The following is a 113,256-nucleotide window of genomic DNA, read 5'->3' on the forward strand; positions in this document are numbered from 1 at the left end:
GCCGGAACATGCAGAGCTGCCCGATCTTCATCCCCGGCCACAGCTTGATGGGGAGCGTGGCGAGGTTGGACAGCTCCAGGGTGACGTGCCCGCTGAACCCGGGGTCGATGAACCCCGCGGTGGAGTGCGTGACCAGGCCCAGCCGCCCGAGGGAGCTCTTCCCCTCCAGCCGGGAGGCGAGATCGTCGGGAAGCGTGATCACCTCGTACGTGGAGGCGAGCACGAACTCCCCGGGGTGCAGGATGAACGGCTCATCGCCCTCCGGCTCCACCAGCCGGGTCAGATCGGCCTGCTCGACGGAGGGGTCGATGTGGGGGTACCGGTGATTCTCGAACACCCGGAAGTACCGGTCCAGCCGGACGTCGATGCTCGACGGCTGCACCATGGTTTCGTCGTAGGGATCGATCCGCACCCGCCCGGCGTCGATCTCGGCCCGGATGTCCTTGTCTGAGAGAAGCACGTAGCGAGGATACGCAAGGCGCGCGGACCCGTCGCAATCGCGACGGGTCCGCGCGCCCGCTGTCACACGCCGACTACAGCCGGTCCCCGCCCGCGGCCCTCACCTCTTCTGGAGGACGACGGGGACCGCGCTGCGGAGCCGGGCACACCGCGGACACCGCACGAGCCGGCCGGGGCCGAGCCGCTCGGCCTTCTGCATAGGGAACGAAGCGGTGCTGAAGACGTGCCCGTCCGCGCATCGGACGACGGTGCGTTCCATCAAGTCCCTCAAGTCCCTTCCCCAGGAGCCTCGTCCGGCGTTGCTGCCCGGACGACAAAAGCCACATTACGGGATCAAAGAGAGGACTCTCCAGACGGCACTCCGACCCCGCCCGGGGGCTCCACGGTACGCCCCAACTCCGGCCGCCCGCAGCCGGATACCCCACTGGAACCGACCCAACCCCCGGGGTCCGGACACCGGGGGCCGACGATGATGTAGAGTGAGCAAGCATCCGGACACCGGACCCTCCGGGGCCGATCCGTCCGTATTACGCGGGTGTAGTTTAATGGTAGAACATCAGCTTCCCAAGCTGAGAGCGCGAGTTCGATTCTCGTCACCCGCTCTGTGAGAAACCCCCAGGTCAGAGACCCGGGGGTTCTTTGTTGTCTAGTCCAATTTGAGGGTGGCGTGGCACGCAGCGCGTCTCAGACAGGGGCCGGCCAAACAGGACTACAGCAGGGCGCCGGTCCGCCGCATCACCAGGGCAGGGGCTCAGGGCGGCGGTTCCACCACCACCCGTGTGCCGAGGCGGCGCCCTCTGCAGGAAGCAGTTCCTTGCGGAGCAAGCCGCCGGTGTCGTCGACTGTCAGCTCGACGAAGAGGGCGTCCAAGGACCCAAGGGCGTTCTGCATCAGTGCGGAGACCGTCCCGGGGAGTTGTTCGCTCACCCGCTCAAGTTCGTCCCTCGCCTCAAGTCGTTCAAGGTACAGATCCGGTGGACACCAGCCGGACGGGGCCCATGCGGATTCCATGTGCCGGACGAGTTTCTCCCAGGCCCCCAGGGAACTCCTCGCTTCCCAGAACGCTGTTCCCGGCGTGTTGGTCTCCTCCGGAAACATGCGGTGCAGATGCCCGACGAAAACGTCCTTGACCGGGGTGGCAATCTTCAGTTCGCGGACCACTTCGGGGATGCGGGCGACGGTGACACGCGGAAGTCGGCTGACGGGGGCCTCAACCCTGTCAATCACATAGTGGGCTTCTTCGTCGTCCGAGTCATACAGGCGTGCTCTTGTGATCAGCCCGTCTTCCGTGGCCAGCCAGTACGCGCTCGGCGGCACTTCCTCGGCGGGAAAGAGGACGATGGTACCTGCCACCCGGGCGAAGGCTGATGCCAGCTGGCGCTCGCTAGGCCGTGGCTGCACGGACTCCTGGACGTAGATGTCCAGGGACGTAGACACGTCCCCCAGCACTGTTGCCTTTTCGCAGAACACCAGGGCGTCCCAGTTGCGCAGCTCTTGGTCGGTGTCCTCGTCGGCGACGTCCACCTCCTGCTCGCGCACATTCAGACACCGCGCGAGTGCCGCTGTGACGGTGTCGAGGCTCAGAGACTCCACGGTGAGGAGGTTGTACGTCATGGCTGATAGGTCCCGTTGTAGATGTCCAAGGCCTTCTGCACGATCCCTGGATTGTTGGTGAAGCGCGGTGCGCGGGTCAGCTGCGGGGCTGCGCTGATGTCACCCTTGGCTTTGACGATCTCTTTGAGCGCCGCGTACTCGTTCCGGTCGAGCTTGACGATGCCCTTGCCGCTGTCGGGATACACCTTGCCCGAGGGTTCCACCTCATACAGGCGCCCGTTGACCTCGTAGCGGCTGAGGTCTTTGTCCCACCTACCCTGGCCCGCAGCGATGTCAGCGAGGTCCTGATTCACATGCTGCTCGTAGCCACGAAGGATCACACTGTTCACTGTCTTGATCTCGCCGCTTCCTGCCCCCGCGACAGTATGCCGAGCGTGCGGGTACATGAGGTTTTTGCCGGCCGCTGGCCCCTTGACGCCATCGACCACCGGCCATGGCCCCCGTCCCGGCCCAGCCCCGCCGGTTCCGGAGCCACTGACCCTCATCGCGTAGCCGTTGCCGACGGCGAGGTCTCCAGAGGCTCCTGCGAGATCACCCGGAACTCCGGCCATGGCCATACGAGGTCCGGCGAGATCGATGTCGATGCTGTCAAAAAAGCTGGTCAAGCCTCCGGCGCGAACGGCTCGGTAAGTGGCGCCGGCCCCTCCGAGGAGACCACCGGCGAGGGCTCCGTACGCGCCGGCCTGCCGTGCCTCATCGAGGCTGAGTCCGCCCTTCTGCTCGCCCAAAGCGAGAGAGACAGGCTGCGTGACGGCGAGATCCACCGTGATGGATTCGACGCCGGCGAAGGCCGCCGTGGCCAGGGTGGTGCCCGCGATGGTGGCGATCTCCTCGGTCACTGCGATGCCCAGGCCGGCGGCCATGTCCGCGACAGTGACCGCTGCCGCCGCTGCCGCGCCCTCCGAGATGCCCGCGGTGAAGATGGCCAGGGCGGTACCGGCGACGAGGGTGGCTCCGACGATCTCCAGCTCGTGTTCCAGCTTCTTCTTCGCGCTGTGCACGGCATCCGCGTACGCGTCCAGGGCCTTGGCCATGTCGCGGGCGGCGTCAGCCAGATCCTTCAGCCAGCCTTGCCCATCGTGGTAGTAGCGGCGCCAGTACGGGTCATCAAAGACGGAGATGGCTTCGCCCTTGTTGTGCTCGATGATGGAGCGAGCTGCTTTGTTGGCGCCGGAGGTGACATCGTCGACGTCGTCGGCGAAGTTCCTCCACACCTTCGCGGCGTCCCGCAACCCGTCTTCATCGGCGTCCGGCCACCACATGCCCGTCAGGTCCTGGACGACCTTGCGGGCCTTGTCCGCGACACTCACTTGCCATCGCCCTTGGCGTCGCGATCGACGCGGATCCGGCTGAACATGCCTCGGATCAGCTCTTCGTTGTCGATGTGCCCGTCGGCCATGTCGACCATGGCTTCCCGAATGCTGGCCAGGCCATCAGCCAGGATCTGGGTGGACTGCTCGATCCGCTTGACATGCGGGCCATACGCCTTATGGAACTTCTCGCCCTGCTCGCCGTCGCCCCAAGGAGAGCCGGCCGCAGCCAGCCCGCGCTTCAACTTCGTGAGCGCTTGCGCGAGGGCAACGCTCTGATCGTGAAAGTGAGGCGCTGTCGCCTTGAGGTCGGCGATCTTGATGTCGAGTACCTCGCCGCTGTCGCCCATGAGTTGAGGTCTCCCCCCTCCGCCGATTACCCGGGCATTCGACCCTAGTTAGCCGTCGCCCCTTCACGTCCGCGAGCTACGCAAAGGCCGAGCAAAGGTCTGCTGGGGAGTCGTGAGCTTTGCCACTGGTCAGCGGCCCGAGAGGCGTGAGCAGGCTCGCCCGTACGGCCCGACGTGCTTGCCTCGTTCGGGGCTCAGCCTTCTTCCTGGGTTTCCAGGAGTCGCTGAAGGGCGGACGGCGGCCCTCGCCTGCAAGGACCGGGACGGCACCGGTGCGGCAGCCGGCAGAGCGTGCACCATGACGGACTCGAAGCCGTTCGCCCGCCCGCCTGCGCACGCGCAAAGAATCTTCCGAAACCGGTCCTCGCACCGACGTAGTGCCGGGGTCGGTAGAGCACGTGCGCGCAGGGCCCCACACGCTCTTACATGGTCGTGCCCTTGTCGTGCCCTTCAGGACGGATAACTACGGTCAACAGCGGTGCCATCTCGCACCGCATCCGCACCATAAGGGCGCGGCTAGCTGCCGGTGGACCTCTCGTTGTGGCTCTTGTCCATGTGGTGCTTCGCACGCTCGGCGCGGACCATGTCGTCCAGGCCGGCGGCTCGGAGGACTGGCCGGCGCGGACCATCGTGTCCTTGAGGGTGGCGCCGGAACGGGTGGACAGTGTGTGTCCGGTGTGGCGAAGGTCGTAGAAGCGGAAATCGTCGGCGAGACCGGCGGCGGCTCGGGCGCGGCGCCACTTCCGACCGAAGGAGCTACGGCGGAAGGGCGCACGCTTGCCGTTGATTCGCTCGGGCTCGGCGCGGCGGACGCAGATGACGAGGTTGTCGGCGTCGACGTCCCGGCGCCGGAGGCGATGCGTCTTTCGGTGGCCGACTCCGCTCGTATGCCTGCCGGAGCGGAGGGCCGACTGTCAGAGCCCGTCATTACCGTGAGGCCCAACTGGCCGGGAACTGCAGAGAGGCACGCCATGGGCGCCAGCACGTGGGACTACGTCACTCCCTACCGGGGCGATCTCGAAGCGACACTAGGGGCCCTGCACGACGAGGTCTTTCAGAAGCTATACGGCCACGATGAAGAGTACGGAAGCCGGGAAGAGCTGTACGCCGACGAAGAGTTCATGGGCGAGGAGGGCACCCACTCGATCCTCGACGTGCATCGCATAGTCGCGACGACCGAGCCGCCGCAGGGACACAGGGAAGCGGACTACTTCACGCTTCGCCCACTCTCCTCCGACCGGCTGGTGCACCACTTCGGAACGGATCGCCCGACCGTACAGCAATACCAAGACGCAATGGCTCGGTCGTATGAGGCCGCGCGCACCAGACGTTTCGGAGACGAGGACACGACTCTTCGCGGTGAACACCGGATGCGCTGGACCGGCGTCTACGTACTCCTCTACACCGAGAACCGGATCACTCATGTCGGCTTCTTCGGTTCCTCCGGGGACTGACCCCCTTGCGCGGCACCTGGCCGCCTGGTTTCGACCAACGCTGACAACCGTCGGCAACTAAGCCACAGGTCGCAGCGTTGATCGGCTAAGCGTCCGCAGGTCAGAGACCCGCCTCAAGGTGCCGGCGTCATGGGTGGCCAGTGCGCCTGAGCTGATGTGCCGTCTTCGTACCAGGGGTCCGTGGTGGCGTACACGGGGGCCACGGGTACCGCGGCCGGCGCGGGAGCCTGAGCTGACGGGGTGCCACCCGCGAGGGAGACTTCGGCACCGTTCTGGCGGGTACCCCAACCCGTCCTGGCACAGGTGAAGATGCCGTACCAGCGAAGCCAGCGGAACCAGGTCCAGGCCATGATGATCGCCAGCGGCATCATCAGCCACGTGAGGAACCGGGAACGGATCCGCTCGTCGGTGCGGATGATGCCGAGGTAGCGCAGGCCCTGCGCCCAGCCGAGCAGGAAGGGGATCCAGAGCATGCTGAGCGGCGGCCTGTTGTCGTAGGCGACCGGTTCCACCACCAGCAGCCATACGGTGACCATCTGGGTGAGGACCATCTGGATCCAGCGCATCGCGTGCAGCCAGAAGGCGGGCCGGGCCATCGACAGGTACCGCATGCGCCAGATGGAGCGGATCGTGGAGCCGCGCATCCAGCGCAGGTACATCCGCCCGAAGTGGTTCCAGCGTTCCGGCATGGCCGTGAAGACGATGGCCGTCGCCTGCTGGACCGTCAGGCCGCGTTCCTGGGCGTACAGGGTGAGCATGCTGTCGTCGCTGAACGCGACGCCGCGGCCCATGAAAGTCTCGTTGAGGTAGGAGCCCAGGTTGTCCCGGACGACGGCGGCGCGGTAGGCCGCCAGCGGACCTGAGTTGACCATGACGGCGCCTACGGCGGACTGTCCCGAACGGTCCACCATTTGCGAGGTCACGAACCACAGGTCGGTCGTGCGGGCCAACAACTGGCTGCTGCGCCAGTGCAGAAGCGCCCTGCGGTATTCCCTCTTCGCCTGCCGGATCGCCCTGCGCGAGGCACGGCCCTGCGGCGGGCTGTACACCGGGCGGCCGGGGCCCTGGTTGTTCGTGGCGATGACGATGCCTGCCACCGACTGCACACGACGCTTCGAGAACGGCTTGAGGATCTCCTCCACCGCGTGCGGGTCGAGGTAGGAGTCGGAGTCCACCGTGATGTAGATGTCCGCCTCCGGACTGGCCTCGACGCCGTGGGCCTGCGCATGGCGCTTACCGCCGTTCGGCACCCGCTGCCACGTCGTGTGCACACCTGCCTGCTGTGCGGCTGCCAGCCACCAGTCACGCACGTCCGCATAGTCCGTGGTGGTCGAACCGTCGTCGACGACATGGACGCTGTCGGGGCGGCGGGTCTGCTGGAGGAAGGACTCCAGCCCCAGCTTCAGGTAGCCGGGGTCCTCGTTGTACACCGGCATCAGGATCGACACGTGGAGTCGGTCCAGACGCTCACGCGCCCTGGCCGGGACACGGGTCGGCCGGTCCAGGTGGTAAAGCGCGACCTGGATGGCGAACAGGACGAACGTGCCGAGCCATACGAACGACAGACGTCCGGTGGTCCGGGAGTCCCAGCTGGAGACGACGAGTACGTGGTGGGCCGTCCAGACAGTGAGCAGAGCCAGCCCGCAGATCGCGATGAGGACCGTGCCGGACCGGTGCTGCCACGCGGACAGCACCGGCTCCTGCTCACGTCGTCCGCGGCTCACTCCTCGCCCACGGACTGACGCCTGCGGAAGCCCACACGGGTCACGAGGATCCCCGCCAGGACCACGCTGGCGGCTACGGCGACCATCCACCAGCCGGTGTAGATGGTCACTCCGGCAACCGTGAGACCACCGGCGCCGGTGGCAGCGAGCTGCTGACCGTCGGACATAGAGAACTCCCCCCAGGAGTGCGGATATTTTGTGGAAATTGTGAAGATTGTATATGAAAGTTGAAGGATCTCATGACAGGTGGCCTGTGACGTGCGACGCAGCGGGCAACTCGACTCAACGACTTCGCGTCTTGGTCAGGTTGAGCGGGCGTCATGGACTCAGGGGCGGCCGAGAGCGCGGTACTCCCAACCGGCCGCGCGCCACTGCCCCGGGTCCAGTGCGTGCCGGCCGTCGACGATGCGCTTACGGGCAACGACGGCTCCCATGGCCTCGGGGTCGACGAGGCGGAACTCGTTCCACTCGGTGAGCAGTACGACGACGTCGGCAGCCTCCGCCGCGGACATTGCGTCAGTGGCGTAGGCGAGTTCGGGATGGCTCCGTCGGGCGTTGTCCGTGGCCGCCGGGTCGGTGACCGTCACCTGCGCTCCGAGCCGGTGCAGCGCGGCGGCGACATCGAGGGCCGGGGCGTCGCGGATGTCGTCGGAATCGGGTTTGAAGGCCGCGCCCAGCGCCGCCACTCGTACCCCCGTCAGGTCTCCGCCGGCGAGTTCCGCGACGAGTTCCACGGTGCGTTCCCGCCGTCGCTTGTTGATCGCGTCCACTTCACGCAGGAAGCTGACCGCCTGGCCGACGCCCAGCTCCTCGGCGCGGTGGGCGAAGGCCCTGATGTCCTTGGGCAGGCATCCGCCGCCGAAGCCCAGGCCCGGCTTGAGGAACCGGCCACCGATCCGGTCGTCGTAGGACAGGGCCTCGGCGAGCCGGGTGACATCACCACCGGTGGCCTCGCAGATCTCTGCCATGGCGTTGATGTAGGAGATCTTCGTGGCAAGGAAGGAGTTGGCGGCCATCTTCACCAGCTCGGCCGTCGTCAGGTCGGTGACCACCACCGGTGTGCCCTGGTCGACGACAGGTCCGAAGGCGGCGCGCAGCTGCTTCTCGGCCCAGTCGGAGGACACTCCGAAGACGAGCCGATCGGGGCGTAGCGTGTCGTCCACGGCGTACCCCTCGCGCAGGAACTCGGGGTTCCAGGCGACTTCGACATCACGCCCGGCAGGAGCGACACGCCGGACCAGCTCGGTGAGCCGGGCAGCCGTCCCCACTGGCACGGTCGACTTGCCGACCACGAGGGCACGCCTGCGAAGGTGGGCCGCCAGCTCGGTGACCGCGCTGTCCACGTAGCGCAGGTCGGCAGCGTCCGAACCCGGCTGCTGAGGTGTGCCGACACAGATGAAATGGACGTCGCCGAACTCCGCGGCGTCGGCGAAGCTCGTGGTGAACCGCAGGCGGCCGGAGTCGAGTGCCTTCGCCAGCAGCTCGGGAAGTCCCGGCTCGAAGAACGGCACCTCGCCCGAGTTGAGCCTGGCGACCTTCCCCGCGTTCGCGTCCACGCCGAGGACGTGGAAGCCCAGGGCGGCCATGCAGATGGCATGAGTGGCCCCCAGGTAGCCGGTGCCTATGACGGTGAGGCGGGGGGCCGGCTCGTCACTGTCAGCCGCTCCCGCGGTCACGGCGGGATCCGGTGCAGCGATGACTGCCATGCTCAAACTCCAGTTGCTTCGCCTGTTACCACGGGGAACGAGCGGCATGCGTCTCCCGCCGCGCAGGGCGGGTCCGGTCGCCGGTCGCTTCGACGAAAATTCGCTGTCGGACGCCCGGGAGGGGCGCTGTGCTCCCCCCACGCACGCACCGCGGAACCGACCGAAGTCAGCGGCTTCGTACCGGAATCAGGTAGATCACCCCACCTGGCGGTACTTCGTCCCCCAATGTTGAATGTAGTAAGAAGATAATCCAGCCAGAGCGGATGTGAAGAACCTGCGAAGTTGCGTGACTTTTTCGTGATCTTGTGAAGATGGCGTCACGCGCTCGGCGCAGGGCCACTCCCCATGGAGAACGGCCTCTTGAGTGCAAGTACCTGGGGAGACGGTGAACACCGCGCTGCGTGGGGCGTTGGAGAACCGTGAGTCCGGCTGGACGGGGGACGTCCAGACCGTGTGCGCAGGGCAGAACAAGGCCGGCGGCACCGAGTTGCCGGTGGTCGTCCACGAGCCCGGCCGCCCACGTCGATCGTGTTCGTGGGCGGCTCGGAGTCGGTGGCGAGGGACGGCGTCGGCCGGTCCGTCGCCTCAGCGTCCGGTCAACCGAGGACCGAGGACGAATCGCAGCCGAGACTGGCGCGGCTGGCGACGGTGAAGGAGATGCTTCCGGTGTTCTCCCAGATGTTGTTGATGTTGGCGAACAGCCACCTCGTGGTCAGGCTGTGGTCGGCCGACGAGAGGGTGGCGGTCCGGCCCTCCGTCCCGGGCCTGATCCGGAACGTCACCACGGTGTCCCACAGCTTCTGGGGCGGTGTCTCCTGGGCGCTCAGCGTCGTCCCGGAGAAGCTGCCCGGCCCCGTCACCGACACCACGTCGGCCACCGCCATGACCGAGGCCAGATTGACCCGGTGGATGTGGTACTGCGCTCCCACGGGATTGCGTGTGGTGTCCGGGCGCCACCTGAACGTGAACGTCGATCCCGGCGCGATCCGGCCGCCGAACGGGTTGGGCGACGACGACTCGTTGATCACACCCTCGCCCAGCCGGGCGCCGAAGACGTTGCGCCAGTAGAAGCGGGGGTTGAGCCGCGCGTTCCCCGGCTGAATGCACTCCGGGTCCCGCGCTGCCGTGGTCTGCGCCGCCGCGGCGGGCCGCGCCGGCCGCGCCTGTGCCGTGGCGGCGTTCGCGGGCAGTGACGACGCCAGCAGCATCGCTGCGGCCAGCGCCCCCACGGCCCATGTGCCCCGCTCTCCCCGCCGCAGCCGCAGCACCGACGAGGCAGCGCGCCCGATGCGGCCCGGCAGACGGTTTCCTGCTCCGTACATCCTCCAGCCTTTCTCTTCCGCGTAACCCGTCGGTGGCTCCGGGTCGAGCCGGCGGAGCCACCGACGGGCCGGTTCGTCGGGGGGGGTCAGTCCTCGTCGGGGTCGAGGACGCGGCCCTTGAGCTTGATCGGGCTGGCGGAGCCGACCTTGAGCTGGCCGTCGGTGTAGCGGCCCGGCGTCGCGCCGTCGACTGCGGTCACCTGGGCGCCGTAGCCGATGCACTCCTGGTTGGTGGACAGGTACGGGTTGTGCGTGAAGGTCAGGGTGCGGCCCCCGTCGCGGAGGGTGCCCTGGGTGGTTTCCAGGTTGCCCTTCGCCTGGAGGGTGTTGACGTCGTGGTAGGCCCAGGAGAGCCAGCCGGTGAACACGAAGCCGGTGGGCGCCTTCAGGGTGAAGGTGATGTCTCCGGGGTTCACCGGGTCGGGGACGGTGCTGAGGATGCCGAAGCTGAGGTGGGCGGGGACTCCGCCCGGGGCGTCCTCGACGATGCCCTGCTGGAGGATGTAGAGCTTGTTCTCGGAACCGGACTGGACGGGGGCCTGGGTCTGCGTGGCCATGCGTGTCCCTTCTGTGGATGGGTGCGTCCGCGTGAGCGGATCCGCCGGTGGCGGGCTTGGGGGCCGGGCCCGCTCATGGACCGTCGGGATGGGCCGCCGGGGCCGGGTACGGGTGTCATGAGCTAGGCGGGTGGCGCGGGGTCGGTCGGTGCGTGGTCGGCCAGGAGCGGGCCGAGGACGGACAGGGCGCCGAGGGCGATGTCCTCGTAGAGGTAGAAGCCGGCCTCCAGCGGCGGCAGTTCGGCGCCGGTGTCGTCGGTGACGGGTTCCGGGTCGGTGGCGTAGCCGGCGTCGTCGTCGGGGTCGGCGTCGGCGTCGGGGGCGGCGGGCCCGAGCAGGTCGGTGAGGTCCTGCGCGGCGCTCAGGAGGGTGCTGCGGGCGGTGGTGGTCAGCAGGCTCAGTGGGAGGCCGAGCGCGGCGGTCGTGCGCTGGCCGGGAACCAGCTTCGTCACCGCCGGTGCCTCCTCGGTGGCCGCGGCGGCCAGCCGCACGGGGAGCGTGCAGGCGGCGACGATCCGCTCGGTGGACATCACGGGCGGGGGGTCGCCGTCGACCATGAGGTCTTCCCACTCCATCAGGTCGAAGAGGAACTGACCGCCCTTGTACAGGGGCCAGGGCCGGACGGTGTCGAGCAGGAGGCGGGCGCGTTCGGGGGCGTCGCGGCGCAGGGCCACGCCGTGCCTGGCCAGGGTGCACAGGCACTGGCGCAGGCTGCTGTTGACCTGGCCGAGGAAGGCGAAGGCCCGGTGGTCGGTGGGGGTCAGCGGGCCGGTGCCGGTGGGACCGGCCGGCGGGGGCGGGGGCGGGGTGCTGGTCACAGTGGCCTTGAGGTGACGTAGTGGGCGATCTGCCGCAGGACGGCTTTGCCTTCGTTCTCGGGGATGAACCGGAGGTCTTCCTCGAAGCGGGCGATGCCTTCGGCGGCGAGCCGGTCGGCGAGGTCGGTGGCGTACTCGATGGAGCCGTGCCGGCGCATGGCGGCGAGGAGTTCCTCGGCGTGCTGCTGGGTCTTGTCGGTACGGCGCTGCCGCAGGACGTCCAGGAGGCGGGGGCGCTCGTGGGCGTACGCGGTGCGGAAGAGGTGGATCAGCATCACCGTGCGCTTGCCTTCGAGCAGGTCGCCCAGGGGCTCCTTGCCGTAGAGGGCCTCCTCGCCGACCAGGTTCAGGATGTCGTCCTGGATCTGGAAGGCGATGCCGATCAGGCGGAACGCCTCGTCGAACCGGCTCAGCACGGCGGGGTCGGTGACGCCGGCGCAGACGGCGCCGATGCGGCACGGGCTGATGCAGGTGTACCAGCCGGTCTTCTTGGTGCTCATCGTGAAGTAGGCGTCGTCGGCTTCGGGGACGACCTCGTGGCGGATCCAGCCCAGCTCCATGGCCTGCCCCTCGATGGACTCCCGGCACATGTGCACCGCCTCGTGGATGAGGCCGAGGGTGCGGACGAGGCCAAGGGTTTCGAGGTTGGACAGGAAGGCGTCGACGGCGAGCAGGTTCATCCCGTCGCCGACGTTGACGGCCAGGCCCAGGCCGTGTTCCTCGTGCAGGGTGGGCAGACCGCGCCGGTGGGTGGACTCGTCGGCGATGTCGTCGTGGACGAGGAAGCCGTTGTGGAACAGTTCCAGCGCGGCGGCGGCGCGTACGGCGTCGTCGGGGCGCCCGCCGAAAGCGGCGCAGGCGGCGATGGTCAGGGTGGGACGCAGGCCCTTGCCCTGGCGGGCGGGGTAGGAGCGCATGAGGTCGTACAGCTCGGCACGCGGTTCGCGGTCCGGCAGCAGCCGTTCGATCTCCTCGTTGGTACGGGCCCGGCACCGGAGCATGGTCTCCATCAGGTCCGCGTCCTGGACGGTGTCCTCCAGCGACCAGTCGGTGCTGGTGCGGCCGTCCCACAGCAGCCGCGGCGCGGTGACGGTGGTGCCGCCGACCAGCGCGGGGGGTGCGGGCGCGTCCTCGGGGGAGCGTCGGGCGAGGAAGTCCAGCGCCGTCCAGTCGACGGGGTCGGCGGCCGGTTCCCGGGCGGCGGGTGTCGCGCTGCCCCACAGCTGGGGGGCCTGTTCGCGGTAGGCCCCCCACAGTTCCTGCATGCTGCGCAGGCCCGCAGCGCGCTGGGACAGCAGGGTGAAGGCCCGCCAGACGGCGAGGGCGTCGTCGCGGGAGCCGCGGACGTCGAGGCTGTCGGGCAGGACCTGGTCGACGGGCGGGCGCTGGAGGTCGAACAGCAGGTTCATGGCCCGGTTGTCGAAGGCGACCTCGACGTCGGGGTCCGGGCAGCGGTCCCGGTCCACCACGATACGGCTGTGCCGTGCGGTGAGTGTGGCGTGGCTGCCGTCGTTGAAGTGCAGGCCCAGCCGGATGCCGCGCAGTTGGTCGGCCGCGGCCGCGAGGATCGCCGGCGCCCGGTCGGACAGGGCGGCGACGGTCTCGTCCAGCAGCCGTGCACCGGAGAACGCGGGGACGGTCTCAGTCATGGGCACCCCCGGCGAACTCCACGATGCCCCCGGTACGGAAGCCGATACGGCGTCCGCCGATGCGGCCCTCCACGGTGCACGGGCCGAGGGTCTCGTGCACGCTGAACGGGTGCAGGCTGGTCTCGGACGGGTTGATGATCCGGCCCGCCGTGTGCGAGCGGAAGTCGAGGACGAGACGGTCGTCGCCGAGCCGTGCGGTGATCAGCAGCCGGCCGGGCACCGCGGCCATCGGCGGGGTGCCCAGCAGGCCCGCCAGCGGCGGCACCATCGCCACCCGGTCACGGTCCAGGCTGCCGCTCACCGCGACCCGCAGGTTGCGCCGCGGGAAGTGACGGATCATGCGCCCGTCGCGCCACAGCATCACCGATCCGTTGGCCGCGTCCGCGGGATACGCGGGCTGGATCAGGGTGAAGACGACCGCCGCGGGCGGGGCCTGGTCGACCGGGCCCGAGGGGTCGTTGACGAATCCGAAGACCCAGCCGCCGAGTGTGGGCCAGGACCACCGGCCGCGTACCCGCTCGTGGTAGCCGAGCAGGCCCGTCTCCGTCTCCGTACCGTCGCCGTGCCGCAGGGTTCCGGTGCCCAGGACGCCGGGCTCCGACTGCCACCGCAGGTGCTCGTCGTCGCCGAACGGCGCGCACTGCGAGGTGCACGGCCTGCTGGTCCGGGTCAGCCGTACGTCCGCCGCCGGCGCCGCCGAGCGGGCCGCCACCCGGAACGCGCCGGGTTCACCGTGCGGGTGCGGCAACCGGAAGGCCGACCACGGCAGTTCCGGCTGCTCGGCGTTGAACTGCGTCGCACTCCAGCCGTGCCCCTCCCCGTAGAGCAGCAGGATCGCCATGTGCTGTCCCTCGGCCGCCGTGCCGGTGCCGCTGCGACGCCCGGTGGCGGGGGCGCCCGGGTGCGCGAGGACCGAGCCGGTGGAGGAGCCCAGGACGGAGAGGTTCGCGATGAGTGCCTGCTGCCCGCACCGGGACAGGAACGCGTAGTGCAGCCATTTGCGGTCGAGCGGGTGGGCGAGCGGGGCATGTGGGAAGGGGCCCTGCGGACCGAACCTCGGGAGAGCGGGCGTGGACACGTTTCGAACGTTAACCCAGGGTAGTCGATCACTTGCAACTCGTGACCATCACGAGGGTGACCTGGGAGCACAGAAACGATTACCTCCGCATTCAGGGTTTGAGAACGCAAAGAGCCGCCCATGGCGGGTGGTCCGCCACGGACGGCTTCGAATGGCGTGCGTGCCCTCGTCGGTCGCCGTCAGTCCTCGTCGTCTCCGAGAACGCTCGCCCTCAGACGCACTTCCGGCCGGCCCGCGATCACCGCCCGCCCGTCGGTGTACCGGCCCGGCTCGGCGTCGTCCAGGGCACGGATGCCGAGCGTGTAGACCAGGGCCGCCGCCGGATGGCCGGCAGTGTTCAGGCGGGGCTCGTCCGTGACGACCAGCGATCGGCCGCCGTCCCCGACCGTCCCCGTCGGGTTCCCGCCAGGGATGACCGTGCGATCCGCGCGGTAATACGCGCAGGTGACCCGGCCGTCGAAGACGAACCCCGTCGGAGCCGTGAAGTGGTGCTCCACCCGTCCCGGGGCCCACGGGTCGGTGGAGGAGACCCGTACGTGGAGCAATTCGCTCTGCCCGCGCCGGATCTCCAGACCGACCTCCTGCCGGACCAGCAGCCGGGCGGGTTCCGGCTCCGGCTGCCGCTCGCGCTCCGGTTCCACGTCCGGCGTCGGTTTCTCGTCCCGTTCCGGCTCCGTGCCTTCGGAGTGTGCGGTGGTGAGGGGGACGGCCGCGATCCGGTGGTGGAAGTTGTCCGCCACGAGCAGGCGCCCCGCCGGATCCACGGCGAGACCGCACGGGTAGGCCAGCTCGGTGTGGACGGCGGCGTCGGCCGGGTCGCCGGACGCGGTGGTCTCGCGGGCCGCCGGATCCGGCTGCCCCGCGACGACACGGGCCGCTCCGTCGGCCAACCGCCACACGCGGTGTCCGGTCTGGTCGGCCACGTAGAGCACGCCCTCACCGTCGACCGCCACCGCGCACGGCGCGCCCCAGTCGACCGCCGTGCCGTCGGCGCCCCCGTCCGGCGGGCCCGCCAGCACCCGAAGCACCCCGTCCGAGCCGAGCAGCAGTACCCGACGGCCCTCCGGGTCGGCGATGTACAGCCGGCCGGCCGCGTCGACCGCCAGGCCGGCGGGGAGGAACGCCTCGCCCGCGTCGGCCGCGCCCGAGCCACCGGACCGCCCGGATGCCGTGACGACCGTACGGATGACACCGTCGCCGTCGATCCTGCGCACTCGGGGGATGCCCGCTTCCCCGACGTACAGCCGGCCGGCCGCGTCGACGGCCACCGCGCACGGGGCGTCCAGCCGGGCGCGGTCGGCCGGGCCGCCGTCGCCGTCGCCCTCGCCCGCACCGCGCGAGCCGTCGCCCGCGACGGTGCCGATGGCACCCGAGGGATCGATCCGGCGGATCCGGTGGTTCATCTCGTCGGCGACGAACAGGGCGCCGTCCGGGGCGACCACCAGCGCGGACGGGAAGCCGAGGCGGGCGCGCACCGCGTCGGCGCCGTCCCCGGCGAAGCCCCGCAGCCCGTCCCCGGCGATCGTCGCCAGGGTTCCGGTGCCGTCGATCCGGCGGATCCGGTGGTTCGCGTGGTCGGCGACGAAGACCGCGCCGCCTCCCACGGCCACGTCTGCGGGAAAGGCCAGCTGTCCGTCCGGCGCGGGGCCGCCGTCCCCGAAGAAGCCGGCCGCTCCGTTGCCCGCCACGGTGCCCGGCAGGCCGTCTCCGTCCGGCGAATCCGGCGACCGCCGCCGCGCCGCGGCCCTGGCCGTCACGCCGCCACCCCCCGGCACGAGCGCGGTCGGGTCCTGCTGCCGCCCGCCACCTCACACGTCCACGGCCTCGTCTCCCGCATCTCCCTCTCCTTCCGCACCACCGTTGGCATTTCCTCTGCATACCGGTCGGACGGGCGCCGCAGGAGCAGCCACCGCGTCAGCCACCCGCACGGGGGAGAGGCCGGGATAAACGGACGGCGACGGGGGCCGTACGGGAGGGGGGCGGCGGTCGCGGACGACTTCGGCAGGACGCGCGTTGACGCGCTCCACTCCGCCCCTGCGCGCCGTACCGAGCCTCAACTGCACTCGAACAAGTGACGCGGAATCGATTCGGCATTCCAAACGGGGGAACGGCGGCATACCACCGGCTGATCCGGGCTAACGATGGGCCCGGATGAAAGTCCGCTGCGCGCCGCGATGCCCACGCGACCGCCCCGCTCGAAGCCACGGGCGGCGTCCTGCGTTCCGTCTTCCGGGCGCAGCCTCCATGACGACCGCGTTCGGTGAACCGCGCGGCGTGCGGTGCTGAGCCCTGGCCGCCTCCCGCGGCCCCGGGCGACCCGCACCAGGACGCCACTTTTTCCCGTCGCACGCTTCGATCACAGCCCAGGAGGACTCGGAGATGAGCACCGACGTGCAGACCAAGAAGGAAGCCTACAAGCGGGGGGAGGAACGGGGACGCGCCGATGCGCTCGCCGGAAAGCCGTACGCCGACCCGCCGCGCGACGGCACGCGCGGCGAGCAGGACCAGTACGCGAACGGCTACGACTGGGGCTACGAACAGGGCCGTGCCCAGAAACTCGACCTCGTGGTGTGGCAGGAGGGCGGGGTCGAGGACGCTCCGGGCGGGCTCGGCACCACCATCAACATCTGCGTGCGCACGCCGAACTGGAGCGAGACGGTCGACGCCGGCGAGCGCGAGCACGTCTTCACCGCCCCCACCGGGTTCCGCTGGAACGGCACGGTGGGCGCGCAGTACAAGCGCATCAACCAGACCACGGGCGGCAGTCTGCCCCCCGTCCAGGCCACCGTCAGCGACGACGGGCGCACCCTGACCTTCAGCTACCACGTGCACCTGAACACCGGCAGCGAGGACAAGGACTGCATCGTCTACACCTGCGGCCTCGAAGCCGTCGACGGAGCCAGGACCGGGCGCCACACCGACGGCGTCGCCCAGATCGGTACCGCACCGCCGGCCAAGCTCAAGGCCGAGGTCATCGAGGACGAGGACTGAGAGAGCGGGATCCAGACATCATGACCACCGTCGTCACCTCCGGCGTCTTCTCGTCCACCACCCCCGCCATCTCACCGGTCAACGGCGTGGGCACCGACTACATCCAGTGGGGCAGCGCCGGCAGCCAGAGCGGGTACCAGTTCCGCGGTGAGGCCGCGGACGTCCAGCTCGACGGCACCGAGTTCGTCGTCGGCACCTTCGTGCACCGCAACAAGCCCACGAACGTCAGCCCGAGCCAGTTCGACGTCCAGTTGACCATCAACGTCATGTTCGAGGACGGCAGCACGACCGACCTCAACTTCAGCTTCCACCACAACGAGACACCCAACAGCACCGGTACCAGTCCCGCGGACGACGACCTGGTCGACCTGCAGACCTTCATCCACCCCCAGCCCGTCACGATCGACGGCAAGCAGTACCGGGCGGTGCTGAGCGGGTTCAAGCGCAACGGCCAGATCGTCCAGCAGTTCCGCAGCCCGGAAGGCGGCATCAACTTCGCCGACGTCGTGTGCATGTTCACGCTCGACGAACCCGACGTGATCATCTCGGGCCTGCGCTACCAGGGCACGAGCACCGGCCAGGCGGACGAGTACGTCGAGATCCTCAACAAGGGCGGCGGACCCCAGGACCTGACCGGCTGGAAGGTGGAGGCCAAGCCCACCGGCCACGCGTTCGCCTTCCCCGCGGGAACGGTCATCCAGCCCGGTCAGCGCTACCGCGTCTACACCAACGAGAACCACCCGGAGCACGGCGGCTTCTCCTTCGGCTCCGCCAGCGAGGTCTGGCGTGACCAGGGCGGCATCGCCCGCCTGGTCGCGGACGACGGCTTCGTCGTCGACCAGTCCCCCTACCTGGACAAGGGGTTCAGCAAGACCGGCACGCCGTGAGCCGGATCCGTCGGCCCTGCGATGACAGGTGAGGGGGAAGCCGCCTCACCTGTCATCGCCGACGCCGGCACTAAGGCGCATGCGGTGTGCTGGTTTCAGCGGGCCAGGAGCACGAGCGCCAGACCTATGAGTGCCGGGACGGTCTGGACGAAGAGGATCTTCCGGCTGGCGGTCGCGGCTCCGTACAGGCCCGCCACCGCGACGCACACCAGGAAGAACGTCCTCGCCTGGAATCCCACCGGGTCGGGCGCCACCGCACCCCACACCAGACCGGCGGCGAGGAAGCCGTTGTACAGTCCCTGGTTGGCCGCGAGCGCCTTCGTCTGGGCGGCGAACTCGGCGCTGGTCCCGAAGGCGGCCCGGGCCCTCGGGCCGGTCCACAGGAACATCTCCAGGACCAGGATGTAGAGGTGCAGGCATGCGATGGCCCACACCACAGCGGTTGCGATGATCGACATGCTGACAATGATCCAGGTCAGTCGTCGGAGCCGTGGTGTTTGCCCTTGCCCTTGCCGTGCTTGTCCTTGGGTCCTTCTTCCCGGTCGCCGTCCTGTTCCTGTGTCTGCCGCGGTGCGGGTGACGCGGCGGGCACCGAGGCCGGTGAGGCGGTCCCCGTCGCCGGTGCGGAGGTGGCGACCGTGCCGGGAGCGGAGGCGGGCGGGGCCGAAGGGGTGTCCTCGCTGGAGTTGAGCGACGCTCCGAGGGCCGCCGCCGCGGCGAAGAGGGCGAGGCCGGCACCGCCGACCGCCGCCCTGGCTGTCAGTTTCCGGCGGCCCCGCGGACGGGAGTGCGTCACGGTGCGGGACACGCGGGTCGGCGGGGCGGGTACCGAGGTGGCGGGCATGGCAGGGGCCGGAGCGGTGACTGCCGCCGGCGGAAGAGCGGTGCCGTCCGGTTCGGGGGCGTGGGGGACCCGGCCGTACGCCGCGAGCCAGTCGGCCGCCTGGTCCGCGGTGGGGCGGTGTGCCGGTTCCTTGGCGAGCAGGAACAGTATGTAGTCGGAGAGCTCCTGGGGGATGCCGGGGCGCAGCCTGGCCGGCGGCGCGGGCGGGGCGTCGACATGCTGCTGCACCACGGCCAACGGGGTCGCCCCGCGGAACGGGGGCCGGCCGGTGAGGAGTTCGTAGAGCACGCAGCCGAGGGAGTAGACGTCGGACGCGGGCTGGGCGGGGCGGCCGAGGGCTCGCTCGGGGGCGAGGTAGTCGGCGGTGCCGACGATCTTGCCGGTGGCCGTCAGACCGGCTGCCGCTTCGTCGGCGAAGCGCGCGATGCCGAAGTCCGCGATCTTCGCCGTACGGTCGGCGCTCAGCATCACGTTGGCGGGCTTGACGTCCCGGTGGATCACCCCCTGCCGGTGCGCGGCGGCCAGGCCGGAGGCCACCTGGGCCCCGAGGGCCGCCGCCTCCTGTGGATCGAGGGCGCCGCGCAGGGAGCGCTCCTGGGCCAGGGTCCAGCCGTCGACGAGTTCCATGACCAGGTAGAGCCGGCCGTGGTGCGAGCCGAAGTCGTACATGCCGACGACGTTGGGGTGGTTGAGCCGGCCCGCGGTCTGCGCCTCCAGCCGGAAGCGCTCCGCGTCGGCGGCCTCATCGGTCCGCAGCAGCTTGACCGCCACGGGCCGGCCGAGGAGGCGGTCGTCGGCCCGCCACACCTCGCCCATCGCGCCGCTCCCCAGCCGGTCCTGCAACTGGTAACGGTCGGCCAGCAACCCCTGCACACCCACCCCGATCACCACGACACCGTATGTCTCCGCACACCCACGTTCCGCATGCATCACGGGACCCTTGGTCATGGGTCCGCCTGGGCGTGGGTCCACTACAAGGAGCGCGAGGATGCCGCAAGGTGTTACGCATGATCATTCCAGGTTCGGGGGGGAGCTCGTACCGGGCGCGGACCGTTCGCCGGTCTGCCGCCGGGTTCCGGAATCTGCGCAGGAGCACCACACAGGCTGCACACGGCCTTTCAAAGGGGTCGTTAGCGTTGCTGACCGCTCGACCCCCTGTGCGAGCGTGACCAGGCCGTGGCCCGGGCGGGCCGACGGCGCAGTCAACCCCAGGAAGACCGCAGATGGACTACTGCTCCACGTGTCGTCGGCATCTCAATGGCGCCCTGGTCTGCCCCGGGTGCGGTGCGTACGCCCCGGACATCGCGCCGCCGTTCCTCACCGACCGCGCCGGCCCCGACCGGTCTGCCGGGTCGACCGCCACGGGTGCGTCCGCCGTCACGCCGCCCGGGACCCACGGCGACGGATTCCCCTGGGACAGTGAGCCCCAGCCGGAGCAGGACACGGGGTCCGCCACCGGGTCGTCCACCGACACCGCGGGCATATCACCCGCGCGGCCGGGCAGGGCGGCACGCCGCCGCCAGCTCGCCCGTCTGAAGAAGCACCAGCGCCGGGCCGTGGTCGCCACCGCCTTCGCGCTCGTCGGCGGCGGCCTGTCGCTCGCCACGCTGGACCGGCACACCACCAGCCAGGCGCAGGCGGCCACCGCGCCGGAGGACCGGAGCATGGGCGCCGCCAGGGAGCGGGTGGAGACGGAGCCCGCTCAGCCGGCCCCGCGGGCTCCCGAGCACCACGCGCCCCGCACCACGCCCGCGACTCACGCGCCGATCAGCACCGCCCCTCGGCACCAGAGCCTGCCTGCCACGCCCAGCACTGCGGCCCCGGTGACCCGGCCGGATCCCGTGCCCTCTCACCGCCCGGCCGTCACGTCGCCCCCGCGGCAGCAGACCGCCGGGTCCGCGTCCTCCGGCGGCACGGCGAACGACACGGCGAACACCAACGGACCGGCCGAGCACACCGACACGGCGACCCCGCCGGCCCCCGCCCCGACGACCGGGGGCACGCAACCGGACACCCCCGGGACCGCGCCCGCCCCGGCGACGACGCCACCCCCCGCCCAGCTCTGCCTGCTGGGCCTCTGCCTCGGCTGACATGCCGGCACACCTCCGTCGGCGCGGGCAGACGCACCAGGGCCGACGGAGCGTCACGCTGCCGAGGCCGCGGCTGGCCGGTGCTGCCGGGGTGCCGTGCCGTCTTCGCACCAGGGTTCCGTGGTGTGGCGTACACGGTGTCGCGGAGATCGCGGCCGACGCGGAAGCCGGAGCTGACGAGGTACCGCCCGCCCACGAGGGTCGGCGGGAGAACCACGCGTGACTACAGGCGGATAGGCCATTCGGCTCCGGGGTGGTGTACGGAGCGGGCGGGTCCGGAACGCTCCGGCATGGTGGTGCTCGGCGGTGATCCGCGGGCGCTTCTCCGGCACAGGAACGAAGGACCCGGCATGAGACATCGCATGGTCGTGCTCGCCATGGTGAGCGCGCTGGCCACGGCCGCCTCGGTCACGGCGGCCTCCTCCAGCCCGGCCCCGGCACAGGCCGCGTCCCCCAGCGCGGGGCCACGGCCCCCCGAGTCCACGCGTCCCCCCGGACCGACGCCTCCGCCGGGCGCGGCGGGCGGCGAGGCCTGGGCGTGGACGCAGCTCACCAGCCGCGGGACCCAGATCCGCTACGTGTCCACCGACACGAGCCGGCAGTGCCCCTCGGTGCGCTACACGCTGGGGACGACCAGGGACGCGCACCAGATGCACCAGGTGAGCACCCCCATGGGGGCGCAGTTCCCCACCACCGTCTGCGAGGTGGGTGTGCCCCTCACGGCGTCCGGCGCGCGGCTGGAACAGGTCGCCGCGGCCGTGCTGCATCCCGGCGACCGGCGGCTCCCCCTGCCCGGCTGGACGTCGACGACACGTCCTCAGCGGATCGCTGTCATCGGTGACACCGGCTGCTCGGTCCCGAAGGCCGGTGCGGTCCAGAACTGCGCGGACCACCAGACCGGCTGGCCCTTCCCGACGATCGCGAACAGCGCCGCCACCGTGACGCGACCCGATCTCGTCATCCACGTCGGTGACTACCTCTACCGGGAGGACCCGGACAGGGAGAACGACAAGCAGCGGAATCCGGGCTGCACGACGACCGCCGACGCGGCGAGCTGGGACTGTGTCGTCGCCGACTTCTTCAGACCCGCGCAGACGCTGCTCGCCGGTGCGCCGGTCGCGTTGACACGGGGCAATCACGAGGACTGCAACCAGAACTTCAAAGGCGGTGCGGGCGGTGCGTGGTTCCGCTACCTCGCCGACGACCTGCGCGGCGACGGGACGTGCGACCGGTACACCGATCCCGTGGCGATCCGCGCCGGCCTGCTGAACCTCGTCTCCCTGGACTCCTCGTTCGCCGACCCCATGGACAACGGGAGCACGGCGGCCAAGGCCGTCTTCACCCGGCAGCTCGACCAGGTGAACCAGTACGCTCAGCGGCGTCCCGGTGAGGACTTCTTCCTGTTCACGCACAAGCCGCTGTGGATGGTGAAGTCGGCGGGGCACACGACCGGCGACGTGACATGGCTGACCAGGGTCCTCGGCGACGCGGTCGCCGACACCGCACCGCACCGGCTGGCGCGCAACGTACGACTGGTGCTCTCGGGGCACGTGCACCTCTACCAGATGGTCGATTTCGACACGGTCCGCCCACCGCAGCTGACCGTGGGCTCCTCGGGTGGGCCACTGGACGACGGCCCGGACGACCTCCTGGTCCTCGGCCAGCCGGTCGGCACCCCGCCGCAGCCCGTCCACCAGTCGATCACCCAGACGGTGGGCCCCACGGGAGGCACGGGCGTCTTCGGGTACGCGGACCTCGGCTACAGCTCCACCGGAAACACCTGGGTCCTCACCTTCCGCAACACCAACGGCCGCGTCCTCGGCCCCACCTGCCGGCTCGACACGAACCTGGCCGACAAGTCGTTCCTGTGCCCGCCAGGCACATCGACCGGGCCGGGAACCAACCGGCCCGGCGGACCGGTGGCGGTTCGGTGAGCCACCGGTCCCGACGCGACGGACAGCGCGCGGGCACCGCGCGCGGCCGGTGACCGGCCGCGTGGCCCCTCTCCTCCGTCCCGGCGTGCGCCCCGGACGCGTTCGCGAACGAGCACGGGCATGGGGCGTCCGCAGTCGCCGGAGGCGTGTCGATGCGCGATGCTGTGGGCGCGGCGGTTCCGTCCGCCGAACGTCCCACGGCGCCCGTGTCGCCGCCGAGTCCGGAGATCCCGCAGTGCTTTTCGACGTCACCCGCAGTGAACTGGCCGGCCTCTTCGGCGAGGACCGGCTCGTGGTGCTGCCCGCCACCGCCTTCCCGCCCGCCGCCGCGGACTGCGAGGGCGCCCGTCTTCTGCAGACCGTCGGCGTCCCCACCGGCACGCTCTGGCTGCGGGTGCCCGACGAGGACGACGGTCTGCTGCCCCTCGTCCAGGACGTCGTCGACGTGGAGGACTTCGAGGACGCCGGGGAGGGGGCGGGCGGATGGCCCGTCATCGGGTGGCTGCTCAACGCCCACCTCGCCCTCGACCCCGCTTCGGGCAAGGTGCACGCCTTCGACGCCGACGAGGAGACCGTGCGGGAACTCCACACGGACGTCTCCTCCCTGGTCCGGGTCACCCTCCGGTTCCAGCGCCTGCTCGACGAGTTCGCCTTCAGCGGCGACGACGGCGACGAGGAAGCCGGCTTCGAGCGCCTGGAGCGCGAGGTCGAACGCATCCGTCGGGAGACGCACAGCAGTGACCCGCTCCCCTTCCAGGACGACGAGACCGTCTGGTGGGTGGTCGGCGAGGAGATCGCCGCGGGTCAGCGCTTCAAGGGCGACAGCCCGGCAGTCCGCTCGCTCCGCGGGTGATCGCCGCCCGTCCCTCCACTCGCGCGCCGGACCGCGGCGGGCGGCACCCGGGTCAGGGACCGGTCACGGACTTGATCGTGTACGGGAAGCTCTCCTGCTGCCAGACCACCGTGAACCGGGCGGTGGGGCGGGTGTCGACCCGGGGCACCCGGCCGTCCGACGTGAGGGTCTTCGTGGTGCCGAAGGTGCCGGAACGGCTGATCAGGCGGGCACTGGACCTGGTGTGGCTGTACGGGGGCGTCGACTTGGGGACGACCGTGTGGAAGACCAGCATGCCGTCGCCGTCGTCGTCGAGGGCCAGGGCGGGGCGGTCGCCGAGGCCCAGGCTGGTGACGGCGCCCCGGGCACCGGTCGCGGACAGGCGGCGGCCGAGCAGTTCGAGTGCGCCGCCGCTGTTGTAGCGGGTCCAGCGCGAGGCCCAGACCTGTGCGCGGGCACCGCCGCCGGAGTGGCAGGTGATGACCGCGTCGCCGTCCCGGTCCACGCCGAGGCGCACCGTGCCGAAACCGCCGTACGCCGCGATCGGGGAGGTGAGCACCTTCGTCGAGGAGACGGACGTCGACGTGAACCGCCTGGCCACGACGTCCGAGCCGCGTGCCCCCGCGACGACGAACCGGCCGCCGCGGTCCACTCCGATCGCCGGTTTCTCCGCCGAGCCCGAGCCGAGGGTGATGGCCGCGCCGACCGTGCCGTCGAGCTTGAGGCGGCGGGGCGACCGCGTACCAGCTTCCGTCGCGGCTCTCCGTCCAGGCCGCCATCGCCGTGCCGCCCGGGGTCACGGCGACCACCGGGGTGGTCGCGGGCGCCGACGTGGACAGCTTCCGCAGCGGGCCGACGAGGCTGCCGGAGGCCGAGACCCGCCGGCCCACGACCTGACCTTCACCCTGGTCTGGATCCGGTAGGAGCAGCCCGGCGTCGAGAGGTCGCAGGCGTTCCAGGCCGGCAGGGCGTCGCCCGGTCGACGGACACCGTGGGGGAATCGTCCGGGGTCCAGCCGGAGGCCGACACGTTCCAGGCTGCCCGCGACACCCAGCGCACCGGCATGCTCCAACGTCACTTCGCCGCTCGGGCCGCACCTTCAGCGATCCTTGACCATCGCCACGGTGAAGCTGTCCTTCCGGCCGGACGTGTAGTCGACGTGGTCCCACACCGACATGTGCGCGCTGTCCTTCAGCGTCAGTTGCAGGACCTCGCTCGCGTTGCTCCAGTTGTAGGAGAAGAACCGGAAGTTCCTGTCCGGGGTGGCTTGCAGCACCTTCGGACGCGAACTCCAACTACAGTCCCGCGTGGTGTCGTTCGGGCAGGTGGACCAGGCTCTGGCGTACAGGCGGCAGTCCTCTCCGGACCACACGTCGATACGGCTCAGTCTGTCGTCGGACGAACGCCATGTGCCGGAGAACCCACTCGCGACGCACAAGGCGGACGCGTGTCTCGCCGAGGTGAGCGTCAGCACGACCGTGAAGAGGAGCGTCAGGGCGGTCGCCGTGAACAGCGCCGTCGTCCGGCGCAGCGGACTGCGGGCAGGGGAGACCTGTGTCATCGTGAACCTCCGGTGACGGATGCGAGCACGGGGCGTCCCGCGGTCACACGGAAGTCCCGTACGGCCAGATGACGGGATCTCTTCCAGACCAGCACCCCTGGATACTGATCGCAAGCCGGCACCTCCCGTCCTGCCCGGGCGGGAGGCGCGCCGGCGCTGCTCCCGGGGTCAGGCCCGCGTGCGGCGGCGGCGCAGGGCCACGAAGCCCAGTGCCCCCGCTCCGGCCAGGACGAAGGCCCCGGCGACCGCGGCGATCGTGGACGTCCCGTTGCTTCCGGTCTCGGCCAGCCGCGAGCTCGCCCCGGACGTGCCGGAGGTCGTGCCCGAGGTCGCGGACGGGGCCTCGGTCGAGGCGGACGGCGACGCGGAGGGCGCGGGGGTCGCGGACGGGGTCCGGGTCGCGGGGGCGGTCGGGGCCGGGGTGGGCGTGCCTCCGGCGGAGCCCGCCGCGAGCACCGTCAACGTCGCCTCGTTCCCGCAGAAGGTGGTGCCGCGGAACGGTACGGACCCCTGGTTGACGAACACACAGGACCGCAGCGTGGTCTTCCCGGCGGGCGTGTCCTCGCGGTAGCCCACCCGGACCTTGACGACCGTGCTGCTGTGCGCGGTGAGGGAGGCGTCCTTGCCGATCACGTCGAACCCGTACACATCGGCCTCGGCGTCCGAGGTGACCGGCGTGAGGGTCTCCCAGGTCCCGGAGCGCAGCACCTGCACGGAGGCGTACTTGCTGGTGATCAGTGTGTCCGTGACGTTCTCGTACCCCGACGCTGTGGGGTTGGCCACCGTGGCCTGGAAGCCGACGGCGGGGCCGCCGGCGGTCGCGGTGGCCGGGACGCCGGACAAGGCGGTGCCGAGCCCGTCCACCTCGATGGTGTCGTCGTCGGTGTCGGTGGCCGCGCCGGAGGCGCCGTAGGAGACGAGCGTGGTCAGCTTCAGCCGCTCGGTACCGCCGTTGCCGTCGCCGTTGTGCGGGGTGCCCATGGGCACCCCGATACGCAGCCGCACGGTGCGGTCCCGGCCCGCGGCGAGCGGGAAGGTCTCGGGCATCTCACCGGAGAACGTCCCGCCGGCGTACGTCAGCGGCACCTTCTTCCACTCCGTGCCGTCGAGCCGGTACTCCAGGCCGACGGCGTTCGGCGGCAGTCCGGCTCCCCCGTCGATCCGGTAGGTCAGCCGCGCCGACGAGGTGTCCGTCGTACCGGTGTTGGAGACCTTGGTGGTGAAGTCGACCGGCAGGCCGGCCAGTCCGACCTCCGCGGGCGCGGCGGTGTCGACCGCCAGCACCGGCGGCTGCGGTTCCGCCGCGGAGGCGGCCGGTGCGAGGCCGAGGCCCGCGGCGGCCAGCAGCAGGGCCGTCCCCGAGACCGCGACCGACGAACGGACCTTGTGTGCACGTGTGTTCAACGTATCCCCCCGGGTGCGTGCGTCGCGCGGTGGCGCCGCGCTCGGTGGCGGCGGGCAGCGTGCCGCCGTCACGCGTGGTTGGACCCGGGGGGCGGGCCGCCCGTTGTGTTCTGTCGTGTGACGGTTCTGTCACCGAGGGAGGGACGCGGGCAGCATCGGGGGCGGCGCTCAGCCGGTGAAGAAGCGCTTGTCGAGGGCGATCGTCAGGAGCTCGTCCATGCTCAGGGCCGGCCGCGGACGCGTCACCGGGGTGCTCTCGGCGTAGGAGTTGACCTCCCGCACGGCCACCCGGCGGCCGTCCGGACGCAGGGTGTCGACCAGCCACACCGAGGCCGAACCGCCCTTCTCCGAGCGCCCCTTGACCTTCTTGACCTTGGTGCCGTCGGCCAGGGTCGTGGCCTCGCAGTCGCCGGACACATCGGCGCAGCCCATGTGCCGGGCCAGGAACTCCGTCATGCCGTACTGCGCGTCGACCTGCACCATGTTCTTCCCGCGGCCGTCGTCGTAGACGAGCTGGACCAGATCGTCGCCCGCGTTCAGGTCGGAGGTGGTCCCACCCCGGGGCAGGTGTGACCTCAGCACCCGGGTCATCCGGGCGCCGGGCACCCGCTGTCCCGCGGCGGAGGCGCCGGTGGCGGGGGCCGCCTGCGGGGCCGGCAGTGCGGCGATCGCCTTGTTCCAGGCCGGGCTGCGCACGATGGAGGTCAGCTGGGCGATCGACAGCAGCGGGTCGGACCCGTCGGCCGAGCCCTTCTCACTGCCGCCGCCGAACTCCTGCACCGTCAACTGCGCTCCGCCCGGGGTGGTGAGCACCACGTACCAGCGCTTCTGCCCGGTGTCGCTGCTGGGATAGGTGAACGACTCGGTGGTGGTGAGCACCGCGCCGCCCGGGAGCTTCCGGGTGGCGCACTTGTCGTAGGGGCGGACCTCCACCGGGAGGCAGCCGCCCTGGCCCCCCTGGTCGGCGGGGGTGCCGGGATCCAGCCGCGCGACGGAGATGTCGATGCCGGAGGAGCCCTTCGCGGTGGAGTAGGTGAGCGTGGCGGTCGGCCAGACGACCGGGCCGTCCCCCTCCGACCCCCGGCCCGAGGCCGCGGAGACGGTGCCGCCGGGTGGCAGCAGGCTCTTCAGCGTACGGACCATCTCCTCCCCGCTGATGGACGCCGGCGCCCGGGAGGGCGACCGCACGGTGGAGTGGGCGGGTCCGCCGGCCGTCGACCGCTCGGGCGTACCACGCCCGCCGCCGAAGGCGTCCGTGCCCATCAGGGTGCCGCCCGCGGCGACCACGACGAAGGCGGCCGTGGCAGCGGCGACCTGGGAGGCGCGGACCAGCCGCATCCGCCGGCCCCGGGCGATGGAGCGCCGCACCAGGTCGGCGGAGTGGGGCGGGAACTTCTCGGCGGCGCCGGTCATGGCGCGGGCCAGCCGTCGCTCAAGGTCCTCGTCGCGTGACATGGTGGATCTCCGTTCGTCTGGGGCGTCGGCCAGCCCGGGCGAGGAGCGCCGCCCGGCCGTGCTCGTCATGCGGTCAGGTCGGCCAGCTGGTCGCCGAGCAGAGCGCGCAGCCGCTCCAGGGCGCGCATGCTCCGGGCTCGGACGGCCCCCGGTGAGAGCTGGAGGACCTGTGCGGTCTCCTCCACCGAGCGGTCCTCCCAGTAGCGGAGCACCAGGACGGCGCGGTCCTTGGCCGTCATCCGGGCCAGGCCGTCCAGCAGGGCCATCCGCAGCTCCGCGTCCCGCGCCGGGGCGGCCGTCTCGGGCAGCCGGTCGCTGGGGCGCTCGGTGGAGCTGCGACGGCGGCGCTGGGAGAGGAAGCTGCGTACGAGCACGGTGTCGGCATAGGCGACCGGTGCTTCCGCCCGGCTGATCCGCCGCCAGGAGCGGTACATCTTGGCGAGGGTCTCCTGGACCAGGTCCTCGGCGAGGTGCCAGTCGCCCGTGAGCAGGCAGGCGGTCCGGAACAGCGGCCCGCTGCGGGCGGCTGCGAACTCCAGGTAGTCCGCGGGTGCTTCCCCCACCGTGTGTCCTTTCGTGGTCGGACGTCACCTCTTACACGCGGTGGGGGTGCTCCCGCGTTACGCCCCGGCGATACCGGGTGTCACTCAGGCGGCGCGGGACGAGTGCCGGGCCGGCCCGGAGCGGGTGGCGGGTTCCTGTCGGCCGCCCGCGATCAGACGCAGACGACGGGCACCGGCATGGCGGGGCGGCTCCGGTGAGCGCGTCAGCCAGTCCTCCACACGGTCCATGCCGTACAGCAGCAGCCCCACGAAGGGCAGGAGAAGGCAGGCAACGATGACCACGGTCGGGCTCCCTCCGGGCAGGCAACCGTGGACGGGTGCCCACGGGACGCCCGGCCACCGGGCGCCCGCGTGAACATGCTGTGTCCTCTCGCCGACGCTCCCGCTCCCGCTCTCGATCCCGCTCACGCGTGCCGCGCGTGGCGGACCGGGTGTCCCGTGGTGGCCGCGCCGCGCAGCCGCCGGGCCGCGGCCAGTACCAGCGCACCGCTGACCAGGGCGTAGACGCCGATGACCTGGGCGATGCCGATCGCGCCCACGTCCGGCCGGGCCCAGAGCAGCGCACCGGCGGCGACCGACACCGCCCCGGCCAGGAACAGCACCCACTCGTGGTGCAGTTCGCGCCGGAAGCGCACCGCCGCCCAGATCTCCGCGACGCCGGTGACCACGGCCCAGGCGCCGGTCAGCGCGGCCAGCGCCAGGGCGGTGACGCCGGGCCAGCCGATGCTGACCACGCCGACGGCGATGCCCAGGACACCCCCGGTCGCGTGCGCCGCGCGATGGGCGCCGTCCCCTTGCCGGCGGAAGGCACTCGCCAGGAGGGCGAGGCCGTCGGCGAGCGCGTACACGCCGAAGAGGAGGGCGAGGGCCAGGACGGTCACCCCCGGCCACACCAGGGCGACCACCCCGAACAGCAGGGCCGCCGCACCCCGCGCCACGAGCATCCACATCAGCTGCCGCCGCACACCATCACCCCTTCGTCCGGAACAGAGTTCAACCGGGTACCCGGCGAAAGGCCCACACCGATCTTCCGGCGGGTCGTTTCGCCCACCGGTTACGGGTTAATCGAGATGTCCCGGACATTACGACCTTTCAGGAGGACGAGTGACCACCACGGCACGGGACATCATGACCAAGGGCGCGGAATGCGTGGCCGCTGAGGAGACCGTTCTCGACGCCGCCCGCAAGATGACCGAACTCGGCGTCGGCGCGCTTCCCATCTGCGGCGCCGACGACCGGCTCAAGGGGGTCCTCACCGACCGGGACATCGTCGTCGAGGTCCTCGGGGCCGGAAAGGACCCCGCCGCGGTCAAGGCCGGTGACCTGGCGCAGGGAGAGGCCGTCACGATCGGCGCGGACGACGACGTGGACGAGCTGCTGCGCACCATGGCCTCCCACAAGGTACGGCGGCTGCCCGTCATCGACGGCCACCGCCTCGTCGGGATCGTGGCCTTGGCGGACGTCGCCCGTGCCCTGCCCGACCGGGCCGTCGGCGATCTCGTGGAAGTCCTCTCCAGCGACTGATCTCCCGTCCGCGCCACAGGATCCGCGCGACAGGATCCGCGCGAGAGGAATCCCGACAGGAATCACGACAGGAATACGGTGTGAAAGCCCTGCCGCTGGTTCCCCCGCTTTTCCTTCACAAACAAGGCGTCTTCGAGGAATGTGGGAACCGACCGAGGGCAAACGGTGGTGCAGGAGGTAGATAACTATGGTTCCCTTGCTGCTTGTTCTGCTCCTCGCGCTGATTCTCTTCGGCGCCGGATTCGCCATCAAGGTTCTCTGGTGGGTCGCCGTCGCCGTCCTGGTGCTCTGGCTGCTCGGTTTCGTCATGCGCTCCACCACCGCCGGTGGTGGCCGCGGACGCTGGTATCGATGGTGACCCTGACCCATCACTTCCACACGCGGGGACCGGCTGGGCTTCAGCCGGTCCCCGCGTGTGTGTCCGGCCGCCCTACGTGACCGTCGAGGGCGAGGGCGGCTGGAAGCACGCGGTGACGTCCTTGCCGTAAGGGCAGCGGTGGACCTCCACGGTGTCGGCCAGGGCATCGACCAGGAGCAGACCGCGGCCGCCCAGCGCTCCGGTTCCGGGGTCACGCTGCTCGGGCAGCCGGGGTGAGGCGTCGTGGACGGTGACGTGCAGACACGCCTGGTCCCAGGTGAGGATCAGCTGTGCCGTGCTGCGGGCGTGCACGTGGGCGTTGGTGACCAGCTCGGACACCGTCAGCAGCACCGAGTCCACCAGGTCCGGCGCCTTCTCCGCCCAGCCCAGCGCAGCCAGGTGCGCGCGCGTCCAGTCCCGGGCCACCTTCACCCCGCTGCTGACCGGCAGTGAGCGCGCCCATCCCACCGCCCTCACCGAGGAGTCCTCGGCCATGTTCTCCTCCTTCGTTCGTCCCGCTGGTGTCCCCCACGACGTCTGCCCCGGATCCGTGGAGAGGAGCACGCGCACCGGTACGCATCGCGAGCCGCCGGGCCGCGCCGGGGTCGTCCCCCCCGATTCGTCCGGGCCCGGGTGTAGGTGCAGGATGAGCGGGTAGCCGCTGCGATGACGCCGACCCGGTCGGCGCTTGGCGGACAGTTCGCGAACGTGGGAGGGGAACAGCATGGTGCTCACGAGCACGACGGCAACCGACACGCAGACGGCCGAACTGCCCGAAGTCGCCGATCCCTCCCAGGTGGCCCCCAAGGACGCCCGGGAGCTCTCGCGGTTGTTCTTCGAACAGCTGGCGGTCCTGGAAGAGGGCACCCACGAGTACAGCTACGCCCGCAACACGCTCATAGAGATGAACATGTCCCTGGTCCGCTACGCGGCCGGCCGCTTCCGCAGCCGTGGACCGGAGGAGATGGAGGACATCGTCCAGGTCGGCATGATCGGCCTGATCAAGGCGATCGACCGGTTCGAGCTGTCGCGGGAGGCGGAGTTCACCTCCTTCGCCATTCCCTACATCGTCGGCGAGATCAAGCGGTTCTTCCGCGACACCACCTGGGCCGTGCACGTGCCGCGCCGCCTCCAGGAGGCCCGCGTCCAGCTCGCCCGCGCCACCGAGGAACTGCGCAGCCGGCTGGGCCGCACGCCGACCGACAAGGAACTGTCGGAGCTGATGAGCCTGTCCGAGGACGAGGTCCGCGAGGCCCGGCTGGCCGCCAACGGCTACAACTCCGCCTCCCTGGACGCCGCGATCAACGGCAGCGAGGAGGGCGAAGCGGCCCTCCAGGACTTCATCGGCACCGAGGACGCGGCCCTGGAGCTGGTGGAGGACTTCCACGCCCTGGCTCCCCTGATCGCCGAGCTCGACGAGAGGGACCGGCAGATCATCCACATGCGCTTCGTCGAGGAGCTCACCCAGGCCCAGATCGGCGAACGCCTCGGTGTCTCCCAGATGCACGTCTCCCGGCTGCTCTCCCGCTGCCTGACCCGTCTGCGCGAGGGAATGCTCAGCACCCGCTGACCCGGCCGGGGCGCGGGTGGATGGCGCCGCGCCGGTTTCCGGCCCCGTGACGCCGGTTCACCCGTTCGGCTGGCACCGCGGGCACCACACCGTGCCGCGGCCGGCCATCCGGGAACGGCGCAGGTGGGAGCCGCAGCGGGGGCAGACCGGGTCCGGGTCGTCGCGGTGGCCGGTGAGCCAGGAGCCGCGCGGCGGGACGCAGCCGGCCGCGACCGCGTCACGGAGGGTGCGGCGCATGTGCGCGTACAGGCGGCGGCGGTCGGCCTGGGCGAGGCCGCTCGCCCGGCGGTCGGGGCGCAGCCTCGCGCGCCACAGGATCTCGTCGGCGAGCAGGTTGCCGAGGCCGGCCAGGACGGACTGGTCGGTGAGGGCGCTCTTGACGTGACCGCGGCGTGAGGCCAGCGCGGTCTCGAACTCCTCCCGGCTCACCGCCAGCGCGTCCGGGCCCTGGCGCTCCAGCCGCCGGGCGATCTCGCAGTCGTCGTGGGCCAGCCAGAGGCCCTGGAGTTTGCGCTGGTCGCGGTAGCGCAGCTGACGGCCGCCGCTCAGGGTGAACAGGACCCGGTCGTGGGGCTCCACCGCATCGTCCGGATCGCCGCAGACCAGTCTGCCCGTCATGCCGAAGTGCAGCAGGACGGTGGGGCCGTCGCCGGTGTGGGCCAGCAGCCACTTCCCGTGCCGCTCCGGTTCGGTGAAGCGCCGGCCTTCCAACGCGTCGCGCAGGCCGCGCGGGCCGACCCCGTGCAGGACGCCCGCGTCGCGTACGACCACGCGGTGGATGACCCGGCCTGTCGCGCAGGTTTCGAGCACCCTGCGGAATCCCTCGACGTCCGGCAGCTCAGGCATGGCGGACACCCCCTCCACCGGACGGGGCAGACCCACGCCCGGCGGTGCACCGGGGGCACCGAAGACGTGGGTTCCGGCTCGGTTCGGGCGGCAGGGCCGCCGGGTACGGCCGTCCGGGCGGGACCGGAGCGCTCAGGTCCACATCGGCCTCCTCCACCCCCGCCCGCGTCTCCCGTCGGCGCCGGCCGCGCCGGGGCTCTCTTCGGACGGGTTCCCGCGTACCGGCCCGCCGCGCGCCCGCCTCCGCCGGACGGTCCGGGCCCGCGCCCGGCGACGCCCGCCCCCTCCGCCGGGCCCCCGCCCCTGCCGTGGCACCGCCCCGCACGTCACCGGCACCGCGAGCCGCCCCGCTCGACGGCACGGCGTCCGGGATCACACCCGCTCGGCGACGACCGGCGGCTCCTCCTCGAAGGTCAGCTCCGGCGGGGGTGTGCGGAAGCCCCGGGTCAGGTAGGCGAGGTAGCAGATGCCGAGGGCGAGCCAGCAGACGCCGAGGACGAGGGCCTTGGCGTCGAGGTGGGTCAGGAGCCAGATGTCCACCGCGGCGCCGATCGCGGGGGCGATCACATGCCCCAGCGGTCCGGGGCGGCGGCCCGCGCGCCGTTCGCGCACGTACGTGGCGATGACCGAGAAGTTGACGAAGGTGAAGGCGATGAACGCGCCGAAGTTGATGAAGGAGGTGGAGGTCGCGACGCTCAGGCGCAGGGCGATCAGGCCGACCACGCCGGTGAGGAGGATGTTGAGGACCGGGGTGCGGTAGCGGGGGTGGATGCGGCCGAAGATCCGGCGCGGCAGGACCGAGTCGCGGCCCATGGCGTACAGCAGCCGGGACGTGCTCGCCTGCGCGGCGATGCCGGACGCGAACTGGGCCACCACCAGACCGGCCAGGAAGACCGAGGAGAAGAGGTCGCCGCCGATGGTCCGGGCGATCTCGAAGGCGGCCGAGCTGGGGTCGTCGAAGGAGCTGCCGGGGTGGGCCAGCTGGGTGGCCCAGGCGACGGCCACGAAGATGCCGCCGCCGATCAGGGCGATCAGCAGGATGGCCCGGGGCATGGTGCGCTGCGGCTCGATGGTCTCCTCGGTGAGCGTGGTGACCGCGTCGAAGCCGAGGAAGGAGTAGGCCGCGATCGCCGCACCGGCGGAGATGCCCGCCAGGGTGGTGGCGTGGTTGGCGAACGGTGCCGTGCCGGCCAGCGCCCCGGCGCCCCCGACGTGCAGCACGTGCCGCAGGGACAGCGCGACGAAGATGCCGATCACCAGCACCTGGAAGGTCATGAGCAGGTCGTTGGCCCGCTCGGCGGTCTTGATGCCCCGTACGTTCAGGGCGGTGGTCAGCACGATGAAGCCGATGATCCACACCCAGAACGGGACGCCGGGGAACTGGGCCTGGAGGTAGGCGCCGCCGATCAGCCAGATGACCATGGGCAGGAAGAAGTAGTCGAGCAGGGTGGCCCAGCCGATCAGGAAGCCCACCCGGGAGTCGATGGCCCTGCGGACGTAGGTGTACGCCGACCCGGCCACGGGGTGCGCGGCGGCCATCTTGCCGTAGCTGTGCGCGGTGAACAGCATGGCGAGCAGGGCCAGCAGATAGGCGGTGGGCACGGTGCCGCCGGTGCTCTCGGCCACGACGCCGAACGTGCCGAGCACGATCAGCGGGGTCATGTAGGCGAGGCCGAACAGGACGACGGATCTGAGCGTCAGCGCACGGGTGAGGCCCTGAGCGGGGGCGTTCTCCATAAGGGGCTCCATAGCGGGCTCCAGGACGGGCTCCAGGAGGAGCTCCGGGGGACGGACGAGCGGGCGGGCGGGCTCAGCCGGTGGCGGGGCGCCAGCGGCCGGGGTCGATACGGCCGCCGTACAGCGGCAGGTCGATCGGGGTGTCGGCGTCGGTGAACTGGTCCCACATGCGGTTGAGCCCCGCCGTGCCGAAGGTGCGCACGCGCGTGACGTCGTCCAGGTCGAGCACGTCGGTGAGCACGGTGGCGGCCGAGTCGGGGGCCTCGGCGCGCACCCGCCCCTCGGGGTCCACCACCAGGCTGCGGCCGGTGCCGACGGGGCCGGCGGTGTTGACGCTGACCACGAAGACCTGGTTGACGATGGCGTTGGCCCGGGCCAGGACCAGTTCCTGGGCGCGGTCCGCGGTGGTGGTCATCACCGGGTTGACGATCACCTCCGCGCCCAGCCAGGCCAGTTGGCGGGCCGCCTCCGGGAACCAGGCGTCGTAGCAGATCGAGATGCCGATGCGGCCGACGCCGGGCAGGTCCGCCACGACGAAGCGGTCGCCGGGGTCGTACGGCTCGTGCGGCCGCCACGGGAAGATCTTGCGGTACGAGGCGACGAGGCGGCCCTCGGGGGAGTAGACCGGCGCCGTGTTGAACAGCTCGCCCCGCTCGCCGCGCTCGCACACGGTGCCCGGCACGAGCCAGACGCCCAGGTCACCGGCGAGCTCGGCGAGCTGCCGGGAGCGCGGGCCGTCCAGCGGCTCGGCGGCCTCCTGGAGCTGTTCGGTCGCCGACGGCGAACCGTCGACGCCGCACAGGTGCAGTTCCGGGTACACGGCGAGGCGGGTCTGCGGGAAACGGTCCAGCAGGTTCCCGACGTCCTCGGCGAATCCGGACAGGGGCGCCGTCGCCGGGCGGGGAGGTGCCTGGACGAGGGCGAGGGGGAGGGGACGGGACATGGCCAGGAAATTAGCTCAAGGTGAGCTGTTAATCAATAGACTCATTTTGATCCGTTTTCCGGTCTCGCTACATTGACGGCATGCCTCACCCCCAGGGCGGCCCCGCCCCCGACGGCCCCGCCCCTGACGCCCACGGCACGCAGCCGGCCGGCCCGCAGCCGGCCGCCGCGGCGGCCCTGCCGTTCAACGCGCCCGCGCTCGACGGCATCCGCCGGCTCACGGCCCTGGAGACCGTGCGCGCGCGCATCGGGCTCGCCGTCGACCTGGGACTGCTCGCCCCGGGCGAGAAGCTCCCGCCGACCGACCGGATCGCCGCGGCGCTCGACGTCGGCGAGATCACCGTCCGCCGCGCCCTGTCCACGCTCTGCCAGGACGGCGTCCTGGAGCGCCGCCGGGGCCGCAACGGAGGCACCCGGGTCGCCGAGCGGCCGGCCCGGGGCGTGGTGGGCGCGATGGACTCCTACCGCGCGCAGAACAGCGAGGTCCATGCGCTCGTCGACCAGCGGCTGGTGCTGGAGTGCGGACTCGCCCACCTGGCCGCCCGCAACGCCGACGAAGCCGCCCTGGCGCACCTGGAGCGGCTGGCCGACGAGATGGACCGGGTTCCGACCTGGGCGGAGTTCCACGGCTGTGACGAGCGGTTCCACCTCGCCGTCGCCGCCGCCACCGGCGTGCCCGCGGCGGCCGAGGCCTACCGCGGCGTGCTCCAGCAGCTCTACCGGTACTACCTGCCCTACCCGATGGACGCCCTGCGCGAGTCCAACCGCGAACACCGCGCCCTCGTCGACGCCCTGCGCGCCGGCGACACCGCGGCGGCGGCCGACATCGCGCGCCGGCACGTGGAAGTGCTCCACCGGACCATGTTCGTGGGACTGCTGGAGACGGCCGAGGGCCGCGGGGCCGAGCCGCGCGGGACCGGCTGACTCACCGTCTCCGGGACGCCGTACGGCCCGGATCCGGCTGGGGCGGTGTGCGCAGGGCGAGGAGGGCCACGTCGTCGAGGCCGGGCGGGTGGACCCGGCGCAGGAGCTGGTCGGTGAGGGACGGCAGCGGGCGGTGGGCGAGGGCGGCGGCGTGCTGGCGCAGCCGGCTGAGGCCCTCGTCCAGGGTGTGGCCGGGTGCCTCGATGAGGCCGTCGGTGTACAGCAGGAGGGTGCAGCCCGGGGGCAGCAGCACGCTGGCGTCGGGGCGGGGCGCGCGGACCCCCGTCCCCAGCAGGAGGCTGTGGCCTTCGGTGAGGTAGTCGGCCAGGCCGTCGCGGGTGATGAGCAGGGGCGGGGGGTGGCCGGCGTTGGTCCAGGTCAGCTGCCAGTTGTCGTCGTCCGTCCGGGTGAGCCGGGCGAGGACGAGGGTGGCCATGGTGACGTCGGTGATGGGCATGATCGCCTCGTCGAGCCGCTGGACGATGCGGCTGGGCGGCTCCTGCTGGGACCAGGCGTAGGCGCGCAGCATGTTGCGCAGCTGGGCCATGCCGGCCGCGGCCTCCAGGTCGTGGCCCACGACGTCGCCGATGGCCAGGGCGGTGGAACCGTCGGGCAGGGTGAAGGCGTCGTACCAGTCGCCGCCGACCTGGGAGGCGTCCGGGGCGGGCAGGTAGCGGACGGCCATCTGGAGTCCGGGGACCCGCGGCATCTGCGGCAGCAGGTGGTTCTGCATGGTCTCGGCGACCGCGCGCTGGCGCTGGTAGAGGCGGGCGTTGTCCAGCGCCACCCCGGCGCGCCGGGCGATGTCCTCCAGCAGGGGCAGGTCGGCGGTGGTGAAGTCCCCCGGCTTCTCGGCCCGGCCCAGGGTGAGGGCCCCGAGGACCTCCCGGGTACCGCGGATGGGGGCGATGGCCGCCGAGTGGATGCCCGTGGCCTCGAACAGACGGCGCTGCTCGACGGCGATGCCGGAATCCGGGGCACGCCGGTACGTGGCCGGGCCGGCCAGGGCGGAGGCGACGCCGCGCAGCGCCCGGGACAGCGGCATCGGCGACTCCTCGGGCACCGGCGGCATCGGCCCTTCGAGGTCCTCCTGGTGCACCAGGCGGTCGCCCTCGGCGTGCACCACGGCGGTGCGCCAGACCTCGTCGTGCTCGGTGATCAGGTCGATGACGGCCCAGTCCGCCAGCCGGGGCAGCACCAGGGACACCAGCCGGCGCAGGGCCTCGTCGACGTCGAGGGTCGAGGTCAGCCGGGTGGTGGTCTCGGCGAGCAGGGCCAGCCGCTCGAAGTCGGTCAGCGACTCGGTGGCCCGCTCCGGGCGCGGCTCGGCGGAGTCGGCGTGCTCGGGGGTGTGGAAGACGACGAGCGTGCCGGTTCGCCGGTCGCCGGTGTCGCCGAGGTCGTACGGGGTGATCATCCAGGAGACGGGCAGCAGGGAACCGTCACCGCGCAGGAAGTGCTCCTCGTGGCCCTGCGCCGGGCTCCCGGCGTGGAACGCCTGCCGCATGGCGCACTGCGTCGTGGGCAGCGGCTGGCCCTGCGGCCCGCGGTGCAGCAGGTCGTGGGCGTCCTGGCCGAGCAGGTCCGCGGCGGGCCGGCCCAGCAGGCGTTCGGCGGGGGTGTTCGCGGCGAGGACGAGGCCCTGCTCGTCGACGACGTACGCCCCGGCGCCGATGGCTTCCACCGCGTCGGCGAGCCGGGCAGGGGGCTTCGCCCGCTGCCGCTGCCGGTCGGTCCCGGTTCGCTCCGCCCCTGCCATGTCGTGGCCTCCTGTGCTCGCGGGTCGCCGCGCGTGTACGTCGCCTGGTCGCGTGTACGTCGCCTGGTGCCGTCGGCGCCTGATCTTCCGTATGCCCCGTCGCGGCCGGGAACCCTCCCGACCCGGCGCGCACCGGCCCGGACAGCCGCATGCGCCGACTGACCGGGTACCCGCCCCGGCCCGCCCCGGCGAGGTGGACGGCCTCGCCCCACGGCTGCCCGCACCGCTCGGCCGTACGCCGGCCGCGGCGGGTGTACGGCCGGTTCACCGCTCCGTCCCGGGCCGGCGCACCGCCCGCACCCGGCGACAGCGCGCCGACGACACCACCGCACCCGCCCCGACCAGCGCCGCGAGGGCGCCGAAGCCATAGGTGAGCGTGGCGGACGAGGCGACGGCGGCGACGAGGAGGGGCCCGCCCGCGTCGCCGAGTTCGCGGCCGAGTTCGGCGGTGCCCATGGTCTGGCCGAGCCGCTCGGCGGGCGTGCGCGCGGCCAGCGCGGCGAAACCGAGCGGTGTGACCAGGCCCGTGCCGACGCCGATCAGGGCGGCGCCGCCGAGGACGCCCGGCAGGCCCGGCAGCATCGCGCAGGCCAGCCCGGCGGCGGTGACCAGCAGTCCCGCGGCCAGACCGGACCGCGTGGTGAGCCGCCCGTCGTCCAGAGCGCGTCCGGCACGCGGCTGGACGACCGCGGCGCAGCCGGCGAGCACCGACACCGCCGCCCCGGTCGCGACCGTGCCCAGCCCGGCGGCGCGTCCGGAGACCGGCAGGAAGCCGACGCCGGCCGACAGGGCCGCGGTCGCCGCGGCGAGTGCGGCGGTGGGGGCGAGGAAGGACGGGTCGGCCAGCCTCCGGGCCAGGTCGAGGACCGTCTGCCGGGTCCTGGGCAGCGGGGGTACGGCGGGGACGGCGAGCGCGGCCCAGACGGCGACCGCCGCGCCGAGCGCCGCCAGCACCGCGAACAGCAGCCGCAGTCCCCCGGCCCACACCAGGACGCCGCCGAGCAGCGGGCCGAGGGTGTAGCCGAGGGACTTGTGGAAGCCGTACCCGCCGAACGCCCGGCCGTGTCGCGCCGCCGGGTTGAGCCGGGCGACCAGCGCGGAGGCGGACGGCGAGAAGGCGGAGGCCGCGGCTCCCTGTCCGAGCCGGGCGGCCCAGAGCCAGCCGGGGCTGTCCGCGACGGCGTACAGCGCGGACGCGGCGGCGAAGGCGGCGAGCCCGCCCAGCAGCACGGGCCGGGCGCCGACGCGGTCGGCGAGGGTGCCGAACAGCGGTTTGAGGAGCACCTCGGCGCCGTCGTACAGGGCGAGGAGTCCACCGAGGACGAGCAGCGAGGAGACCGCGCCGTCGGCGCCGCCACCGAGACTCGCGGCGACACCGTGCGCACCGAAGGCGGTGGTGAACCCGGCCGCGTACAACGGCCACATCGCCCGCCCGGAAGCCCCCCGCCCTGTCACCGGTTCCCCTGCGGGGTTGGGTGGGGGGCGGTGTGGTCGTGCGGGGTTGGGTGGGGGGCGGTGCGGCCCGCCGGGGCCAGGTGCGGTGCGGCGCAGTCATGCGGGGCCGGGTGGGGGGCGGCGTCGGCCACGTGGGCCCGGTGGAGCCCGGAGCCACTGTCCAAGGTCGGGTGCGCGGTGCGGCCTGCCGGGGCCGAGTGAGGTGTGGGGAAGTCCTCCGAAGTCCGGTGCGACAGCGCGGCGTCGGCCAGCGGGGCTCGGTGGAGCCCGAAGCGACCGTCCGGGGCCGGGTGGATGAAGTCCTCCGGGGTCCGGTGCAGCGCGGCGCCAACCACCGGTGCCTGGTGGAGCCCGGAGCGACGCTCCGGGACCCGTCGAAGCGGTGAGAAGACCCGCTCGGTGTGACCCTCCGGGGCCGGACGAGGCACGGGGAAGTCCACCGGGGTCCGGTGCAGCGCGGCCCAGGCCGCCGGGCCGCGGCGCAGCGCCGCGATGACCCGCTCGGCGTGGCCCTGCGGGGGCGGGTGGGGCGCGGTGTGGCCCGCCGGGGGCCGGAGGAGCCTGGAGCGACCCGACGGGGCCCGGCGCAGCGCCGTGTTGAGCCGCTCGGCCCGTAGCAGTGCGGCGCCGGCCGCCGGGGCCCGGTACCGCGTTGTCGAGGGTTGCTCGCGGGTCCGGGCGCGTCGGTTGGCGTTCGCGCCGGGCGCGGGCCGTGCGGGCGGGTCGCCGGGGCGGCGCCGGGGCCGGTCCGGGCCGGCCGGGGGGAAGCCGTCGGCGCGGGTCCGCCGGGGCGGTTGCCCGGCGGGCCGGCGGTCTTCCGGTTCGGTGTCCGACACGAGGGCGAAGGTAACAAGCCTCACACCCTCGCCGTACCCCTCACCGGACTCAGGCGGACGGGTTGACCACCACCGTGGCCGAGTTGTTCTTGCCGTTCGGGTCGAAGGCGAAGGACGTCCCGGAGTCGGGCCGGGCGACGACGCGGCCCGTCGCGTCCGGGACGACCCGGTCGACGCGCAGCCGGAACGGGAAGGTGACCTTCAGGTCCGGCTTGGCCCACATCGGCAGGGTGCAGGCGTAGTGGCCGACGGCCGGGTCGTCGCCGGACGTCCAGGCGGTACGGCAGGTGTCGGGGACGGAGATGGCGGTGGTGCCCTCCGGGAGGTAGAAGTCGATCACGGCGACCGGGTCGCCGGAGCTGACGTTGCCGACCCAGGCCGGGCCCCGGTTGGCGAAGCGGAAGGTGGCGGTGACGGTGTCGCCGGCCGCGCCGCTCACCTCGGTGCCGTGGACGGCGAAGTCGGCGGTGTTGTCGGCGTCGATGTGCCAGGAGCGGCCGTTGTCCGAGCCGTCCAGGTCGGTGGCGTCACCGCCGGGCTGGACCTCGTAGTCGAACCGCTCGTACAGCGCGTGGCCGGTGACGGCGAGCCGCAGCGGCTCCGGCAGCTCCACGGTGGCCCCGGGCGCGACGTCGGTGTCGAAGGAGCAGGTCACGTACGTCATGGGCGTGTACTCGCCGCCGTCGTCCGGCCCGGTGTAGGTGCACTGCGGGTAGCGGGTGACGACGTCGAGGCCGTACGTCGCCCACATCCTCACGCTGAAGCCGTGGGCGGTCTCGTTGCCGGTGTTGGTGACGGAGAACGGCACGGTAAGGCCGGTGCCCGGCGCGACGCCCGTGACGTCCCGCGGGGCGCTGATGCCGAGGTCCGGGCCGGAGCCGACGGTGACGAAGGTCTCCGCGGAGCCCTCCGGGGCGGTGAGCGTGCCGTCGGGGCCGCCGGTGGCCGTGGCGGAGTACTCGACCGCCCCCTGCGCTCCCACGGCGGCGCCGGCGGCGGCCCGCACCTTGAGCTGCACCTGCGCGCTGTAGCGGGTCGGCACGTCCCCGGTGTCGCACACGGCGACCGTACCGGCGTCGTCCGGCGTGCAGTTGGCGGGCCAGGACACGTCCGCGACCCCGGCGAGTCCGGAGACGTCGACGGTCAGGCGCCCGCCGGTGACGGTGAAACCGGCGTTGTCGTGGTACAGGCCGAGCGCCAGCGACCGGTACGGCGCCTCGCCGCCGTCCGGAGCGACGGTGACCGCCTGCTCGTAGGGCGCCTGGATCCACAACTGGTCGCTCTGCGCGCCCTCGTCGGCAAAGGCGGCCCCGCTCCCGAACCCGGCGGCGACCAGCGCTCCGACCGCTCCGGCACACGCCCCGCGGCGCAGCACGCGCCCGACGGAGACAGAACTCATGACATCCCCCACATGGGACGGAACAGACCCCGGCACACTGACCGGCACCGGGCGCCCGTTGGACGGCCCGCCGGAACGGAAGGTTGTGGCCGGAGGAAGCGGAGCGCGTGGTTCTTACGATCTTCTTGATCAGCGGCTGACCGGCACTACGCGGCGATGACGGCGACGCCCGTCCTGCCCCCGTCGACGTCCACCACGGTTCCGTGCACGAAGGCCGCCTCGTCACTGGCCAGCCAGACCGCGGCGTGGGCGATGGCGTCCGGCGTGCCGACCCCGCCGGCCGGGGTGCCCTTCATCATGATCTCGCCCGGATGGGGCTCGCCGCCCTGCGGCGCCGGGGGCAGGATCACGCCCGGCGAGACGGCGTTCACCCGGACGCCCAGCGGACCGAACTCCGCGGCCCACGCCCGGGTGAGCGTCTCCATAGCCCCCTTGGTGGAGCTGTAGAGCGCGCCGAGCGGAACGCCGAGGCGGGCGATCCACGAGCCGAGGTTGACGATCGCCCCGCCACCGGACTCCGTCATGCCCGGGACGACGGCCGCCGTGAGGAAGAACGGCGCCTTGACGTTCACCGCGTAGACCTGGTCGAAGGTCTTCTCGTCGGTGGCGATGGTGCCGGGGGCCGGGTAGACGCCCGCGTTGTTGACCAGGATGTCGATCCGCCCGCCCAGGGTCTCGCGGGCCCGGGCGGCGAGGTCCTGGGAGGCCTCGGCGCTGCCGTCGAGGTCCGCCGCCAGGAAGTCGGCCCGGCCGCCGGACGCGCGGATCCCTTCGACGACCTGTGTCCCCCGTTCCCGGTTCCGCCCGGAGACGATGACGTGAGCCCCCTCCGCGGCGAACGCCTCCGCGATCGCCTGTCCGATGTTGCTGGTCGATCCCGTGACCAGTGCCGTCTTGTCCCGCAGCCGTCCGCTCATGGCGCGATCTCCCTTGTCTCGCGGTGTGCGGACCACTGTGCGCCGCAAAAAATGGACCGGCAAGTCCATAATGGAAGGGGCCGACAGCGGGGCCGGGGCGGGCGGATCAGGTGGCCGCCCGCCCCGGGGGTCAGCGGTCCGACCCTCCGGACGGCGGGCCGGGTTCGGTGAACAGCGGCCCGAACGCCTCCGGAAGGGCGCCGCGCAGGTCGGCCTCCAGACCGGTGTCCCCGGCCGTGATCCGGGAGACGACCGTCTGCGCCAGGAACAGCGCCTGCTCCGGGGTGGCGTCCACGGGCCGGGCCACGTCGGCCAGCAACGCGTCGAGCGGGTCGGCCGCCTCGTGCGGTGCCTCGCCGCCTCGCCGCGCCTCGGCCTCGTGCCGCTGCGCGCCGATTTCCAGCGCGCCGCGTTCATGGGGCGGTACGGCCTGCCGCAGATGGTCCCGGTGCGGCGGGTCGAGGCGACTGCTCAGCGCCGCGAGGACGAGGTGCACGGCGGCGTCGGCGGCCTCCTCGTCGCCGAGGCGGGCCCGTGACGCCACCTCTTCCACCAGATGCCGATGGCTGATCATGCTTCCTCCCGCTGGTGCGGTCAGGGCGTTGCCCGAGGGGTGGGAGTGGCTGACGGGTGCCCACGGAGACAGATGCGTACACCGCCCCACGTATCGCATCGGCGGACGAGCACATCGGCGCGGTCCTGGTCACGGAGGAAGGCCACGCGTGCGGCACCGACCTGACCACGCTCGCCCCGGACGACCCGGTCGACCGGAGAGCAGCGCGGCGGAGCCCCACACATGACCGAGCCGGCCGTCCCCGAGCCGGGGACGGGGCCGGGGACGGTGAGCACACTCTCCCCCGTCCACCGATCGGTGGACGGCAAGTTCAACCGGGCACCTCTGTCCGCCGATCGGGCCCCGCAGCGAGCCTTTCCGTATGAATTCACTCACCGTACGGACGGCGCGTTGGAGCGCCCGGCATCCCTGGCGGGCCCTGGTCGGCTGGCTGGTGTTCGTGGGGGTGTGCCTGGGGGTCGGCGGTGCCGTCGGCACGCACAGCGCGACGACGGCCGACTACCGGGTCGGGGAGGCCGGGCGGGCGGAGGCGATGGCCGCCGAGGGGCACCTGGAACGGCTCCCGACCGAGCAGGTGCTGATCTCGGCCCGGTCGGGTCCTCTCGACCGGGCGGCGGCCCGGGACGCCGCCGAGGAGCTGACCTCGCGGATGGAGCGGCTGCCCGACGTCGCCGGCGTGGACGCTCCCGTGTCGTCCGGGGACCGCCGGACCCTCATGGTCGCGGTGGCCCTGAAGGGCGAGGAACGGGACGCGAAGGACAAGGTCGACGCGCTGCTCGCGCAGACGGAGGCGGTGGGCAGGGCCCGTCCCGCGCTGCTCCTCGAAGAGACCGGGAGTCCCTCCATCAGCAAGGGCGTGGACGAGCAGCGCGGCCATGACCTGGCGCTCTCCGAGAAGATCACCCTTCCCGTCACCCTGATCACCCTGCTGGTCGTCTTCGGGTCCGTGACCATGGCCGGGGTGCCGCTGCTGCTCGCGCTGTCGTCGATCGCGGCGGCCGTCGGCCTGTCGATGGTGGCCTCGCACGTCTCCCCCGACGCCGGGGTCGGCACGAACGTCATCCTCATGATCGGCCTCGCGGTCGGCGTGGACTACACCCTCTTCCACCTCAAGCGGGAGCGCGAGGAGCGCGCCCGCGCGGCCGGCCGGCTGAGCGCCGAGGCGCTGGTGGAACTGGCCGCGGCGACCTCGGGCCGGGCGGTCGTGGTCTCGGGGTTCGCGGTCGTGGCGTCCACCGCGACGCTGTACCTCGCCTCCGACGTCATCTTCTCCTCGCTGGCCACCGGCACGATCGTGGTCGTCCTGGTCGCGGTGGCCAGTTCGCTGACGGCGCTGCCCGCCCTGCTGGTCATGCTCGGGCGGCGGGCCGAGCGCGGGGCGCTGCGCCGGGCCGGGCGCGGGAAGCCGCCGCGCCGGACGCGTGGCGGCGACAGCGGCGGCCGGGTGTGGAACGCCCTGCTGCGGCCGGCGCGCAGGCACCCGGCGGCCACCCTGTGCGTCTCCGTCCTCGCCCTGCTCGCGCTCGCCACCCCGCTGGCCGGGCTGAAGATCACCGAGATGAGCCGGGACACGCACTCCCGGGACATCCCGGTCATGCGGGTCTACGACCGCCTCAACGAGGCGTTCCCGGAGCAGCGGGTCACCCACCAGGTCGTCGTACGCGCCGATGCCGCGCGCTCCGGGGAGGTCGTCGGGGCACTGCGCGAGCTGGCCCGGCGCGCCGGCGCCGACCCGCTGTTCAGCGGCGCCTCGCCGGTCCGGACCTCGGCCGACCACCGGATCAGCGTCCTGGAACTGAGGGTGCCGTACCTGGGCGACTCCGAGCAGGCGTACGACTCCCTGCACCGTCTCCGCGAGCGGTACCTGCCCGCGACCGTCGGCCGGGTCGGCGGAGCCGAGTCCGCGGTGAGCGGCGACGTGGCCCGGTACACCGACTACCCCGCCCACCAGAACGGCAAGCTCCCGCTGGTCCTCGGGGCGTTGCTGCTCGTCACGTTCGCGATGACCGCGTACGCGTTCCGCTCGCTGGTGCTGGCCCTCATCGGGGTCGTCCTGAACCTGCTCTCCGCGGCGGCCTCGCTCGGCCTGCTCGTCCTCGTCTTCCAGGGGACGTGGGCCGAGGGGATGCTGGACTTCCACTCCACCGGCTCGATCGGATCGCGCGTACCCCTGTTCCTCTTCGTGATCCTCTTCGGGCTCTCGATGGACTACCAGGTGTTCGTGGTGAGCCGGATCAGGGAGGCCGTGCTCGCGGGCGCGTCCACGCGGCAGGCCGTGCTCGACGGCATCCGCAGGTCGGCGAGCGTGGTGACCAGCGCGGCCGTGGTGATGACGACCGTCTTCGTCAGTTTCGTCTTCCTGCACATCATCGAGATGAAGCAGATCGGATTCGTCCTCGCGGTCGCCGTGCTGCTCGACGCGTTCATCGTCCGGGTCATGGTCCTGCCGGCGGCGATGCTGCTGCTCGGCGAGGCGAGTTGGTGGCCCGCGCGGCCGGCGGGACCCCGGGCCGGGGCCCTGGCGCATCCGGCGGACGGGCGAGCGGTGGCCGACGTACGTTGATCGGTATGACCGCACTCGCCGACCCCTCGTCCGGTGCCCTGTGGGCCACGTCGCTGCGCCGGTGGAACACGGTGTGCTGGGCGCTGTTCGGGGCGATGGCCGTCGGGCTGGTGGCCACGGCCCCGCCCGGCGGGAGCGCCTACCAGGCGCTCGGACTGCTCGCCTGCGTGGTGCTGTGCTACGCGGCGCTCGACCGCTTCCCGGGGAATCCCGTCGTCCGTCCGCACGTCTACCTCTCGGTGCTCGTGCTCGCACTCGGCGGGCTGGCGTACCTGGGCAGCAGCTACGCGGCGCTGTTCATGGTGACGCTGCCGCACTACTGGATGTTCGGGCGCACGCCCCGGGGCTCGATGGTCTTCCTGGCGCTGGCCACCGGCTCCACGCTGACCGGGGCCCTGGTCCGGCAGGGCTGGTCGGCGGAGTTCTTCGGCGAGACGGTGGTCTCCACCCTGATCGTGGTCGCGGTGGGCGTGCTGATCGGTCTGTGGGCGCACTCGGTCGTCGAGCAGAGCAGCGAACGGGCGCGGCTCATCGAGGAGTTGGAGCGGACCCAGGCGCAGCTGTCCGAGGCGCACCAGCGGCAGGGCGCGGCGGACGAACGGGAACGCATCGCACGGGACATCCACGACACGCTCGCGCAGGGCTTCGCGTCGATCATCGTGCTCGCGGAGGCGGCACGGGCCGGCATGGCCGGCGATCCGGCGCGCAGCGCCCAGCAGTTGCGGTCGATCGAGTCCACCGCCCGGGAGAACCTTGCCGAGGCCCGGGAGCTGGTCGGCTCGGCCCGACAGCCCGGTCCGGGCCGGGTGGCGACCGGCTCGGTGGCGCGGACCCTGCGCCGCACGCTGGACCGCTTCGCGGAGGACACGGGGCTCACCGTGGTGGCCGACCTCGCGGACCCGGAGTGCGACCAGCAGACCCGGATCGCGCTGCTGCGCTGCACCCAGGAGTCCCTGGCCAACGTGCGCAAGCACGCGCGCGCGTCCACGGTCGGGGTGGTGCTGGCCCGGCGTCCGTACGGTGTGGAGCTGGAGGTCACCGACGACGGCACCGGGTTCGTGGTGGAGGAGTCGCGGGGCTTCGGGCTCGACGGCATGCGCAAGCGTCTGGCGGAACTGGGCGGGAGGCTCACGGTGACGAGTTCGGTGGGCGACGGGACGCGGATCCTGGCGGTGGTCCCCCTGACGGGTGAGGTGGAGGCATGAGCACGGGACCACTGCGCGTCGTGGTGGTGGACGACCACACCGTCATGCGGGCCGGGGTCCTCGCCCTGCTCGCCGGCGAGGACAGCATCGAGATCGTCGGGGAGGCGGGCGACGGGCGCGCGGCGCTCGCCCTCGTGGAGCGGTACGACCCCGACGTGGCCCTGGTCGACCTGCGGATGCCCGTGCTCGACGGGGTGGCGACGACCACCGAGATCGTCGCCCGCCACCCGCGGACCCGGGTGCTGATCCTGACGACGTACGACACCGACGCCGACATCGAGCGCGGGGTGGAGGCCGGTGCCATCGGCTACCTGCTCAAGGACACCACCCGGGAGCAGCTGGTCGACGCCGTCCACGCGGCGGCGCGCGGCGAGACGGTCCTGGCGCCCCGGGTCGCCGAGAAGCTGGTGGCGCGGATGCGGCGGCCCGTGCACGACCCGCTGACCGACCGCGAGACCGACGTCCTCGACGCCGTCGCGGACGGCCTCACCAACGCCGAGATCGGCAGACGCCTGATGATCGCGGAGGCCACGGTGAAGACGCATCTGCTGCGCCTGTTCGCCAAGCTCGACGTGAACGACCGGACGAGGGCGGTGGTGGTGGCCCTGGAGCGGGGCCTGCTGCGGCGGCCGTAGGGAGGAAGTCTGTCACGGCGAGGACAGATCTCCTGGCCCCCGGAGTTAGGGTTGTCGGACGACGCGGAGGGTACCGAACACCTCGGAGCACGGGTGCCGCACGGGCCCGGGTTCCTCGCCGCGTCCCCGAGACGAAGGTGCTATGCCCGCTGAGAACGCCCCCGCCGCCGACAACCTGGACGACGACGACTACCCCGCCTACACGATGGGGCGGGCCGCCGACGTCCTCGGCACGACTCCCGCCTTCCTCAGGGCCATCGGCGACGCCGAGCTGATCACCCCGCTGCGTTCGGAGGGCGGCCACCACCGGTACTCGCGCCGCCAGCTGCGCATCGCCGCCCGCGCCCGTGAGCTGGTGGACCAGGGCACGCCGATCGAGGCGGCGTGCCGCATCATCTCCCTGGAGGACCAGCTCGACGACGCGCTGCGCGTGAACCGGGACATGCATCGGCGGCTCGGCGAAGGCGATACGGATACCTAGCCCCGCCGCTACAGAATTTCCGACCGCGACGACATGAGAATTCCTGGACGAGCGCGAAAACACATGGGGCTTCCGGCCTGCCTGTGTTAGCGTGATAGCAGTTGCAGTTTTGGTTGCCAGAGATTTTTTCTTTGCAGAGCTTTCCGGATTCTTCCGGAGGGGTGATCATCGCAGCGACTCGGCTCCGTAAAGTGCGGAGTCCGGCATTGCCCCCCTAGGGAGATTCAATATGGCATCTGGCACCGTGAAGTGGTTCAACGCGGAAAAGGGCTTCGGCTTCATCGAGCAGGACGGCGGCGGCGCCGACGTGTTCGCCCACTACTCGAACATCGCCACCTCCGGCTTCCGCGAGCTTCAGGAAGGCCAGAAGGTTACCTTCGACGTCACGCAGGGCCAGAAGGGCCCGCAGGCCGAGAACATCGTTCCCGCCTGACGCTGACGCGCTGCATGGTGCTGGGGCCCGCGCCCTCAAGGTGCGGGCCCCAGCCCATTGTTTTACCGGCCCGGGCCGGATTTTCGCATTTCCGTCGGCTCATTCTTGTGAATCCACGCGCGGCTCGTTCACCGCTGGGCGGAATTCCTCGATACGCCGCATCGAGGAAGGTTCCCTCATGAACCGCACCCGTCGCACCGGCGGCGACACAGGCCGCTTCCGCGCGGACCGGACGTCCAGCCGGACGGCCGGCGGCACGCGCGGCGGCCGTTCCCGTACGCAGGAGCAGGGCCGGCAGGGCTCCCGCCCGGTCACCGGACGCAGGAGCGGCGCGGGCCCGCGCTCCGGCACCCGCCGGCAGGAGTTCGCCCTGCCGGTCACCCTCACCGAACCGCTGCCGGCGGTCGAGACGTTCGCCGAGCTGGACATGCCCGCACGTCTGCTGGCCGCGCTCGGCACCGAAGGCGTCACCGTGCCCTTCCCGATCCAGGCGGCCACGCTGCCGAACGCGCTGGCCGGCCGGGACGTCCTGGGCCGCGGGCGCACCGGCTCGGGCAAGACCCTCGCCTTCGGTCTGCCGCTGCTGGCCCGCCTGGACGGGCAGCGGGCCCAGCCCCGGCAGCCGCTCGCGCTCGTCCTCGTCCCCACCCGGGAACTGGCCCAGCAGGTCACCGACGCGCTCACCCCGTACGCCCGCGCCCTGCGGCTGCGGCTCGCCACGGTGGTGGGCGGCATGTCCATCGGCCGTCAGGCGAGCGCGCTGCGCGGCGGCGCCGAGGTCGTCATCGCCACGCCCGGCCGCCTGAAGGACCTCATCGAGCGGGGCGACTGCCGGCTGGACCAGGTCGCCGTCACCGTTCTGGACGAGGCCGACCAGATGGCCGACATGGGCTTCATGCCGCAGGTGACCGCCCTGCTCGACCAGGTCGCCGACGGCGGCCAGCGGCTGCTGTTCTCGGCCACCCTGGACCGCAACATCGACCTGCTGGTACGGCGCTACCTCCACGACCCCGTCGTGCACTCGGTCGACCCGTCCGCGGGAGCCGTCAGCACCATGGAGCACCATCTGCTGCACGTGCACGACGACGACAAGCACACCGCCGCGACCGAGATCGCCGCCCGGGACGGGCGGGTGATCATGTTCCTGGACACCAAGCACGCGGTCGACCGGATGGCCAAGCACCTGCTGTCCGTCGGGGTGCGGGCCTCGGCCCTGCACGGCGGCAAGTCCCAGCCGCAGCGCAACCGCACGCTCGCCCAGTTCAAGGACGGCCACGTCACGGTCCTGGTGGCGACCAACGTCGCCGCCCGCGGCATCCACGTCGACGGCCTCGACCTCGTCGTCAACGTCGACCCGCCCGGGGACCACAAGGACTACCTGCACCGGGGCGGCCGTACCGCCCGGGCCGGCGAGTCCGGCACGGTCGTCACCCTGGTCCTGCCGCACCAGCGCCGTGCGATGGACCGCCTGATGGCCGACGCGGGCATCAGCGCGCGTACCGTCCGGGTCCGTCCGGGCGAGGCCGAACTGCACCGCATCACCGGCGCCCGCACCCCCTCCGGCGTACCCGTCACGATCACCGCGCCGGCCGCCGAACGGAGCGAGCGCACCGGATCCGCCTCGCGCGGTCGCCGGGGGCGCGCCGCCGGCCGTGGGGCAGCCGCTCGCACCCGTCGCTCCGCCCCCAGGAACAACTCGTAGTCCAGGTACCGGGATTCGCCCCCCTCGTCCGGGGCGAGCCTACGGTCGATCCCTCCGCTGTCCCTCCCCCAACCCCGTGGAGTCCGCCATGCGCTGTGTCATCGCCCGTTTCCCCTTCGACCTGATCAAGAGCGAGGTCGAGCAGTCGATGAGCGGGATCTCGCCCGAACCGGTCACCGGTGTCTCGGTGAGCATCGGCCGCCGCGTCTACCCCGTCATGCAGGTCGGGGAAGTGATCACCAAGCAGGACCGCCGCGACTTCACGTCGGGCGAGATGCGCCGGGCGCTGACCCGGCTCGGCTTCACCTGCCACGACGCGCCCCCGGCCGCTTCGGCCACGCCCGCCACGCCCGCCCCGGCCGCCCGCGCCGACGAGGACGCCTGGCGCTGGTGACCTCCCGGTGACCGCGGCATCCCGGTTCACGGGTGTGAGCGGCGTGGGATGTGGCACCCGGACCCCGAGCGGGCCGGACCCGCGCACCGCGTCCGGCGCGGCACACGGTTCGGCCACGAGCCGCGTGCCGTGCGAGGGCGCCACGGCCCGCGCCGCCCGGTTGTCGCCGCGAACCGCCGACGACAACCGGTGTGGGCCGCGGGGGGCGCCGGACGCCGTTCGCCCGCCGGAGGCGGAGCCCCGGACCGAACCGCGGGCTCAGGCCGGCGCGTTCGCCGGTGCCACCGCTTCCGCGCGCTCCCGCACCACGCGCCGCCGCGGGGCGGGTACGAGGAGCGGGTTGGCGACGCCCCAGGCCGCGCCCTTGCAGACCAGTTCCTTGTAGACGGCGGCGATCCGGCCGGTCAGGGCCGCCCGCACCGCGCGGTCGTCGGCGGTGACGTACTGGATCAGGCCCTCCTTGCGGCCCAGCGAGATGCACTGGTTGAAGTAGCGCAGCGGCACCTTCGGGAGCTTGCCGCCGGTCAGGCGCGCCGCGATGGCGTCGGCGGCCTGCCAGGCGGTGGGGACGCCCGAGGCGCACGACATCCGCAGCGGCTTGTCGCCGGGGCCCCTCACCAGGGCCGCGTCACCGACGGCGTACACGTCCGGGTGCGAGACCGAGCGCATGGACCGGTCGACCACGATCTGCCCGGTGCCGGTGACCTCCAGGCCGGTGGCCCGCGCGATCGGGTGGACGGCGAAGCCGGTGGTCCACACGGTGACCGCAGCCGGGACCGAGGCGCCGTCGGCGGTGGTGACGTGGTCGGCCGCCACGGCGGTGACGGAGGTGTTCTCGTGCACGGTGACGCCGAGCCCGGCGAGGACCTTGCGCACGTGGGCGCGGCCCTTGGCGGAGAGCCAGTCGCCGAGGCCGCCGCGGGCGGCGAGGGCGACATCGAGGTCCGGGCGGGCCTCGGCGATCTCGGCCGCCGCCTCCAGACCGGTGAGACCGCCGCCGACCACGACCACCGGCTGCCCGGCCGCCAGCCCGGCCAGGCGCTCGCGCAGCCGCAGCGCTCCGGCACGGCCCGCGATCTCGTGGGCGTGCTCCGCCGCGCCGGGGACGCCCGCGTCGTTCCAGCCGCTGCCCAGGGCGTACACGAGGGTGTCGTACTCCAGTTCCCCGGCGCCGTCCGCGTCGGTGACGGCGACGGTCCTGCGGTCGACGTCGACGCCGGTGACCCGGGCGAGCCTCAGCCGCACACCGGTGCCCGCGAACATCTCGCTGAACGGACGGGGCGTGAGGTCCTGGCCGGTGGCGAGCTGGTGCAGCCGGACGCGCTCCACGAAGTCGGGCTCGGCGTTGACGAGGGTGATGGCGACGTCTTCGGGGCGCAGCCGCCTGGCGAGGCGTCCGGCGGTGATGGCTCCGGTGTATCCGGCTCCGAGGACGACGATGCGGTGCTGCATTTCCTGACTCCTGTCTTGAGCGGATTCGCCCCTTGAACCGGGCGGCCCGCCGTTTCCTGACAGGAACACGGTGTGAAGCACATCACATCGGGGTCGGTGAGCGTGGAGCCCGGGGTCAGAAGGCGTGGAGCAGGGGTTCGCCGTGGTCGGTGGCCGCCCAGTGCCGGGTCGCGCGTTCGAGCTTGTCGGGGTTGGCCTGGCTGCGCAGCGCGCGGATGCCGTCGGCGGTGACCTCCAGGCAGATGACGCCGATGACCCGCCCGTCGAGGACCGCGACGACGGCCGGCCCGCCGTTGGCGGTGGCGGCGTAGATCCCGGGCGAGCCGCCGACCAGGTTGCGCTTGGCCGGGCCGGGCTTGAACAGGCCCCGCATGAACTTCGCGACCGCGAGCGCGCCCTCGAACGCCTTCGTGCGGGCCGGGACCTTGCCGCCGCCGTCGCCGACCGAGACGGCGTCCTGGGTGAGCAGCCGTACCAGCGGCTCGGTCCGGCCGCTGGTGGCGGCGGAGAGGAACTCCTCGACGATCCGCCGGGCGGCGGCCTCGTCGATCTCGGTACGGGCCTTGCCGTCCGCGACGTGCTTCTTGGCCCGGTGGAAGATCTGCTGGCTCGCGGCCTCGCTGATGTCGAGGATCCCGGCGATCTCCCGGTGCGGGTAGTCGAAGGCCTCCCGCAGCACGTACACCGCCCGCTCGCCCGGGGACAGGCGCTCCAGCAGCGTGAGAACGGCGTACGACACCGACTCGCGCTGTTCCGCGGTGTCGGCCGGGCCCAGCATCGGGTCCCCGGCGAGCAGCGGCTCGGGCAGCCACTGGCCCACGTAGGTCTCGCGCCGCGCGCGGGCCGAGGTGAGCTGGTTGAGGCAGAGGTTGGTGAGCACCTTCGTCAGCCAGGCCTCGGGGACCTGGATGTGGTCGGCGCCGGCGGCCTGCCAGCGCAGGAACGTCTCCTGCACGGCGTCCTCGGCCTCGCTCGCGGAGCCGAGCAGGCGATAGGCGATGGCCTCCAGCCGGGGCCGGGCCGCCTCGAACCGCTCCACGTCGCTCAGGGTCAGGGCCATGCCCGGGATCCTAGCCGCCGCGGCCCCCGCCGGTCCGGGGCCGTGCCGGGTGGGGTGGGGCCGCGGCTCGTTGGGCCGGTCGGGTGTATCCGTCATCCGAATGGCCGCACGTCGCACGCTCAGGGCCCCGGGCGCGGCCTCGCGTGGTGAGGATGGCGGGTGACCGACGTCCTGTCGTGGGCGGACGGCGAGCATCGGGAGACGGACGACTGGTGAGCATCCTCAACGAACCCCAGGGCGGTGGCGCCCCAGCCGAGGACTCGTACGAGAACGAGTTGCCGGTCCGGCGCAAGCAGCCCGGCAATGTCGTGGTGAAGTGGCTGACCACCACCGACCACAAGACGATCGGCACCCTCTATCTGGCGACGTCGTTCGGGTTCTTCCTGGTCGGCGGGCTGATGGCGCTGATCATCCGGGCCGAACTGGCCCGTCCCGGGCTCCAGTTGATCTCGAACGAGCAGTACAACCAGCTGTTCACGATGCACGGCACCGTGATGCTGCTGATGTTCGCCACCCCGCTGTTCGCCGGCTTCACCAACTGGATCATGCCGCTCCAGATCGGCGCGCCCGACGTGGCGTTCCCCCGGCTGAACATGTTCGCCTACTGGCTGTACCTGTTCGGCTCGCTCATCGCGGTCGGCGGCTTCCTCACCCCGCAGGGCGCGGCCGACTTCGGCTGGTTCGCCTACGCCCCCCTGTCCGACGCGATCCGCACCCCCGGGGTCGGCGGGAACATGTGGATCCTGGGCCTGGCCTTCTCCGGCTTCGGCACCATCCTCGGCGCGGTCAACTTCATCACCACGGTCATCTGCATGCGCGCCCCGGGCATGACCATGTTCCGCATGCCGATCTTCGTGTGGAACGTGCTGCTGACCGGTGTCCTGGTCCTGCTGGCCTTCCCGGTGCTGGCCGCCGCGCTGTTCGCGCTGGCCGCGGACCGCATCTTCGGCGCCCACGTGTACGACGCGGCCAACGGCGGCCCCCTGCTGTGGCAGCACCTCTTCTGGTTCTTCGGCCATCCCGAGGTGTACATCATCGCGCTGCCGTTCTTCGGGATCGTCACGGAGGTCATCCCGGTCTTCGCCCGCAAGCCGATCTTCGGCTACATGGGCCTCGTCGCCGCCACCATCGCCATCGCCGGTCTCTCCGTGACGGTGTGGGCCCACCACATGTACGTCACCGGTGGTGTGCTGCTGCCGTTCTTCTCCTTCATGACCTTCCTGATCGCCGTGCCGACCGGTGTGAAGTTCTTCAACTGGATCGGCACGATGTGGAAGGGGAGCCTGTCCTTCGAGACGCCCATGCTCTGGGCGGCCGGCTTCCTCGTGACCTTCCTCTTCGGCGGGCTGACCGGCGTCATCCTGGCCTCCCCGCCCATGGACTTCCACGTCTCCGACTCGTACTTCGTGGTGGCCCACTTCCACTACGTCGTCTTCGGCACCGTCGTCTTCGCGATGTTCGCCGGGTTCCACTTCTGGTGGCCGAAGTGGACCGGCAAGATGCTCGACGAGCGTCTCGGCAAGATCTGCTTCTGGACGCTGTTCGTCGGCTTCCACACCACCTTCCTGGTCCAGCACTGGCTGGGCGCCGAGGGCATGCCGCGCCGGTACGCCGACTACCTGGCCGCCGACGGCTTCACCGCGCTGAACACGCTCTCCACCATCGGCTCCTTCCTGCTCGGCCTGTCGATGCTGCCGTTCCTCTACAACGTCTGGAAGACGGCCAAGTTCGGCAAGCCGGTCGGCGTGGACGACCCCTGGGGCTACGGCCGCTCGCTGGAGTGGGCCACCACCTGTCCGCCGCCGCGGCACAACTTCCTCACCCTGCCGCGGATCCGCAGCGAATCCCCGGCGTTCGACCTGCACCACCCGGACATCGCGATGCTGGAGCAGGAGGGCCACACCGCCGCGATCACGAGCGACCGGGGCCGGGGGTGAGCGGTCTGCCCCAGCAGGGGGCCGGAGTGAGCGGCGACCTCGGCAACCAGGTCGAGGGCTACCTGCTGTGGCAGGCCAGGGTCGCGGAGGCGGAGCAGCGCGCGCGGGAGTTCGCCGGCTCCCTGGACTGGCTGACGACGGCCCAGCGCGAGGAGGTCGAGCGGCGGTACGTCGCCGACAGTCTGCTGCGGGCCCGGGCCGACCTCGAACGCATCGCGGCCCGGTGCGTGTCGCTGCGGGGCGAGTACGAGCAGCGGTACGCCGAGCTGCGGCGGCGCTGCGTGGGCGTGGCACTGGCGGTGTGCGCCGGTCTCGCCGCCCTGGCCGCCCTGCTCCTGGTCCTCTGACCCGCGCCGGCCGGTTTGCCGGGACACGCGCGGGTCACTCGGGACCGGTGGTGTCCAGGGGGATCATGAGGTGACCGGGAGGAAGCCGATGAGCGCGGTGACCGTCGCCCGCACCCAGGGCCTGTTCCATCTCGTCGGCGGCGGCTGGCCCCCGCTGCACCCGCGCAGCTTCGAGTGGGTCTTCGGTCCGAAGACCGACGTCCGGCTCCAGCGGGCGACGGCGGGGCTGCTCGCCACGACCGGCTGGAGCCTGCTGCGCACCGGTCCGGCCCCGGAATCCCTCGGCCAGGCGCGCCGGGCGGGCGTCGGGTCCGCCGTGACCCTGCCGGCCGTCGACCTCGTCTACGTACCCCTCGGCCGGATCCGCCCCACGTACCTGCTCGACGCGGCGATGCAGGCGGGCCGGCCGGTGGCCTGGTGGAGGTACGGGAGGCCGGGGTGCGGGAAGCCGCGGGGCAGCGCCCGGTCCGCGCCGCGTCCGCGGTGACGCGGTGCCCGGCCGGCCGACGCGGCTGCGCTTCGAGGGATGGATCGTCGGGACCGGCACGGCGTCCGGCACCCGGGTGGTGCTGGGCCACTGGACCCGCTCGCCGTTCGGGCGGTTCAGCGACGTCATGATCGAGCGGGCGGACGGGCACCGGCTGCTGCTGGCGCCCTCCCGGCGGACCGCCGACTTCATCGCCGCGACCTACGCCTTCGACGAGGTGGAGGTCACCCCCGTCGTCGTACGGGTCGAGGGCCGGCGCTGGGAGATCACGGCCGGCCCGCTGGAGCTGCGCCTCACCACCGGCCGGCGGGGCCTCATGGGCCGTCTCCTGCGCGCCGTGCCCGCGCCGCTCGCCGCCCGGCCGGCCTGGACGGTGCTGACGGACCCGCCCGCGAGGCTGCTGCTCGGCGTGCGCACCCGGGGCAGCGCGGGCGGCGGGCGGCGCGAATGGTACGGCGCCCTCGACCTGCTCCCGGTCGTGTCGGCCGGCACGGTGTACGACGGCCGGGACCAAGGCCCGCCGGCGCCGGTCCTGCCGCCCGTGCGGTTCGGGTTCGGTTCGACGCCCCGCACGCCCAGCGCCGTACGGGTGGTCACGACCGTGGCGATCCCCGGATCTTCCGGGCCGCGCCCTCGCCGGTGTCCTTGGAGCCGGTGACGCGGAGACGTGGCCGGAGACGCGCCCGGGGCCGGGGCGGGGAGCCCGGCCCGGCCCCGGGCCGGGTCCCGCGCCTACTCCTCGTCGGTGGTCCGTACCGGGGTCGACCTGCCCGGCGCCGGCAGCTGGGCCAGCTCGGACCGCACGAGCAGCACGTCGCCGATGAACAGGTCGTAGACCACGATCCCGATCAGGCCGCCGATCAGCGGGCCGACGATGGGGATCCACCAGTAGGCGCTGAACGAGCCGGGCACGCTGCCCGGGAACGCCAGGCTGCCCCAGCCCGCCGCGTAGGTGAGCAGGCGCGGCCCGAAGTCACGGGCCGGGTTGATGGCGTAGCCGGCGTTGGCGCCGTAGGACATGCCGATCGCGGCGACGACGAAGCCCACGATCAGCGGGGCGAGATTGGCCTTCACGGCCTGGTTGCGCAGGTCGAGCACGGCCGCGATCAGCATGAGCAGGAAGGCCGTGCCGACGATCTGGTCGATCAGCGGCCCCCAGATGCCGCCGTGGAAGTACGCGGCCGGGAACGTCGCGAAGATCGAGAACGTGGCGTTGGTGTGCCCGTTCACCTTCGGCCCCGTCACGGCGCTGTCGTAGGCGTCGATCGCGTTGTGGTAGACGAGGTAGACCAGCGCGGCCCCGGTGAGGGCGCCGACGACCTGCGCGAACCAGTACGGCAGCACCTTGACCCAGGGGAAGCCGCGGCGCACGGCCATGGCCAGGGTCACGGCCGGGTTGATGTGGGCGCCGCTGACGCCGCCGGCCACGTAGACACCGAAGACGACGGCCAGCGCCCAGCCCCAGGTGATCAGCAGCCAGTCCCCCGCCGCGAGGAAGATCGTGGTGGGGGTGGCGGCCCGGCCCGAACCGGGCAGCGCCGCGACCGCCGTCGCGACCACACCGCAGCCGAAGGAGATGAGGACGAAGGTTCCGAGGAACTCCGCCAGGCACTCGCCCAGGAGTCCGCCCCGGCTTCTCAGCCGTGACGGCTTGACGAGCGGAGGGATGTCGACAGCCATTGGGGCCCCCTTTGAAGAGACCAAAGCGGCCAATAGCCCCATATTGGCTCACAACGTCATTCTCCGCAGGGTGACCGCTTCCGGCCGGGCGGCGGCCGGTCAGCCGCCGAGGTCGTCGGCGTAGTGCCGGAACCCGTGCCGCTCCCGGTGCAGGGTCCACAGCCTCTCCGCGAGCACGTCCGGGTCCTTGCGCTCGTGACCCGCCGTGATGGTCCCGGGAATGATCAGCTGGGCGACATGGATCCCCTCGCTCGCCAGCCGGTCGTGCAGCAGATGCCCGTACGCGCTCTCCGCCGCGAAGGCGATCGAGGTGCCGGCCCGCTCGGGATGCGGTACGGCGGCGCTCCCGCCGTTGACGAACAGGATCGTCCCGCGCCCGAGCCGCCGCATGCCCGGCAGCACCTGCTGCACGGCGGCCACCGGGCCGTACACGGAGAACTCGATCGGCCCCACCAGATCCCGGTGCCGGGTCTCCAGCACGGGGCGCATGAAGTCGCGGTGCGGCACCGGGCTGTACTGGAGCACCTCGACGGTCCCGAGGGCGTCGGCCAGCTCACCCAGCGCCGCGGCCAGCCGCTCGGGCCGGCGCACATCGGCGGCGAACCCGCGGGCGGTGACGCCCTCGGCCGCGAGTGCGCCGGAGATCGCGTCCAGCCGCCCCCGGTCCCGGGCGACGAGCCCGACGGCGAACCCCTCCCGCCCGAACCGGCGCGCGACGGCGGTCCCGAGCCCCGGCCCGGCTCCCACGATGGCGACACTGCTCATACCGCTCATGCGTACCGCACACCCGGCCTCCTCACACCGCCCGCGGCCCCACGCGGGGGCGGACGGTGCCGGCCGTGCCGGTCAGGCCATCCAGAAGAACACCACCGTCATCCGCTTCTCCTCCAGCGTCCGGCCGGTGTAACCGGTCGCGCTGTGCACCAGGTTGGCGTGGTAGAGCAGCAGACGGTTGTACCGGTGCGGGACGCGGACGTCCTCCTCGAAGTGGTCCGCCGGGACGTACCGCGTGCCCAGCGCCTCGACCAGGTTGGTGTGCGGGGCCTGGACGATGTTGCCGCCGAGCCGGCCGCCGGGCAGCGACTGGCGGTAGAAGGCGGTCCCGCAGTCCTTGGGCGCCCCGGGGTTGAGGTAGAGCACGGCCGCGTACCGGCACAGCGCGCGGGAGTCGGTGTGCGGGCGGGGCTCGCTCTCGCCCTCGCCGACCACCTGGACGCAGTTGTGGTTGAGGGTGCCGCCGCCCGGCGCCCGTTGCACCCACAGCTCCCGCGCCCCGGTCGCCTTCTTCACCAGCCGCTCGATCCGGGCCAGTTCGCCCGGCTCCAGGCCGGGCATGGCGCGCAGGCCGGGCCAGGTCTCGGAGGTGTACGGATACCCCTCGACCCAGTCGTCCTTGGCCAGGCACCGCTGCCGTACGGCGTCGACGTCCGGCAGGACGTCGTCCAGCACCCAGTAGTCGCGGCCCTTGGTGGGCTTGCGGTAGGGCAGGACGGGCAGCGCGGCGGGGGGCCGGGGCGGTGACGGTGGGGGCATGCGGCGAATCTAGGGGCGGCCCCGGTCTGGCTTCTCCCGAAGAGTGGTCAACCTTGTGCCGGGCGGCGGTCAACCTTCCGCCAACGCACCCGGGGGATTCTTTACCCGCGGGCACTGAGACGAGCGGCCCCGGCATCCGTACTGCTGTGCGTCCGAACGACGGGCGGGGCCCGCAGGCAGGAGGAACGGTGCGCTTTTCGCGGAACGCGACGGGAACTCTCTTCGTGGGCGGTGCGATGGCCCTGACCCTCGCGGCCCTCGCCTACCCGAGCATGCTCGGGCTGAGCACCGTCTCCAGCTCACAGTCGCGGATCATCGCGCAGACACAGTGGGGACCGCTCACCGAGGCCGACCGGGACTTCGTGGTCAAGGTGCGGGCGGCCGGCCTGTGGGAGTACCCGCTCGGCCAGATCGGGCTCCAGAAGGGCTCCACCAAGGGGGTCAAGACGGCCAGCGAGCACCTGGTCGACGGGCACGCCGCGCTGGACGCCTCCTGTCGCAAGATCGCCCCCATGCTGAACATCACGCTGCCCAACGTGGCGAGTCCGCAACAGGTCGGCTTCGTCAATCAGTTGAAGGGCGAGAGCGGCAAGCAGTTCGACACCGACTTCGCCAACATCCTGCGGATGACGCACGGCTCCATCTTCAACACGATCGCGAAGATCCGCTCCACCACCAAGAACTCGCTGGTGCGGGCCCTCGCCGACCAGGCCAACGACACGGTCCTGGACCACATCACGGTGATGGAGAAGACCGGTCTGGTCGACTTCGACCAGACCATCTTCAACCAGACCACCCCGCCGAAGCTGCCCTCGTCCGACCTGACGCCGCCGGCCCCGCCGGCGGGCCAGCCGGAGGTGGTGCTCACCCCGCCGCCGACCGCCACGTCCACCCCGCTGGACCTCGGCGCCCTCGGCGGCGGCACGGGCGGCGGCACGGGCGCCGGCCTCACCCCCAGCCCGGTTCCGTCGGCCGGCTAGGCGAGCCACACCGTGGTGTCCGGCGGCAGGGTCCTGTCCTGCGGCAGTGGGCCGCTGCTCAGCAGGACCTCGCCCGGCGGCAGCGGTACCGGCTCGGTGCCGAGGTTCGTGACGTTCCGCCAGGTCTCGGTGCGGCCGAAGTCCAGGACGCCCGCGGGCGCGTCCGGCGTCCAGGTCAGCGTCTCGCCCTGGAGGAGCTTGCGGCGCAGCCGCAGGGCCGAGCGGTACAGCTCCAGCGTGGAGCCCTCGGTGCCGGTCTGCGCCTCCACGGCGTACGCCGCGAAGGCCACCGGCTGCGGCAGCCAGCCGGGCCCGGACCCGAAGCCGTACGACGGTCCGGTCGTCGTCCACGGCAGCGGCACCCGGCAGCCGTCGCGGCCCTTGCGGACATGGCCGGTCTGCTCCCAGATCGGGTCCTGGAGCACCTCGGTGGGCAGGTCCGCGACCTCGGGCAGGCCGAGCTCCTCCCCCTGGTAGAGGTACGCCGAACCGGGCAGCGCCAGCATCAGCAGGGTCGCCGCCCGCGCCCGGCGCAGTCCGGCCGCCGTGTCGATCGCGGGCGCGGTGCCGCCGGACAGCAGCCAGGCGGCCGGATCGGTGCCGTCCGGCAGCACGAGCCGGGAGGCGTGGCGTACGACGTCGTGGTTGGACAGCACCCAGGTCGCGGAGGCCCCGGCGGCCCGGGCCGTGACCAGCGAGGCGGCGATGACCTCCCGCAGTTCCTCCGCGTCCCAGCCTGCCTCCAGGTACTCGAAGTTGAAGGCCTGGCCGAGCTCGTCCGGGCGGGCGTACAGGGCGCGCCGGGCGCCGGGGACCCAGGCCTCGGCGACGGCGGTGCGCGGCGGGCTGTAGGCGTCGAAGATCTTGCGCCAGTCGCGGTAGATCTCGTGGACCTCGTCCCGGTCCCAGTAGGGGTGGCTGCCCGGCGGCACCAGCGGCAGGGCCTGCTCGCCGGTCGCGCCGATGCCGCCGATGTCCCGCAGCGGATCGGTGAGGTCCTTGGCCAGGCCGTGGGCGACGTCCACGCGGAAGCCGTCCACGCCCCGGTCGGACCAGAACCGCAGGGTGCTGCGGAAGTCGGCGCGGACCTCCTCGTGGTCCCAGTTGAGGTCGGGCTGTTCGGGGGCGAACAGGTGCAGGTACCACTCCCCGTCGGGCACCCGCCGCCAGGCGCTGCCGCCGAACACCGACTGCCAGTCGCTGGGCGGCAGTTCGCCGTGCGCACCGCGCCCCGGCCGGAAGACGTACCGCTCCCGGGCGGCGGAACCAGGCCCGGCACGCAGCGCCTCCTGGAACCAGCGGTGCAGATGGGAGGTGTGATTGGGGACGATGTCCACGACGACCTTGAGCCCGAGCCGGTGGGCCTCGCCCACCAGGGCGTCGAAGTCGTCCAGGGTGCCGAGGCGTTCGTCGACGCCGCGCGGGTCGATGACGTCGTAGCCGCCGTCGGCGAGTTCGGAGGGGTAGAAGGGGCTCAGCCACAGGGCGTCCACGCCGAGGCCGGCGAGATGGTCCAGCCGCTCGGTGACGCCCCGCAGGTCGCCGAGGCCGTCACCGTCGGCGTCGGCGAAGCTGCGCGGGTACACCTGGTAGACGACGGCCTGCCGCCACCAGTCGGGGTTCCTGGACGAGAGGTCCGGCGAGAGGTCTGCCATACGGGCTCCCAGGGGACGGACGACGCTACGGAACTTGTATCTGTCCACATTGCCCGGAAAGGGAACCTTGCACGGCCGTTCAGCCGACGCAGTGCTCCAAGAGCCCCCGGACGTCCTCGTCCACCACCCTGTACCGCACCACGCGCCCCTCCTTCTCCCCCGCGACGACCCCGGCCGCCCGCAGCAGCCGCAGGGCCTGGGAGACGGCGGGGTCGTTCATCCCCGTGGCGATGGCGAGGTCCGACACGGCGAGCGGCCCGGTGCGGTGCAGCGCGACCAGCAGCGCCAGCCGGTTGGCGTCGGCGAGCAGCGAGAAGCGGTCGGCCCAGGTGCGCAGGCGCCCCGTCTCACCGATGGCGGCGATCGCCTCGCACACCCGGTGCCCGTCGATGGAACGACGGGCGGCTCGGTCGGCAGGCACGAGATGCATGGGGCCAGTCTGGCAGGCCCCTGTTTGTGATCTTCGATACCTGCCCAGGTACGCAGCTATGCAGGAAACCGCGTGCCCCTCTACGGTGGGCGGGCCGTGGTGTTCGGGAAGTCGATGGAAGGTCGACGCGGCCCTCGCCACTGTGATCGGGGAGTTCCCGTTCCGTCCGGCACCGCCGGGCCACTGGTCGCAGACCGGGAAGGCAGGGACGGCGGACGTACGACCCGTAAGCCAGGAGACCGGCCACGGCAGCTCACGAAGTGATCCACGAGGTGCTGGAGCGTGAACTGATGGCTGATGCCGCGTCTTTCCGCTGGCGACGTGAGGACACCGTCAAGACGGTGGGGCTGCTGGCGGTGATCGTCGCCCTGCACGTCGTCGCGTTCGGGATCCTCTACGTCCTCGTCGCACCCGAGCACTACAAGGTGGGCACCGATGTCTTCGGGGTCGGGCTCGGGGTCACGGCCTACACCCTCGGCATGCGGCACGCCTTCGACGCCGACCACATCGCGGCGATCGACAACACCACCCGCAAGCTGATGGCCGACGGCAAGCGGCCGGTGTCGGTGGGGTTCTGGTTCGCGCTGGGCCACTCCAGCGTGGTGGTGCTGCTGGCGCTGCTGATCGCGGGCGGCACCTCACTGGCCGGGAAGGTCATGAACGAGGGCTCCACCACCCACCAGGTGCTCGGCTTCCTCGGCACGACGGTCTCCGGCACGTTCCTCTACCTCATCGCCGCCCTGAACCTGGTCGCCCTGGTGGGCATCCTGAAAGTGTTCCGGGCGATGCGCGCCGGCGCGTTCGACGAGAGGGAGCTGGAAGCGCACCTGGACTCGCGGGGGTTCATGAACCGCGTCCTCGGCCGGCTGACGAAGTCCGTCTCCCGCCCCGGGCAGATGTACCCGCTCGGCTTCCTCTTCGGCCTCGGCTTCGACACGGCCACCGAGGTGACGCTGATGGTGATGGCGGGCTCGGGCGCGGCGGCGGGACTGCCCTGGTACGCGATCCTCTGCCTGCCCCTCCTCTTCGCCGCCGGGATGAGCCTGTTCGACACCCTCGACGGCACCTTCATGAACTTCGCCTACCAGTGGGCGTTCTCCAACCCGGTCCGCAAGGTCTTCTACAACCTCGCCATCACCGGTCTGTCCATCGCCGTCGCCTTCTTCATCGGCACCATCGAGCTGGTCGGCGTCCTGCACGAGAAGTTCGGCCTGCACGACGACGTCACCGGCTGGATCGCCGGCCTCGACCTGGACAACGTCGGCTACCTCATCGTCGGCCTGTTCGTGCTGGTGTGGGCGGCGGCGCTGGCGTACTGGAAGGTCGCCCGGGTGGAGGAGCGCTGGGCGGTCTCCCCGTCCGCCGCCGAGTAGCCGGCCAGGTCCCCTCTAGCGCGCGACCGTCTCCAGGTACAGCTTCGCGTAACGGCCGGCGTCCACCTCCAGCGCCACGTCCACCAGGGCGCGTTCGCGACCGCCCTCGTGGATCTCGGACTCGCCGGGGCCGGGGCGGCGGTCGACGACGGTCTGGCCCCGGGTGGGGCCCGGGGCGAGGGAGACCTCGACCGGGAGCAGGCGGGTGGTGATGCCCTGCGGGTCGGCGACCGCGCACACCGCGCCCGCGTCGCCGAGGCCGCCCGCCTCCTCCGCCTGGGGCGGCTCGCCCTGGTGGGCCGGCCGGTGGGCGAGCAGCTCACCGGCCAGGCGGGTGCCGGGCTCACCGCTCGCGCGCAGCCGGTGCACCTCACCGCTGTCCACCACGACCTGCCGGAAGACGTCGAGGCCGTACATGGTGATCGGCACCCCGGCGGTCAGCAGGATCGCCGCCGCCTCCGGGTCGTGCCAGACGTTGAACTCCGCGACCGGCGTGGCGTTCCCGGTCGCCACCGCCCCGCCCATGAACACGATCCGCTCGATGTTCCGGGTCACCTCGGGGTGGGTGCGCAGCAGCAGGGCGATGTTGGTGAGCGGCGCGGTCGGGATCAGCGTCACCGGGCGCGGGGAGGCCAGGATCTCCCGGCGCAGGAGGGTGACGGCGTCGACGGCCACCGGGGTCCGGGTGGGCGCGGGCAGGCCCAGGTCGCCCATGCCGTCGACGCCGTGCACCGGGGCCGGGCGGGCCGGCTCCAGCAGCGGGCGCTCGGCGCCCCGGGCCACCGGGATGTCGGGGGCGCCCGCCTGCTCCAGCACGGTGAGGGTGTTGCGGACCACCCCGTCCACGTCGGTGTTCCCGGCCACGCAGGTCACCGCCCGGAGGTCGAGTCCCGGGTGGCGCACGGCGAACAGCAGGGCCAGGGCGTCGTCGACGCCGGTGTCGCAGTCGATGATCACGGGTATGGGCTGACCGTCCACGGCGGACTCCTTCCGTCGTGCCGACCTTAGATGAGTCCCGGCCCGGGATCAGTCCCAGAGCCCGCTCCCCCGCCCCGCCACCCGTGCGGCGACGCGCCGCAGGAGTCCGGCGGCGGGCAGGGGACCGGGCCGGCGGCCGTCCCGCAGGCGTACGGCGGCCAGCCCGGCGTCCGCCTCCCGGGCCCCGATCACCGCCTGGTACGGCACCAGGCGGGCCGCGCGGATCCGGGCGCCCAGGGTGCCCTCCCCGGGACCGGCCAGTTCGGCGCGCAGGCCCAGCGCGGTCGCCTCGCGGACCAGCGCCGCCGCCGCTCCGGTCTGCTCCTCCGCCACCGGCAGCACGGTCAGCTGGACGGGGGCCAGCCAGGCCGGGAACGCGCCGCCGTGGGTCTCGACGAGGTGGGCCACGGCCCGCTCCACGCTGCCGATGATGCTGCGGTGCACCATCACCGGCCGGTGCCTCGCGCCGTCGGCGCCGATGTAGCGCAGGTCGAAGCGGGCGGGCTGGTGGAAGTCGATCTGCACGGTGGACAGGGTGGACTCGCGGCCCGCCGGGTCCGCGATCTGCACGTCGATCTTCGGGCCGTAGAACGCGGCCTCGCCCTCCGCCTCCTCGTACGCCACCCCGGCCTCGGCGAGGACCTCCCGCAGCAGTCCGGTCGCCCGGCGCCACAGCTCCGGATCGGCGACGTACTTGCCGCCCGCGCCGGGCAGTGAGAGCCGGTGGCGTACGGCCTCGATGCCGAGGTCGGCGTAGGCGCGGGCGATCAGCTCCAGGGCGGCGCGGGCCTCGGCCACCGCCTGGTCCAGGGTGCAGAAGACGTGCGCGTCGTTGAGGTGGATGGCGCGGACCCGGGTCAGGCCGCCGAGCACGCCGGACAGCTCGGCGCGGTGCATGGCGCCCAGTTCCGCGATGCGCAGGGGGAGTTCGCGGTGGCTGCGGGAGCGGGAGCGGTAGATCAGGGCGTGGTGGGGGCAGAGGCTGGGCCGCAGGACGACCTCCTCGGCGCCGAGCCGCATCGGCGGGTACATGTCGTCGCGGTAGTGGTCCCAGTGCCCGGAGATCTCGTACAGCTCCCGTTTGCCGAGCGCGGGCGAGTACACGTGCCTGTAGCCGGCCCGGCGTTCGGCGTCCCGGATGTACTCCTCCAGGGTGTGCCGGACGACGGCCCCGTCGGGCAGCCAGTAGGGCAGGCCGGCGCCCATCAGGGGGTCGGTGCCGAAGAGGCCGAGCTCACGGCCGAGACGGCGGTGGTCGGGCAGCTTGTCGTTCATCCGGGTCTCCTCGGTGCGGGAGGCGCGGGTCCCCGGTGCACGACGAAGCCCCGGGGCGTGCGCCCCGGGGCTTCGGTGCTGGTCAGGTGTCAGCGCGCCGGGACGGTCTCCGGCGTCGTCGTGCTCGACGGGTACGGGCGGGCGCACTGCATGGACGGCACCGTACCGCCCTCCGCGGGGACCGGGCCAAGGATTTTCCGCGCCCCCTCACCCGTACGGCCCGGAGCGCTGGTGCGCAGGTCAGGGCGGTGGTGCCGTGAGACCAGGCACCCCGGCCGCACGCTGCCCAGGAGGCACCGATGTCCCCCGAGATACCCCACCTCCCCCGTGCCGTCGTCCGCTGCCTGATCGGCTCCGGGCTGCTGATCGCCGGCGGCTGCGCGGCCCTCGGCCTGGAGCACCCGGCGAGCGCGCCCTACCCGCTGCCCACACTCGACCGGCCGACCCCGACGCCCAGGACGTCCGCGCCGGCCGGCGGTTCCTCGCTCAGCGACGAGCAGGCGCAGGCCGCGCTGCTCACCCAGACCGACCTCGGCGACCCCTGGATCGCCACGCGCGGCGCGGCCACCTGGCACGACGGGCTGCTGAAGGCGCGCACCACGGCCGGGGAGTGCCAGCGGCTGCTGGACGCCCTGTACAGCGACGAACTGCTCGGCGGACCGGCGCGCGTCGCCGTCGGCCTGGACGACGCCGGCACCGACGCCCAGCTCCGCTACCAGATCGGCGCCCGCCGCCCGGCGGACGTCGACGCCGCGCTGGCGTGGCTGCGGACGCTGCCGGCGCGGTGCGCGCGGTTCACGGCCACCACCGAGCTGGGGCTCGTGGAGGACGTACAGGTCGTGGACGCCCCGCTGCCCGAGGTCGGCGACGCCCGCCAGGGGCTGCGCGTCACCCTGGCCGGTACGACGTCCGACGGCCAGGAGTTCCTGCTCACCCTGGACGTGGCCGCCGTGCGGGTCGGCGAGGACGCGTTCGCGCTGACCAACGGCGGCCTGGGTGGCGTACCGAACGGCGCGACCCAGGCGGCCGTGCAGGTCGGCGCCCTGCGCCTGGCCGACATCCGCAAGCAGGGCCGGGCGCAGGTGTGAGGCCTCACAGCGGCGGCTGGGCGGGGGCCGGGCCGAGGGTGGTGGTGCCGGGGGCGGTGCGGTGGCCGAGGCCGGTGCGGTAGGCGTCCAGGGCGGCCTCCACGCGGCCCGTGCGGCGGAACAGGTCGCCGAGGAGGCGGCACAGGTCGGCGAGGTCGCCGGCGGCGCCCGCGCGTTCCAGCAGGCTCAGGGCGCGGACGTAGTGCTCCTCGGCGGCCTCGGTGTCCCGGGCGTCCTCGGCGATGATGCCGAGGAGGCGGTGCGCGCCGGCGGCGTGCACGGCGCCGCGCTCGGAGGAGAAGTCCCCGAGGACGCCCTCCAGCAGTTCGGCGGCCTCCCCGGACTTGCCCCGGCGGTGCAGGACGTCGGCGAGTTCGACGGCGGCCTGGCTGCGGTACAGGGCGGCCCGGGTCTGGGACAGCATGGCGTACGCCTGGCGCAACTCGTCCTCGGCGCGCTCCAGTTCGCCGTTCTGGGCGCAGACGTAGCCGCGCATCCAGTGGCAGTTGGCCAGTTCGGTGCGCAGGCTCAGCCGGCGGTACAGCTCGGCGGCCTTGGCCAGGGAGGCGTCGGCCTCGGCGGCCCGGCCCTCGGCGAGCAGGGTGCGGGCCACCGAGCGGTGCATCCGGGCGACCAGCGCGGGGTCGCCGGCCTGCGGGGCGAGCGCGAGGGCCAGCTCGGCGGCCTGGGCGGCGCGGGCGTGGGCGCCCATGTCCATGTACGGGCCGATGATGCTGGCGTAGAGCAGCAGGAGCGCGTCGGGGTCGTGCAGTCCGCCCCGGTTCAGCTCGTCGAGGGCGGTCTCCAGCAGGTAGACGGCGTACCGGAGCTCGCCGGCGAGGTAGTGGGCGACGGCCCGGCCGCGCAGGGCGGGCACCCGGACGGGCAGGGTCTTGTCGGCGAGCCGTTCCTCGGCCTGCTCGAAGTACTCGCGCGCCGCGGTCAGCTGCCCCGTCTCCAGCGCGCATTCGCCGAGCCCGAGCAGGGCGGCGGCGTGCTCGCACCCCAGCGCGTGCGCCTCGGCCTCCGCACGCAGCACGGCGTACTGGGCGGCGGCCTCCTCGGCCCGCCCGTCGGCGAGGACCCGCTGGGCCTCGGTGAGCCGCAGCCGCAGGTCGGTGGCGAGGTGGGCGGGCCGGCCGACGGCCAGTTCCTCGAAGGCGACCCCGAGCCGGTCCGCGATGTGCCGCAACGCCTCGTCGGAGGCGCGGACCCGCCCGGCCTCCAGGGTGGAGATGTAGGCGGGTGTGTACGCGGGCTCCGCCAACTGTCGCTGAGTGAGCCCCCGTTGATTGCGCAGCCGTTGTACCCGCCGCCCGATGACTTCCGGGTCGTCCCGCTCCCGCATGCCGCCTGCTCCCCCCAACTGGCCTGACACCCCTTGCCGTTGCGCTTCGGCAGCCCCTAGGTTAAACGGCGAATTAAACATGCTTAACACGCCGCTGTTGTGCTTGTGAGGTCGCCGTGCCCGGACGTACATCCGCACCCTACGCACCGCCCCACTCCCGCATCCGCCCGATCGGCCGAACCTCCACCGCACGGGGGATCGTCGCGGCCGTCATCGCCGCCGCGACCCTCCTCCTCGCGGCGAACGCCGGCCCGGCCCGCGCGGCCGGCACCGCCCCGGCACCCACCACGGCCCAGCAGGCGAATCCCTGAGAACCGCGCACGCGCGGGCGGCCCCCGCGGTGACGGCGGCGAGCACGGCGGCGGTGCCCTCGTCCACCGCGGGCGTCCCGCTCCGCCCGCCCGGTCCGGGCCCGGTCGCCCCAGGCGTCCGCGCCCTCACCTCCGGGCCCGCGCGCTTTTGTCAGTGGCATGACCTAGTCTTTCCACACTCGCCGCACGAGGCACACACGGTTCATGCACAGGGGGCGGACGCATCGCCCTGCCCGCGCGGCGCCCATGTCTTTCTTTCATTCGTTCCGGGGGGTTCGAATCAGCGTGCGCAAGCGCTCTCTCACAGCTGCCACCACCCTGGCGGTCCTCTTCAGCTCGGCGGCCCTCGCCGTCACCCCGGCCTTCGCCGACTCCAGCCAGATCCTGCCGGTCAGGACGACCGGTGACATCGTCGTCGACGCCGTTCACCACCAAGTCTTCGTCAGCGACCCGCTGAACGGCAAGATCGTTGTCACCGACTACGCCGGCAGGGTCGTCAAGCAGCTCACCACCAACCTCTCCGGCGTCACCGGCCTGGAGCTGTCCGCCGACTCCGGCACGCTCTACGCGGCCGTGCAGGACCTCGACGCCATCGCCGTCTTCGACACCGCCACCGACACCGAGTCCGCCCGCTACACGGTCGGCGACAAGCCGCTCAGCGTCGCCCTCGCGGGCGGCAAGCTGTGGTTCGGCTACGGCGGCGCCGCCGCGGGCAACATCGGCTCCGTCGACCTGACCGCCGAGGACCACACGGTCACGCTCGGCCAGGACAACGGCTGGTACGCGGCCCCGCTGCTGGACGCCGCGCCCGGTTCCGGCACCCTGATCGCCGGTGCCATCGGGCAGAGCCCGGTCGAACTGGCCTCGTACGACGTCTCGACGGGCACCGCCACCAAGGTGGCGAGCACCCGTGAGGCCGGCAGCAACCTCGGCGACCTCCAGGTCACCCCCGACGGCAAGGACGTCGTGGTGGCCAGCGGTGCGCCGTACTACCAGCAGGTGTTCCGGACCTCCGACCTCAACGAGGACGGCAAGTACGTCACGGACGCGTACCCCAACTCCGTCGCCATCGCGCCGGACGGCACGGTCGCGGCCGGCATCGACGGCTCCTACGAGCCGGACGTCTACGTCTTCAAGCCCGGCACCGGCGAGGCCGTCCGCACCTACGACTTCCCCAACACCGGCACCAGCAGCGGCTCCGACCTGCTCGCCCGGGGCGGCCTGGCCTGGGCCCCGGACGGCTCCCGGCTGTTCGCGGTGACCAGCAACAGCGAGGGCGTGTTCTCCCTGCGCGTCCTGAACGCGCCCACCAAGGCGGTCGCCACCGTCACCGTGGACGCGCCGGCCACCGCCACCCGCGCCAAGCAGCTCACCGTCAAGGGCAAGGTCGCCTCCAAGACGGCCGTCCCCGCCGGCACCAAGCTGACCGTGACCCGCACCGACCTGGAGTCGCCGAAGGGCAAGGCGCTCGCGGCGGCGGTCACCAAGGCCGACGGCACGTTCTCCTTCACCGACACCCCGCCGTCCGGCGGCAAGGTGAAGTACACGGTGGCCTACGCCGGCGACGCCGCCCACACGGCGGCCTCCGGCTCCGACTCCGTCGACGTCTCCCGCGCCAAGCCGACCCTGACCGTCAACAACAACGGCAAGGTGTACGCGTACGGCAAGGACGTCAAGTTCACCGCCCACCTGGGCAAGACGTACAAGAACCGCACGGTGGAGATCTGGGCCGACCCGTTCGGCGGCGACAAGCCGAACAAGCTGGTGAAGTCCGGCAAGGTCAACTCCGACGGCAACCTGTCGGTCACGCTGGACCTCAAGCGGGACACCAAGGTCACCGCGAAGTTCGCGGGCGACTCCCGCTACAAGCCGGCGTCCGCCGCCAGCACCGTCGGCGCCCGGGTCAGCGTGTCCACCTCGGTCAGCAGCCACTACAAGGCCAAGTCGGCGTGGGGCCACACGTACTACTTCTTCCACAAGACCAAGGACCCGCTGATCACGACGAAGATGTCGTACTACCCGGGCCGGGCGCAGAAGTTCGAGTTCGAGGTGTACTACCAGGGCCGCTGGTACCCGGGCGACCCCGAGTACTTCAAGCTGGGCTCCGACGGCGTCTCCAAGGTCCGCATCACCGGCGACCACGGCCAGGACGTCGGCTGGCGGTTCCGGGTGCGCTCGTCGTACATCAACAGCTCGTCCGGTGACATCGTGAACTCCACGACGCACGGCGCCTGGAAGTACTTCACGTTCACCAAGTAAGGGTCACTGGGCGGCCTGGAGCCGGCCCAGCTCCCGCTGGACGCTCTCCAGCGCGCCATGCCGGCGGCCCGGCACCCTGAGCCGCAACTCCGCGAGCGCGGGCCCGAGTTCACGGGCCCGCGCCGTGTCCTTGATCCGGGTCCACTGGTGGTGGGCGCGGTCCACGGCCGCCTCCACGGCGGGCGCGTCCACCGCCTGCCCGGCGGCCAGCCGCGTCTCGGCCACCGTCAGCCAGGCCCGGCAACTGCGCACCGGGTCCCCCGCGAACATCGCCAGATCGGCCCGCACCTCGCTCCAGTGCAGTGCCTGCTCGGAAGCGGCGCCGTACCCCCGCACCGCCTCCGCCTCGTACCGGGCGGCCATTCCGTCCGCCTCGGCGTGCCGGCCGGCGCGCACGGCGTCACTGATGGCGGCGTGCGGGTCCTCGGGTCGGGGGGAGGGGAGCGGAGCGGTGACCGTGGTGAACGTGGTGGAGGAGGCCGGGGAGACCGGGGAGGCGGGTACGGCGTAGCCCCCCGCGTCGGCCAGCAGCAGATTGCCCTTCGTCTCCTGCGGGATCCGGTCCACCGCCTGCTGGTGCAACGCGTCCAGCGGGGGCCGGTGGCCGCTGCGCAGCAGCGTGGCCACCGTTTTCATGTACGCCGGCTCCGCCGGGCCCCGCCGTCCCGCCGCCGGGGCGATACGGCCGTACACGGCGGTGTTCCGGCCGGAGTCGAGGCCGTGCTCGGCGACGTACCGCCAGGCCTCGGCGTCCGCGTGCAGGTCCACGACGAGCGCGGTGTCCCTGGCGGAACGCAGGCGCAGTTCCTCGCGGATCCAGTGCCAGGGCAGCGCGGTGTAGCGGACCGTGGCCGGCGTGGTGCGGGCCAGGGCGAGGTGGGGCTGGTGCTGTCGGCGGTCCAGCTGCACCTGGCCGGTGACGTACACCGTGAGCGGGCCGGGGGAGGCCGCGGCGGCCCGCAGCCGGGTGAGGACGGCCTGCGGTTCCAGCGGATCCACGAGTTCGATGACGTTCGCGGTGCCGGTGCCGGACAGGACGGCGGGGGCGACCGCGGCCAGCACCGGCAGGACACCGGCCGCGTCCACCAGGCGCCCCCGGCCGAGCGGCGCGGCTGCGAGCAGCAGCACGGTTCCGGGCATCGTGCCTCCCCCAAGTCACCCTGCGGACCCCGCGACCCCTGCGTACCCGGGGCCCCGTGGATCCGTTCTCCAGCCAGCACCGTAACCGCTGCGCCTGCAAACCGACGCGTCCCCCCGGCAAACACCCTCCTTCGCGTCCTCCCCGCCCACCCCGAAAACGTTTCTCCGCCCCCCTGCCCGTGGCTCCCGCCACCCGCGCAGCCCGGACACCCCGCGCCGTCCCCGGCGGCCCCGGCGCGCCGCGAGCCCCCGGTGTCCGGCTGGGCTTCGGCGTTCGGCCGAACCGCGAGCCGCCCCACCCCAGGCCGCCGGATCGCCCGAGGCCCGTCGGCGGTATGCCCGCCGTCACTCGCGCCGTGCGCGTCCGGTCCCCAAGTCGTCGGTCGCCGGGACTCTCGGTCCCGTCACGCCGTCCGCGCGCACCGCGTCCCCCGCGCCCGGCTCCTCCCCGTCGTCCGGCAACCGCCGGACCGCGAAGATCGTCGTGTCGTCGTCCAGGCGACCGCCGCTGTGGCGCAGTACGCCGTCGCGGACCCGGCGGACCAGGCGGCGGGGCTCGGTGTGGCGGGGGTCCGCGCGGACCGCCCGGGACACCTCGCGGGCCAGCTCGTAGAACTCGCCGGGCTCGTCGCGGGCCTCGGTCACCCCGTCGGTGACCAGCAGCAGCGTCTCGTCGGCGGCCAGCCGCACCCGGTGCACGGGCGGCGGCCCGCCCGCGAGGTCGCCGAGGCCGAGCGGCAGCCCATCGCCGCTGGGCAGCTCGCGGACTCCGCGCGGACCGACGGCGAGCGGGGGCTCGTGGCCGAAGTTCGTGACGTCGATCGCGTCCGCGGTGCCGTCCGGGAAGGCGATGAGGACGGCGGTGGCGAAGCGGTCGCCCTCGTCCCGGCCGAGCGCGGCCATGTGGGCGCGGTGCCGCCGCATCCGGGTCTCCAGGCGTTCGGCGACGGTCCCGAGATCCCGCTCGTGGTACCCGGCCTCACGGAACGTACCGAGCAGCGCGGCCGCGACCTCCACCGCGCCCAGCCCCTTGCCCTGCACGTCGCCGACGAGCACCCGGGCGCCGTGCGGACCGGGCTGGATGTCGTAGAAGTCGCCGCCCACCCGCGCGTCGACGTCGGCGGCCAGATACACGCCCGCGTGGTCCAGCCCGGCCCAGCGCGGCGGCAGCGGACGCAGCACGGTGCGCCGGGTGGTCTCGGCGATGTCCCGCATGTGCCCGACCTGCCGTTCCTGACGCACGCGCACGACCGCTGCCAGGGTGGCCAGGGCGCCGCCGAGGGCGACGAGGAGGAAGTCGCCGAATCCGGCCTGGTACTGGTTGGGCCAGGCGCTGTCGACGAGGACGTACGTCACCACGGACAGCACGCCGTAGGCGGCCGTCGTCCACACCCCGCAGACCGCGGCGGCGATGCCCGGGACCAGCACGATCCAGGTGACGATCCGGAACTCCTCGCCGGTGGCGAAGTCCAGCAGGACGATGCCGACGAGCAGCAGCAGGGGCAGCAGCCACGCGACGCCCGCCCCGCGGATCCGTAGCAGCGGGCGGCGGCGCCGCCCGAACTCCATCTCCGTCACGGCGACCGGCCCTCCATGCCCCTCAGCGAACCACGGGGGAGAACGGCACGCATCCGGGCACTCGTCACCCTCCTGGCCGAGTTGCCAGGCCGCGCGCCCCGGTGTGCCCTGGACACGGGGGCGAGGAGAGAGGAGTGCTCCCATGGCTCAAGCGGCACCCGCGCCCGGCGGAATCTCCCGGCCCGGCCGCACGCCGGCGGCGGAGCGGCGGTCGTCCGACGTGGTCCGGCGTTCACCCGACGTCTTCGACGCGCGCACCCACGCGATCGGCCGGCTGGTCGTCCCGGTCGTACTGGGACTGGTCTACGGCTACTGGGTGGCGGCCAACAACCGCCTGGGCGGCCCGATCACCGGCGGGAACCTGCTGCTCGGCTTCCTCAGCGCGCTGGTGTTCGCGGTGCTGTGCGCGACCCTGCTGATCCTGACCCCCCGGATGCCGCGGGAGGTGCACGCGCTGCTGTGGACGGCGTTCGTCGGCTGCGCGTTCGGCTTCCTCTACGACCAGCGCGGCAGCTTCATCCCCACCCAGAGCTCCAGCCAGGGCGGCGACGTGCTGCGGACCGTGCTGATGTCCCTGCTGGTGGCGGCGGCCACCTTCGCCGCGTTCTTCTACCACTACTACACGCGGGAGGACGCGTTCGGACGCCGGATCCGCTGAGGACACCGATCCGAGGACACCGATCCGGCTGAGGACGCCGGGGCCGCGGAGTACGCCGTGTCCCCGAGCGTGAACGGGTGCGCGTGGGCCCCGGCCGGTCGGCCGGGGCCCACGCGCTCCCCTGTGTCCCCAGTGGCCCGCATCAGCCACTTCCTTCCCCCCAGCACCAGGAAACACCCGTTCGGGTGAACCCTCCACCGGAGAGCGCCCGAACGCAGTCCTCCCGCTCGCGCCCCGGCCCCGGCGGCCCTTGCCTGGAAGCGTGCCCTCACGCCTCAGGAGCGCCCTGTCAGCCGTACTGACCGCCCTGTCCTGCCTCCTCGTGCCGTTCGGCGCGCTGGCGGCCTGGGCGGCGTACGGGCTCGCCGACACGGGCCGGTACGTCACCACGATGGCACCGCTCGCCGCCGACCCGGCCGTGCGGGAGGCCGTCGTGGACACGGTCGGCGACGGCATCCTGCGCGCGGTGGACGAGCACCTGGACGTGCGTCCGGTACGCGGCTCGGTCCGGCCGTTCGTGCACGACGCGGTGCGCTCCTTCACCCAGACCCGCGCCTTCCGGCTGGCCTGGGACACCGGCAACCGGATCACCCACGACGCGGTCCTGCGCGCCCTGCGCGGGGAGGACGAGCGCGCCGTCACCGTCGACCTGGCCCCCGTCACCGCCCAGGTCAAAGGCCAGCTCACCCGTGATCACGTGCCGCTCGCCGCGCACATCCCGGTGGAGCACACCGAGGTCCCCGTGCTCCCGGCGGACCGGCTGCCCGCGCTGCGCAAGGGGTACCACGTGCTCGAAGTCGCCGGCTTCTGGCTGCCGGTGGCGGCCGTGGTCTTCGCCGTCGGCGGGATCGCGCTCGCCGTCCACCGGCGCCGGGCCGTCATCGCGACCGCCCTGGGCACGGCCCTGGGCGGCGCACTGCTCGCCGTGGCCCTGGCCGTCGGCCGCGGCCTGACCCTGGCCGATCTGCCCGCCGGTGTGCCCCACCCGGCGGCGGGCGCCGTCTACGACGCCCTGACCGGCACCCTGCGCACGACCGCCTGGCTGCTCATGGGCCTCGGCCTGGCGGTCGCCCTCGCCGTCCGGCTCACCCGCCACCTCCGCCTGCGCCGCCGCGCGCGACGCGGACAGGCGTCCCCGACCGCCCCTCCGACACCGACCCAAGCCGAAGTCTGACGGCAGCCGGAACCGGGCCCATCCGCCACGTCCGACTGTCCACCCCCCATCCGATGCCGGCGCCCGCCCCGGCCCCTTGCTTGCCCGGCACCTCACGCACCACCCTCAGGCCACTGACCGGCACCGCACCCCGCGCACCACTCCCAGGCCGCTGACCGGCACCCGGCACACCCTCACTGGCCGACTGCCTCGCCCCGCGCCACGGCGGCGACCCTCACCGACGTCCGCCCCGACCACCCCACCGACCCGAGCCCGAACCCGACCGGCGCCCAAGCCCGACCCCAACCGGCGCCCGCGCCCCGGCCTCCGCCTGCCCGGCGCCCCGCGCACCACTCCCAGGCCGCTGACCGCCACTGCACCCCACACACCACCCCCGGCGCTGACCGGCACCCGGCACACCCTCACCGTCCGGCTGCCTCGCCCCGCGCCACGGCGGCGAGCGTCTCCAGGGCCCGTGCCAGGCGGCTCTCCGACACCGACCCGAGTCCGAGCCTGACCGCGTCCGGTGTCCGGCTCGGGTCGACGCAGAAGGCCGTACCCGGGGTGACGGCGATGCCGTGTTTCCGTGCCGCGGCCGTGAAGGTGTCCGCCCGCCAGGGCGCGGGCAGTTCCCACCAGGCGAAGTAGGCGGCCGGGTCGGACCGTACGGCGAACCCGGCCAGCTTCTCGGCGACCAGCCGCTGCCGGCGTCGCGCGTCCTGCCGTTTGGCGGCCACCAGCCGGTCCACGGTGCCGTCGCCGAGCCAGCGCACGGCCGCCTCCAGCGCGAAGGACCCGGCGCTCCACCCGCCGGAGCGGACGGCCCGCGCCACCGCCTCCACGCGGTCCTCCGGCACGACGGCGAAGCCGACGGTGAGTCCGGGGGCGACCCGCTTGGACAGGCTGTCGACGAGGTGGACCAGGCCGGGCGCGAGCGCGGCGAGCGGGGGCGTGCCGCCGGTGTCCAGGAAGGCCCAGATCCGGTCCTCCACCACCGGTGTCCCCAGCCTGTGGACACAGTCGGCCAGCTCCCGCAGCCGCCCGGCGCCGATCGTGCGCGAGGTCGGGTTGTGCAGGGCCGGCTGGAGGTAGAGCGCGGACAGCGGAGCGCCGCGGTGGGCGGCGGCCACCGCCTCCGGCAGCGGTCCCTCCGCGTCCGCGGCGAGCGGCACGAGGACCAGCCCGAGGCGCGCCGCGATCTCCTTGACCAGCGGATACGTCAACGGCTCCACCCCGACCCGGCCGCCGGGCCGGACCAGCGCGGCGAGGGTGGCGGCGATGGCCTGGCGGGCGTTGCCGGTGAACAGGATCCGCTCCGGCCCGGCCCGCAGCCCGCTCCCGGCGAGCAGGGCGGCGACCGCCTCCCGGGCCGCGGGGGTGCCCGCCGCCGGGGCCGGCCGCAGCGCCTGGCCGAGCGCGTCCGGCCGCAGCAGCGACGTCAGGGCCGGGGCCAGCAGCTCGGCCTGGCCCGGCACGGAGGGGTAGTTCAGCTCCAGGTTGACGAGCGGGGCGCCGGCCGCCTCGGTCAGGGCGATCCCCGGCTGCCCGTCCGGCGCGGTCGCCCGCACGAACGTGCCCCGCCCGACCTCGCCCACCACCAGCCCCCGGCGCACGAGTTCGGCGTACACCCGCCCGGCCGTCGACGGCGCGATGCCACGGCGGCGCGCGAACACCCGCTGGGGCGGCAGCCGTTGGCCGGGCCGCAGCCGCCCGCCGGTGATGTCGGCGGCGATCCGGTCGGCGATGCCCCGGTAGTCGTCCACAACTCCCCCTGTCCCCGGACCGGTTGGATTGCACCGAGGGCAAAGATCTTATTGCACCGAGCGAGGGCGGCGCCCTAGGGTCGTTGCCATGCCCCCCTTCCTCGCATTCGAGGACAAAGACCCCGGAATCTCCTCCCGGGTCCCCCTCGTCCTCGTCCACGGCCACCCCTTCGACCGCACGATGTGGCAGCCGCAGCTCACCGAGTTCGCCGCGACCCGCCGGGTGATCGCCCCCGACCTGCGCGGCTACGGCGCCTCCCCCGTGACCCCGGGCAAGGTCCCGCTCGCCCGCCACGCCCAGGACATCACCGACCTCCTGGACCACCTGGGCGTGGACGCCTTCGTCCTCGCCGGCCTGTCCATGGGCGGCCAGATCGCCATGGAGTGCGCCGCCCGCTCCGGCGACCGGATCCGGGGCCTCGTCCTCGCCGACACCTTCCCCGAGGCCGAGACCCCCGAGGGCCGGCGGGGCCGCGAGGCCATGGCCGACCGGCTGCTCGCCGAGGGCATGCGCGGCTACGCCGACGAGGTGCTGGAGAAGATGGTCGCCCCCTACGCCGACCCCGAGGTCAAGGCCCATGTGCACCGCATGATGACGGCCACCTCCCCGCAGGGCGCCGCCGCAGCGCTGCGCGGCCGGGCCGAGCGCCCCGACTACCGGGCCCTGCTGGCGACGCTGCCCGTGCCCGCCCTCGTCCTGGTCGGCGCCGACGACACCTACACCCCGGTCGCCGGTGCGGAGGCGATGCACGCGTCCCTCCCCGACTCCGTCCTGCACGTCGTCGAGGGCGCCGCCCATCTGCCCAACCTGGAACGCCCCGAGGAGTTCAACCGCGCACTGGCGCAATTCCTGGCGCGGCTGGACGGCTGAAACGTAGGCTCGCTCGCGTGACCCAGCACTCCGGACGCGGGCCCGGCGCCTGGTGCGCCGGGCTGCTGCTCGCCGGGGTGAGCGTGGTCGTCGGCTGCCGGGTCGCCGACACCGACGGCATCACCCCCGTGCCCCAGCTGCTCGCCTTCCTGCCCTGGCTGCTCGCACCGGCCGGCTTCGCGCTGCTGTGCGCGCTGCTCGCCCGCTGGTGGCCGGGCCTGGTCTGGGGGGTCGCCATCCTCGGCCTGCTCGCCTGGTACCTGGAGCCGTACGGCAAGACCGCCGAGCCCGGCGGGCCGCCCCTAGCCCGGCTCCGCGTGCTCACCGCCAACGTCGAGTCCGGCCGCGGCACGCCCGCCCTGGTCCCTCTCCTGCGCGACCGGCGGCCGGACGTGGTCCTCGTCCAGGAGTGCACCTCCGGCTGCCGGGCCGCCCTGGAAGGGGACTTCGGAAGCGTCTACCCGCACCGCCGGGCCGTCGAGGAGGACGGCTCCAAGGGCTCCCTCATCCTGAGCCGCTTCCCGCTCGGTCCCGCCGCGGGCGTCCGCGGCACGCTGGGCATGCCCGGCGCCGTGGCCGACGTGCGCGGACACGCCGTACGCCTCCAGCTCGTCCACACCGTGCCCCCGCTGCCGGACCAGGTGGGCCCGTGGCGCCGCGAACTCGCCCGGCTCCGCGCCTTCGCCGCCGCCCACGACGACGGCCCCCTGGTCCTCGCCGGGGACTTCAACGCCTCCCAGGACCACGCGGCCTTCCGGCGCGTCCTCGACACCGGTCTCACCGACGCGGCCCGCCTCGCCGGCCACGACCGCACCCCGACCTGGCCGTCCCGCACCGCCTCCGTCATCGGCGCCCAGATCGACCACGTGCTGGTGTCCCGGGACTTCACCGCCACCGGCGCCCGCTTCCCGCGCGTGTCCGGCACCGACCACCGCGCCCTCGTCGTGGACCTCGCCCTGCACCCACGGGACCGGACCGTGCGCTGACGGAACCGGACTCTGCACGCTCGGGCCTGACCCGAATGGATCAACCCGGCGATAATGGGCGCATGTCGCGAGAGTTCCCCCTCAGCCTCACCCCTCCCGACTGGCTGGTCCGGAACCTCAAACCCCAGCAGGCCCCCGTCAACGGGGCCGCCGTGGCCCGCGCCGCCCTCGCCATGGCCCTCCCGCTGGCGCTCGGCCTCGCCGCCGGCCGCCCGGCCTACGGCGCCCTCGCCTCCATGGGCGCCCTGTCCGGCGTCATCGGCGACACCGCCGACGCCTACCGCATGCGCGTCCTCAACATCGCCGTACCGCAGTTCTTCGGCGCGGTCGGCGTGACCCTGGGCACCCTGGTGTACGGGCACGGCTGGTACGCGGTGGCCGCGGTCACCGGCGTCGCCCTGGTCTCCGGCATGATCTCCACGATCGGCGCGGTCGCCTCGGTCTCCGGCCTGGTCCTGCTGCTGAACTGCGTGGTGGGCGCGGGACTCCCGCTCCCCTCCCCCTGGTGGCTCGCCCCGGCCCTGCTGACCGGCGGCGGCCTCCTCGTCCTCGCCTTCGGGCTGCTGGCCTGGCCGCTGCGCGCGGGCGTGCCCGAACGGGCCGCGGTCGCGGCCACCTACCGCACGGTCGCCATCCTCCTCGCCACCGCCGGCACCGACCGCACCGAGGAGTACGAGGCGGCCCGCCGCACCGTCACCCACTCCCTGAACCAGTCGTACGACCTGATCCTGGCCCGGCGCGCCCGCCACCACGGCCGCAGCCCGGACCTCACCCGCCTCCTCGCCCAGCTGAACGCGATCACCCCGGTGATCGAGGCGGCCCCGGCGGCCCACCTGGCGGCCCGCCCGCTCCCCCCGGAGATTCCGGAAGCCTTCCGCCACCTGGCCGACGCCGTCGCCACCGGGGCGAGCACCCTCCCGCCCCTGCACCTTCCCGTGCCCACCACGGAGACGGCACGGGCGGTGGACCACGCCCTGCGCCACACCGCCGAGGTCGTCACCGCCCCCGACGTGGACCCCCGGGGCATCGACGACCGCCTGGGCCGGCCGGCCGCCCTCGGCATCCGCACCGCCCGCGCGGCCCGCAACGTCGTGCTGTCCGCCAACTCCTGGCGCTACGGCGTACGGCTCGCCGTCTGCATCGGCATCGCGCAGGCCCTGGTCTCCCTGATCCCCGTCCCGCGCTCCTACTGGGTCGCCCTGACCATCACCTTCGTCCTCAAGCCCGACTTCGGCTCGGTCTTCTCCCGCGCGCTGCTGCGCGCGCTCGGCACGGTGGCCGGTCTGCTGATCGCGGCGGTGGTGCTGGCCGAGGTCCCGCTCGGCTGGTGGGACGTCCCCGTCCTCTTCCTCCTGGCCCCCCTCATCCCGGCCCTCACCCCCCGGGGCTACGGCTACCAGACGGCCGCCATCACCCCGGTGATCCTCATCCTGTCCGACGTCCTCAACCACCAGGGCACGGCCCTGCTGGTGCCCCGGCTGGCCGACTCCCTCCTGGGCTGCGCCATCGCCCTGACCGCCGGCTACCTCCTGTGGCCCGAGAGCTGGCACACCCGGGTCGGCGACCGCCTCGCCGACGCGGTGGCCGACACGGCGGCGTACGTCGAGGCCGCCTTCGGCCCGCACGCCGACCCGTCCGCCCGGGCCCGCATGCGCCGCCGCCTCTACCGCGACCTGTCCGTCATCCGGACGGAGTTCCAGCGGGCCCTGACCGAACCCCCGCCGACCGGCCGGCGCGCCGCCGCGTGGTGGCCGCTGGTCGTCGCCGTGGAACGGATCGTGGACGCCACGACGGCCGCCCGCGTCCGTGTCCGCCACGGGGCGGCGGCGCCCTCCACGGCGGAGATCACCCAGGTCACCCTGCAACTGCGGGAACTGGCGGAGGGCGTACGGAACGCGGAGACCCTCATCGCCGTCCGCACCGACCTGACCGGCCCGGCGGGCAGTGTCCTGGAGCCCCTGCGTCAGGAGGTCGCGGCGGCCCGCTCGATCACGTCCCCGCGCTGACCGCCCCCGTAATCCGGGGCCGCTAACCTTACGTGTCCGTCCTGGCCAGGGATTGACGGCTACACCTCACGAAGGGTTGCGCACATGGGCATTCTCACTCTCCTGCGGAACGCGTTCGGCCGCTCACGCAAAGCACGAGCCACCGAGCCGGAGGGTGCGACCGAGACCCCCGCGCACTCCCCGTCGGTCCCGGAACCCCGCCACACCCCCACCGAGGAACCCGAACCGGTGGCGGCGGCCGAGGAACACGAGCTGGTGGCAGCGGCTTTCGACAAGGTGAAGACCGCCCCTGCCGAGCCGGCGAACCCGGTGACGGCCGAGGAGGAGATCCCCGAAGCGCCCACCCCCGCCCAAACCGAGACCAAGCCCGACCAGCAGCCCCCGGCCGAGGCGGAAGAGAAGACCCCACCGACAACTCCGACGAAACCCGAGCCGAAGCCCGAGGAGACGACCGAGGAACCCGAGCCGAAGCCCGAGGAGACGACCGAGGAACCCGAGCCGAAGGCCGAGGGAACGACCGAGGAGCCCGAGCCCGAGTCGGCGACCGAGGAGTCGGAGCTGAAGGCCGAGTCGACGGCCGAGGAGCCGGAGCCCGAGCCCGAGTCGGCGGTCGAGGAGCCCGAGCCGAAGGTCGAGGGGACGACCGAGGAACCCGAGCCCGAGCAGCCGACCGAGGAGACCGAGCCCGAGTCGGCGGTCGGCACGGAGAAGACCGAGCCGGAGGCGGAGGCAGAACCGGCGACCGTGCCGGAGGCGGACGCGGAACCGGTGATCGAGCCGGAGGCGGAGGTTGCCGCTCCGGTGAAGGCTGAGGCGGAGCCGGAGGCGGACGCGGAAGCGGAGGCCGACGAAGCGACCGTAACCGCCGAGGCGACCACCGCCCCGCAGGCCGCCGACGGCGAGGAAGCCCCCCAGGGGCCACCCGCAGCCGACGACGAAAGCCGCACGGGTGGTGCGGGTGGGAACCCGGACGCCGAAGGCGAAGCCGAGGCGGACCCGCAGCCGGCACCGGCACCGCAGGCAACCCGCGAACCCGAGACCGACCCACAACCTGCACCGGCACCCGCACCCGCACCCGCACCGGAGGAACCCGCCGAGACGGAGCCCAAGCCCCAGCCGGCCACCCCGCTCACCCGGGTACGGAACCGCGCCCCGTCCCTCACCACCGCCTACAAGGCCGCCACGACCACCCTCAAGAAGACCGACCTCACCGGCACCCGCGCCAAGGTCTACCTCGTCCTCGACCGCTCCGCGAGCATGCGGCCGTACTACAAGGACGGCTCCGCCCAGGCCCTCGCCGACCAGACCCTCGCCCTCGCCGCCCACCTCGACCCCGAGGCCGCGGTCCACGTCGTCTTCTTCTCCACGGAGGTCGACGGCACCACCGACCTCACCCTCGCCCCGGACCACGAGACGAAGATCGACGACGTCCACGCCGGCCTCGGCCGCATGGGCCGTACCAGCTACCACGCCGCCGTACAGGCCGTCGTAGCGCACTACGAGGAGCACGCCGCGCCCGGCACCCCCGCCCTGGTCGTGTTCCAGACCGACGGCGCCCCGGACGCCAAGACCCCCGCCACCCAGTCGCTCACCGAGGCCGCCACCCGGCGCCCCGCCCTCTTCTTCTCCTTCGTCGCCTTCGGTGACCACGACAACAAGGCCTTCGACTACCTCCGCAAGCTGAAGACCGGCAACACGTCCTTCTTCCACGCGGGCCCGACCCCGCGCGAGCTCACCGACACGGAGCTCTACGAGGGCGTACTGGCCACCTGGCGCCCGTGAGCCCGTGAGCCCGACCGGGGGGTGGACACCCGTCCACCCCCCGAAACACATGTGAGTCGATCTTCGGCGGGCCAGTAGGATTTCGACTTATGGCGGCCACTGGATCCGAGAAGCAGGGTGGCAAGGCGTACTACGTCTCCACCCCCATCTACTACGTCAACGACGCTCCTCACCTGGGCCACGCCTACACGACCGTCGCAGGCGACGTGCTCACCCGCTGGCACCGTCAGCGCGGCGAGAAGGTGTGGTACCTCACCGGCACGGACGAGCACGGTCAGAAGATCATGCGCACGGCCGAGGCGAACGGGGTCACGCCCCAGCAGTGGGCGGACAAGCTCGTCACCGAGGCCTGGAAGCCTCTCTGGGAGCACCTGGAGATCGCGAACGACGACTTCATCCGCACCACGCAGAAGCGGCACACCGACCGCGTCCAGGAATTCGTCCAGGACCTGTACGACAAGGGCGAGATCTACAAGGGCGGCTACGAGGGCCCGTACTGCGTCGGCTGCGAGGAGTACAAGCTCCCCGGCGAACTGCTCGACGGCGAGGGCGAGTACGCGGGCCAGAAGCTGTGCCCGATCCACAAGAAGCCGGTGGAGATCCTCAGCGAGGAGAACTACTTCTTCAAGCTGAGCGAGTACACCGACAAGCTCCTCGCCCACTACGAGGCCAACCCGGGCTTCATCCAGCCCGAGTCCGCGCGCAACGAGGTCGTGAACTTCGTCCGCCAGGGCCTCCAGGACCTCTCCATCTCCCGCTCGACCTTCGACTGGGGCATCCCGATCCCCTGGGACGACAAGCACGTGATCTACGTGTGGGTCGACGCGCTGCTCAACTACGCCACGGCGGTCGGCTACAACGAGAACCAGGAGAAGTTCGAGGCCACGTTCCCCGCCGACGTCCACCTGGTCGGCAAGGACATCCTCCGCTTCCACGCGGTGATCTGGCCCGCCATGCTGATGGCGCAGGGCCTGCCGCTCCCCGGCAGGATCGCGGCCAACGGCTGGCTGATGGTCGGCGGCGAGAAGATGTCGAAGTCGAACCTGACCGGCATCAAGCCGCAGGACCTCACCTCGCACTTCGGCGTGGACGCCTACCGCTGGTACTTCCTGCGGGCCATCGCCTTCGGCCAGGACGGCTCCTTCTCCTGGGAGGACTTCTCCGCCCGGTACACCTCCGAGCTGGCCAACGACTTCGGCAACCTCGCCTCCCGCGTGGCCGCCATGGTCGGCAAGTACTTCGGCGGCACGCTGCCGGCGTCGGCCGCCGACGGCGAGGCGGAGAAGGCGATCCACGACGGCCTGGCCAAGGCCGTGGCCGAGGCGGACCGCCGCATCGGCGAGGAGCTGGACTTCCAGGGCGGCATCCTGGCCGTCTTCGACTTCGTCAAGCAGGTCAACGGCTACATCACGGAGCAGGAGCCGTGGAAGGTGGCCAAGGACGAGTCCGAGGAGGGCAGGGCCCGCCTCGCGACGATCCTCTACACGGCCGCGGAAGCCCTCCGCGCGGTGGCCGTGCTGCTGAACCCGGTCATGCCGCAGACCTCCCAGAAGCTCTGGGAGTCCCTGGGCGCGGAGGCCGGCCTCGGCGCCCTGGCCGGGCAGCGGATCCAGGACGCGGGCGAGTGGGGCAAGCTGCCCGCGGGTTCCACGGTCACCAAGGGCGCGGTCCTCTTCCCGCGCCTTGAGGAGAAGCCGGCCGCCTGAGCCGTGGCACGAGCGGAAGGGCCCGGGAAGCGCGCGCTTCCCGGGCCCTTCCGGCGGTGGGAGGGAGCTGCCACGGAGGATTCCTCAGGGATCTGCCGTACGCGCCTTACGCCTCCTCAGTGGCCGCCGCGGCGGGGAAAGTTGCCGCTCGTCGCGCATGAGCGGCCGGAAGCCGGAAAGATCTTGGTGTGGACATCCCCGAACCCCATCGCCGGCTCCTCGCGGACGTCGTCGCCGTGGGCGGCCCGTACGGTCTGGTCCTGGCCGGCGGCTACGCCCTCCAGGCGCACGGACTGCTCCGCCGCCCGCACGCCGACCTGGACTTCGCCACCGAGAGCGCCGAGGCCATCGAGCACATCGCCGGTGCCGTCGGCGCGGCCCTGGAGGCGCGGGGGCGGCGGGTGCGGACCGGCGCGGTCACCGCGCGCACCGCACAGCTGACGGTCACGGACCCGCCGACCGGCGAGCCGTGCGCGCTCGCGCTGCACAAGGAGGCGTTCTGGCAGCCGCCGGAACTGACCGGGTACGGCCCGGCGCTCTCCCTGGCGGACGCCGTCGGCACGAAGATCCGCGCCCTGTACGACCGGGGCGCCGCCGTCGACCTCATCGACGCGCAGGCCGCGGCGGCCCGGTTCCCCCTGCCCGCCCTGGAGGAACTGGGCCGCCGGCACGCCCATGACCCGTTCGACCTGCCGACCCTCCAGTCCCGGCTGACGGGCACGGACTTCTACTCCGACAGGGACTTCCTCCGCCACGGCCTGGACGAGGCCGCCGTCGCCGCCCTGCGCGCCTGGGCCCAGCACTGGTCCGACGACATCGCCGAGCGGCTGCTGGAGGAGGGCGCGTCCCCGGACACCGAGACCGACGAGCAGGGCGGGTGAGCCGGATCAGCCGCCCTCGTACCCGGTGTCCGTCCCGGGCCGTCGACGTGGGCTCCGCGTCGACCACCTTGAGGGGACGGAAGCTGTCACCGGGCCCGGAGACGGCTGTGCGCGCCGATCGTCGAGAGCGAGTCAGGACGGATCGGCGCGCACGGCCGGGGGTCTCTCGGTCGCTTACTTCGGCTGCGGCTTCCGGATGGTCAGGTGCAGCTCGCGCAGGCGGGACTCGTCCAGCTCGGTCGGGGCGCCCATCATCAGGTCCTGGGCGTTGCCGTTGAGCGGGAAGGCGATCGTCTCGCGGATGTTGGGCTCGTCCGCGAGGAGCATGACGATCCGGTCCACACCCGGGGCGATGCCACCGTGCGGCGGGGCGCCGAAGCGGAACGCGCGCAGCATGCCCGCGAACTTCTCCTCGACGGTCTCCCGGTCGTAGCCCGCGATCTCGAAGGCCTTGAGCATGATCTCCGGGTCGTGGTTCCGGATCGCGCCGGAGGACAGCTCGACGCCGTTGCAGACGATGTCGTACTGCCAGCCCAGGACGTCCAGCGGGTCCTGGGTCTGGAGGGCTTCCAGGCCGCCCTGCGGCATCGAGAAGGGGTTGTGGGAGAAGTCGATCCCGCCGGTCTCCTCGTCCTTCTCGTACATCGGGAAGTCGACGATCCAGCAGAAACGGAACACGCCGTCCTCGAAGTGGCCGGCGCGCTTGGCCGCCTCCACACGGACCGCGCCCATGATCTTCGAGACCTCGTCGTACTCGCCGGCGCCGAAGAAGACGGCGTGGCCGGGGGCCAGGGAGAGACGCTTGGTCAGCTCGGCGACGTTCGCCTCGGTGAGGAACTTCGCGATCGGGCCGGAGAGCGAGCCGTCCTCGGCCACGCGCACCCAGGCCAGGCCCTTGGCGCCCTGCTCGACGGCGTACTCACCGAGCTGGTCGAAGAACTTGCGGGGCTGCGCGGAGACGTCCGGCACCGGCAGCGCGCGCACGTGCTTGCCCGCGAAGGCCTTGAACTCCGAGCCCTCGAAGACGTCGGTGATGTCGACCAGCTCCAGCTTGGCGCGCAGGTCCGGCTTGTCCGAGCCGTACTTCAGCATCGCCTCGCGGAACGGGATGCGGGGGAACGGAGAGGTGACGTGACGGCCGCCTCCGAACTCCTCGAACAGCTCCGTCATGAGCTTCTCGATCGGCTGGAAGACGTCCTCCTGCTCGACGAAGCTCATCTCGACATCGAGCTGGTAGAACTCGCCGGGCGAGCGGTCGGCGCGGGCGTCCTCGTCGCGGAAGCAGGGCGCGATCTGGAAGTAGCGGTCGAAGCCGGAGATCATCAGCAGCTGCTTGAACTGCTGCGGGGCCTGCGGCAGCGCGTAGAACTTGCCCGGGTGCACCCGGGAGGGGACCACGTAGTCGCGGGCGCCCTCGGGGGAGGTGGCGGACAGGATCGGCGTCGCCATCTCGTTGAAGCCCATCGCCGCCATCTTCTGGCGGATCGCGGAGATCACGGACGTGCGCAGCATGATGTTGCGGTGCATGCGCTCGCGGCGCAGGTCCAGGAAGCGGTACTCCAGGCGCCGCTCCTCGTTGACCCCGTCCTCGGTGTTGATGGTGAAGGGCAGGGGCTGCGCCGCGCCGAGCAGCTCGACCTCGGCGACCTCGACCTCGATCTCGCCGGTGGGCAGGTCGGGGTTCACGTTCTCGGTTCCACGTGAAACAACGCGGCCGTCGACACGGACCGAGGACTCCTTGGAGATCTTGTCCAGGGCCTCGTACGCCGGGGTGCCCGGGCGCGCGACCAGCTGCGTGATGCCGTAGTGGTCACGGAGATCGATGAAGAGGATGCCGCCCAGGTCGCGCCGATTGTGCAGCCAGCCACTCAGCCGGACGTCGGTGCCGACGTCAGAGGCGCGGAGCTGGCCGCAGGTGTGGGACCTGTACCGATGCATCGTCGTTCATCCAGTCTTTGCGGATCGGGTGTCGCCAGGCGGGTACGGCCTAGGCCATCCCAAGGGTACCGGGCACCCCAAGATCGGCTCCCACCATTACCGCCCGTACCGCTCGCCCTCCTACGGTGGCAGGCTTCGTACACCTCTCCATAAAGTGGGGCAATGCGCACAGGTGAGCCGCTGCCGTCCGTGGAGGACGTCCTCGCCGCCCTCGCGACCGGGCTCTGGCACTGGGACACGGACACCGGGCTGGTCACCGTGGACGCGGAGGCGGCGCGGCTGCTCGGCCTGCCAGCGGAGCCGGCCACCCTCACGGAGGCGCAGACCCGGGCCCGCTTCCACCCGGTCGACTGGAACGAGATCACCGGCGTGGTGCGGCTGGCCGTCGCCGAGGGCACCCTCGCCGAGGTGCGCATCCGGATCATGGACGGGGACGGCAACATCCTGCGGGTCGTGCGCAGCCGGTCGAAGCCGACCTTCGACCCCGAGCGGCACACGTACGAGCTGATCGGCACCCTCCAGGAGGTGACCGAGCCGACCCCGGGCACGGCGGCCGGCCGCAGCGCGGTCACCGGGGACTGGCGGCGCTCCCGGGAGGCGTTCCTGCTGGACGCGGGCCGGGCGCTGGCGGAGGCCCGGTCCACGGCGGAGGTGCTGCGGGTCGCGGGCGCCCTGTCGATGCCGGGGTTCTCGCCGGACGGGCTCGTGGTGTTCGGCGTCGAGGGCGACTGGCTGACGGTCACCGGGCAGCACGGGCACACCCCCGCCGACATGGGCCCCTTCTCGAACATGCCGCTGGCCACCGACTATCCGGCGGCCGAGGTCGTCCGCACCGGCCGTGCGGTGTACCTGTCCTCGCCCGAGGAGTACCGGGACCGCTACCCGGCGACCTGGCCGCTCGCCCGGCACTTCGGGCGCCGCTCCTGGGCGTTCCTGCCCCTGACGGCGGGCGGGCGCACGATGGGCGCCTGGATGGCCGCCTTCACCTATCCGGTGGCGTTCACCCCGGACGAGCGCGCGGTGCTGACGACGGTCGCCCGGATGCTCGCCCAGGCGCTGTCCCGGGCCGGTGCCGCCGAGTCCGCGCGGGAGCTGACGGAGGGCCTCCAGCGCTCCATGCTGCCGTCGCTCGGCCCCGAGGTCCCCGGGATGCGGGTGGCCGCCCGGTACATCCCGACCGGCGGCGGACTCCAGGTCGGCGGCGACTGGTACGACATGATCCCGCTGCCCTCCGGCCGCTTCGCCCTGGTCATCGGGGACGTCCAGGGCCATGACGTGCGCGCGGCCGGCCTGATGGGCCAGCTGCGGATCGCGCTGCGCGCCTACGCCTCCGAGGGGCACCGCCCGGACGCGGTCCTCACCCGCGCCTCCCGCTTCCTGCACGGCCTCACCCAGGACGCCGGGGAGGACGCGCTGACCGACCTCCGCTTCGCGACCTGCCTGTACGTGGAGGCAGATCCGCCGACCGGCCGGCTGGAGATCGCCCGCGCCGGGCATCCCGACCCGGTGATCCGGATGACGGACGGCACGGTGATGACGCGGCCGACGGCGGGCGGGCTGCCGCTGGGCCTCGACCCGGACGCCGACTACCCGACGACCCGGTTCACGCTCGAACCCGGTGAGACGCTGATGCTGTGCACCGACGGCCTGATCGAGACCGGCGGGCACGACATGGAGAGCGGCTGGCGCCGGCTGCGGGCGATCCTGGAGGACCACGAGGGCGACCTGGAGTCGCTGGCCGACGCGCTGGTGCAGGGGGTGCACGGGCCGTCCTCGCACCACACCACCGGCCCGCTGGCCGACCGCCGCGAGGACGACATCGCGCTGTTGCTGCTGTGCCGGCCGGGGGAGGGCCGCGAGCGCGGCGGCACCGTCGCGGTACGGCCGGCGGTGCGGCGCACGCTGCTGTCGGTGGCGCAGGACGAGCCGGAGCGTATCGCCGAGGCCCGCCAGCACCTGCGCGGGCTGCTGCACGACTGGGCGTCGGCCGAGCAGGTGGACTCGGCGGTGCTGCTGGTCTCGGAGATGGTCACCAACGTGCTGGTGCACACGGACGCCGACGCGCTGCTGCTCGCGGAGGTCATGGGCGAGGGCACCGGGCGGCGGCTGCGGGTGGAGGTCTTCGACACCGGCGACGACCTCCCGCACAAGCGCCGCCCCGGTGAACTGGCCTCCTCCGGGCGCGGCCTGATGCTGATCGAACTCCTCGCGGACGGCTGGGGGGTGGACCCGCGGGGCGAGGGCAAGAGCATCTGGTTCGAGCTCTACGAACCGGGGGGCTCCGGGGCCGGGGCGTCGGAGGAGGTGGCCTGACGCCCCCGCAGCTCCTGGACGGCCCCGAAGGCCGCCGCGGTCAGCGGGACGGCGAGGAGCATGCCGAGGACGCCCGCCACGGAGGCGCCCGCGGTGATCGTCACCATCACCACGGCCGGGTGCATCTGCACGGTCCGGCTCTGGATCACCGGTTGCAGCACATGCCCCTCCAGCACCTGCACCGCGAGCACCACCCCGAGCACCCACAGGGCGATGACGAAGCCCCGGTCGGCGAGGGCGACCAGCACGGCCACCGCGCCGGAGAGGAAGGCGCCGAGGTAGGGGATGTAGGCGCCGACGAAGACGAGCGCGCCGAGCCCGATCGCACCGGGCACCCGCAGGATCAGCAGGCCGACCGTGATGCACAGGGCGTCGATGAGCGCGATGAAGGTCGTGCCGCGCATGAAGCCCTCCACCGCGGCGAAGGACCGCCGGGCGATGGCCTCCAGGAGCTCGGCGCTGCCGCCGGGCGCGAGCGAGCGCAGGCCGGCCACGGCGCGGTGGGAGTCGCGCAGGAAGAAGAAGACGAGCAGCAGGGCGAGCACGGCCATGGCGATGGACTCGGCGACGACGCTGACGCCGCTGATGACGTTGGACGCGGCGGTGCCGCCGAACTTGCCCAGCAGCTGCCGGGCGTTGGCGGCGAGGTCGTCCAGACTCGTCCCGGCGGCGCCGAAGTGCCGTGCGACCCCCTTGGCCGCGCGCCGCAGCGAGGCGAGGATCTCCGCGCCGGTGTCCACGAGCGCGGCGACGACGATGTACACGGCGCCGCCGACGACGGCCACGACGGCGACGCAGGTGAGCCCGGCCGCCACCGACGCCTGCACCCCCGCCCGCACGAGCTGCCGGTACAGCGGCCCGAGCAGCGCGGTCCCGAGCAGGGCGAGCAGCACCGGTGTGACGGCCGTGCGGAACTCCGCGCACAGCCGCACCCCGACCCATCCGACCCCGGCGGCGAGCAGCAGCACGACGCACCAGGCGGCGAACCGGCGGACGGCGTCAGGGAGGAACTGCACGCGTCCAGCGGATCACGGGGCACCGGGAACTGTCCTGTGACACGGGTCCGGGCGGGTGAGAAGACGCCGACCCCGGCCGGTGTGCGGCCGGGGTCGTGAGGGGGAGCCGGCGGCGCCCGGCGGGTCGTCCGCGGGGCGCCGCCTTCGCCGGGGAGCGGTCAGATGCCGCCCTCGGTCATCCCGTGGACCGCCGGGATGGTGCCGAGCCGGCCCTTCTGGAAGTCCTCGAAGGCCTGCATCAGTTCGTCCTTGGTGTTCATGACGAACGGGCCGTAGTGGGCCATCGGCTCCCGGATGGGCTGTCCGCCGAGGAGGACGACCTCCAGGTCCGGGGTGTGCGAGTCCTGCTTCTCGTCCGCGCGGACGGTGAGCGAGGAGCCGGCGCCGAAGACGGCCGTCTGGCCCAGGTGGATCGGGCGGCGCTCCGCGCCGACGCTGCCGCGGCCCGCGAGGACGTACGCCAGACCGTTGAAGTCCTCCCGCCACGGCAGGGTGATCTCCGCGCCCGGGGCGACGGTCGCGTGGATCATCGTGATCGGGGTGTGGGTGATGCCGGGGCCCTGGTGGCCGTCCAGCTCGCCGGCGATGACCCGCAGCAGCGCGCCGCCGTCGGGGGTGGTGAGCAGCTGGACGTTGCCGCCGCGGATGTCCTGGTAGCGCGGGGCCATCATCTTATCCTTGGCGGGGAGGTTCACCCACAGCTGGAGCCCGTGGAAGAGGCCGCCGGACACGACGAGGGACTCCGGCGGGGCCTCGATGTGCAGCAGGCCCGCACCCGCGGTCATCCACTGGGTGTCGCCGTTGGTGATGGTGCCGCCGCCGCCGTTGCTGTCCTGGTGGTCGAAGACGCCGTCGATGATGTAGGTGACGGTCTCGAAGCCGCGGTGCGGGTGCCAGGGCGTGCCCTTGGGCTCGCCCGGCGCGTACTCCACCTCACCCATCTGGTCCATCATGATGAACGGGTCGAGGTGGCGGTAGTTGATCCCCGCGAACGCCCGGCGCACCGGGAAGCCCTCGCCCTCGTAACCGCTCGGAGCGGTCGTGACGGTGAGCACGCGGCGGGCCACGGCGTCGGCGGGAGCGGTCACACGGGGCAGCGTCAACGGGTTCTCGACGGTCACTGCAGGCATGGTGGGTACCTCCTTGGTACGCCCACTTTAGTTGAGCGTTGAACTTCTTGCCACCCAGAACAGAGAAAGCCCGGAGGGAATTCCCTCCGGGCTCCCGGTGCGCGGGCGCGCGGATCGACCGCCGTCCGCGCGGCGGTGGCGTCTGGCGGTGGCGTCTAGCCGTACATGCGGCGCATCGCGAAGTCGACCATCTGCTCGACGGCCTTCGCGTCGAAGACCATCCGGTGCTCGCCCTCCATGTCCAGCACGAAGCCGTAGCCGGTCGGGAGCAGATCGATCACCTCGGCGCCGGTGATGACGAAGTACTTGGACTCCTTGCCGGCGTACCGGCGCAGCTCCTTCAGCGAGGTGAACATCGGGATCACCGGCTGCTGGGTGTTGTGCAGCGCCAGGAAGCCGGGGGTGTCGCCGCGCGGGCAGTACACCTTCGACGTGGCGAAGATCTGCTGGAAGTCCTCGGCGGACATCTGCCCGGTCGTGAAGGCGCGCACCGCGTCCGCGAGCGAGGGCGGCGACGGCTCGGGGTACAGCGGCGGCTGCTGCCCGTACCCGCCGGCCATCGGCTGCTGCGGCGGGGCGTACTGCTGCTGGGCACCGCCCCCGTCCATGGGCTGGCCGTATCCGTACATGGGGAGAAGCGTACCGAGCCGCCCCGCCGCCCGGACGGCCTACGGGGCCAAAACCTCACGGGTCAGCCGGGACGTCCAGGGACACCAGTAGAGCCCGGGCAGGAAGGCGCCGCCCGCCTCGTCCAGATGGTCCTCGACATAGGGGAGGGTGGCGTCGCAGACCTCGATGGCGGCGTCGAAGAAGTCGACGGTGTCCGGGTTGTAGTGGAAGGACCACCGCGGGTTGTACGGCGCCTGACGCTTGACGATCCGCCCGATGAGGTGGGGGCGTTCGTTCGTCACGCCGCTGAGCAGGTCCCGGGCGTGCTGGATCTTGGCCGGGTCGTCGATCCGGACGATCGCCCGCTCGTGGGTGATGTCGGTGAACTCGAAGTAGGCCGGGTCCGCCGCCTGGGAGGGGTGGGCGAGTCCGACGGTGAGCATCGTCGCCGCAGCCAGCCCGCCGAGCCTGGTCAGGAGTCGTCGCATGAGTGCCTCCGTGCACGAGAAGGGATCCGTCCGTCACTGAACGTAGCGAATGCGTTACATATCGCGCTCTAAACGGAGGCATGGATTCACCCGGACGACCGAAGCGCACAGGGGCACCCGAGGCGCACTTGAGACGCGTCACAGATGACCGGTTCGGGGTTGCTTCTTATTACCGGCGGGTAGCATCATCGGAGCTACTTGTTGGTACGTGAACTAGGTGCGAGGAGCAAGTGCCTCGCCGATCCCTCTACGGAGCCGTCGCCATGGGGCACTACAAGTCGAATCTCCGCGACATCGAGTTCAACCTCTTCGAAGTACTGGGGCGCGACAAGGTGTACGGCACCGGCCCGTTCGAGGAGATGGACGTCGAGACCGCCAAGAGCGTCCTGGAGGAGCTGACCCGCCTCTCAGAGAACGAGCTGGCCGAGTCCTTCGCCGACGCCGACCGCAACCCGCCGGTCTTCGACCCGGAGACCAACACCGCGCCCGTTCCGGCGTCCTTCAAGAAGAGCTACCAGGCCTTCATGGACTCCGAGTACTGGCGGCTCGGCCTGCCCGAGGAGATCGGCGGCACCACCTCGCCGCGCTCCCTGATCTGGGCCTACGCCGAGCTGATCCTGGGCGCCAACCCGGCCGTGTGGATGTACTCCTCCGGCCCCGCGTTCGCCGGCATCCTCTTCGAGGAGGGCAACGAGGTCCAGAAGCACATCGCCAAGATCGCCGTCGAGAAGCAGTGGGGCTCGACGATGGTCCTCACCGAGCCCGACGCGGGCTCGGACGTGGGCGCCGGCCGCACCAAGGCCGTGCAGCAGGAGGACGGCTCCTGGCACATCGAGGGCGTGAAGCGCTTCATCACCTCCGGTGAGCACGACATGTCGGAGAACATCCTCCACTACGTGCTCGCGCGTCCCGAGGGCGCCGGCCCCGGCACCAAGGGCCTGTCCCTCTTCCTCGTCCCGAAGTACACCTTCGACTTCGAGACCGGCGAGCTGGGCGAGCGCAACGGCGTCTACGCGACCAACGTCGAGCACAAGATGGGCCTGAAGGCCTCCAACACGTGCGAGATGACCTTCGGCGACAAGCACCCCGCCAAGGGCTGGCTGATCGGCGACAAGCACGACGGCATCCGCCAGATGTTCCGCATCATCGAGTTCGCCCGCATGATGGTCGGCACGAAGGCGATCTCCACGCTCTCCACCGGCTACCTCAACGCGCTGGAGTACGCCAAGGAGCGCGTCCAGGGCCCGGACCTGGCCAATTTCATGGACAAGACCGCGCCCAAGGTCACCATCACCCACCACCCCGACGTGCGCCGCTCGCTGATGACGCAGAAGGCGTACGCGGAGGGCATGCGCGCCCTCGTCCTCCACACCGCCTCGGTCCAGGACACGATCCAGATCAAGGAGGCGAACGGCGAGGACGCCTCCGCCGAGCACGCGCTGAACGACCTGCTGCTGCCCATCGTCAAGGGCTACGGCTCCGAGAAGGGCTACGAGCAGCTCGCCCAGTCGCTCCAGACCTTCGGCGGCTCCGGCTTCCTCCAGGAGTACCCGATCGAGCAGTACATCCGGGACTCCAAGATCGACACCCTGTACGAGGGCACCACGGCGATCCAGGGCCAGGACTTCTTCTTCCGGAAGATCGTCCGCAACCAGGGCGCCGCGCTGAACTCCCTCGCCGAGGACATCAAGAAGTTCCTGGCCCTCGGCACCGGCGGCGAGGAGCTGGCCGGCGCCCGCGAGCACCTGGCCAAGGCGGCCGTGGAGCTGGAGGCGATCGTCGGCCTGATGCTGACCGACCTCGCCGCCACCGAGCAGGACACCAGGAACATCTACAAGGTCGGCCTGAACACCACCCGCCTGCTGATGGCCTCCGGTGACGTCGTCGTCGGCTACCTGCTCCTGCGGGGCGCCGCGGTCGCCGCCGAGAAGCTGGCCACGGCCTCGGCGAAGGACAAGGCGTTCTACACCGGCAAGATCGCCGCGGCGAAGTTCTTCGCGGCGAACGTCCTGCCGGGCGTCACCCTCGCCCGCAAGGTCGCCGCGGGCGTCGAGCTGGACCTGATGGAACTGGACGAGGCGGCGTTCTAACCCGCACGTCCGGACGTTCCGGACGACCCCGTCGATTCCTCGCACGGGCCCGCTCCTTACCGGGAGCGGGCCCGTGCACGTCGTTAAGGTGAATCCCATGAGCGCACCAGCCCGCCCGTCATCCGCCGCCGCCCCTCCCGGGAGCGCTTCGCGCGCGCCTCTCACCTTCGACCGCGGCCACACCGACGACCTGATGTCCTTCCTGGCGGCGAGCCCGACGCCGTACCACGCCGTGGCGAACGCCGCCGCACGGCTGGAGAAGGCGGGCTTCCGGCAGGTGGCGGAGACGGACGCCTGGGACGGGACGTACGGCGGCAAGTACGTGCTGCGCGGCGGCGCGATCGTGGCCTGGTACGTGCCCGAGGGCGCCGAGCCGCACACCCCCTTCCACATCGTCGGCGCGCACACCGACTCCCCGAACCTCAGGGTCAAGCCGCGCCCGGACAGCGGCGCGCACGGCTGGCGGCAGGTCGCCGTCGAGATCTACGGCGGCCCGCTGCTGAACTCCTGGCTGGACCGGGATCTCGGCCTGGCCGGCCGGCTGACCCTGCGCGACGGCTCCTCGGTCCTGGTCGACGTGGACCGGCCGCTGCTGCGGGTGCCGCAGCTCGCCATCCACCTGGACCGTTCGGTCAGCTCGGAGGGGCTCAAGCTGGACAAGCAGCGCCACCTCCAGCCGGTCTGGGGCCTCGGCAACGAGGTGCGGGACGGCGAACTCATCGCCTTCCTGGAGCAGGAGGCCGGGCTGACGTCGGGCTCGGTGGCCGGCTGGGACCTGATGACGTACCCGGTGGAGCCGCCCGCCTACCTCGGCCGGGACCGCGAGCTGGTCGCCGGTCCGCGGATGGACAACCTGCTGTCCGTGCACGCCGGTGTCGCCGCCCTCGTCGCCGCGGCCTCCGGTGCCGCGCTCACCCGCATCCCGGTGCTGGCCGCCTTCGACCACGAGGAGAACGGCTCCCAGTCGGACACCGGCGCGGACGGCCCGCTGCTCGGCACCGTCCTGGAGCGCTCGGTCCTCGCCCGCGGCGGGTCGTTCGAGGACCGGGCCCGCGCCTTCGCCGGAACGGTCGCCCTGTCCTCCGACACGGGCCACGCCGTGCACCCCAACTACGCCGAGCGGCACGACCCGACGCACCACCCGCGGGTCAACGGCGGCCCGATCCTCAAGGTCAACGTCAACAACCGCTACGCCACGGACGGTTCGGGCCGCGCGGTGTTCGCCGCGGCCTGCGAGAAGGCGAACGTCCCCTTCCAGAGCTTCGTCTCCAACAACTCCATGCCGTGCGGCACCACCATCGGCCCGATCACCGCGGCCCGGCACGGCATCCGCACGGTCGACATCGGCGTGGCGATCCTCTCCATGCACAGCGTCCGTGAACTGTGCGGCGCAGACGACCCGTTCCTCCTGGCGAACGCCCTGACCGCCTTCCTGGAGGGCTAGTCGGGGCCTCGCCGGGTACCCGGAGGGCACCGGAGATTCCGGAACCAGAAGGGGAGGCGAGGTCTCATGGGTCTCGGCGGATGCATCATCCTCATCGCCGTGGGGGCCATTCTGACGTTCGCGACCGACTGGCACATGCAGGGCGTCAACCTCACCGTCGTCGGCCTGATCCTGATGGCCGTGGGCCTGATCGGCGTGGCGACGTTCAGCGGAATAGCCCGCCGCCGCCGCGTGGTGGTCCCGCCGACGACACCGGTGGTGGAGGAGGAACCCCGCCACCACCGCGTCGACGGCTACTCCGACGGCTACGGCGTCTGACGGCTGAACCCACCGGCCCGTGAGGTGGGTTCAGCCGTGCCCGGCACCGTGCCCGCCGACCGCGCCGCTCAGCCCTGTCCGGGGGCGGCGTCGTCCATCCCGGCCAGCACCAGGGGCAACCGGTCCGCACCGCCCTCGGTGAGGCGGACCGGGACGCCCCAGTCCTGCTGGTGGACGTGGCAGGCCGGGTACGCGTTGGCCGGATCGTCGTCGCAGGACGCCGCCATCGCGGAGACGTGCAGGACGCCCTCCGTGACGTCCGGGTTCAGTTCCAGGTCGCGGGACAGGTCGGTGTCCGCTCCCTCGCCCTTGAGCAGCAACTCGGGCGGGGTGGCGGAGACCAGCAGCCGGGTCGGGGGGCCGTAGCTGTCGTCGAGCTTCTGGCCGGCCGGGACCTGGAAGATCACGTCCAGGCGCAGCGCGCCGGGGACGACCTCGGTCGCGGCGCGCCGGGTGCGGTGGGCGACCGACTCCACGCGCACCGCCTCCTCCGGCAGCCGCAGCCGGGTCAGCCGGTGCCGGGCCGACTCCACGACCACGATGTCCTCACCGACCAGGACGGCGTCGCTGGGCTCGCGCAGGTCGGTGGCGAGCGTCGTGACCTCGCCGGTCGCCGGGTCGTAGCGGCGCAGGGCGTGGTTGTAGGTGTCGGCGACGGCGACCGAGCCGTCCGGCAGGGCGGTGACGCCCAGCGGGTGCTGGAGCAGGGCCTGGTCGGCGGCGCCGTCCCGGTGGCCGAAGTCGAACAGGCCGGTGCCGACGGCGGTGTGCACCTGCCCGTCGAGGCCGACCCAGCGCAGGGCGCTCGTCTCGGAGTCGGCGAGCCACAGCCGGTCGGCGGTGGCCGCGAGGCCGGAGGGCTGGGCGAACCAGGCCTCGGCCGCGGGCCCGTCCACCAGGCCCTCGTTGGTGGTGCCGGCCGCCACGGCGACCGTGCGCCCGGCCGGGTCGTACGTCCACAGCTGGTGGACGCCCGCCATCGCGATCCACACCTTGCCGCCGAAGACCGCCACGTCCCACGGCGAGGAGAGGTCCACCTCGCGGGCCGGGCCGGAGGTCGCCGAGCCCTGCCACCACTGCTTCCCGGTGCCCGCCAGGGTGGTCACCTCGCCCGTGGCCGGGTCCAGGCGGCGCAGGGCGTGGTTGACGGTGTCGGCGACCACCACCGAGCCGTCGTCGAGGAGGGCGAGGCCCTGCGGCTCGCTGAAGGACGCCTCCCGCGGGCCGCCGTCGGCGAATCCGCGCGTGCCGGAGCCGATGCGCCGTACGACGGTCTCGGCGTCCTCGGCCAGCTCCACCAGCTGGTGCCGGGTGGTGTCGCTGACCAGGAAGGTGCCGGACGGCAGCAGCAGGGCCTTGCCCGGGAAGCGCAGCGCCGTCGGCTCCGGCTCCGGTGCGACGTACGGCCCGTCGCCACGGCGCAGGGTGCCCTTGGCCTCGTGCTCGGCCTCCAGCTCCGTCACCAGCCGCTCGATGGCGTGCACATGCCCCTCGCCCGCGTGCTGCGCGACGACGTACCCCTCGGGGTCGATCACCACGAGCGTCGGCCAGGCACGGACCGCGTACTGCTTCCAGGTGGCCAGCTCGGGGTCGTCCAGGACCGGGTGCGCCACGTCGTAGCGCTCCACGGCGTCCACGACCGCCTGGTGCTCCGCCTCGTGCGCGAACTTCGGCGAGTGCACCCCGATCACCACGAGCGTGTCCCGGTGCTTCTCCTCCAGCTCGCGCAGCTCGTCCAGGACGTGCAGGCAGTTGATGCAGCAGAAGGTCCAGAAGTCCAGGACGACTATGCGTCCGCGCAGGTCGGCGAGGGTGTACTGCTGGTCTCCCGTGTTCAGCCAGCCGCCCTTGCCGGTCAGCTCGGGGGCCCGGACCCGGGCGCGTCGGGGTGCGGAGTCGGTCATGGCTCCAAGAGTGCCACCTGACGCCGACAGCCGTTTCGGGGCCTGTGGAAAAGCCGGGCGCGGGGCGGCCCGCCCGTGACCGGCGCGGCCGTCAGCCCTGGTGGACCACGTTCCGGCCGGGGCCGCCGGAGAGCGTGTCCCGGCCCGGGCCGCCGTAGAGCCTGTCGTTCCCGCTGTTGCCGTACAGCTTGTCGTCGCCGCTGTTGCCGTACAGGACGTCGTCGCCCTTGCCGCCGTACAGGGTGTCGTCGCCGGTGCCGCCGGTGATCGTGTCCTTGCCGTCGTCACCGGCCAGGTCCTGGGCTCCGGCGCCGCCGTGCAGCACGTCGTCGCCCTTGCCGCCCTGCACGATGTTGTCGCCGCCGCTCGCGTTGATCGTGTCGTTCCCGTCGCCGCCCCAGGCCAGGCCCTCCTTGCCGACCGAGAGCCGGTCGTCGCCCGCGTCACCCGAGACGTAGGCGCCGTCGAGGCGGCCGGAGTCGGTCGCCTTGTCGTTGCCGGAGCCCAGGGAGACCTGGGCGTAGTAGTAGATCTGGTCGGTGGCGTTCTTGTACGCGAGGGTGTCGTCGCGGTCGCCGAGGTCCACGATCAGGGCGGCGTACGGGTCCTGGCTGTCGAGCATGGTGACCGTGCAGGAGACCTTCGTGCGGTCCGCGCCGTCCGGGTGGGCGCAGCCGTGGCCCGCCTTGATCGTGACGGTGTCGTCGATCACGTAGGTGATGCCGGTGCGGTCGGCGGTGAGCGACGCGGTGACGGTGGCCTTGTTGGTCTGGCCGGGGGCGGCCTTGTAGGTGAGCTGCCAGTCGTACGGGTTGACCTCGGCGGTGGCGGGCGAGGTGGTCGCCGACGCGGTGCCGGACAGGGCGAACGGCACGGCCAGCGCGGCGGCCGTGCCGACGGCCAGGGCGAACGCGCGGGCGGGCCGGCGGTGGTGGGCGCGAGCGGACATGGCGGACCTCCGGGAGGAACGGGCGGACTGTTCGGCCGGCTTGCGCCGGCTTCCGCACCGTCCGACTCGGGGCTCGTCCCCTTGGTTGGCCAACCCCTCTGGGGGAACGGGAAGTTCATCCGCGCGACACCTGGTGTCCCGGTGGATTCCGGCGTCCCGTCAGGAGCGGGTCACGACAGCGGGTGACCCGTGGTCGCGTCCACGTGGCCGGGGACGTCCTCGTGCCGGTCGCCGACGGTCGGCGTCCCGGTGGGCTCGAAGAGCAGGTCTCGGTGGGCACACGCGCGTGGCGCCCGCCTCGTCGGCTTCTGCTCGGGCGCGTTCACGATCGCGGAGGCCGGGCTGCTGGACGGGCGCCGCGCGGCCTGTCACTGGATGTGGGCGGAGGCCTTCCGGTCCCGCTTCCCCGCGGTGCGCCTGGAGCCGGACGTGCTCTTCGTGGACGACGGCGACATCCTCACCGCCTCCGGCAGCGCCTCCGCGCTCGACCTCGGTCTGCACCTGGTCCGCCGGGACCACGGCGCGGAGATCGCCAGCCACGTCTCCCGGCGGCTCGTCTTCGCCGCGCACCGGGACGGCGGGCAGCGGCAGTTCGTGGAGCGGCCGGTGCCCGAGGTGCCCGACGAGTCCCTCGGTCCGCTGCCGGCGTGGGCGCAGGAACGGCTGGACGAGCCGTTGACGGTGGCCGGCCTGGCGTCCCGCGCGGCGGTCAGCCCCGCCACGCTGCACCGGCGCTTCCGCAGCCGACTGGGCACGACCCCGCCGGCCTGGCTCACCGCGGAGCGGGTGGCGCCGGCGTGCCGGCTGATCGAGCGGGGTGAGGAGCGGCTGGACGTCGTGGCGGCGCACGGCGGCCTGGGTACGGCGGCCGATCTGCGGGCGCGGCTGCGGCGGGAGACCGGGCTGAGCCCCTCCCAGTACCGCAGGCGGTTCGGGACGGCGCCCGTGGAAGGTGTGGCCGCGCGACGCCTCCCGCCGGCCTGACGAACCGGCACGACCTGTGACGATCGACCGGCGCCGGGGAAGCATGACCCGTATGAGATTCCTCGTGCGCGACCGGATCCTCGGCATCGGTGACGACTGGTGGATCGAGGACGAACACGGCCGGAAGGTGTTCCTCGTCGACGGCAAGGCGATGCGCCTGCGGGACACCTTCGAGCTGAAGGACACCGAGGGGCGGGTCCTGATCGACATCCACCAGAAGATGTTCGCCCTGCGCGACACCATGCTGATCGAACGCGAGGGCGAGCCCCTGGCCAGGATCCGGCGCAAGCGGCTGTCCCTGCTGCGCAACCACTACCGGGTCTCGCTGGTGGACGGCACCGAACTCGACGTCAGCGGCAAGATCCTGGACCGCGAGTTCGCCGTCGAGTACGACGGCGAACTCCTCGCGGTGATCTCCCGCCGCTGGCTGAGCGTCCGCGACACGTACGGCGTGGACGTCGTACGGGAGGACGCCGACCCGGCGCTGCTGATCGCGGTGGCGGTGTGCGTGATCCACCTCGCCGAGAAGGAGGGGCAGGAGGACTGACAGGCCCCTAGCGCAGGCTCCGGGGCGCCTCCAGGCCCAGCACCCGGTCCTTGAGCGCCGGGAACTGTTCGCGGGTCGCGCCGACCTTCGCCGGGTCCAGGTCGACCGTGAGGACCTCTTCTCCGGGGCCGGCCTCGGCGAGCACCTCGCCCCACGGATCCACCACGATCGAGTGACCCGCCTGCGGAACCCCGGCGTGGGTCCCGGCCGTTCCACAGGCGAGCACGAACGCCTGGTTCTCCACCGCCCGCGCCCGGGCCAGCAGCGTCCAGTGCGCGCGTCGCCGCTCGGGCCAGCCCGCCGGGATCACCAGCGTCTCGGCGCCGGCGTCGACCAGACCGCGGAAGAGCTCGGGGAAACGGAGGTCGTAGCAGGTGGCCAGGCCGAGCGTGGTCCCGGGCAGCCGGGCCGTCACCAGGTCCCGGCCGGCGCCCATCAGCACCGCCTCGCCCTTGTCGAAGCCGAAGCGGTGGATCTTGCGGTAGGCCGCGGCCGGCTCACCGGAGGGGGAGAAGAGGAGGGACGTGTTGTAGAGGGTGCCGTCAGGGTCCCGCTCGGGAAGGGAGCCGGCGTGCAGCCACACGCCCGCGTCGCTCGCCGCCTTGGCCATCGCCTCGTACGTCGGCCCTTCGAGCGGCTCGGCCGCCCGGCCGAACTCCTCGAAGGCGAAGGCGCCGGTGGTCCACAGTTCGGGCAGTACGACGAGGTCGGCACCGCTCTGCTCCCGCACCAGCGCGGCCACGCGCCGGCGCCGGGAGTCGACCGGTTCGTCCTCGTCCACGGCGATCTGGATCAGCGAGGCGCGCACACTACCACCGTCCTGGCATTCGAGTCGTCCACACGGGCCTACGATCGTCACACGAAAGCACTGCCGGGGTGCCTTTCAGCAGCGTAACTTGGGGGTGCCCCCAGTTCGAGCACAGCCGAGAACCTGGGGGACTCCAAGACACCCGCCGAAGTGCAGCCGCCCGCTGGCCATGCCGCCACAACCTGCCCGTGTACCGACCGCCGAGGGGTCCCGTTCCGTGAGTCTGCATCCCACCCTCCAGCCCTACGCCGACGCCTGGACCCACTCCATCGAAGCGATATCCGAGATGGTGCAGTCGCTCGTCGAAGGCGAGTGGAACCGGCGGACACCCTGCCCCGGCTGGTCGGTGCGGGACGTCGTGTCCCATGTCATCGGCCTGGACTGCGAGATGCTCGGCGACCCGCGCCCCATCCACTCCCTGCCGCGCGACCTCTTCCACGTCACCACCGAGCACCAGCGCTACATGGAGATGCAGGTCGACGTCCGCCGCCACCACACGGCGCCGGAGATGACGGCCGAGCTGGAGTACACGGTCATCCGCCGCAACCGCCAGCTGCGCAACGAGGCCCGGGACCCCGGCACCAAGGTGCGCGGGCCGCTGGGCACGGAGATCACCCTGGAACAGGCCTACCGCGCCCGCGCGTTCGACGTGTGGGTGCACGAGCAGGACCTGCGCGCGGCCCTCGGCCGCCCCGGCAACCTGGACTCGCCGGGCGCCTACGTCACCCGGGACGTCCTGCTGGAGGCGCTGCCCAAGGTCGTGGCGCACGACGCGAACGCCCCGCGCAGCTCGGCGATCGTGTTCGACGTGCACGGCCCCGTCGAGTTCCTGCGCACGGTCCGCGTGGACATCCAGGGCCGCGGCACCCTGGAGACCGTCCCCGCCCTCGGCCCGGCGGCCACCCTCACCCTCGACTGGGAGACCTACGTCCGTCTGGCCTGCGGCCGGGTGAGCCCCGAGGCGGTGGCGGACCGGGTGAAGACGGAGGGCGACCAGGAACTGGCGGCGGCCATCCTGCGCCACTTCGCGGTGACGCCGTGACGGCACCCGGCCGGCCTCTCGGCCGACCGCAGGAGCACGGGCGGCCGGGAGGCCCCGCGGCTCACGCCGCGGGCACGTGCACCGTCTCCACCCGGCTGGCGACCAGCCGCTCGCGCTCCCGCCGGGCCGCCCGCCCCCGCAGCCGCAGGATCTGACCGATCCCGAGCGCCTGGAGCACGAACACGGCGCTGAACGCCACGGTGTAGTCGTCCCCGGTCGCGTCCAGCAGCACGCCGATCGCGAAGAGCGTCGTCATGGAGGCGATGAAGCCACCCATGTTGGTGATGCCGGACGCCGTGCCCTGTCGCTCGGGCGGGTTGGCCGGCCGGGCGAAGTCGAAGCCGAGCATCGACGCCGGGCCGCACGCGCCGAGCACCGTGCACAGCACCAGCAGCAGCCACATCGGCGCGTGCTCCCCGGGGTAGGCCAGGGTCGCCGCCCACAGCAGCGCGGTGGCGGCCACCGTGCCCAGCGCCAGCGGCAGCCGCGCCGCGTGGTGCCGGGCGACGATCTGGCCGTAGACCAGGCCGATCACCATGTTGGACAGCACGACGAGAGTGAGCAGCTCGCCGGCCGTGGCACGGCTGAGGCCCTGCGCCTCGACCAGGAACGGCAGGCCCCACAGCAGCAGGAACACCATCGCCGGGAACTGGGTGGTGAAGTGCACCCACAGGCCCAGGCGGGTGCCGGGCTCCCGCCAGGACGCGGCGATCTGCCGGCGGACGTAGGCCGCGCCCCGGTGCGGGGACGGCTCCGGCTCCTGCCCCTCGGGGTGGTCCTTGAGGAACAGCAGGGTGAGCACGAGGACGACCGCGCCCGCCAGCGCGCTGCCCGCGAACGCCGGGGTCCAGCCGATGCCGTGCAGCAGCCGGGACAGGACCAGGGTGGAGACCAGGTTGCCCGCCATCCCGACCAGGCCCGCGAGCTGCGCGACCAGCGGGCCGCGCCGGGCCGGGAACCAGCGGGTGCCCAGCCGCAGCACGCTGATGAAGGTCATCGCGTCGCCGCAGCCCAGCAGCGCCCGGGAGGCGAGCGCGGTGCCGTACGAGGGGGAGAAGGCGAAGCCCAGCTGTCCGGCGGTGAAGAGCACCGCACCGATGCTCAGCACCTTCTTGGTGCCGAGGTGGTCCACGAGCAGGCCGACGGGTATCTGCATGCCCGCGTAGACCAGCAGCTGGAGAATGGAGAACGTGGAGAGCGCGGAGGCCCCCACGTGGAAGCGGTCGGCCGCGTCGAGGCCGGCCACCCCCAGCGACGTACGGAAGATGACGGCGACGAAGTAGACGGCCACGCCCGTGGACCACACGGCGACGGCCCGGCGCCCGCCCGGCGGATCACCCGGAAGGGTGGCGCCGCGCCCCGGAAGGCTCATCGGACCTCACCCCGTGCCAGGTGCGAGAACCAGCCCACATGCCGGTGCACGATCCCGACGGCCGCCTCGGCGTCGCCGGCGCGCAGCGCGTCCAGGATCTCCTCGTGCTCGGCGAGCGTCTTGGCGATCCGGTCGGGGTGGGAGTGCATGACGGCGACGCCCATCCGCAGCTGCCGGTCGCGCAACTGGTCGTAGAGCCGGGAGAGGATCTCGTTGCCCCCGCTGCGCACGATCTCGGCGTGGAAGCAGCGGTCGGTGACCGCGGCGGCGGCCAGGTCGCCGGCGGCGGCCTGCGCCTTCTGCTGCTCCAGCAGCTCGGCCAGCCGCTTGAGCAGGCCCGGCGGCGCGGGTACGGCCTTGCGGGCCGCGTGCTCCTCGACCAGCAGCCGGGTCTCCACCACGTCGGCGATCTCCTGCGCGGAGACCGGCAGGACCAGGGCGCCCTTCTTCGGGTAGAGCCGGATGAGGCCCTCGACCTCCAGCCGCAGCAGCGCCTCCCGGACGGGCGTGCGCGAGACCCCGACGGCCTCGGCCAGCTCCCCCTCGGTGAGCAGGGTGCCGCCCTCGTAGCGGCGGTCGAGCACACCCTGCTTGACGTGGGTGTACACGCGGTCGGCGGCGGGTGGTGGCTTGAGGGACTGCGGGGCGGACTGCTCGACGGCCGTGTTCATGCCCACAGCATAGATACAACACGTACGCAAGGGCGGGACCGTCCATCATGCGGACGTGACGCACGTCTCTCGCAGCGACCGCAACCTTCTGTGCTACTTACGTGTCACACCTATGCGGCCCCCTCCCGCTTGCCACCTCAACTCGGCCGCATTCCAGGGGCATTCAAGACATTCGAGGTCATCACTTTGATTACCGGCATCAAGGGCATCCGCCTCCGCAGAGCAACTGCCGTCGCCGTCACGTCCGGCGCGCTGCTCGCGACCGGTGCCCTCACCGCAGCGCCCGCACAGGCCGTCACCGCGCCGTCGATCGTGGCCAAGGGCGGGTTCGTGATGAACAACGCCAACGCCGCGACGCTGTACGGGAAGGCGGCGGACACCAGGCGCTCCACCGGCTCCACCACGAAGATCATGACCGCCAAGGTCGTGCTCGCGCAGTCGAACCTGAACCTCGACGCCAAGGTCACGATCCAGAAGGCGTACAGCGACTACGTCGTCAAGAACAACGCCTCCCAGGCCCACCTGATCGTCGGCGACAAGGTGACGGTCCGCCAGCTGCTGTACGGCCTGATGCTGCCGTCCGGCTGCGACGCCGCCTACGCGCTCGCCGACAAGTTCGGCTCCGGCTCCACGCGGGCCGCGCGGGTGAAGTCCTTCATCGGCAAGATGAACACCGCCGCCAAGAACCTGGGTCTGAAGAACACCCACTTCGACTCGTTCGACGGCATCGGCAACGGCTCCAACTACTCGACGCCGCGCGACCTGACGAAGATCGCCAGCAGCGCGATGAAGAGTGCCACGTTCCGCACGATCGTCAAGACGAAGTCGTACACCGCGAAGACGGTCACCAAGACGGGCAGCACCCGCACGATGAACCCGTGGAAGAACACCAACGGGCTCCTCAGCAGCTACAGCGGCACCATCGGCGTGAAGACCGGTTCCGGCCCCGAGGCCAAGTACTGCCTGGTCTTCGCCGCGACCCGGAACGGCAAGACCGTCATCGGCACCGTCCTCGCCTCCTCCTCCATCGCCCAGCGCGAGGCGGACGCGAAGAAGCTGCTCAACTACGGCTTCGCCAAGCTCGGCTGACGCACCATCCGGCAGCAGGGCCCGACGCGGAACGCGTCGGGCCCTTTCTGCTGTGCGCGTCGCCACGATGGCATGCATGGTGCTAGCTTCATTAGCACCATGTTGCTGCGTCTGGACAAGACCGACACCCGTCCTCTGCACGAGCAGGTCGCCTCGGCGATCCGGCGGGCCATCGCCGAGGGCGAGTGCCGCGCCGGCGACCGGCTGCCCTCGGCCCGCGATCTCTCCACGGCCCTCGACATCAACGTCAACACCGTCCTGCGCGGCCTGCGCGAGCTGCGGGACGAGGGCCTGCTGGAATTCCGCCGGGGCCGGGGCATCACGGTCGCCGAGGGCGCGGACCGGCGCTCCGGGTTGCAGATCCGGGTGCTGGACCTGTGGGCGGAGGCGTCCCGACTGGGCTACAGCCAAAGCGATCTCATCGACATGATCCGGGGGTTGACGTGACGGGCGTGACCGGCATGACGGGGAAGGGCGACGGGCGCGTGTCCCGGGGCCGTACGGCGCGCTGGTGGCCCATCGGCTCGGGCGCGGCCGTCACGGCCGTGCTCGCCGGTCTGCCCTGGGCCGCGCACGACCGGCTCCCCGGCCGGCTGGCGACCCACTGGGGCGGCGGCGCCCCCGACGGCTCGATGCCCCTGTGGGCGGCGTCCCTCTTCCCGGCGGGCGTCTGGCTCGTGCTCACGCTCGCGGTGAGCGTGCGATGGCGCCGCTCCTGGCCGGCCCTGCGGCCCTGGCGGGCGCTGACACTGGCGCCCGCGGCGACGCTGCTCGTCGGTGCGCAGGTCTGCGTGGTCCGCGCCAACCTGGACCGCGCGGACTGGCACGATGCCCGCCTGCCGGCCCTCTTCGTGGTGGTGTCCCTGGCCATGGCAGCGATCGTCGGCGCGCTGACCTGGCGGTACACCAGCCGATCCACCGCACCGCCGGCCACCGCGCCCCCCGCACTGGAGCTGTCCGAGAGCGAGCGGCTGGTGTGGTTCTCCCGCGTGGCCAACCCCTGGCTGCAACTGCTGGCGGCGGTGGCGGGCCTGCTCGCCGTCGGCTCGCTGGTGGCGCTGGCCGTCGGCCTGGCGGACCCCGCCGCACTGTGGCCGGCGTGCGCGGGCTGCGCCGTGGCCTCCCTCGCCGGCGCGGCGTTCTCCTCGGTCCAGGCGAAGGTGTCCGAAGCGGGCCTGGAGGTGTCGTTCGGCCCGCTCGGCTGGCCCGCCCGCCGGTGGGCCCCGGCGGCCATCGAGTCCGCCCGCGCCGAGCGACGGCTGCCGTCCCAGGTCGGTGGCTGGGGCTACCGCCTCAGCGGCCTCGGTACGACGGTCATGCTCCGCGCCGGCGACTGCCTGGTCGTACGTCCCCGGGGCCGCCGTACGGACTTCGCGGTGAGCGTGGACGACGCCGAACGGGGCGCGGCCTTGCTCAACGCCCTGCGGACCGCTTCCGGGCCAGGTGGCCCGTGAGGGGTCCGCTGCGGAGCCGGAGGGTTCGCAGCCGAACCTGACTCCCGCTCAGCCGGGACTGGCGGCGGGGGCGGTCGCAAGCGGATGTCGCGACCGCTCCCTCCATGCCTGCGGTGTCACCGTCCGGAAGGGCTCAGGCCCAGGTGATCAGCCGCTTCGGCTGCTCCAGGACCGCCGCGACGTCCGCGAGCACCTTCGAGCCCAGCTCGCCGTCCACCAGGCGGTGGTCGAAGCTCAGGGCCAGCGTGGTGACCTGACGCGGCTTCACCTTGCCCTTGTGGACCCACGGCTGGAGCTTGATCGCACCGACCGCGAGGATCGCCGACTCGCCCGGGTTGAGGATCGGGGTGCCCGTGTCGACGCCGAAGACGCCGACGTTGGTGATGGTCACCGTGCCGCCCTGCATCGCCGCGGGGGAGGTCTTGCCCTCGCGGGCCGTGGACACCAGCTCGCCCAGTGCCTGAGCCAGCTCGGGGAGCGTCTTGTCCTGCGCGTCCTTGATGTTCGGGACGATCAGACCGCGCGGGGTGGCCGCCGCGATGCCCAGGTTGACGTAGCGCTTGCGCACGATCTCCTGGTTCGCCTCGTCCCAGGACGCGTTGATGTCCGGGTTGCGCTTGATGGCGACCAGCAGGGCCTTGGCGATCAGCAGCAGCGGGTTCACCCGCAGGCCCTGCATCTCCTTGTCCTGCTTCAGCTCCTCGACCAGCTTCATCGTGCGGGTCACGTCCACCGTCACGAACTCGGTGACGTGCGGCGCGGTGAACGCCGAGCCGACCATCGCCTGCGCGGTGGCCTTGCGGACCCCCTTGACCGGGATGCGGATCTCCCGCGCGGTGTCGTACGACGCCACGGGCGCCGGGGCCGCGGGAGCGGCGGGCGCCGCCGTGACCGGGGCGGCCGGCTCGGCCGTCCGGGGCGTGGCCGCCGCGTGGACGTCCTCACGCGTGATGATGCCGTCCGGGCCGGACGGGGTGATCGCGGCCAGGTCGACGCCCAGGTCCTTGGCCAGCTTGCGCACCGGGGGCTTGGCCAGCGGACGGGGCTTCCCGGCGACCGCGCCGCCGTGGCCGTTCAGCTCCGCCTGGACCGCCTGCGCCGGCGCCGGGACGGTGACCTCGGGGCCCTTGCGCGGGCGGCGCCTGGTGGAGGAGGCCGCCACGCCGTATCCGACGAGGACCGGCTGGCGGCCCTCCGGCTTCGGCTCGTCCTTCGCCGGGGCGGGTGCCGCCGCGGGCTGCTCGGCGGGGGCCTTCGGCGCCGCGCCGCCGGCCCCGGCCACCGCCACCGCGATGATGGGCGTGCCCACGTCCACCGTGGTGCCCTCGGGGAAGTGCAGTTCGCGGACCACGCCGTCGTAGGGGATGGGCAGTTCGACGGCCGCCTTCGCCGTCTCCACCTCGCAGACCACCTGGCCGTCCGTCACCGTGTCGCCCGGCTGGACGTACCACTTGAGGATCTCGGCCTCGGTGAGTCCCTCTCCCACGTCGGGCATCTTGAACTCGCGTACGGACGCTTCCGTCATCGTCGTCACGGCCCTCTCCTCAGTACGCCAGCGAGCGGTCGACGGCGTCGAGCACACGGTCCAGGTCCGGCAGGTACTCCTCTTCCAGGCGCGCCGGCGGGTACGGGGCGTGGTAGCCGCCGACCCGCAGGACCGGTGCCTCCAGGTGGTAGAAGCAGCGCTCGGTGATCCGGGCGGCGATCTCCGCGCCGGAGCCGAAGAACACCGGTGCCTCGTGCACCACGACCAGGCGGCGGGTCTTCTCCACCGAGGCCTGGACGGAGTCGAAGTCGAGGGGGCTGACCGAGCGCAGGTCCAGGACCTCCAGGGACTTGCCCTCCTCGGCCGCCGCGTCCGCCGCCTCCTGGCACAGCTTCACCATGGGGCCGTAGGCCGCCAGGGTCAGGTCGGTGCCCTCGCGGACCACGCGCGCCTTGTGCAGCGGGGCGGGGATCGCCTCGAAGTCGACCTCGGCCTTGTCCCAGTAGCGCCGCTTGGGCTCGAAGTAGATCACCGGGTCGTCGCTCTGGATGGCCTGCTGCATCATCCAGTACGCGTCCGACGCGTTGGACGGGGAGACCACCTTCAGGCCGGCCACGTGCGCGAACAGCGCTTCCGGCGACTCCGAGTGGTGCTCGACCGCGCCGATGCCGCCGCCGTAGGGGATGCGGACGACGACCGGCAGCTTGACCTTGCCCAGCGAGCGGGCGTGCATCTTGGCCAGCTGGGTGACGATCTGGTCGTAGGCCGGGAAGACGAAGCCGTCGAACTGGATCTCCACCACCGGGCGGTAGCCGCGCAGGGCCAGGCCGATCGCGGTGCCGACGATGCCGGACTCGGCGAGCGGGGTGTCGATGACCCGGCTCTCGCCGAAGTCCTTCTGCAACCCGTCCGTCACCCGGAAGACGCCGCCGAGCTTGCCGACGTCCTCACCCATGATCAGCACCTTGGGGTCGGTGTCCAGGGCACGGCGCAGCGACTCGTTGATGGCCTTGGCCATCGCCATCTTCTCGGCCATCTCAGTGACCCCCTTCATCGGCGAACGACGCCTGGTAGGCGGCGAACTGGGCGCGCTCCTCGTCGACGAGCGCGTGCCCGTCCGCGTATGCGTTCTCGAAGATGGCGAAGTGGTCCGGGTCGGGCATGGCGCGGACCGCTTCGCGCACTCGTTTGCCCAACGCCTCGGACTCGGTCTCAAGTTCCGCGAAGAATCCCTCGTCCGCGTGGTTTGAGGCCTCCAGGTACCGGCGGAGCCGCAGGATCGGGTCCTTCGCCTCCCAGGCCAGCCGCTCCTCGTCGCCCCGGTAGCGGGTGGGATCGTCGGAGGTGGTGTGGGCGCCCATGCGGTAGGTGTACGCCTCCACCAGCGTGGGGCCCTCGCCGTTGCGGGCGCGCTCCAGCGCCCACTTGGTGACCGCGAGACAGGCCAGGACGTCGTTGCCGTCGACGCGGACGCCGGGGAAGCCGTAGCCCTGCGCGCGCTGGTAGAGCGGGACGCGGGTCTGGCGCTCGGTCGGCTCGGAGATCGCCCACTGGTTGTTCTGGCAGAAGAACACCACGGGGGCGTTGTAGACCGCGGAGAAGGTGAACGATTCGGCGACGTCGCCCTGGCTGGAGGCACCGTCGCCGAAGTAGGCGATGACCGCCGAGTCCGCGCCGTCCTTGGCGACGCCCATCGCGTAGCCGGTGGCGTGCAGCGTCTGGGAGCCGATGACGATCGTGTACAGGTGGAAGTTGTTGCTGTTCGGGTCCCAGCCGCCGTTGTTCACGCCGCGGAACATGCCGAGCAGGTTGGTCGGGTCGACGCCGCGGCACCAGGCGACGCCGTGCTCCCGGTAGGTCGGGAAGACGTAGTCGTCCTCGCGGGTGGCCCGGCCGGAGCCGATCTGGGCGGCCTCCTGGCCCAGCAGGGACGCCCACAGGCCCAGTTCGCCCTGGCGCTGGAGGGCGGTGGCCTCGGCGTCGAAGCGGCGGGTGAGCACCATGTCGCGGTACAGGCCGCGCAGCTCTTCGGGGGTGATGCCGGCGACGTAGGCGTCGTACTCGGCGTTCTTGACCCGCTTGCCCTCCGGCGTCAGGAGCTGTACGAGCTCCGGATCCGTGCTCTTCCTGGCGGTGCTGCGGGTGGTGCGCTTGGTGCCGGTGGCTCCGGTCGCGGCGCCGGTGGTGCCGGTCTTGCCGCCGGTGGTGCCGGCCTTGCCTGCGGCGGTGCGTCGCGGCTTGCGCGCGGCACTGCTCTCCACGGTCACGTGTGCTCCTCCGTCGTTCCGGCCCCCGGGGTTGCCGGTAGGCCAGTGCGGCTCACCTGTTTCGACCACCGGGCACGGGGTGGGTGCCACTCGGCCGGGAACAGGCGTGACAGGTGCCCCGGCGAGCGCCCTGCAACCATCACGTTACCCAGTGCCCCACATTTCTGTGAAACCCCGTTTGACCTGCGATTTTGCTTGGATTTCCAAGTAAATCGAGGCGATGCGGAAGCGCGCTGGTCACAGCCTTGCGGCAGTCCGGAGCAACCGCACGTTATCCCGCGCACCCAGGTCACGGGAAGAGTTTCATGTGAGACCGGACTCGCACACGAAGAGGGAAAAGTCGCGGTATTTCTCCTGCATTCGGATGAGGCCCCGGGGCGCGTACGGACGAACACCTCGCCGCGGCCCGTACGGAGACGGAAACGCCCGACTCGTGACCGAAAGCGACCACTGATGACTGCGTGTGACAAGCCCCAGCTCACAGGGGCCGCGCGTGCCCTAGCATCTGGCGCGTGCCGCGCTCGTGTGTACCACCCCCCGTGCCCCACGCGCTCCCCTTGGGCGCCCTGCTCCGCCTGTACGCCGCGGGTACCGCCCTCGCCTGTGACCCGGTCGACCAGGGCCTGCTCAACCGCGGCTACCGGCTGTGCACCACGAGCGGCCGTTACTTCCTCAAGCACCACTTCGACCCGGACACCGCCGACCCGGCCGCCATCGAACGCCGGCACCTGGCCACCCAGCGCCTCGCCGACCTCGGCGTCCCGGTCGCCGTCCCGCTCGCGCACCGCGAGGGCCGCACGGTCGCCGTCGTCGGCGGCCACGCCTACGCCCTGCACCCCTGGATCGACGGCAGGCACCGGCACGGCGGCCAGCTCACCCGCGGGGAGAGCGCGCGCCTGGGGGCGCTCCTGGGCGCCGTGCACGCCTGCCTGGAGCGTGTGATGCCCCCCAAGGGGCGCACGCGCCCGGCGACGAGCCCCCACCCGGTGGAGAGCGCGGACCCGGCCGACACCTTCGCCCTGATCGACGACCTGCTCGCCCATGTGCGCCGGCACCGCCCCGCCGACGCCTTCGACGAACTCGCCCGGCACCGGCTGCTGGAACGCCGCGCGCTCCTGGAACAGCACGCGGACCGGCGCCCGCCGCGCGGCGGTTCGGTGGGCTGGGTGCACGGCGACTTCCACCCGTTCAACCTGCTGTACAAGGACGACGCCCCGGCCGCCATCGTGGACTGGGACCGGCTCGGGGTGCAGCCGCGCGCGGAGGAGGCCGTACGCGCCGCCGTGATCTTCTTCGTGGCGCCCGGCGGGACCCTGGACCTGCCGAAAGTGCGTGCCTACGCGCGCGCGTACCGGCGCGCGGCCGGCGCCACGCCCTCGGAACTGTCCGCGGCCGTGCACCGGGTGTGGTGGGAGCGGCTGAACGACTTCTGGATGCTGCGCTGGCACTACGAGCGCGGCGACACGCGCGCGGACACCCAGTTCCCGGCCGCGTCGGCCCTCGCGGTGTGGTGGACCCGCGGGTACGACGCGGTGTGCGACGCGTTCGTGCAATAGGCGCCACCGACAGGCGCCGGACATCAGGTCCCGGACGGGCGAGAAGCCTCGTGCGGGCGAGAAGCCCCGTGCGGGCGATGAGACGCGTCCGGGCAGGGCGCGTTCGTGCGGCGGACCGGTGGCGTCACCTCAGGGGGACGCCGTCCCGGCCGCCGTGGGTGTCCTTCAACCGGTGGTGAGGCCGGTGCTGCCGTCCGTCGTGGTGCCC

Annotated in this window: 102 protein-coding genes, 1 tRNA gene, 2 pseudogenes and 1 riboswitch (2 of these 106 only partly in view); of the genes and pseudogenes, 45 read left to right on the top strand and 60 right to left on the bottom strand. The window is 72.4% G+C overall.

Annotation, left to right across the window (positions count from 1 at the left end; all coding sequences use genetic code 11):
* Positions 1-460 carry the 5' portion of a dCTP deaminase gene (dcd, locus tag AQJ11_RS16565; RefSeq protein ID WP_014673940.1) on the bottom strand. 116 nt of this gene lie to the left of the window's left edge, so 460 of the gene's 576 nt are visible here — the first part of the coding sequence; its start codon is at positions 458-460; its stop codon lies off the left edge, out of view.
* 530 nt (positions 461-990) lie between these two features.
* Between dcd and AQJ11_RS16570 the strand changes: the two genes are divergently transcribed.
* Positions 991-1,061 (top strand) — tRNA-Gly (locus tag AQJ11_RS16570).
* A gap of 133 nt (positions 1,062-1,194) precedes the next feature.
* On the opposite strand, the gene AQJ11_RS16575 is transcribed toward AQJ11_RS16570, so the two are convergent.
* The 13 genes and pseudogenes from AQJ11_RS16575 to AQJ11_RS16630 form a co-directional block, all read right to left on the bottom strand.
* The gene (locus tag AQJ11_RS16575; RefSeq protein ID WP_059263569.1) at positions 1,195-2,073 is read right to left on the bottom strand and encodes a hypothetical protein; all 879 of its coding nucleotides are present in this window, start codon (positions 2,071-2,073) and stop codon (positions 1,195-1,197) included.
* Positions 2,070-3,383: a WXG100-like domain-containing protein gene (locus AQJ11_RS16580; protein WP_059263570.1), complete on the bottom strand. Its 1,314-nt coding sequence runs from the start codon at positions 3,381-3,383 to the stop codon at positions 2,070-2,072. Before AQJ11_RS16580 ends, AQJ11_RS16575 begins: the two co-directional genes overlap by 4 nt.
* The gene (locus AQJ11_RS16585; protein WP_059263571.1) at positions 3,380-3,733 is read right to left on the bottom strand and encodes a hypothetical protein; all 354 of its coding nucleotides are present in this window, start codon (positions 3,731-3,733) and stop codon (positions 3,380-3,382) included. Before AQJ11_RS16585 ends, AQJ11_RS16580 begins: the two co-directional genes overlap by 4 nt.
* A gap of 593 nt (positions 3,734-4,326) precedes the next feature.
* A pseudogene (locus tag AQJ11_RS51070) lies at positions 4,327-4,587 on the bottom strand (tyrosine-type recombinase/integrase); the annotation flags it as partial.
* Between the two features lie 713 nt (positions 4,588-5,300).
* Complete coding sequence (locus AQJ11_RS50370; RefSeq protein ID WP_159061666.1) at positions 5,301-6,911, bottom strand: glycosyltransferase; 1,611 nt, start codon at positions 6,909-6,911, stop codon at positions 5,301-5,303.
* Positions 6,908-7,078, bottom strand: coding sequence for a hypothetical protein (locus AQJ11_RS49240; protein ID WP_159061667.1), 171 nt, complete (start codon positions 7,076-7,078; stop codon positions 6,908-6,910). Before AQJ11_RS49240 ends, AQJ11_RS50370 begins: the two co-directional genes overlap by 4 nt.
* A gap of 159 nt (positions 7,079-7,237) precedes the next feature.
* A complete protein-coding gene (locus tag AQJ11_RS16600) occupies positions 7,238-8,617 on the bottom strand; it encodes a UDP-glucose dehydrogenase family protein (RefSeq protein ID WP_059263572.1) in 1,380 nt (459 codons plus the stop codon).
* Between the two features lie 596 nt (positions 8,618-9,213).
* Positions 9,214-9,939: a hypothetical protein gene (locus AQJ11_RS16605; RefSeq protein ID WP_244218269.1), complete on the bottom strand. Its 726-nt coding sequence runs from the start codon at positions 9,937-9,939 to the stop codon at positions 9,214-9,216.
* An 86-nt stretch (positions 9,940-10,025) separates the two neighbouring features.
* Positions 10,026-10,496 (bottom strand): hypothetical protein, encoded by a 471-nt coding sequence (locus AQJ11_RS16610; protein ID WP_014673936.1) that lies wholly within the window; start codon positions 10,494-10,496, stop codon positions 10,026-10,028.
* A gap of 122 nt (positions 10,497-10,618) precedes the next feature.
* Entirely contained in the window at positions 10,619-11,314 is a 696-nt protein-coding gene (locus AQJ11_RS16615) for a hypothetical protein (protein WP_059263573.1), read from the bottom strand.
* Entirely contained in the window at positions 11,311-12,963 is a 1,653-nt protein-coding gene (locus tag AQJ11_RS16620) for a polyprenyl synthetase family protein (protein ID WP_244218270.1), read from the bottom strand. Before AQJ11_RS16620 ends, AQJ11_RS16615 begins: the two co-directional genes overlap by 4 nt.
* Positions 12,956-14,041 carry a hypothetical protein gene (locus tag AQJ11_RS16625; protein WP_059263575.1) on the bottom strand — a complete coding sequence of 362 codons (1,086 nt, stop codon included), beginning with the start codon at positions 14,039-14,041 and terminating at the stop codon, positions 12,956-12,958. Before AQJ11_RS16625 ends, AQJ11_RS16620 begins: the two co-directional genes overlap by 8 nt.
* 179 nt (positions 14,042-14,220) lie before the next feature.
* Positions 14,221-15,798 carry an NHL domain-containing protein gene (locus tag AQJ11_RS16630; protein WP_244218271.1) on the bottom strand — a complete coding sequence of 526 codons (1,578 nt, stop codon included), beginning with the start codon at positions 15,796-15,798 and terminating at the stop codon, positions 14,221-14,223.
* A gap of 622 nt (positions 15,799-16,420) precedes the next feature.
* Between AQJ11_RS16630 and AQJ11_RS16635 the strand changes: the two genes are divergently transcribed.
* The gene (locus tag AQJ11_RS16635; RefSeq protein WP_014673930.1) at positions 16,421-17,032 is read left to right on the top strand and encodes a hypothetical protein; all 612 of its coding nucleotides are present in this window, start codon (positions 16,421-16,423) and stop codon (positions 17,030-17,032) included.
* A gap of 20 nt (positions 17,033-17,052) precedes the next feature.
* Positions 17,053-17,919 (top strand): lamin tail domain-containing protein, encoded by an 867-nt coding sequence (locus AQJ11_RS16640; protein ID WP_014673929.1) that lies wholly within the window; start codon positions 17,053-17,055, stop codon positions 17,917-17,919.
* Positions 17,920-18,014: 95 nt separating this feature from the next.
* On the opposite strand, the gene AQJ11_RS16645 is transcribed toward AQJ11_RS16640, so the two are convergent.
* Together AQJ11_RS16645 and AQJ11_RS16650 are read right to left on the bottom strand one after the other, a co-directional pair.
* A complete protein-coding gene (locus AQJ11_RS16645) occupies positions 18,015-18,377 on the bottom strand; it encodes a DUF1304 domain-containing protein (RefSeq protein WP_059263576.1) in 363 nt (120 codons plus the stop codon).
* Positions 18,378-18,394: 17 nt separating this feature from the next.
* On the bottom strand, positions 18,395-19,651 hold the full coding sequence (locus tag AQJ11_RS16650) for a serine/threonine-protein kinase (RefSeq protein WP_398780559.1): 1,257 nt from the start codon (positions 19,649-19,651) through the stop codon (positions 18,395-18,397).
* A gap of 335 nt (positions 19,652-19,986) precedes the next feature.
* On the opposite strand from AQJ11_RS16650, the gene AQJ11_RS50375 reads away from it, so the two are divergent.
* The 3 genes from AQJ11_RS50375 (at position 19,987) to AQJ11_RS16665 (ending at position 23,640) form a co-directional block, all read left to right on the top strand.
* On the top strand, positions 19,987-20,853 hold the full coding sequence (locus AQJ11_RS50375) for an SCO2400 family protein (RefSeq protein WP_059263578.1): 867 nt from the start codon (positions 19,987-19,989) through the stop codon (positions 20,851-20,853).
* A gap of 350 nt (positions 20,854-21,203) precedes the next feature.
* A complete protein-coding gene (locus AQJ11_RS16660; protein ID WP_244218272.1) occupies positions 21,204-22,787 on the top strand; it encodes a metallophosphoesterase family protein in 1,584 nt (527 codons plus the stop codon).
* A 235-nt stretch (positions 22,788-23,022) separates the two neighbouring features.
* The gene (locus AQJ11_RS16665; protein WP_059263579.1) at positions 23,023-23,640 is read left to right on the top strand and encodes an SUKH-4 family immunity protein; all 618 of its coding nucleotides are present in this window, start codon (positions 23,023-23,025) and stop codon (positions 23,638-23,640) included.
* 52 nt (positions 23,641-23,692) lie between these two features.
* On the opposite strand, the gene AQJ11_RS16670 is transcribed toward AQJ11_RS16665, so the two are convergent.
* From AQJ11_RS16670 to AQJ11_RS16700, 7 genes are all read right to left on the bottom strand, one after another.
* Positions 23,693-24,271 carry a hypothetical protein gene (locus AQJ11_RS16670; RefSeq protein WP_244218273.1) on the bottom strand — a complete coding sequence of 193 codons (579 nt, stop codon included), beginning with the start codon at positions 24,269-24,271 and terminating at the stop codon, positions 23,693-23,695.
* A gap of 447 nt (positions 24,272-24,718) precedes the next feature.
* Positions 24,719-25,180: a hypothetical protein gene (locus AQJ11_RS49245; RefSeq protein WP_159061668.1), complete on the bottom strand. Its 462-nt coding sequence runs from the start codon at positions 25,178-25,180 to the stop codon at positions 24,719-24,721.
* 168 nt (positions 25,181-25,348) lie between these two features.
* Positions 25,349-26,584 (bottom strand): hypothetical protein, encoded by a 1,236-nt coding sequence (locus AQJ11_RS16680; protein ID WP_059263581.1) that lies wholly within the window; start codon positions 26,582-26,584, stop codon positions 25,349-25,351.
* A gap of 168 nt (positions 26,585-26,752) precedes the next feature.
* Positions 26,753-28,039 carry a hypothetical protein gene (locus tag AQJ11_RS16685; protein ID WP_059263582.1) on the bottom strand — a complete coding sequence of 429 codons (1,287 nt, stop codon included), beginning with the start codon at positions 28,037-28,039 and terminating at the stop codon, positions 26,753-26,755.
* 65 nt (positions 28,040-28,104) lie between these two features.
* The gene (locus tag AQJ11_RS16690; RefSeq protein ID WP_059263583.1) at positions 28,105-28,602 is read right to left on the bottom strand and encodes a SigE family RNA polymerase sigma factor; all 498 of its coding nucleotides are present in this window, start codon (positions 28,600-28,602) and stop codon (positions 28,105-28,107) included.
* A gap of 84 nt (positions 28,603-28,686) precedes the next feature.
* Positions 28,687-28,884 (bottom strand): hypothetical protein, encoded by a 198-nt coding sequence (locus tag AQJ11_RS16695; RefSeq protein WP_014673918.1) that lies wholly within the window; start codon positions 28,882-28,884, stop codon positions 28,687-28,689.
* 122 nt (positions 28,885-29,006) lie between these two features.
* The gene (locus AQJ11_RS16700) at positions 29,007-29,567 is read right to left on the bottom strand and encodes an HdeD family acid-resistance protein (RefSeq protein WP_059263584.1); all 561 of its coding nucleotides are present in this window, start codon (positions 29,565-29,567) and stop codon (positions 29,007-29,009) included.
* A 163-nt stretch (positions 29,568-29,730) separates the two neighbouring features.
* Here AQJ11_RS16700 and AQJ11_RS16705 point away from each other — a divergent pair, with 163 nt between their 5' ends.
* Together AQJ11_RS16705 and AQJ11_RS16710 are read left to right on the top strand one after the other, a co-directional pair.
* Positions 29,731-30,126 carry a CBS domain-containing protein gene (locus tag AQJ11_RS16705; protein WP_208616553.1) on the top strand — a complete coding sequence of 132 codons (396 nt, stop codon included), beginning with the start codon at positions 29,731-29,733 and terminating at the stop codon, positions 30,124-30,126.
* A gap of 187 nt (positions 30,127-30,313) precedes the next feature.
* Positions 30,314-30,484 (top strand): hypothetical protein, encoded by a 171-nt coding sequence (locus AQJ11_RS16710; protein ID WP_014673915.1) that lies wholly within the window; start codon positions 30,314-30,316, stop codon positions 30,482-30,484.
* 72 nt (positions 30,485-30,556) lie between these two features.
* Here AQJ11_RS16710 and AQJ11_RS16715 read toward each other — a convergent pair whose 3' ends face one another.
* The gene (locus tag AQJ11_RS16715) at positions 30,557-30,979 is read right to left on the bottom strand and encodes an ATP-binding protein (RefSeq protein WP_014673914.1); all 423 of its coding nucleotides are present in this window, start codon (positions 30,977-30,979) and stop codon (positions 30,557-30,559) included.
* A gap of 229 nt (positions 30,980-31,208) precedes the next feature.
* On the opposite strand from AQJ11_RS16715, the gene AQJ11_RS16720 reads away from it, so the two are divergent.
* Positions 31,209-32,054 carry an RNA polymerase sigma factor SigF gene (locus AQJ11_RS16720; protein WP_014673913.1) on the top strand — a complete coding sequence of 282 codons (846 nt, stop codon included), beginning with the start codon at positions 31,209-31,211 and terminating at the stop codon, positions 32,052-32,054.
* Between the two features lie 57 nt (positions 32,055-32,111).
* Here AQJ11_RS16720 and AQJ11_RS16725 read toward each other — a convergent pair whose 3' ends face one another.
* The 3 genes from AQJ11_RS16725 to AQJ11_RS16735 all read right to left on the bottom strand — a co-directional run bounded on the left by AQJ11_RS16725 (position 32,112) and on the right by AQJ11_RS16735 (position 35,580).
* Complete coding sequence (locus AQJ11_RS16725) at positions 32,112-32,900, bottom strand: Fpg/Nei family DNA glycosylase (protein WP_059263586.1); 789 nt, start codon at positions 32,898-32,900, stop codon at positions 32,112-32,114.
* Between the two features lie 372 nt (positions 32,901-33,272).
* Positions 33,273-34,637 (bottom strand): APC family permease, encoded by a 1,365-nt coding sequence (locus AQJ11_RS16730; RefSeq protein ID WP_059263587.1) that lies wholly within the window; start codon positions 34,635-34,637, stop codon positions 33,273-33,275.
* Between the two features lie 73 nt (positions 34,638-34,710).
* Positions 34,711-35,580: a carbon-nitrogen hydrolase family protein gene (locus AQJ11_RS16735; protein ID WP_078611783.1), complete on the bottom strand. Its 870-nt coding sequence runs from the start codon at positions 35,578-35,580 to the stop codon at positions 34,711-34,713.
* An 80-nt stretch (positions 35,581-35,660) separates the two neighbouring features.
* Between AQJ11_RS16735 and AQJ11_RS16740 the strand changes: the two genes are divergently transcribed.
* Complete coding sequence (locus AQJ11_RS16740) at positions 35,661-36,503, top strand: FadR/GntR family transcriptional regulator (protein WP_059263588.1); 843 nt, start codon at positions 35,661-35,663, stop codon at positions 36,501-36,503.
* A 1-nt stretch (position 36,504) separates the two neighbouring features.
* Here AQJ11_RS16740 and AQJ11_RS16745 read toward each other — a convergent pair whose 3' ends face one another.
* The 6 genes from AQJ11_RS16745 to AQJ11_RS16770 all read right to left on the bottom strand — a co-directional run bounded on the left by AQJ11_RS16745 (position 36,505) and on the right by AQJ11_RS16770 (position 43,443).
* Complete coding sequence (locus AQJ11_RS16745) at positions 36,505-38,262, bottom strand: SpoIIE family protein phosphatase (protein ID WP_014673907.1); 1,758 nt, start codon at positions 38,260-38,262, stop codon at positions 36,505-36,507.
* 264 nt (positions 38,263-38,526) lie between these two features.
* Complete coding sequence (locus AQJ11_RS16750) at positions 38,527-39,687, bottom strand: MFS transporter (protein ID WP_059263589.1); 1,161 nt, start codon at positions 39,685-39,687, stop codon at positions 38,527-38,529.
* Positions 39,688-39,713: 26 nt separating this feature from the next.
* On the bottom strand, positions 39,714-40,553 hold the full coding sequence (locus AQJ11_RS16755) for a hypothetical protein (protein WP_059263590.1): 840 nt from the start codon (positions 40,551-40,553) through the stop codon (positions 39,714-39,716).
* A 49-nt stretch (positions 40,554-40,602) separates the two neighbouring features.
* Positions 40,603-41,952, bottom strand: a complete 1,350-nt coding sequence (locus AQJ11_RS16760) for a COG1361 family protein (RefSeq protein ID WP_208616536.1) — start codon at positions 41,950-41,952, stop codon at positions 40,603-40,605.
* A 146-nt stretch (positions 41,953-42,098) separates the two neighbouring features.
* Positions 42,099-42,869: an SDR family NAD(P)-dependent oxidoreductase gene (locus AQJ11_RS16765; RefSeq protein ID WP_014673902.1), complete on the bottom strand. Its 771-nt coding sequence runs from the start codon at positions 42,867-42,869 to the stop codon at positions 42,099-42,101.
* A 130-nt stretch (positions 42,870-42,999) separates the two neighbouring features.
* A complete protein-coding gene (locus tag AQJ11_RS16770) occupies positions 43,000-43,443 on the bottom strand; it encodes a DUF2267 domain-containing protein (RefSeq protein WP_059263592.1) in 444 nt (147 codons plus the stop codon).
* Between the two features lie 361 nt (positions 43,444-43,804).
* On the opposite strand from AQJ11_RS16770, the gene AQJ11_RS16775 reads away from it, so the two are divergent.
* The 7 genes from AQJ11_RS16775 (at position 43,805) to AQJ11_RS16805 (ending at position 50,856) form a co-directional block, all read left to right on the top strand.
* A complete protein-coding gene (locus tag AQJ11_RS16775) occupies positions 43,805-46,006 on the top strand; it encodes an MMPL family transporter (RefSeq protein WP_059263593.1) in 2,202 nt (733 codons plus the stop codon).
* Between the two features lie 5 nt (positions 46,007-46,011).
* Positions 46,012-47,211 carry a sensor histidine kinase gene (locus tag AQJ11_RS16780; protein ID WP_175252213.1) on the top strand — a complete coding sequence of 400 codons (1,200 nt, stop codon included), beginning with the start codon at positions 46,012-46,014 and terminating at the stop codon, positions 47,209-47,211.
* The gene (locus AQJ11_RS16785) at positions 47,208-47,846 is read left to right on the top strand and encodes a response regulator (RefSeq protein ID WP_059263594.1); all 639 of its coding nucleotides are present in this window, start codon (positions 47,208-47,210) and stop codon (positions 47,844-47,846) included. Before AQJ11_RS16780 ends, AQJ11_RS16785 begins: the two co-directional genes overlap by 4 nt.
* Positions 47,847-47,988: 142 nt before the next feature.
* Positions 47,989-48,327 (top strand): MerR family transcriptional regulator, encoded by a 339-nt coding sequence (locus AQJ11_RS16790; protein WP_059263595.1) that lies wholly within the window; start codon positions 47,989-47,991, stop codon positions 48,325-48,327.
* A gap of 229 nt (positions 48,328-48,556) precedes the next feature.
* Positions 48,557-48,760, top strand: a complete 204-nt coding sequence (locus AQJ11_RS16795; RefSeq protein ID WP_007383480.1) for a cold-shock protein — start codon at positions 48,557-48,559, stop codon at positions 48,758-48,760.
* Positions 48,761-48,938: 178 nt separating this feature from the next.
* Positions 48,939-50,462 carry a DEAD/DEAH box helicase gene (locus AQJ11_RS16800; protein ID WP_059263596.1) on the top strand — a complete coding sequence of 508 codons (1,524 nt, stop codon included), beginning with the start codon at positions 48,939-48,941 and terminating at the stop codon, positions 50,460-50,462.
* Between the two features lie 88 nt (positions 50,463-50,550).
* A complete protein-coding gene (locus AQJ11_RS16805; protein ID WP_059263597.1) occupies positions 50,551-50,856 on the top strand; it encodes an SCO5918 family protein in 306 nt (101 codons plus the stop codon).
* A gap of 258 nt (positions 50,857-51,114) precedes the next feature.
* Here the strand turns inward: AQJ11_RS16805 and AQJ11_RS16810 are convergent, their stop codons facing one another.
* On the bottom strand, positions 51,115-52,308 hold the full coding sequence (locus tag AQJ11_RS16810; RefSeq protein ID WP_059263598.1) for an NAD(P)/FAD-dependent oxidoreductase: 1,194 nt from the start codon (positions 52,306-52,308) through the stop codon (positions 51,115-51,117).
* 115 nt (positions 52,309-52,423) lie between these two features.
* The gene (gene sigJ / locus AQJ11_RS16815) at positions 52,424-53,368 is read right to left on the bottom strand and encodes an RNA polymerase sigma factor SigJ (RefSeq protein ID WP_059263599.1); all 945 of its coding nucleotides are present in this window, start codon (positions 53,366-53,368) and stop codon (positions 52,424-52,426) included.
* A gap of 212 nt (positions 53,369-53,580) precedes the next feature.
* Here sigJ and ctaD point away from each other — a divergent pair, with 212 nt between their 5' ends.
* From ctaD to AQJ11_RS16835, 4 genes are all read left to right on the top strand, one after another.
* Positions 53,581-55,305, top strand: a complete 1,725-nt coding sequence (ctaD, locus tag AQJ11_RS16820) for an aa3-type cytochrome oxidase subunit I (RefSeq protein ID WP_059263600.1) — start codon at positions 53,581-53,583, stop codon at positions 55,303-55,305.
* 26 nt (positions 55,306-55,331) lie between these two features.
* A complete protein-coding gene (locus AQJ11_RS16825; RefSeq protein WP_014673891.1) occupies positions 55,332-55,652 on the top strand; it encodes a hypothetical protein in 321 nt (106 codons plus the stop codon).
* Positions 55,653-55,740: 88 nt separating this feature from the next.
* Positions 55,741-56,139, top strand: a complete 399-nt coding sequence (locus AQJ11_RS16830; protein ID WP_059263601.1) for a hypothetical protein — start codon at positions 55,741-55,743, stop codon at positions 56,137-56,139.
* Positions 56,140-56,143: 4 nt separating this feature from the next.
* The gene (locus tag AQJ11_RS16835) at positions 56,144-56,797 is read left to right on the top strand and encodes a hypothetical protein (RefSeq protein WP_059263602.1); all 654 of its coding nucleotides are present in this window, start codon (positions 56,144-56,146) and stop codon (positions 56,795-56,797) included.
* Between the two features lie 74 nt (positions 56,798-56,871).
* Here AQJ11_RS16835 and AQJ11_RS16840 read toward each other — a convergent pair whose 3' ends face one another.
* From AQJ11_RS16840 to AQJ11_RS16850, 3 genes are all read right to left on the bottom strand, one after another.
* Positions 56,872-57,819: an MIP/aquaporin family protein gene (locus tag AQJ11_RS16840; protein ID WP_059263603.1), complete on the bottom strand. Its 948-nt coding sequence runs from the start codon at positions 57,817-57,819 to the stop codon at positions 56,872-56,874.
* 99 nt (positions 57,820-57,918) lie between these two features.
* Complete coding sequence (locus AQJ11_RS16845) at positions 57,919-58,584, bottom strand: SDR family NAD(P)-dependent oxidoreductase (protein WP_208616537.1); 666 nt, start codon at positions 58,582-58,584, stop codon at positions 57,919-57,921.
* Between the two features lie 81 nt (positions 58,585-58,665).
* A complete protein-coding gene (locus AQJ11_RS16850; RefSeq protein ID WP_059263605.1) occupies positions 58,666-59,352 on the bottom strand; it encodes a DUF6445 family protein in 687 nt (228 codons plus the stop codon).
* A 224-nt stretch (positions 59,353-59,576) separates the two neighbouring features.
* On the opposite strand from AQJ11_RS16850, the gene AQJ11_RS16855 reads away from it, so the two are divergent.
* On the top strand, positions 59,577-60,332 hold the full coding sequence (locus AQJ11_RS16855) for a DUF4142 domain-containing protein (protein ID WP_059263606.1): 756 nt from the start codon (positions 59,577-59,579) through the stop codon (positions 60,330-60,332).
* On the opposite strand, the gene AQJ11_RS16860 is transcribed toward AQJ11_RS16855, so the two are convergent.
* Together AQJ11_RS16860 and AQJ11_RS16865 are read right to left on the bottom strand one after the other, a co-directional pair.
* Entirely contained in the window at positions 60,329-61,987 is a 1,659-nt protein-coding gene (locus AQJ11_RS16860; protein ID WP_059263607.1) for a glycoside hydrolase family 13 protein, read from the bottom strand. The genes AQJ11_RS16855 and AQJ11_RS16860 overlap by 4 nt on opposite strands.
* 79 nt (positions 61,988-62,066) lie before the next feature.
* Positions 62,067-62,417 carry an ArsR/SmtB family transcription factor gene (locus tag AQJ11_RS16865; protein WP_059263608.1) on the bottom strand — a complete coding sequence of 117 codons (351 nt, stop codon included), beginning with the start codon at positions 62,415-62,417 and terminating at the stop codon, positions 62,067-62,069.
* 80 nt (positions 62,418-62,497) lie between these two features.
* A riboswitch (cobalamin riboswitch) is annotated at positions 62,498-62,679 on the top strand.
* A 28-nt stretch (positions 62,680-62,707) separates the two neighbouring features.
* Between AQJ11_RS16865 and nicT the strand changes: the two genes are divergently transcribed.
* Positions 62,708-63,790, top strand: coding sequence for a Nickel transporter NicT (gene nicT, locus AQJ11_RS16870; protein ID WP_244218274.1), 1,083 nt, complete (start codon positions 62,708-62,710; stop codon positions 63,788-63,790).
* Positions 63,791-63,805: 15 nt separating this feature from the next.
* Here the strand turns inward: nicT and AQJ11_RS16875 are convergent, their stop codons facing one another.
* Both AQJ11_RS16875 and thrS read right to left on the bottom strand, forming a co-directional pair.
* Positions 63,806-64,768 (bottom strand): nucleoside hydrolase, encoded by a 963-nt coding sequence (locus AQJ11_RS16875; protein WP_059263609.1) that lies wholly within the window; start codon positions 64,766-64,768, stop codon positions 63,806-63,808.
* A 48-nt stretch (positions 64,769-64,816) separates the two neighbouring features.
* Positions 64,817-66,043: a threonine--tRNA ligase gene (thrS, locus tag AQJ11_RS16880; protein WP_059263610.1), complete on the bottom strand. Its 1,227-nt coding sequence runs from the start codon at positions 66,041-66,043 to the stop codon at positions 64,817-64,819.
* A 299-nt stretch (positions 66,044-66,342) separates the two neighbouring features.
* Here thrS and AQJ11_RS16885 point away from each other — a divergent pair, with 299 nt between their 5' ends.
* A complete protein-coding gene (locus AQJ11_RS16885; RefSeq protein WP_059263611.1) occupies positions 66,343-67,131 on the top strand; it encodes a hypothetical protein in 789 nt (262 codons plus the stop codon).
* Positions 67,132-67,135: 4 nt separating this feature from the next.
* Here AQJ11_RS16885 and AQJ11_RS16890 read toward each other — a convergent pair whose 3' ends face one another.
* Positions 67,136-68,479 carry a helix-turn-helix domain-containing protein gene (locus AQJ11_RS16890; RefSeq protein WP_059263612.1) on the bottom strand — a complete coding sequence of 448 codons (1,344 nt, stop codon included), beginning with the start codon at positions 68,477-68,479 and terminating at the stop codon, positions 67,136-67,138.
* Positions 68,480-68,595: 116 nt separating this feature from the next.
* Between AQJ11_RS16890 and AQJ11_RS50380 the strand changes: the two genes are divergently transcribed.
* On the top strand, positions 68,596-68,790 hold the full coding sequence (locus AQJ11_RS50380; protein ID WP_041665376.1) for a hypothetical protein: 195 nt from the start codon (positions 68,596-68,598) through the stop codon (positions 68,788-68,790).
* 285 nt (positions 68,791-69,075) lie between these two features.
* Positions 69,076-71,049 (top strand): YncE family protein, encoded by a 1,974-nt coding sequence (locus tag AQJ11_RS16900; RefSeq protein ID WP_014673873.1) that lies wholly within the window; start codon positions 69,076-69,078, stop codon positions 71,047-71,049.
* Positions 71,050-71,052: 3 nt separating this feature from the next.
* Here AQJ11_RS16900 and AQJ11_RS16905 read toward each other — a convergent pair whose 3' ends face one another.
* Positions 71,053-72,189 carry a hypothetical protein gene (locus AQJ11_RS16905; protein WP_059263613.1) on the bottom strand — a complete coding sequence of 379 codons (1,137 nt, stop codon included), beginning with the start codon at positions 72,187-72,189 and terminating at the stop codon, positions 71,053-71,055.
* Between the two features lie 345 nt (positions 72,190-72,534).
* Positions 72,535-73,758, bottom strand: a complete 1,224-nt coding sequence (locus AQJ11_RS16910) for a PP2C family protein-serine/threonine phosphatase (RefSeq protein WP_244218287.1) — start codon at positions 73,756-73,758, stop codon at positions 72,535-72,537.
* 151 nt (positions 73,759-73,909) lie between these two features.
* Here AQJ11_RS16910 and AQJ11_RS16915 point away from each other — a divergent pair, with 151 nt between their 5' ends.
* Entirely contained in the window at positions 73,910-74,425 is a 516-nt protein-coding gene (locus tag AQJ11_RS16915) for a hypothetical protein (protein WP_015493302.1), read from the top strand.
* Positions 74,426-74,687: 262 nt separating this feature from the next.
* Positions 74,688-75,599 (top strand): hypothetical protein, encoded by a 912-nt coding sequence (locus AQJ11_RS16920; protein ID WP_059263615.1) that lies wholly within the window; start codon positions 74,688-74,690, stop codon positions 75,597-75,599.
* A 401-nt stretch (positions 75,600-76,000) separates the two neighbouring features.
* On the opposite strand, the gene AQJ11_RS16925 is transcribed toward AQJ11_RS16920, so the two are convergent.
* Positions 76,001-77,341 (bottom strand): aminotransferase-like domain-containing protein, encoded by a 1,341-nt coding sequence (locus AQJ11_RS16925; protein ID WP_059263616.1) that lies wholly within the window; start codon positions 77,339-77,341, stop codon positions 76,001-76,003.
* An 88-nt stretch (positions 77,342-77,429) separates the two neighbouring features.
* On the opposite strand from AQJ11_RS16925, the gene AQJ11_RS16930 reads away from it, so the two are divergent.
* The 6 genes from AQJ11_RS16930 (at position 77,430) to AQJ11_RS16955 (ending at position 85,573) form a co-directional block, all read left to right on the top strand.
* Positions 77,430-78,212 carry an alpha/beta fold hydrolase gene (locus AQJ11_RS16930; RefSeq protein WP_058081209.1) on the top strand — a complete coding sequence of 261 codons (783 nt, stop codon included), beginning with the start codon at positions 77,430-77,432 and terminating at the stop codon, positions 78,210-78,212.
* Positions 78,213-78,229: 17 nt separating this feature from the next.
* Complete coding sequence (locus AQJ11_RS16935) at positions 78,230-79,198, top strand: endonuclease/exonuclease/phosphatase family protein (RefSeq protein WP_059263617.1); 969 nt, start codon at positions 78,230-78,232, stop codon at positions 79,196-79,198.
* Between the two features lie 62 nt (positions 79,199-79,260).
* Complete coding sequence (locus tag AQJ11_RS16940) at positions 79,261-81,204, top strand: FUSC family protein (RefSeq protein ID WP_059263618.1); 1,944 nt, start codon at positions 79,261-79,263, stop codon at positions 81,202-81,204.
* 84 nt (positions 81,205-81,288) lie between these two features.
* Positions 81,289-82,986: a VWA domain-containing protein gene (locus tag AQJ11_RS16945; protein ID WP_208616538.1), complete on the top strand. Its 1,698-nt coding sequence runs from the start codon at positions 81,289-81,291 to the stop codon at positions 82,984-82,986.
* An 89-nt stretch (positions 82,987-83,075) separates the two neighbouring features.
* The gene (gene metG / locus AQJ11_RS16950; protein WP_058081208.1) at positions 83,076-84,692 is read left to right on the top strand and encodes a methionine--tRNA ligase; all 1,617 of its coding nucleotides are present in this window, start codon (positions 83,076-83,078) and stop codon (positions 84,690-84,692) included.
* Between the two features lie 188 nt (positions 84,693-84,880).
* Positions 84,881-85,573, top strand: a complete 693-nt coding sequence (locus tag AQJ11_RS16955) for a nucleotidyl transferase AbiEii/AbiGii toxin family protein (RefSeq protein WP_058081207.1) — start codon at positions 84,881-84,883, stop codon at positions 85,571-85,573.
* Between the two features lie 174 nt (positions 85,574-85,747).
* Here the strand turns inward: AQJ11_RS16955 and aspS are convergent, their stop codons facing one another.
* Positions 85,748-87,511: an aspartate--tRNA ligase gene (aspS, locus tag AQJ11_RS16960; RefSeq protein ID WP_014673860.1), complete on the bottom strand. Its 1,764-nt coding sequence runs from the start codon at positions 87,509-87,511 to the stop codon at positions 85,748-85,750.
* A gap of 162 nt (positions 87,512-87,673) precedes the next feature.
* Here aspS and AQJ11_RS16965 point away from each other — a divergent pair, with 162 nt between their 5' ends.
* Positions 87,674-89,824, top strand: coding sequence for a SpoIIE family protein phosphatase (locus tag AQJ11_RS16965; protein ID WP_059263619.1), 2,151 nt, complete (start codon positions 87,674-87,676; stop codon positions 89,822-89,824).
* Here the strand turns inward: AQJ11_RS16965 and AQJ11_RS16970 are convergent.
* From AQJ11_RS16970 to AQJ11_RS16985, 4 genes are all read right to left on the bottom strand, one after another.
* Positions 89,776-90,840, bottom strand: a complete 1,065-nt coding sequence (locus AQJ11_RS16970) for an AI-2E family transporter (RefSeq protein WP_058081204.1) — start codon at positions 90,838-90,840, stop codon at positions 89,776-89,778. The genes AQJ11_RS16965 and AQJ11_RS16970 overlap by 49 nt on opposite strands.
* A 158-nt stretch (positions 90,841-90,998) precedes the next feature.
* Positions 90,999-91,970, bottom strand: a complete 972-nt coding sequence (locus tag AQJ11_RS16975; RefSeq protein WP_014673857.1) for a pirin family protein — start codon at positions 91,968-91,970, stop codon at positions 90,999-91,001.
* A 155-nt stretch (positions 91,971-92,125) separates the two neighbouring features.
* Positions 92,126-92,599: an SseB family protein gene (locus AQJ11_RS16980; protein WP_041665374.1), complete on the bottom strand. Its 474-nt coding sequence runs from the start codon at positions 92,597-92,599 to the stop codon at positions 92,126-92,128.
* A gap of 39 nt (positions 92,600-92,638) precedes the next feature.
* The gene (locus AQJ11_RS16985) at positions 92,639-93,067 is read right to left on the bottom strand and encodes a BP74-related protein (RefSeq protein WP_058081203.1); all 429 of its coding nucleotides are present in this window, start codon (positions 93,065-93,067) and stop codon (positions 92,639-92,641) included.
* Positions 93,068-93,330: 263 nt separating this feature from the next.
* On the opposite strand from AQJ11_RS16985, the gene AQJ11_RS16990 reads away from it, so the two are divergent.
* From AQJ11_RS16990 to AQJ11_RS17000, 3 genes are all read left to right on the top strand, one after another.
* Positions 93,331-95,157: an acyl-CoA dehydrogenase gene (locus AQJ11_RS16990; RefSeq protein ID WP_014673854.1), complete on the top strand. Its 1,827-nt coding sequence runs from the start codon at positions 93,331-93,333 to the stop codon at positions 95,155-95,157.
* Positions 95,158-95,254: 97 nt separating this feature from the next.
* Positions 95,255-96,601, top strand: a complete 1,347-nt coding sequence (locus AQJ11_RS16995; protein WP_078611782.1) for a M18 family aminopeptidase — start codon at positions 95,255-95,257, stop codon at positions 96,599-96,601.
* Between the two features lie 66 nt (positions 96,602-96,667).
* Positions 96,668-96,919, top strand: a complete 252-nt coding sequence (locus tag AQJ11_RS17000) for a DUF6458 family protein (protein WP_014673852.1) — start codon at positions 96,668-96,670, stop codon at positions 96,917-96,919.
* 68 nt (positions 96,920-96,987) lie between these two features.
* Here AQJ11_RS17000 and AQJ11_RS17005 read toward each other — a convergent pair whose 3' ends face one another.
* Both AQJ11_RS17005 and AQJ11_RS17010 read right to left on the bottom strand, forming a co-directional pair.
* Positions 96,988-98,823, bottom strand: coding sequence for a thioredoxin-like domain-containing protein (locus tag AQJ11_RS17005; RefSeq protein ID WP_059263620.1), 1,836 nt, complete (start codon positions 98,821-98,823; stop codon positions 96,988-96,990).
* A gap of 91 nt (positions 98,824-98,914) precedes the next feature.
* Positions 98,915-99,772, bottom strand: coding sequence for a calcium-binding protein (locus tag AQJ11_RS17010; protein WP_059263621.1), 858 nt, complete (start codon positions 99,770-99,772; stop codon positions 98,915-98,917).
* 270 nt (positions 99,773-100,042) lie between these two features.
* On the opposite strand from AQJ11_RS17010, the pseudogene AQJ11_RS17015 reads away from it, so the two are divergent.
* Together AQJ11_RS17015 and AQJ11_RS17020 are read left to right on the top strand one after the other, a co-directional pair.
* Positions 100,043-100,756: pseudogene (locus AQJ11_RS17015) on the top strand (helix-turn-helix domain-containing protein); the annotation flags it as partial.
* Positions 100,757-100,808: 52 nt separating this feature from the next.
* The gene (locus tag AQJ11_RS17020) at positions 100,809-101,303 is read left to right on the top strand and encodes an LURP-one-related/scramblase family protein (protein WP_059263622.1); all 495 of its coding nucleotides are present in this window, start codon (positions 100,809-100,811) and stop codon (positions 101,301-101,303) included.
* Between the two features lie 7 nt (positions 101,304-101,310).
* Here AQJ11_RS17020 and AQJ11_RS17025 read toward each other — a convergent pair whose 3' ends face one another.
* Positions 101,311-102,111, bottom strand: coding sequence for a carbon-nitrogen family hydrolase (locus tag AQJ11_RS17025; protein WP_058081199.1), 801 nt, complete (start codon positions 102,109-102,111; stop codon positions 101,311-101,313).
* A 217-nt stretch (positions 102,112-102,328) separates the two neighbouring features.
* Between AQJ11_RS17025 and AQJ11_RS17030 the strand changes: the two genes are divergently transcribed.
* Positions 102,329-103,153 (top strand): maleylpyruvate isomerase family mycothiol-dependent enzyme, encoded by an 825-nt coding sequence (locus AQJ11_RS17030; RefSeq protein WP_014673845.1) that lies wholly within the window; start codon positions 102,329-102,331, stop codon positions 103,151-103,153.
* A 61-nt stretch (positions 103,154-103,214) separates the two neighbouring features.
* Here the strand turns inward: AQJ11_RS17030 and AQJ11_RS17035 are convergent, their stop codons facing one another.
* A complete protein-coding gene (locus AQJ11_RS17035; protein WP_014673844.1) occupies positions 103,215-104,525 on the bottom strand; it encodes an MFS transporter in 1,311 nt (436 codons plus the stop codon).
* A complete protein-coding gene (locus tag AQJ11_RS17040) occupies positions 104,522-105,196 on the bottom strand; it encodes a GntR family transcriptional regulator (protein ID WP_041665969.1) in 675 nt (224 codons plus the stop codon). The genes AQJ11_RS17035 and AQJ11_RS17040 overlap by 4 nt, the downstream gene beginning before the upstream one ends.
* A gap of 186 nt (positions 105,197-105,382) precedes the next feature.
* On the opposite strand from AQJ11_RS17040, the gene AQJ11_RS17045 reads away from it, so the two are divergent.
* The 3 genes from AQJ11_RS17045 to AQJ11_RS17055 all read left to right on the top strand — a co-directional run bounded on the left by AQJ11_RS17045 (position 105,383) and on the right by AQJ11_RS17055 (position 107,739).
* Positions 105,383-106,285, top strand: a complete 903-nt coding sequence (locus AQJ11_RS17045) for a D-alanyl-D-alanine carboxypeptidase family protein (RefSeq protein WP_014673842.1) — start codon at positions 105,383-105,385, stop codon at positions 106,283-106,285.
* Between the two features lie 99 nt (positions 106,286-106,384).
* The gene (locus AQJ11_RS17050; protein WP_014673841.1) at positions 106,385-106,732 is read left to right on the top strand and encodes a GntR family transcriptional regulator; all 348 of its coding nucleotides are present in this window, start codon (positions 106,385-106,387) and stop codon (positions 106,730-106,732) included.
* Positions 106,733-106,746: 14 nt separating this feature from the next.
* Positions 106,747-107,739 (top strand): DUF1648 domain-containing protein, encoded by a 993-nt coding sequence (locus AQJ11_RS17055; protein ID WP_398780565.1) that lies wholly within the window; start codon positions 106,747-106,749, stop codon positions 107,737-107,739.
* Between the two features lie 133 nt (positions 107,740-107,872).
* Here AQJ11_RS17055 and AQJ11_RS17060 read toward each other — a convergent pair whose 3' ends face one another.
* The 3 genes from AQJ11_RS17060 to pdhA are packed head-to-tail and all read right to left on the bottom strand — an operon-like array spanning position 107,873 to position 111,492.
* A complete protein-coding gene (locus tag AQJ11_RS17060; RefSeq protein WP_059263623.1) occupies positions 107,873-109,273 on the bottom strand; it encodes a dihydrolipoamide acetyltransferase family protein in 1,401 nt (466 codons plus the stop codon).
* A gap of 10 nt (positions 109,274-109,283) precedes the next feature.
* Complete coding sequence (locus AQJ11_RS17065; protein ID WP_014673838.1) at positions 109,284-110,261, bottom strand: alpha-ketoacid dehydrogenase subunit beta; 978 nt, start codon at positions 110,259-110,261, stop codon at positions 109,284-109,286.
* A 1-nt stretch (position 110,262) separates the two neighbouring features.
* Positions 110,263-111,492 (bottom strand): pyruvate dehydrogenase (acetyl-transferring) E1 component subunit alpha, encoded by a 1,230-nt coding sequence (pdhA, locus tag AQJ11_RS17070; protein ID WP_014673837.1) that lies wholly within the window; start codon positions 111,490-111,492, stop codon positions 110,263-110,265.
* 539 nt (positions 111,493-112,031) lie between these two features.
* Between pdhA and AQJ11_RS17075 the strand changes: the two genes are divergently transcribed.
* The gene (locus tag AQJ11_RS17075; protein WP_175252210.1) at positions 112,032-113,048 is read left to right on the top strand and encodes a phosphotransferase; all 1,017 of its coding nucleotides are present in this window, start codon (positions 112,032-112,034) and stop codon (positions 113,046-113,048) included.
* A 165-nt stretch (positions 113,049-113,213) separates the two neighbouring features.
* On the opposite strand, the gene AQJ11_RS17080 is transcribed toward AQJ11_RS17075, so the two are convergent.
* Positions 113,214-113,256, bottom strand: partial view of a protein kinase domain-containing protein gene (locus tag AQJ11_RS17080; protein ID WP_175252209.1) — the final stretch only. Its footprint extends 1,595 nt past the window's final position; 43 of the gene's 1,638 nt are visible here — the last part of the coding sequence; the start codon falls outside the window, past its right edge; the stop codon is at positions 113,214-113,216.

It is taken from the genome of Streptomyces corchorusii (genome assembly GCF_001514055.1).
Classification (GTDB): Bacteria; Actinomycetota; Actinomycetes; order Streptomycetales; family Streptomycetaceae; genus Streptomyces; species Streptomyces olivaceoviridis.

Coding starts and splice junctions, on each gene's coding strand:
- AQJ11_RS16575 (WP_059263569.1), bottom strand. CDS start 2,073: ATGACGTACAACCTCCTCACCGTGGAGTCTCTGAGCCTCGACACCGTC.
- AQJ11_RS16585 (WP_059263571.1), bottom strand. CDS start 3,733: ATGGGCGACAGCGGCGAGGTACTCGACATCAAGATCGCCGACCTCAAG.
- AQJ11_RS49240 (WP_159061667.1), bottom strand. CDS start 7,078: ATGTCCGACGGTCAGCAGCTCGCTGCCACCGGCGCCGGTGGTCTCACG.
- AQJ11_RS16600 (WP_059263572.1), bottom strand. CDS start 8,617: ATGGCAGTCATCGCTGCACCGGATCCCGCCGTGACCGCGGGAGCGGCT.
- AQJ11_RS16605 (WP_244218269.1), bottom strand. CDS start 9,939: ATGTACGGAGCAGGAAACCGTCTGCCGGGCCGCATCGGGCGCGCTGCC.
- AQJ11_RS16610 (WP_014673936.1), bottom strand. CDS start 10,496: ATGGCCACGCAGACCCAGGCCCCCGTCCAGTCCGGTTCCGAGAACAAG.
- AQJ11_RS16620 (WP_244218270.1), bottom strand. CDS start 12,963: ATGACTGAGACCGTCCCCGCGTTCTCCGGTGCACGGCTGCTGGACGAG.
- AQJ11_RS16635 (WP_014673930.1), top strand. CDS start 16,421: ATGAGCACCGACGTGCAGACCAAGAAGGAAGCCTACAAGCGGGGGGAG.
- AQJ11_RS16640 (WP_014673929.1), top strand. CDS start 17,053: ATGACCACCGTCGTCACCTCCGGCGTCTTCTCGTCCACCACCCCCGCC.
- AQJ11_RS16645 (WP_059263576.1), bottom strand. CDS start 18,377: ATGTCGATCATCGCAACCGCTGTGGTGTGGGCCATCGCATGCCTGCAC.
- AQJ11_RS50375 (WP_059263578.1), top strand. CDS start 19,987: ATGGACTACTGCTCCACGTGTCGTCGGCATCTCAATGGCGCCCTGGTC.
- AQJ11_RS16660 (WP_244218272.1), top strand. CDS start 21,204: ATGAGACATCGCATGGTCGTGCTCGCCATGGTGAGCGCGCTGGCCACG.
- AQJ11_RS49245 (WP_159061668.1), bottom strand. CDS start 25,180: ATGACACAGGTCTCCCCTGCCCGCAGTCCGCTGCGCCGGACGACGGCG.
- AQJ11_RS16685 (WP_059263582.1), bottom strand. CDS start 28,039: ATGTCACGCGACGAGGACCTTGAGCGACGGCTGGCCCGCGCCATGACC.
- AQJ11_RS16705 (WP_208616553.1), top strand. CDS start 29,731: ATGACCAAGGGCGCGGAATGCGTGGCCGCTGAGGAGACCGTTCTCGAC.
- AQJ11_RS16710 (WP_014673915.1), top strand. CDS start 30,314: ATGGTTCCCTTGCTGCTTGTTCTGCTCCTCGCGCTGATTCTCTTCGGC.
- AQJ11_RS16715 (WP_014673914.1), bottom strand. CDS start 30,979: ATGGCCGAGGACTCCTCGGTGAGGGCGGTGGGATGGGCGCGCTCACTG.
- AQJ11_RS16720 (WP_014673913.1), top strand. CDS start 31,209: ATGGTGCTCACGAGCACGACGGCAACCGACACGCAGACGGCCGAACTG.
- AQJ11_RS16725 (WP_059263586.1), bottom strand. CDS start 32,900: ATGCCTGAGCTGCCGGACGTCGAGGGATTCCGCAGGGTGCTCGAAACC.
- AQJ11_RS16730 (WP_059263587.1), bottom strand. CDS start 34,637: ATGGAGAACGCCCCCGCTCAGGGCCTCACCCGTGCGCTGACGCTCAGA.
- AQJ11_RS16735 (WP_078611783.1), bottom strand. CDS start 35,580: ATGTCCCGTCCCCTCCCCCTCGCCCTCGTCCAGGCACCTCCCCGCCCG.
- AQJ11_RS16740 (WP_059263588.1), top strand. CDS start 35,661: ATGCCTCACCCCCAGGGCGGCCCCGCCCCCGACGGCCCCGCCCCTGAC.
- AQJ11_RS16745 (WP_014673907.1), bottom strand. CDS start 38,262: ATGGCAGGGGCGGAGCGAACCGGGACCGACCGGCAGCGGCAGCGGGCG.
- AQJ11_RS16750 (WP_059263589.1), bottom strand. CDS start 39,687: ATGTGGCCGTTGTACGCGGCCGGGTTCACCACCGCCTTCGGTGCGCAC.
- AQJ11_RS16760 (WP_208616536.1), bottom strand. CDS start 41,952: ATGAGTTCTGTCTCCGTCGGGCGCGTGCTGCGCCGCGGGGCGTGTGCC.
- AQJ11_RS16765 (WP_014673902.1), bottom strand. CDS start 42,869: ATGAGCGGACGGCTGCGGGACAAGACGGCACTGGTCACGGGATCGACC.
- AQJ11_RS16770 (WP_059263592.1), bottom strand. CDS start 43,443: ATGATCAGCCATCGGCATCTGGTGGAAGAGGTGGCGTCACGGGCCCGC.
- AQJ11_RS16775 (WP_059263593.1), top strand. CDS start 43,805: ATGAATTCACTCACCGTACGGACGGCGCGTTGGAGCGCCCGGCATCCC.
- AQJ11_RS16780 (WP_175252213.1), top strand. CDS start 46,012: ATGACCGCACTCGCCGACCCCTCGTCCGGTGCCCTGTGGGCCACGTCG.
- AQJ11_RS16785 (WP_059263594.1), top strand. CDS start 47,208: ATGAGCACGGGACCACTGCGCGTCGTGGTGGTGGACGACCACACCGTC.
- AQJ11_RS16790 (WP_059263595.1), top strand. CDS start 47,989: ATGCCCGCTGAGAACGCCCCCGCCGCCGACAACCTGGACGACGACGAC.
- AQJ11_RS16795 (WP_007383480.1), top strand. CDS start 48,557: ATGGCATCTGGCACCGTGAAGTGGTTCAACGCGGAAAAGGGCTTCGGC.
- AQJ11_RS16800 (WP_059263596.1), top strand. CDS start 48,939: ATGAACCGCACCCGTCGCACCGGCGGCGACACAGGCCGCTTCCGCGCG.
- AQJ11_RS16805 (WP_059263597.1), top strand. CDS start 50,551: ATGCGCTGTGTCATCGCCCGTTTCCCCTTCGACCTGATCAAGAGCGAG.
- AQJ11_RS16810 (WP_059263598.1), bottom strand. CDS start 52,308: ATGCAGCACCGCATCGTCGTCCTCGGAGCCGGATACACCGGAGCCATC.
- sigJ (WP_059263599.1), bottom strand. CDS start 53,368: ATGGCCCTGACCCTGAGCGACGTGGAGCGGTTCGAGGCGGCCCGGCCC.
- AQJ11_RS16830 (WP_059263601.1), top strand. CDS start 55,741: ATGAGCGCGGTGACCGTCGCCCGCACCCAGGGCCTGTTCCATCTCGTC.
- AQJ11_RS16840 (WP_059263603.1), bottom strand. CDS start 57,819: ATGGCTGTCGACATCCCTCCGCTCGTCAAGCCGTCACGGCTGAGAAGC.
- AQJ11_RS16845 (WP_208616537.1), bottom strand. CDS start 58,584: ATGAGCAGTGTCGCCATCGTGGGAGCCGGGCCGGGGCTCGGGACCGCC.
- AQJ11_RS16850 (WP_059263605.1), bottom strand. CDS start 59,352: ATGCCCCCACCGTCACCGCCCCGGCCCCCCGCCGCGCTGCCCGTCCTG.
- AQJ11_RS16860 (WP_059263607.1), bottom strand. CDS start 61,987: ATGGCAGACCTCTCGCCGGACCTCTCGTCCAGGAACCCCGACTGGTGG.
- AQJ11_RS16865 (WP_059263608.1), bottom strand. CDS start 62,417: ATGCATCTCGTGCCTGCCGACCGAGCCGCCCGTCGTTCCATCGACGGG.
- nicT (WP_244218274.1), top strand. CDS start 62,708: ATGGCTGATGCCGCGTCTTTCCGCTGGCGACGTGAGGACACCGTCAAG.
- thrS (WP_059263610.1), bottom strand. CDS start 66,043: ATGAACGACAAGCTGCCCGACCACCGCCGTCTCGGCCGTGAGCTCGGC.
- AQJ11_RS16885 (WP_059263611.1), top strand. CDS start 66,343: ATGTCCCCCGAGATACCCCACCTCCCCCGTGCCGTCGTCCGCTGCCTG.
- AQJ11_RS16890 (WP_059263612.1), bottom strand. CDS start 68,479: ATGCGGGAGCGGGACGACCCGGAAGTCATCGGGCGGCGGGTACAACGG.
- AQJ11_RS16905 (WP_059263613.1), bottom strand. CDS start 72,189: ATGCCCGGAACCGTGCTGCTGCTCGCAGCCGCGCCGCTCGGCCGGGGG.
- AQJ11_RS16910 (WP_244218287.1), bottom strand. CDS start 73,758: ATGGAGTTCGGGCGGCGCCGCCGCCCGCTGCTACGGATCCGCGGGGCG.
- AQJ11_RS16915 (WP_015493302.1), top strand. CDS start 73,910: ATGGCTCAAGCGGCACCCGCGCCCGGCGGAATCTCCCGGCCCGGCCGC.
- AQJ11_RS16930 (WP_058081209.1), top strand. CDS start 77,430: ATGCCCCCCTTCCTCGCATTCGAGGACAAAGACCCCGGAATCTCCTCC.
- AQJ11_RS16940 (WP_059263618.1), top strand. CDS start 79,261: ATGTCGCGAGAGTTCCCCCTCAGCCTCACCCCTCCCGACTGGCTGGTC.
- AQJ11_RS16945 (WP_208616538.1), top strand. CDS start 81,289: ATGGGCATTCTCACTCTCCTGCGGAACGCGTTCGGCCGCTCACGCAAA.
- metG (WP_058081208.1), top strand. CDS start 83,076: ATGGCGGCCACTGGATCCGAGAAGCAGGGTGGCAAGGCGTACTACGTC.
- aspS (WP_014673860.1), bottom strand. CDS start 87,511: ATGCATCGGTACAGGTCCCACACCTGCGGCCAGCTCCGCGCCTCTGAC.
- AQJ11_RS16965 (WP_059263619.1), top strand. CDS start 87,674: ATGCGCACAGGTGAGCCGCTGCCGTCCGTGGAGGACGTCCTCGCCGCC.
- AQJ11_RS16975 (WP_014673857.1), bottom strand. CDS start 91,970: ATGCCTGCAGTGACCGTCGAGAACCCGTTGACGCTGCCCCGTGTGACC.
- AQJ11_RS16980 (WP_041665374.1), bottom strand. CDS start 92,599: ATGTACGGATACGGCCAGCCCATGGACGGGGGCGGTGCCCAGCAGCAG.
- AQJ11_RS16985 (WP_058081203.1), bottom strand. CDS start 93,067: ATGCGACGACTCCTGACCAGGCTCGGCGGGCTGGCTGCGGCGACGATG.
- AQJ11_RS16990 (WP_014673854.1), top strand. CDS start 93,331: ATGGGGCACTACAAGTCGAATCTCCGCGACATCGAGTTCAACCTCTTC.
- AQJ11_RS16995 (WP_078611782.1), top strand. CDS start 95,255: ATGAGCGCACCAGCCCGCCCGTCATCCGCCGCCGCCCCTCCCGGGAGC.
- AQJ11_RS17000 (WP_014673852.1), top strand. CDS start 96,668: ATGGGTCTCGGCGGATGCATCATCCTCATCGCCGTGGGGGCCATTCTG.
- AQJ11_RS17005 (WP_059263620.1), bottom strand. CDS start 98,823: ATGACCGACTCCGCACCCCGACGCGCCCGGGTCCGGGCCCCCGAGCTG.
- AQJ11_RS17010 (WP_059263621.1), bottom strand. CDS start 99,772: ATGTCCGCTCGCGCCCACCACCGCCGGCCCGCCCGCGCGTTCGCCCTG.
- AQJ11_RS17020 (WP_059263622.1), top strand. CDS start 100,809: ATGAGATTCCTCGTGCGCGACCGGATCCTCGGCATCGGTGACGACTGG.
- AQJ11_RS17035 (WP_014673844.1), bottom strand. CDS start 104,525: ATGAGCCTTCCGGGGCGCGGCGCCACCCTTCCGGGTGATCCGCCGGGC.
- AQJ11_RS17040 (WP_041665969.1), bottom strand. CDS start 105,196: ATGAACACGGCCGTCGAGCAGTCCGCCCCGCAGTCCCTCAAGCCACCA.
- AQJ11_RS17050 (WP_014673841.1), top strand. CDS start 106,385: ATGTTGCTGCGTCTGGACAAGACCGACACCCGTCCTCTGCACGAGCAG.
- AQJ11_RS17055 (WP_398780565.1), top strand. CDS start 106,747: ATGACGGGGAAGGGCGACGGGCGCGTGTCCCGGGGCCGTACGGCGCGC.
- AQJ11_RS17065 (WP_014673838.1), bottom strand. CDS start 110,261: ATGGCCGAGAAGATGGCGATGGCCAAGGCCATCAACGAGTCGCTGCGC.